Source organism: Synechococcus sp. LA31 (assembly GCF_018502385.1).
Lineage (GTDB): Bacteria > Cyanobacteriota > Cyanobacteriia > PCC-6307 > Cyanobiaceae > Vulcanococcus.
In genome coordinates, this window is record NZ_CP075523.1 from 1,909,177 (window position 1) to 2,018,445 (window position 109,269).

At 62.9% G+C, this 109,269-nt stretch carries 117 protein-coding genes, 2 tRNA genes, 1 other RNA gene and 1 pseudogene (2 of these 121 cut by a window edge); 49 read left to right on the forward strand and 72 right to left on the reverse strand.

Translation table 11 applies throughout. The features are described from left to right. On the forward strand, positions 1-601 hold the 3' portion of the coding sequence (locus tag KJJ24_RS10440; protein WP_214338552.1) for an alpha/beta hydrolase. Its footprint begins 11 nt before the window's first position; the window shows 601 of its 612 coding nt (coding positions 12-612); its start codon lies beyond the left edge, outside the window; it ends in the stop codon at positions 599-601. 59 nt (positions 602-660) lie between these two features. On the opposite strand, the gene KJJ24_RS10445 is transcribed toward KJJ24_RS10440, so the two are convergent. Then, positions 661-1,032: a DUF3155 domain-containing protein gene (locus tag KJJ24_RS10445; protein ID WP_214338554.1), complete on the reverse strand. Its 372-nt coding sequence runs from the start codon at positions 1,030-1,032 to the stop codon at positions 661-663. Positions 1,033-1,373: 341 nt separating this feature from the next. Here KJJ24_RS10445 and KJJ24_RS10450 point away from each other — a divergent pair, with 341 nt between their 5' ends. After that, positions 1,374-2,480: a sensor histidine kinase KdpD gene (locus tag KJJ24_RS10450; RefSeq protein WP_214338556.1), complete on the forward strand. Its 1,107-nt coding sequence runs from the start codon at positions 1,374-1,376 to the stop codon at positions 2,478-2,480. Here KJJ24_RS10450 and KJJ24_RS10455 read toward each other — a convergent pair. Further along, positions 2,452-3,246: an adenosylcobinamide-GDP ribazoletransferase gene (locus KJJ24_RS10455; RefSeq protein WP_214338558.1), complete on the reverse strand. Its 795-nt coding sequence runs from the start codon at positions 3,244-3,246 to the stop codon at positions 2,452-2,454. The two genes, KJJ24_RS10450 and KJJ24_RS10455, sit on opposite strands and share 29 nt — an antisense overlap. A gap of 32 nt (positions 3,247-3,278) precedes the next feature. Between KJJ24_RS10455 and tgt the strand changes: the two genes are divergently transcribed. Next, a complete protein-coding gene (tgt, locus tag KJJ24_RS10460; protein ID WP_214343562.1) occupies positions 3,279-4,397 on the forward strand; it encodes a tRNA guanosine(34) transglycosylase Tgt in 1,119 nt (372 codons plus the stop codon). A gap of 30 nt (positions 4,398-4,427) precedes the next feature. Beyond that, positions 4,428-4,571: a photosystem II reaction center protein K gene (locus tag KJJ24_RS10465; RefSeq protein WP_214338560.1), complete on the forward strand. Its 144-nt coding sequence runs from the start codon at positions 4,428-4,430 to the stop codon at positions 4,569-4,571. A gap of 79 nt (positions 4,572-4,650) precedes the next feature. Here the strand turns inward: KJJ24_RS10465 and KJJ24_RS10470 are convergent, their stop codons facing one another. Beyond that, complete coding sequence (locus KJJ24_RS10470; protein WP_371811722.1) at positions 4,651-5,349, reverse strand: WecB/TagA/CpsF family glycosyltransferase; 699 nt, start codon at positions 5,347-5,349, stop codon at positions 4,651-4,653. A 125-nt stretch (positions 5,350-5,474) separates the two neighbouring features. Here KJJ24_RS10470 and KJJ24_RS10475 point away from each other — a divergent pair, with 125 nt between their 5' ends. After that, positions 5,475-8,672 (forward strand): glycoside hydrolase family 15 protein, encoded by a 3,198-nt coding sequence (locus tag KJJ24_RS10475; protein WP_250544636.1) that lies wholly within the window; start codon positions 5,475-5,477, stop codon positions 8,670-8,672. Here the strand turns inward: KJJ24_RS10475 and KJJ24_RS10480 are convergent. The 5 genes from KJJ24_RS10480 to KJJ24_RS10500 all read right to left on the reverse strand — a co-directional run bounded on the left by KJJ24_RS10480 (position 8,669) and on the right by KJJ24_RS10500 (position 12,688). Then, entirely contained in the window at positions 8,669-9,661 is a 993-nt protein-coding gene (locus KJJ24_RS10480) for a Gfo/Idh/MocA family protein (RefSeq protein WP_214338561.1), read from the reverse strand. The two genes, KJJ24_RS10475 and KJJ24_RS10480, sit on opposite strands and share 4 nt — an antisense overlap. Before the next feature lie 56 nt (positions 9,662-9,717). Further along, on the reverse strand, positions 9,718-11,010 hold the full coding sequence (locus KJJ24_RS10485; RefSeq protein WP_214338563.1) for a hemolysin family protein: 1,293 nt from the start codon (positions 11,008-11,010) through the stop codon (positions 9,718-9,720). A gap of 116 nt (positions 11,011-11,126) precedes the next feature. Further along, positions 11,127-11,993, reverse strand: a complete 867-nt coding sequence (locus tag KJJ24_RS10490; protein WP_214338564.1) for an FKBP-type peptidyl-prolyl cis-trans isomerase — start codon at positions 11,991-11,993, stop codon at positions 11,127-11,129. A gap of 71 nt (positions 11,994-12,064) precedes the next feature. Further along, positions 12,065-12,137: transfer RNA gene (locus KJJ24_RS10495), tRNA-Ile, on the reverse strand. 23 nt (positions 12,138-12,160) lie between these two features. Further along, positions 12,161-12,688 carry an Occludin/ELL family protein gene (locus KJJ24_RS10500; RefSeq protein ID WP_250544637.1) on the reverse strand — a complete coding sequence of 176 codons (528 nt, stop codon included), beginning with the start codon at positions 12,686-12,688 and terminating at the stop codon, positions 12,161-12,163. A 54-nt stretch (positions 12,689-12,742) separates the two neighbouring features. Here KJJ24_RS10500 and pyrE point away from each other — a divergent pair, with 54 nt between their 5' ends. Both pyrE and KJJ24_RS10510 read left to right on the forward strand, forming a co-directional pair. After that, on the forward strand, positions 12,743-13,336 hold the full coding sequence (gene pyrE, locus KJJ24_RS10505; RefSeq protein ID WP_214338565.1) for an orotate phosphoribosyltransferase: 594 nt from the start codon (positions 12,743-12,745) through the stop codon (positions 13,334-13,336). Next, a complete protein-coding gene (locus tag KJJ24_RS10510) occupies positions 13,333-14,247 on the forward strand; it encodes a folate-binding protein YgfZ (RefSeq protein ID WP_214338566.1) in 915 nt (304 codons plus the stop codon). The genes pyrE and KJJ24_RS10510 overlap by 4 nt, the downstream gene beginning before the upstream one ends. 3 nt (positions 14,248-14,250) lie before the next feature. Here KJJ24_RS10510 and KJJ24_RS10515 read toward each other — a convergent pair whose 3' ends face one another. Next, a complete protein-coding gene (locus tag KJJ24_RS10515; protein WP_214338567.1) occupies positions 14,251-15,729 on the reverse strand; it encodes a TM0106 family RecB-like putative nuclease in 1,479 nt (492 codons plus the stop codon). Between the two features lie 103 nt (positions 15,730-15,832). Between KJJ24_RS10515 and KJJ24_RS10520 the strand changes: the two genes are divergently transcribed. Beyond that, positions 15,833-17,302, forward strand: coding sequence for a phosphoglucomutase/phosphomannomutase family protein (locus tag KJJ24_RS10520; protein WP_214338568.1), 1,470 nt, complete (start codon positions 15,833-15,835; stop codon positions 17,300-17,302). Further along, positions 17,302-17,904 carry an RdgB/HAM1 family non-canonical purine NTP pyrophosphatase gene (gene rdgB, locus KJJ24_RS10525; RefSeq protein ID WP_214338569.1) on the forward strand — a complete coding sequence of 201 codons (603 nt, stop codon included), beginning with the start codon at positions 17,302-17,304 and terminating at the stop codon, positions 17,902-17,904. Before KJJ24_RS10520 ends, rdgB begins: the two co-directional genes overlap by 1 nt. Here rdgB and KJJ24_RS10530 read toward each other — a convergent pair. The 7 genes from KJJ24_RS10530 to hisB all read right to left on the reverse strand — a co-directional run bounded on the left by KJJ24_RS10530 (position 17,885) and on the right by hisB (position 23,277). Beyond that, a complete protein-coding gene (locus KJJ24_RS10530; protein ID WP_214338571.1) occupies positions 17,885-18,376 on the reverse strand; it encodes a hypothetical protein in 492 nt (163 codons plus the stop codon). The two genes, rdgB and KJJ24_RS10530, sit on opposite strands and share 20 nt — an antisense overlap. Next, a complete protein-coding gene (locus tag KJJ24_RS10535; RefSeq protein ID WP_214338572.1) occupies positions 18,376-18,756 on the reverse strand; it encodes a nucleotidyltransferase domain-containing protein in 381 nt (126 codons plus the stop codon). The genes KJJ24_RS10530 and KJJ24_RS10535 overlap by 1 nt, the downstream gene beginning before the upstream one ends. 121 nt (positions 18,757-18,877) lie before the next feature. Beyond that, on the reverse strand, positions 18,878-19,558 hold the full coding sequence (locus KJJ24_RS10540; protein ID WP_214338574.1) for an SIMPL domain-containing protein: 681 nt from the start codon (positions 19,556-19,558) through the stop codon (positions 18,878-18,880). 107 nt (positions 19,559-19,665) lie between these two features. Then, positions 19,666-19,962, reverse strand: a complete 297-nt coding sequence (locus tag KJJ24_RS10545) for a YciI family protein (protein ID WP_214338576.1) — start codon at positions 19,960-19,962, stop codon at positions 19,666-19,668. Continuing rightward, the gene (locus tag KJJ24_RS10550) at positions 19,962-21,428 is read right to left on the reverse strand and encodes a carotenoid oxygenase family protein (protein ID WP_214338577.1); all 1,467 of its coding nucleotides are present in this window, start codon (positions 21,426-21,428) and stop codon (positions 19,962-19,964) included. The genes KJJ24_RS10545 and KJJ24_RS10550 overlap by 1 nt, the downstream gene beginning before the upstream one ends. Before the next feature lie 45 nt (positions 21,429-21,473). Next, positions 21,474-22,658, reverse strand: a complete 1,185-nt coding sequence (locus KJJ24_RS10555; protein WP_214338578.1) for an MFS transporter — start codon at positions 22,656-22,658, stop codon at positions 21,474-21,476. A gap of 16 nt (positions 22,659-22,674) precedes the next feature. Then, the gene (gene hisB / locus KJJ24_RS10560; RefSeq protein ID WP_214338579.1) at positions 22,675-23,277 is read right to left on the reverse strand and encodes an imidazoleglycerol-phosphate dehydratase HisB; all 603 of its coding nucleotides are present in this window, start codon (positions 23,275-23,277) and stop codon (positions 22,675-22,677) included. Positions 23,278-23,378: 101 nt separating this feature from the next. Between hisB and KJJ24_RS10565 the strand changes: the two genes are divergently transcribed. Further along, positions 23,379-23,543: a Nif11-like leader peptide family RiPP precursor gene (locus KJJ24_RS10565; RefSeq protein WP_214338580.1), complete on the forward strand. Its 165-nt coding sequence runs from the start codon at positions 23,379-23,381 to the stop codon at positions 23,541-23,543. 10 nt (positions 23,544-23,553) lie between these two features. Here the strand turns inward: KJJ24_RS10565 and fabI are convergent, their stop codons facing one another. Next, complete coding sequence (fabI, locus tag KJJ24_RS10570) at positions 23,554-24,336, reverse strand: enoyl-ACP reductase FabI (RefSeq protein WP_214338581.1); 783 nt, start codon at positions 24,334-24,336, stop codon at positions 23,554-23,556. Here fabI and KJJ24_RS10575 point away from each other — a divergent pair. Both KJJ24_RS10575 and KJJ24_RS10580 read left to right on the forward strand, forming a co-directional pair. After that, positions 24,335-25,357 carry an FAD-binding domain-containing protein gene (locus KJJ24_RS10575; RefSeq protein ID WP_250544639.1) on the forward strand — a complete coding sequence of 341 codons (1,023 nt, stop codon included), beginning with the start codon at positions 24,335-24,337 and terminating at the stop codon, positions 25,355-25,357. The genes fabI and KJJ24_RS10575 overlap by 2 nt on opposite strands. 6 nt (positions 25,358-25,363) lie before the next feature. Continuing rightward, a complete protein-coding gene (locus tag KJJ24_RS10580; RefSeq protein ID WP_214338583.1) occupies positions 25,364-25,834 on the forward strand; it encodes a deoxyribodipyrimidine photo-lyase in 471 nt (156 codons plus the stop codon). Between the two features lie 12 nt (positions 25,835-25,846). Here the strand turns inward: KJJ24_RS10580 and KJJ24_RS10585 are convergent, their stop codons facing one another. Then, positions 25,847-26,443 (reverse strand): hypothetical protein, encoded by a 597-nt coding sequence (locus KJJ24_RS10585; RefSeq protein WP_214338584.1) that lies wholly within the window; start codon positions 26,441-26,443, stop codon positions 25,847-25,849. Between KJJ24_RS10585 and KJJ24_RS10590 the strand changes: the two genes are divergently transcribed. Together KJJ24_RS10590 and KJJ24_RS10595 are read left to right on the forward strand one after the other, a co-directional pair. After that, positions 26,442-27,041: a thioredoxin family protein gene (locus KJJ24_RS10590; RefSeq protein ID WP_214338585.1), complete on the forward strand. Its 600-nt coding sequence runs from the start codon at positions 26,442-26,444 to the stop codon at positions 27,039-27,041. The genes KJJ24_RS10585 and KJJ24_RS10590 overlap by 2 nt on opposite strands. Positions 27,042-27,069: 28 nt before the next feature. Then, complete coding sequence (locus KJJ24_RS10595; RefSeq protein WP_214338586.1) at positions 27,070-28,290, forward strand: DegT/DnrJ/EryC1/StrS aminotransferase family protein; 1,221 nt, start codon at positions 27,070-27,072, stop codon at positions 28,288-28,290. 24 nt (positions 28,291-28,314) lie between these two features. Here KJJ24_RS10595 and KJJ24_RS10600 read toward each other — a convergent pair whose 3' ends face one another. The 4 genes from KJJ24_RS10600 to KJJ24_RS10615 form a co-directional block, all read right to left on the reverse strand. Continuing rightward, positions 28,315-29,844: an FAD-binding domain-containing protein gene (locus KJJ24_RS10600; RefSeq protein ID WP_214338587.1), complete on the reverse strand. Its 1,530-nt coding sequence runs from the start codon at positions 29,842-29,844 to the stop codon at positions 28,315-28,317. Next, entirely contained in the window at positions 29,841-30,404 is a 564-nt protein-coding gene (locus KJJ24_RS10605; RefSeq protein ID WP_214338588.1) for an NUDIX domain-containing protein, read from the reverse strand. The genes KJJ24_RS10600 and KJJ24_RS10605 overlap by 4 nt, the downstream gene beginning before the upstream one ends. A gap of 66 nt (positions 30,405-30,470) precedes the next feature. Beyond that, positions 30,471-31,076: a 2-amino-4-hydroxy-6-hydroxymethyldihydropteridine diphosphokinase gene (gene folK / locus KJJ24_RS10610; RefSeq protein ID WP_371811723.1), complete on the reverse strand. Its 606-nt coding sequence runs from the start codon at positions 31,074-31,076 to the stop codon at positions 30,471-30,473. Further along, complete coding sequence (locus KJJ24_RS10615) at positions 31,049-32,656, reverse strand: hypothetical protein (protein ID WP_214338589.1); 1,608 nt, start codon at positions 32,654-32,656, stop codon at positions 31,049-31,051. The genes folK and KJJ24_RS10615 overlap by 28 nt, the downstream gene beginning before the upstream one ends. 23 nt (positions 32,657-32,679) lie before the next feature. On the opposite strand from KJJ24_RS10615, the gene bchD reads away from it, so the two are divergent. After that, a complete protein-coding gene (bchD, locus tag KJJ24_RS10620) occupies positions 32,680-34,806 on the forward strand; it encodes a magnesium chelatase ATPase subunit D (protein WP_214338591.1) in 2,127 nt (708 codons plus the stop codon). Here bchD and KJJ24_RS10625 read toward each other — a convergent pair. After that, positions 34,793-35,719, reverse strand: a complete 927-nt coding sequence (locus KJJ24_RS10625) for an MlaD family protein (RefSeq protein ID WP_214338593.1) — start codon at positions 35,717-35,719, stop codon at positions 34,793-34,795. The genes bchD and KJJ24_RS10625 overlap by 14 nt on opposite strands. A 5-nt stretch (positions 35,720-35,724) precedes the next feature. Continuing rightward, positions 35,725-36,483: an ABC transporter ATP-binding protein gene (locus KJJ24_RS10630; RefSeq protein ID WP_214343569.1), complete on the reverse strand. Its 759-nt coding sequence runs from the start codon at positions 36,481-36,483 to the stop codon at positions 35,725-35,727. Between the two features lie 91 nt (positions 36,484-36,574). On the opposite strand from KJJ24_RS10630, the gene yvcK reads away from it, so the two are divergent. Beyond that, the gene (gene yvcK, locus KJJ24_RS10635; RefSeq protein ID WP_250544642.1) at positions 36,575-37,984 is read left to right on the forward strand and encodes a gluconeogenesis factor YvcK family protein; all 1,410 of its coding nucleotides are present in this window, start codon (positions 36,575-36,577) and stop codon (positions 37,982-37,984) included. Here yvcK and KJJ24_RS10640 read toward each other — a convergent pair. The 3 genes from KJJ24_RS10640 to ndhC are packed head-to-tail and all read right to left on the reverse strand — an operon-like array spanning position 37,978 to position 39,657. Further along, positions 37,978-38,532, reverse strand: coding sequence for an NAD(P)H-quinone oxidoreductase subunit J (locus tag KJJ24_RS10640; protein WP_214338595.1), 555 nt, complete (start codon positions 38,530-38,532; stop codon positions 37,978-37,980). The two genes, yvcK and KJJ24_RS10640, sit on opposite strands and share 7 nt — an antisense overlap. Positions 38,533-38,535: 3 nt before the next feature. After that, on the reverse strand, positions 38,536-39,261 hold the full coding sequence (gene nuoB / locus KJJ24_RS10645; RefSeq protein ID WP_214343573.1) for an NADH-quinone oxidoreductase subunit NuoB: 726 nt from the start codon (positions 39,259-39,261) through the stop codon (positions 38,536-38,538). 33 nt (positions 39,262-39,294) lie between these two features. Next, the gene (gene ndhC / locus KJJ24_RS10650; RefSeq protein WP_214338597.1) at positions 39,295-39,657 is read right to left on the reverse strand and encodes a photosynthetic/respiratory NAD(P)H-quinone oxidoreductase subunit C; all 363 of its coding nucleotides are present in this window, start codon (positions 39,655-39,657) and stop codon (positions 39,295-39,297) included. Between the two features lie 112 nt (positions 39,658-39,769). Here ndhC and KJJ24_RS10655 point away from each other — a divergent pair, with 112 nt between their 5' ends. The 6 genes from KJJ24_RS10655 (at position 39,770) to KJJ24_RS10680 (ending at position 42,001) form a co-directional block, all read left to right on the forward strand. Further along, complete coding sequence (locus tag KJJ24_RS10655; protein ID WP_214338599.1) at positions 39,770-40,177, forward strand: rubredoxin; 408 nt, start codon at positions 39,770-39,772, stop codon at positions 40,175-40,177. A 7-nt stretch (positions 40,178-40,184) separates the two neighbouring features. Next, complete coding sequence (locus tag KJJ24_RS10660; RefSeq protein WP_214338601.1) at positions 40,185-41,180, forward strand: photosynthesis system II assembly factor Ycf48; 996 nt, start codon at positions 40,185-40,187, stop codon at positions 41,178-41,180. Between the two features lie 84 nt (positions 41,181-41,264). Continuing rightward, entirely contained in the window at positions 41,265-41,513 is a 249-nt protein-coding gene (psbE, locus tag KJJ24_RS10665; RefSeq protein ID WP_214338603.1) for a cytochrome b559 subunit alpha, read from the forward strand. A gap of 3 nt (positions 41,514-41,516) precedes the next feature. Continuing rightward, positions 41,517-41,654, forward strand: a complete 138-nt coding sequence (gene psbF, locus KJJ24_RS10670; RefSeq protein ID WP_214338605.1) for a cytochrome b559 subunit beta — start codon at positions 41,517-41,519, stop codon at positions 41,652-41,654. A gap of 11 nt (positions 41,655-41,665) precedes the next feature. Next, positions 41,666-41,785, forward strand: coding sequence for a photosystem II reaction center protein L (locus KJJ24_RS10675; protein WP_010312224.1), 120 nt, complete (start codon positions 41,666-41,668; stop codon positions 41,783-41,785). Between the two features lie 15 nt (positions 41,786-41,800). Beyond that, complete coding sequence (locus tag KJJ24_RS10680; RefSeq protein WP_010312227.1) at positions 41,801-42,001, forward strand: photosystem II reaction center protein J; 201 nt, start codon at positions 41,801-41,803, stop codon at positions 41,999-42,001. 86 nt (positions 42,002-42,087) lie between these two features. Here the strand turns inward: KJJ24_RS10680 and KJJ24_RS10685 are convergent, their stop codons facing one another. From KJJ24_RS10685 to hisS, 4 genes are all read right to left on the reverse strand, one after another. Further along, complete coding sequence (locus tag KJJ24_RS10685) at positions 42,088-43,131, reverse strand: NAD-dependent epimerase (RefSeq protein ID WP_214338606.1); 1,044 nt, start codon at positions 43,129-43,131, stop codon at positions 42,088-42,090. Next, complete coding sequence (locus tag KJJ24_RS10690) at positions 43,128-44,075, reverse strand: UDP-glucuronic acid decarboxylase family protein (protein WP_214338608.1); 948 nt, start codon at positions 44,073-44,075, stop codon at positions 43,128-43,130. The genes KJJ24_RS10685 and KJJ24_RS10690 overlap by 4 nt, the downstream gene beginning before the upstream one ends. Continuing rightward, positions 44,075-45,457 (reverse strand): nucleotide sugar dehydrogenase, encoded by a 1,383-nt coding sequence (locus KJJ24_RS10695; RefSeq protein WP_214343575.1) that lies wholly within the window; start codon positions 45,455-45,457, stop codon positions 44,075-44,077. Before KJJ24_RS10695 ends, KJJ24_RS10690 begins: the two co-directional genes overlap by 1 nt. A 96-nt stretch (positions 45,458-45,553) precedes the next feature. After that, positions 45,554-46,816, reverse strand: a complete 1,263-nt coding sequence (gene hisS / locus KJJ24_RS10700; protein ID WP_214338610.1) for a histidine--tRNA ligase — start codon at positions 46,814-46,816, stop codon at positions 45,554-45,556. Positions 46,817-46,896: 80 nt separating this feature from the next. On the opposite strand from hisS, the gene KJJ24_RS10705 reads away from it, so the two are divergent. Together KJJ24_RS10705 and KJJ24_RS10710 are read left to right on the forward strand one after the other, a co-directional pair. Next, entirely contained in the window at positions 46,897-47,253 is a 357-nt protein-coding gene (locus KJJ24_RS10705; RefSeq protein ID WP_214338612.1) for a hypothetical protein, read from the forward strand. Beyond that, positions 47,253-48,512 (forward strand): O-antigen ligase, encoded by a 1,260-nt coding sequence (locus KJJ24_RS10710; protein ID WP_214338614.1) that lies wholly within the window; start codon positions 47,253-47,255, stop codon positions 48,510-48,512. Before KJJ24_RS10705 ends, KJJ24_RS10710 begins: the two co-directional genes overlap by 1 nt. On the opposite strand, the gene KJJ24_RS10715 is transcribed toward KJJ24_RS10710, so the two are convergent. The 15 genes and pseudogenes from KJJ24_RS10715 to KJJ24_RS10780 form a co-directional block, all read right to left on the reverse strand. After that, positions 48,475-49,368: a glycosyltransferase gene (locus KJJ24_RS10715; RefSeq protein WP_214338616.1), complete on the reverse strand. Its 894-nt coding sequence runs from the start codon at positions 49,366-49,368 to the stop codon at positions 48,475-48,477. The genes KJJ24_RS10710 and KJJ24_RS10715 overlap by 38 nt on opposite strands. Further along, positions 49,365-49,553 (reverse strand): hypothetical protein, encoded by a 189-nt coding sequence (locus KJJ24_RS14970; RefSeq protein WP_250545046.1) that lies wholly within the window; start codon positions 49,551-49,553, stop codon positions 49,365-49,367. Before KJJ24_RS14970 ends, KJJ24_RS10715 begins: the two co-directional genes overlap by 4 nt. Positions 49,554-50,171: 618 nt before the next feature. Further along, a pseudogene (locus KJJ24_RS14975) lies at positions 50,172-50,609 on the reverse strand (CCA tRNA nucleotidyltransferase); the annotation flags it as partial. A 9-nt stretch (positions 50,610-50,618) separates the two neighbouring features. Next, the gene (locus tag KJJ24_RS10725; protein ID WP_214338620.1) at positions 50,619-53,027 is read right to left on the reverse strand and encodes a UvrD-helicase domain-containing protein; all 2,409 of its coding nucleotides are present in this window, start codon (positions 53,025-53,027) and stop codon (positions 50,619-50,621) included. A 43-nt stretch (positions 53,028-53,070) separates the two neighbouring features. Next, positions 53,071-53,865 carry a sulfotransferase domain-containing protein gene (locus KJJ24_RS10730; RefSeq protein ID WP_214338622.1) on the reverse strand — a complete coding sequence of 265 codons (795 nt, stop codon included), beginning with the start codon at positions 53,863-53,865 and terminating at the stop codon, positions 53,071-53,073. A gap of 23 nt (positions 53,866-53,888) precedes the next feature. Next, positions 53,889-54,680 carry a sulfotransferase gene (locus KJJ24_RS10735; RefSeq protein WP_214338624.1) on the reverse strand — a complete coding sequence of 264 codons (792 nt, stop codon included), beginning with the start codon at positions 54,678-54,680 and terminating at the stop codon, positions 53,889-53,891. A gap of 43 nt (positions 54,681-54,723) precedes the next feature. Next, positions 54,724-55,812: a hypothetical protein gene (locus KJJ24_RS10740; RefSeq protein WP_214338625.1), complete on the reverse strand. Its 1,089-nt coding sequence runs from the start codon at positions 55,810-55,812 to the stop codon at positions 54,724-54,726. Next, positions 55,809-56,735 carry a hypothetical protein gene (locus tag KJJ24_RS10745; protein WP_214338627.1) on the reverse strand — a complete coding sequence of 309 codons (927 nt, stop codon included), beginning with the start codon at positions 56,733-56,735 and terminating at the stop codon, positions 55,809-55,811. Before KJJ24_RS10745 ends, KJJ24_RS10740 begins: the two co-directional genes overlap by 4 nt. Before the next feature lie 134 nt (positions 56,736-56,869). Next, on the reverse strand, positions 56,870-58,621 hold the full coding sequence (locus KJJ24_RS10750; protein ID WP_214338629.1) for a hypothetical protein: 1,752 nt from the start codon (positions 58,619-58,621) through the stop codon (positions 56,870-56,872). A gap of 236 nt (positions 58,622-58,857) precedes the next feature. Continuing rightward, positions 58,858-59,817: a glycosyltransferase gene (locus KJJ24_RS10755; RefSeq protein ID WP_214338631.1), complete on the reverse strand. Its 960-nt coding sequence runs from the start codon at positions 59,815-59,817 to the stop codon at positions 58,858-58,860. A gap of 266 nt (positions 59,818-60,083) precedes the next feature. After that, on the reverse strand, positions 60,084-61,937 hold the full coding sequence (locus tag KJJ24_RS10760) for an ABC transporter ATP-binding protein (RefSeq protein WP_214338632.1): 1,854 nt from the start codon (positions 61,935-61,937) through the stop codon (positions 60,084-60,086). Positions 61,938-62,033: 96 nt separating this feature from the next. Continuing rightward, entirely contained in the window at positions 62,034-63,866 is a 1,833-nt protein-coding gene (locus KJJ24_RS10765) for an ABC transporter ATP-binding protein (protein WP_214338634.1), read from the reverse strand. A gap of 24 nt (positions 63,867-63,890) precedes the next feature. Further along, on the reverse strand, positions 63,891-64,946 hold the full coding sequence (locus tag KJJ24_RS10770) for a glycosyltransferase (protein ID WP_250544645.1): 1,056 nt from the start codon (positions 64,944-64,946) through the stop codon (positions 63,891-63,893). A gap of 29 nt (positions 64,947-64,975) precedes the next feature. Further along, positions 64,976-65,689: a heme oxygenase (biliverdin-producing) gene (locus tag KJJ24_RS10775; RefSeq protein ID WP_214338636.1), complete on the reverse strand. Its 714-nt coding sequence runs from the start codon at positions 65,687-65,689 to the stop codon at positions 64,976-64,978. Positions 65,690-65,788: 99 nt separating this feature from the next. Then, positions 65,789-66,238 (reverse strand): hypothetical protein, encoded by a 450-nt coding sequence (locus KJJ24_RS10780; protein WP_214338638.1) that lies wholly within the window; start codon positions 66,236-66,238, stop codon positions 65,789-65,791. Positions 66,239-66,322: 84 nt separating this feature from the next. Between KJJ24_RS10780 and KJJ24_RS10785 the strand changes: the two genes are divergently transcribed. Beyond that, positions 66,323-67,753, forward strand: coding sequence for an NADP-dependent isocitrate dehydrogenase (locus KJJ24_RS10785; protein WP_214338640.1), 1,431 nt, complete (start codon positions 66,323-66,325; stop codon positions 67,751-67,753). 13 nt (positions 67,754-67,766) lie between these two features. Here KJJ24_RS10785 and KJJ24_RS10790 read toward each other — a convergent pair whose 3' ends face one another. Next, on the reverse strand, positions 67,767-68,807 hold the full coding sequence (locus KJJ24_RS10790) for a hypothetical protein (RefSeq protein ID WP_214338642.1): 1,041 nt from the start codon (positions 68,805-68,807) through the stop codon (positions 67,767-67,769). A 38-nt stretch (positions 68,808-68,845) separates the two neighbouring features. Here KJJ24_RS10790 and KJJ24_RS10795 point away from each other — a divergent pair, with 38 nt between their 5' ends. Together KJJ24_RS10795 and KJJ24_RS10800 are read left to right on the forward strand one after the other, a co-directional pair. Beyond that, the gene (locus tag KJJ24_RS10795) at positions 68,846-70,159 is read left to right on the forward strand and encodes a (Fe-S)-binding protein (protein WP_214338643.1); all 1,314 of its coding nucleotides are present in this window, start codon (positions 68,846-68,848) and stop codon (positions 70,157-70,159) included. 47 nt (positions 70,160-70,206) lie between these two features. After that, the gene (locus KJJ24_RS10800) at positions 70,207-71,502 is read left to right on the forward strand and encodes an APC family permease (protein ID WP_250545018.1); all 1,296 of its coding nucleotides are present in this window, start codon (positions 70,207-70,209) and stop codon (positions 71,500-71,502) included. Here the strand turns inward: KJJ24_RS10800 and KJJ24_RS10805 are convergent. Then, complete coding sequence (locus tag KJJ24_RS10805; protein ID WP_214338647.1) at positions 71,481-72,845, reverse strand: four-carbon acid sugar kinase family protein; 1,365 nt, start codon at positions 72,843-72,845, stop codon at positions 71,481-71,483. The two genes, KJJ24_RS10800 and KJJ24_RS10805, sit on opposite strands and share 22 nt — an antisense overlap. Before the next feature lie 14 nt (positions 72,846-72,859). Here KJJ24_RS10805 and KJJ24_RS10810 point away from each other — a divergent pair, with 14 nt between their 5' ends. Beyond that, positions 72,860-74,053: an FAD-binding oxidoreductase gene (locus tag KJJ24_RS10810; RefSeq protein WP_214338649.1), complete on the forward strand. Its 1,194-nt coding sequence runs from the start codon at positions 72,860-72,862 to the stop codon at positions 74,051-74,053. On the opposite strand, the gene KJJ24_RS10815 is transcribed toward KJJ24_RS10810, so the two are convergent. Both KJJ24_RS10815 and KJJ24_RS10820 read right to left on the reverse strand, forming a co-directional pair. Next, positions 74,032-74,865, reverse strand: coding sequence for a galactose mutarotase (locus KJJ24_RS10815; RefSeq protein WP_214338651.1), 834 nt, complete (start codon positions 74,863-74,865; stop codon positions 74,032-74,034). The two genes, KJJ24_RS10810 and KJJ24_RS10815, sit on opposite strands and share 22 nt — an antisense overlap. Beyond that, positions 74,862-75,734 carry an alpha/beta fold hydrolase gene (locus KJJ24_RS10820; RefSeq protein WP_214338653.1) on the reverse strand — a complete coding sequence of 291 codons (873 nt, stop codon included), beginning with the start codon at positions 75,732-75,734 and terminating at the stop codon, positions 74,862-74,864. The genes KJJ24_RS10815 and KJJ24_RS10820 overlap by 4 nt, the downstream gene beginning before the upstream one ends. A 57-nt stretch (positions 75,735-75,791) precedes the next feature. Between KJJ24_RS10820 and KJJ24_RS10825 the strand changes: the two genes are divergently transcribed. Then, entirely contained in the window at positions 75,792-76,100 is a 309-nt protein-coding gene (locus KJJ24_RS10825) for a hypothetical protein (protein WP_214338655.1), read from the forward strand. Here KJJ24_RS10825 and KJJ24_RS10830 read toward each other — a convergent pair. Next, a complete protein-coding gene (locus KJJ24_RS10830) occupies positions 76,097-76,657 on the reverse strand; it encodes an isoprenylcysteine carboxylmethyltransferase family protein (RefSeq protein ID WP_214338657.1) in 561 nt (186 codons plus the stop codon). The two genes, KJJ24_RS10825 and KJJ24_RS10830, sit on opposite strands and share 4 nt — an antisense overlap. Continuing rightward, the gene (locus KJJ24_RS10835; protein ID WP_214338659.1) at positions 76,617-77,954 is read right to left on the reverse strand and encodes a cation:proton antiporter; all 1,338 of its coding nucleotides are present in this window, start codon (positions 77,952-77,954) and stop codon (positions 76,617-76,619) included. Before KJJ24_RS10835 ends, KJJ24_RS10830 begins: the two co-directional genes overlap by 41 nt. 98 nt (positions 77,955-78,052) lie before the next feature. Here KJJ24_RS10835 and KJJ24_RS10840 point away from each other — a divergent pair, with 98 nt between their 5' ends. Genes KJJ24_RS10840 through KJJ24_RS10850 form a run of 3 tightly spaced genes read left to right on the forward strand, consistent with a single transcriptional unit; the run spans position 78,053 to position 84,039 of the window. Further along, on the forward strand, positions 78,053-80,473 hold the full coding sequence (locus KJJ24_RS10840) for a phosphoketolase (protein WP_214338661.1): 2,421 nt from the start codon (positions 78,053-78,055) through the stop codon (positions 80,471-80,473). Beyond that, entirely contained in the window at positions 80,473-82,998 is a 2,526-nt protein-coding gene (locus KJJ24_RS10845; RefSeq protein ID WP_214338664.1) for a glycogen/starch/alpha-glucan phosphorylase, read from the forward strand. Before KJJ24_RS10840 ends, KJJ24_RS10845 begins: the two co-directional genes overlap by 1 nt. A 6-nt stretch (positions 82,999-83,004) precedes the next feature. After that, positions 83,005-84,039 carry an acetate/propionate family kinase gene (locus KJJ24_RS10850; RefSeq protein ID WP_214338666.1) on the forward strand — a complete coding sequence of 345 codons (1,035 nt, stop codon included), beginning with the start codon at positions 83,005-83,007 and terminating at the stop codon, positions 84,037-84,039. Here KJJ24_RS10850 and KJJ24_RS10855 read toward each other — a convergent pair. The 10 genes from KJJ24_RS10855 to KJJ24_RS10895 all read right to left on the reverse strand — a co-directional run bounded on the left by KJJ24_RS10855 (position 83,999) and on the right by KJJ24_RS10895 (position 87,811). Next, positions 83,999-84,448: a hypothetical protein gene (locus KJJ24_RS10855; protein ID WP_214338668.1), complete on the reverse strand. Its 450-nt coding sequence runs from the start codon at positions 84,446-84,448 to the stop codon at positions 83,999-84,001. The genes KJJ24_RS10850 and KJJ24_RS10855 overlap by 41 nt on opposite strands. A gap of 36 nt (positions 84,449-84,484) precedes the next feature. Beyond that, the gene (locus KJJ24_RS10860; RefSeq protein WP_214338669.1) at positions 84,485-84,784 is read right to left on the reverse strand and encodes a hypothetical protein; all 300 of its coding nucleotides are present in this window, start codon (positions 84,782-84,784) and stop codon (positions 84,485-84,487) included. A gap of 354 nt (positions 84,785-85,138) precedes the next feature. After that, a complete protein-coding gene (locus tag KJJ24_RS10865; protein ID WP_214338671.1) occupies positions 85,139-85,492 on the reverse strand; it encodes a hypothetical protein in 354 nt (117 codons plus the stop codon). A 9-nt stretch (positions 85,493-85,501) separates the two neighbouring features. Further along, positions 85,502-85,702: a hypothetical protein gene (locus KJJ24_RS10870; RefSeq protein ID WP_214338673.1), complete on the reverse strand. Its 201-nt coding sequence runs from the start codon at positions 85,700-85,702 to the stop codon at positions 85,502-85,504. After that, positions 85,699-86,316, reverse strand: a complete 618-nt coding sequence (locus KJJ24_RS10875; protein ID WP_214338675.1) for a hypothetical protein — start codon at positions 86,314-86,316, stop codon at positions 85,699-85,701. Before KJJ24_RS10875 ends, KJJ24_RS10870 begins: the two co-directional genes overlap by 4 nt. 36 nt (positions 86,317-86,352) lie before the next feature. Next, positions 86,353-86,475, reverse strand: coding sequence for a hypothetical protein (locus KJJ24_RS15045; RefSeq protein WP_256437216.1), 123 nt, complete (start codon positions 86,473-86,475; stop codon positions 86,353-86,355). A 193-nt stretch (positions 86,476-86,668) separates the two neighbouring features. After that, positions 86,669-86,920 carry a hypothetical protein gene (locus KJJ24_RS10880; protein WP_214338677.1) on the reverse strand — a complete coding sequence of 84 codons (252 nt, stop codon included), beginning with the start codon at positions 86,918-86,920 and terminating at the stop codon, positions 86,669-86,671. Further along, a complete protein-coding gene (locus KJJ24_RS10885; protein ID WP_214338679.1) occupies positions 86,921-87,226 on the reverse strand; it encodes a hypothetical protein in 306 nt (101 codons plus the stop codon). It lies immediately after the preceding gene. Then, entirely contained in the window at positions 87,216-87,461 is a 246-nt protein-coding gene (locus KJJ24_RS10890) for a hypothetical protein (protein ID WP_214338681.1), read from the reverse strand. The genes KJJ24_RS10885 and KJJ24_RS10890 overlap by 11 nt, the downstream gene beginning before the upstream one ends. Beyond that, positions 87,458-87,811, reverse strand: a complete 354-nt coding sequence (locus KJJ24_RS10895; RefSeq protein WP_214338682.1) for a hypothetical protein — start codon at positions 87,809-87,811, stop codon at positions 87,458-87,460. Before KJJ24_RS10895 ends, KJJ24_RS10890 begins: the two co-directional genes overlap by 4 nt. Before the next feature lie 143 nt (positions 87,812-87,954). On the opposite strand from KJJ24_RS10895, the gene KJJ24_RS10900 reads away from it, so the two are divergent. From KJJ24_RS10900 to KJJ24_RS10920, 5 genes are all read left to right on the forward strand, one after another. Beyond that, entirely contained in the window at positions 87,955-88,416 is a 462-nt protein-coding gene (locus tag KJJ24_RS10900; RefSeq protein ID WP_214338684.1) for a hypothetical protein, read from the forward strand. Positions 88,417-88,484: 68 nt separating this feature from the next. Further along, entirely contained in the window at positions 88,485-88,694 is a 210-nt protein-coding gene (locus KJJ24_RS10905) for a hypothetical protein (protein WP_214338686.1), read from the forward strand. A 6-nt stretch (positions 88,695-88,700) separates the two neighbouring features. After that, complete coding sequence (locus tag KJJ24_RS10910; RefSeq protein ID WP_214338688.1) at positions 88,701-88,892, forward strand: hypothetical protein; 192 nt, start codon at positions 88,701-88,703, stop codon at positions 88,890-88,892. Further along, a complete protein-coding gene (locus KJJ24_RS10915) occupies positions 88,889-89,275 on the forward strand; it encodes a hypothetical protein (RefSeq protein WP_214338689.1) in 387 nt (128 codons plus the stop codon). The genes KJJ24_RS10910 and KJJ24_RS10915 overlap by 4 nt, the downstream gene beginning before the upstream one ends. An 88-nt stretch (positions 89,276-89,363) precedes the next feature. Next, positions 89,364-89,723, forward strand: a complete 360-nt coding sequence (locus KJJ24_RS10920; protein ID WP_214338690.1) for a hypothetical protein — start codon at positions 89,364-89,366, stop codon at positions 89,721-89,723. Here the strand turns inward: KJJ24_RS10920 and KJJ24_RS10925 are convergent. From KJJ24_RS10925 to KJJ24_RS14980, 3 genes are all read right to left on the reverse strand, one after another. After that, positions 89,720-90,127, reverse strand: coding sequence for a hypothetical protein (locus KJJ24_RS10925; RefSeq protein WP_214338691.1), 408 nt, complete (start codon positions 90,125-90,127; stop codon positions 89,720-89,722). The genes KJJ24_RS10920 and KJJ24_RS10925 overlap by 4 nt on opposite strands. A gap of 376 nt (positions 90,128-90,503) precedes the next feature. Continuing rightward, positions 90,504-91,172 (reverse strand): hypothetical protein, encoded by a 669-nt coding sequence (locus KJJ24_RS10930; protein ID WP_214338692.1) that lies wholly within the window; start codon positions 91,170-91,172, stop codon positions 90,504-90,506. 75 nt (positions 91,173-91,247) lie between these two features. After that, positions 91,248-91,988, reverse strand: a complete 741-nt coding sequence (locus KJJ24_RS14980; RefSeq protein WP_250544648.1) for a LuxR C-terminal-related transcriptional regulator — start codon at positions 91,986-91,988, stop codon at positions 91,248-91,250. Between the two features lie 152 nt (positions 91,989-92,140). On the opposite strand from KJJ24_RS14980, the gene KJJ24_RS10940 reads away from it, so the two are divergent. Next, complete coding sequence (locus KJJ24_RS10940; protein ID WP_214338694.1) at positions 92,141-92,338, forward strand: hypothetical protein; 198 nt, start codon at positions 92,141-92,143, stop codon at positions 92,336-92,338. A gap of 122 nt (positions 92,339-92,460) precedes the next feature. Here the strand turns inward: KJJ24_RS10940 and KJJ24_RS10945 are convergent, their stop codons facing one another. Further along, positions 92,461-92,709 carry a hypothetical protein gene (locus tag KJJ24_RS10945; protein WP_214338696.1) on the reverse strand — a complete coding sequence of 83 codons (249 nt, stop codon included), beginning with the start codon at positions 92,707-92,709 and terminating at the stop codon, positions 92,461-92,463. A gap of 97 nt (positions 92,710-92,806) precedes the next feature. Between KJJ24_RS10945 and KJJ24_RS10950 the strand changes: the two genes are divergently transcribed. The 3 genes from KJJ24_RS10950 to KJJ24_RS10960 all read left to right on the forward strand — a co-directional run bounded on the left by KJJ24_RS10950 (position 92,807) and on the right by KJJ24_RS10960 (position 95,758). Then, positions 92,807-93,082: a hypothetical protein gene (locus tag KJJ24_RS10950; RefSeq protein ID WP_214338698.1), complete on the forward strand. Its 276-nt coding sequence runs from the start codon at positions 92,807-92,809 to the stop codon at positions 93,080-93,082. Further along, on the forward strand, positions 93,079-93,600 hold the full coding sequence (locus tag KJJ24_RS10955) for a transposase (RefSeq protein ID WP_250544650.1): 522 nt from the start codon (positions 93,079-93,081) through the stop codon (positions 93,598-93,600). Before KJJ24_RS10950 ends, KJJ24_RS10955 begins: the two co-directional genes overlap by 4 nt. A 241-nt stretch (positions 93,601-93,841) precedes the next feature. Then, a complete protein-coding gene (locus KJJ24_RS10960) occupies positions 93,842-95,758 on the forward strand; it encodes a choice-of-anchor U domain-containing protein (RefSeq protein ID WP_214338700.1) in 1,917 nt (638 codons plus the stop codon). Between the two features lie 299 nt (positions 95,759-96,057). Here the strand turns inward: KJJ24_RS10960 and KJJ24_RS10965 are convergent, their stop codons facing one another. Both KJJ24_RS10965 and KJJ24_RS10970 read right to left on the reverse strand, forming a co-directional pair. Beyond that, positions 96,058-97,137, reverse strand: coding sequence for a hypothetical protein (locus KJJ24_RS10965; protein ID WP_214338701.1), 1,080 nt, complete (start codon positions 97,135-97,137; stop codon positions 96,058-96,060). Between the two features lie 140 nt (positions 97,138-97,277). Next, positions 97,278-97,351: transfer RNA gene (locus tag KJJ24_RS10970), tRNA-Arg, on the reverse strand. Between the two features lie 34 nt (positions 97,352-97,385). Between KJJ24_RS10970 and rnpB the strand changes: the two genes are divergently transcribed. The 3 genes from rnpB (at position 97,386) to rnc (ending at position 99,987) form a co-directional block, all read left to right on the forward strand. Then, positions 97,386-97,764, forward strand: an RNA gene (gene rnpB / locus KJJ24_RS10975) — RNase P RNA component class A. A 29-nt stretch (positions 97,765-97,793) separates the two neighbouring features. Further along, positions 97,794-99,218, forward strand: coding sequence for a DUF2079 domain-containing protein (locus tag KJJ24_RS10980; RefSeq protein ID WP_250544652.1), 1,425 nt, complete (start codon positions 97,794-97,796; stop codon positions 99,216-99,218). A gap of 25 nt (positions 99,219-99,243) precedes the next feature. Beyond that, on the forward strand, positions 99,244-99,987 hold the full coding sequence (gene rnc / locus KJJ24_RS10985) for a ribonuclease III (protein WP_214338703.1): 744 nt from the start codon (positions 99,244-99,246) through the stop codon (positions 99,985-99,987). On the opposite strand, the gene KJJ24_RS10990 is transcribed toward rnc, so the two are convergent. Then, the gene (locus KJJ24_RS10990) at positions 99,965-100,147 is read right to left on the reverse strand and encodes an NAD(P)H dehydrogenase subunit NdhS (RefSeq protein WP_214338705.1); all 183 of its coding nucleotides are present in this window, start codon (positions 100,145-100,147) and stop codon (positions 99,965-99,967) included. The two genes, rnc and KJJ24_RS10990, sit on opposite strands and share 23 nt — an antisense overlap. A gap of 56 nt (positions 100,148-100,203) precedes the next feature. Here KJJ24_RS10990 and rimM point away from each other — a divergent pair, with 56 nt between their 5' ends. Both rimM and KJJ24_RS11000 read left to right on the forward strand, forming a co-directional pair. After that, positions 100,204-100,830: a ribosome maturation factor RimM gene (gene rimM, locus KJJ24_RS10995; protein ID WP_214338707.1), complete on the forward strand. Its 627-nt coding sequence runs from the start codon at positions 100,204-100,206 to the stop codon at positions 100,828-100,830. Positions 100,831-100,899: 69 nt separating this feature from the next. After that, the gene (locus tag KJJ24_RS11000; RefSeq protein ID WP_214338709.1) at positions 100,900-102,378 is read left to right on the forward strand and encodes a mannose-1-phosphate guanylyltransferase/mannose-6-phosphate isomerase; all 1,479 of its coding nucleotides are present in this window, start codon (positions 100,900-100,902) and stop codon (positions 102,376-102,378) included. A gap of 62 nt (positions 102,379-102,440) precedes the next feature. Here KJJ24_RS11000 and galE read toward each other — a convergent pair whose 3' ends face one another. The 3 genes from galE to psaC form a co-directional block, all read right to left on the reverse strand. Then, a complete protein-coding gene (gene galE, locus KJJ24_RS11005) occupies positions 102,441-103,484 on the reverse strand; it encodes a UDP-glucose 4-epimerase GalE (protein WP_214338711.1) in 1,044 nt (347 codons plus the stop codon). A gap of 9 nt (positions 103,485-103,493) precedes the next feature. Continuing rightward, positions 103,494-105,386, reverse strand: a complete 1,893-nt coding sequence (glmS, locus tag KJJ24_RS11010) for a glutamine--fructose-6-phosphate transaminase (isomerizing) (protein WP_214338713.1) — start codon at positions 105,384-105,386, stop codon at positions 103,494-103,496. A gap of 94 nt (positions 105,387-105,480) precedes the next feature. After that, entirely contained in the window at positions 105,481-105,726 is a 246-nt protein-coding gene (gene psaC / locus KJJ24_RS11015; RefSeq protein ID WP_006850103.1) for a photosystem I iron-sulfur center protein PsaC, read from the reverse strand. A gap of 129 nt (positions 105,727-105,855) precedes the next feature. Here psaC and acpP point away from each other — a divergent pair, with 129 nt between their 5' ends. The 3 genes in view from acpP to tkt are tightly spaced (at most 43 nt apart) and all read left to right on the forward strand, a layout consistent with a single transcriptional unit that may run on beyond the window. Continuing rightward, entirely contained in the window at positions 105,856-106,098 is a 243-nt protein-coding gene (gene acpP, locus KJJ24_RS11020) for an acyl carrier protein (RefSeq protein ID WP_010312348.1), read from the forward strand. A 7-nt stretch (positions 106,099-106,105) separates the two neighbouring features. Beyond that, positions 106,106-107,353 carry a beta-ketoacyl-ACP synthase II gene (gene fabF, locus KJJ24_RS11025; protein ID WP_214338715.1) on the forward strand — a complete coding sequence of 416 codons (1,248 nt, stop codon included), beginning with the start codon at positions 106,106-106,108 and terminating at the stop codon, positions 107,351-107,353. Positions 107,354-107,396: 43 nt separating this feature from the next. Next, positions 107,397-109,269 carry the 5' portion of a transketolase gene (gene tkt / locus KJJ24_RS11030; protein ID WP_214338717.1) on the forward strand. The gene runs 143 nt beyond the window's last position, so only the first 1,873 of its 2,016 coding nucleotides appear in the window; it begins with the start codon at positions 107,397-107,399; its stop codon lies beyond the right edge, outside the window.

Here is a 109,269-nt window from a genome sequence, read left to right on the forward strand (position 1 = left end):
CACCCCTGATCAGCTCCAACTCGGCCCGAGCGACGCTCCGCAGCGGCTGGTGCTCCTGCACGGCTGGGGCGCCGATGCCGATGACCTGCTCGATCTGGGCAATCTGCTGGTGGGTCCCCAGGTGAATGTGGTGGCTCTGCGGGCGCCCGAACCACACCCCTACGGCAGTGGCCGCCAGTGGTATGGCCTGCAGCCGATCGACTGGAGCCAGCTGCCAGCCGCCCGCGAGGCGCTGCGCTTGCGGCTTGAGACCCTGGCCGGCAGCGTGCCCCTGGCCAACACCGTGCTGCTGGGCTTCTCCCAGGGCGGCGCCATAGCGCTGGATGTGGGCAGCAGCCTTCCGCTGGCGGGAATCGTGGCCTGCAGCGGCTACCCCCACGAAGGCTGGCAGCCGGCTGCGCTACAGCCCCCGGTGCTGCTCAGCCACGGCCGCGAGGATCCCGTGGTGCCCTTCGCCGCCAGTGAAGAGGTGCAACGTCGGCTGGAACAGGCCGGCACAAAGACCGCACTGCTCGCTTTCGACGGCGGCCACACGATTGACGCCAGCGTGCTGCCCCGCATCAGCGCCTTTGTGCGCCAATCGCTGGGGACGATGGGCTGAAATCCGCCATCAAAAAACCGGCCCCGCGGGGCCGGTTGCTCACACCAGCGGAGGCGTGATCAAACGAAGGCGTATTCGTATTCCTCCATCTCTTCCCAGTCGTCGGAAGCAAGAGCTTCCAGGCCGGCGAAGAGGGTGTCTTCACCGATGCGATCCACGATCTCGCGCAGGGAGGGGAACAGGAAGTGGTTCTCCTCCGCGTACTGGGCGCTGAACAGACCCTTCTCGCCCCAGAAGAAGCGGTCAGTGGTGTGCTCGTTGCGACGCACGTTGAGGAGCGCCGGGGGCACGATGTTGGTCTCAGCGATGTAGCGGCGGGCGGCCGTGACCGGCTTGTACTCACCGGTTTCAAGGTTGTGGGTGGCCACGTGGGCGAGAACCCGCTGGCCGGCCAAACGGCGACGACTGATGCGCTTGCGCTTCTTGGACATGGAGCTAAGCCCGTATGGGCAGGGTGGATGGAGACGGACGATGAGCGCCGGCAACAGAAGCCGGTGAGCCCGGAAACGCCCACACACCTGCAACCCGGGTGGGCGGCACGACGGCACCGCTCCGAACAGCAGAGGACGCAACACCCACTGCTGTAGCCTTGATTGCAGAAAACTGCAACAAGGTCGGAGGTCCGATCGCCGCGCCGCCCGAACTCGGACCGCGAGGTATTGGTCGATACCGGGAATCTTAAGACTTTTTCCCAGATTTCGAACATGTGTCGGGACAATTTCTCCTGCGCTCGCGCTGACGAGCCCTGACGGCAGCACCAGTCCCCGCTCAGATGCAGGTCTCCAAGCGGTTTCTGGCCCTCCTCGAGCAGCAGCTGGCCCAATTCACGGATCGCCCTGATCTGCAGGCCCTGGTGGTGTACGTGGCCGTGCCCGAAACCAGCGGGCAACCTTCACTGGTGGCGATCGGCCACTGGCCCCGCTCACTGGCCCTGGCCGAACGCTCCAGCGCCAACAACACTGCAGCCAACGCGCGCCGCTGGCTGGCACTGCGCGATGACTCCCTGCTGCTGGGAGCCTTACGGGTGGATGCCGACCGCTGGCCCTGGCCCGACAGTCTGAGCGAGCGGCTCGAGGCCACGGCCCGCTGCCTCACCGAAGCGCTGCGCCTCGATCTCGAACAGCAGCGCCTGGGCCGAGAGCTCAGCCAGCGCGACGATCAGCTGCGCCTGCTCGTGCATCAACTACGCAACCCACTCGCGGCGCTGCGCACCTTCGGGCAGCTGCTGCGCCGCCGCCTCGATGGCGATCCCCGCAACCTGCCCCTGGTGGACAGCCTGCTGGGCGAGCAGCGGCAGATCAGCCGTTATGTGGAAGCGATCGACCATCTCACGGACGCCCCAGCCCTGGTGAGCAGCGAGGGAGCAACGGCTGCGCTGCTGTTGCCGCCGGCCCTGAGCCAAGGAGAAACCCAGACCCTCGAGCAGATCCTCAGGCCCCTATTCGATCGCGCCGCGGCCACCGCCAACCTGCAGGGGCGCCCATGGCAGGCCCCCACCGAGCTACCGGCTTGGCAGGGCGACGGCAGCGCCCTCTCCGAGATCGTGGCCAACCTGCTGGAGAACGCCTTCCGCTACAGCCGCAGCGGCGGCGGCATCGGCGTACATCTCAGCCAAAACGAGCGTCTTGAGCTCAGCATCTGGGACAGTGGCCCACCCATCCCGGCAGATGAGCGCGAGCGGATCTTCGCCAAGGGTGTACGCGGCAGCAGCGGCTCAACGCTGCAAGGCAGCGGACTGGGCCTAGCCCTGGCTCGTGATCTGGCCCAGAGCCTCGGTGGCGATCTGGACCTCGTGGTGCCAGCCAACACCATCAATCCCGCGTTGCCCGCCGAGGGCAACGCCTTCCAGATCAGCCTGCCGCTCCAGCCGCCCAGTTGATCAAGCCCATCAACAACAGGCTCCAGCTCACGCTCCACTCCACACAAGCGCCGTAGCTGTCACCGCTATGGCCGCCCAGCCGCCGCCCAAGCTGCCAGGGCACCAGCACAGCCGGCACCAGCCCCAGCCAGCCCAGCCACCACCAAGAGCCAGCCGCCAGAGCACCAGCCAGAGCGCTGAGCCCAGCCAAGGCCAGCAGAGCCGGCGTGAGCTCCGGCAGCAACCCGCGCCAGTGCTGCCGGTGAAAGGCAGCGGTGCCGGCGCCTGGCTCCCGGAGGTAGGGGAAGGCCTGCATCGCCAGCAACGGTGCGATCCGGCCCCAGAGTGCCGCCCACACCAACCCCCAGGGAGCTGCCGCGGCCAGCAGGGCCAGGCCACCCGCCCGCAACAACAGCAATTGCAACAGGGCCTGCACCCCGCTGGCACCCACGCGGCTGTCATCCATCGCTTCCAGACAGCGCTTGGGGCCTGCTGCCAGGCCATCAGCGGTATCCATGGCCCCATCGAGATGCAACCCACCGCTGAGCCAGCTGCTGAGGGCCAACACCAGCGCCAGCTGGGGCACGAGACCAGCCCCCGCGAGCAGCCACCAGAGCAGCGCCTCAAGCCCCCCGATCGCCAGCGCCACCCAGGGGGCGAAGCGGGCAATGCGCTCAAAGCGGGGCCTGATTCCCGGCGGCAGCGGCAGCACGCTGTAGAAGATCCAGGCCCCGGCCAGATCCCCCAGCCAGGCGGCGCGAAACGAGGCCTTGGCCACGGCCAGCAACGATGGGATCAGCCAATCCTGCTGCCTCGCTGGTGTTCGCGTTTGAGATCACGGCCCACTGCCCGAACACCCGCGCCCGCTGCGGTTGCTTTCACACCCCCCATGGGGTTGTGAAAACACCGCGGTTCATGCCGGTGGGCACCCTGGCCACGGTGAAGGGTGTGACGCCCGCCCAGCTCCAGGCCACCGGCGCCGAGATGGTGCTCTCCAACACCTTTCATCTGCACCTGCAGCCCGGCGAGCAGATCGTGGCCGACGGCGGCGGCCTGCACCGCTTCATGGCCTGGGATGGGCCAATGCTCACCGACTCCGGCGGCTTCCAGGTGTTCAGCCTGGGCGACATCAACACCATCAACGACCGGGGCGTGGTGTTCCGCTCCCCCCGCGACGGCGCCCGCATCGACCTCACCCCCGAGCGCTCGATGGCGATCCAGATGACCCTGGGCGCCGATGTGGCGATGGCCTTCGATCAGTGCCCGCCCTATCCCGCCAGCGAAAGCGAGGTGGCCGCCGCCTGTCGCCGCACCCACGCCTGGCTGGAGCGCTGCATCAGCAGCCACACCAAAGCCGATCAGGCCCTGTTCGGCATCGTGCAGGGGGGCTGCTTCCCGCATCTACGCGAGGAATCGGCGCGGGTAGTGAGTTCCATGGGCTTGCCCGGTATTGCCGTGGGCGGGGTGAGCGTGGGCGAACCGGCTGAGGAGATGCACCGGATCGTGCGCCAGGTGGGGCCGCTGCTTCCCGAGGACAAACCTCACTACTTAATGGGGGTGGGCACCCTGCCGGAGATGGCGATCGCGGTGGCCAATGGCTTCGATGTCTTCGATTGCGTGCTGCCCACCCGCCTCGGCCGCCACGGCGCCGCGCTGGTCGGGGGCGAACGCTGGAACCTCAAGAACGCCCGCTTCCGCCACGACCACACCCCGCTTGATCCGAGCTGCCCGTGCCCGGCCTGCACGGTGCACAGCCGCGCCTACCTGCACCACCTGATCAAGACCGATGAACTGCTGGGCAAGATCCTGCTGAGCCTGCACAACATCACCCAGCTGGTGCGCTTCAGCAGCGCCATGGCACGCGCCATTCGCGACGGCTGTTTTGCAGAGGATTTCGCTCCCTGGAAACCCGACTCTCCAGCTGCACACACGTGGTAGCGTCCGCCTCTAGCTCATGCACGTTTCGGGATGGCCGCCTACGCCCTGCAGACCATGGCCCAGCTGCCCGAGGCCTATCAGGCCTTTGGGCCCCTAGTGGACATCCTGCCGATCATTCCGGTGCTGTTCCTGTTGCTGGCTTTTGTGTGGCAGGCCTCAGTGGGCTTCCGCTGAAGCCAAGTTTCAGCTCTGATGCGAACAAGCGGCAGAGGCTGAGCTTCTGCCGCTTGTTCATGCGCCACCGGCCAGCTGATCAGCCCCTGCGCAGCACCGCCCAGGCGAAGGCCGGAAGGGCGAGCATGCGCCGCCAGCGACTGGGCTCCTGAATCAGGCGGTAGAGCCATTCGATCTGCAGCCGCCCCATCCATTCGGGCGCGCGCTGCTTGCAGCCCGACCACACATCAAAACTGCCGCCCACACCCATCCACAGCCCCGGCTGACCGGGATGCAGGTGCTGAATCCAGGTTTCCTGGCGCGGCACGCCGAGAGCCGCGAGCACCAGATCCGGTTGGGCCGCCAGCAACTGCTGCTCGATGCCAGGCCATTGCTCAGGATCCTGGTAGCCATGGATGGCAAAGGCCACATCCAGATCAGGGATCTCGGCCTGCAGCCGCGCGACCAGCAGATCCATCACCTCTGGGCTTGCTCCCACCAAGGCCACCCGCCAGCGGTGAGCGGCGGCATACACCAGGAGCTGGCGAGCCAGCTCAATGCCGGGACTGCGGCGCACCCGGTAGCTCTGGCGGCCCAGAGCCCACACCACACCGGCGCCATCGGGAATCACCAGATCTGCATGGGCGATGGCGCTGCCGAGGGCCGGATCGGCCTTGGCGGCCATGGTCATCTCGGCATTGAGGGTCACGATCTGGCCGCCGCCGCGCTGCTTGAGCTCGAGGGCAGCCGCGAACACATTGGGGCTCACAGCCACCTGAACGCCCAGCACCTGGGTCACCGTCCATGACGGGGGTTTAGTGGGCCCCGTGAAGCCGGTGCGAGCCGCATCCGTCGCCATTGATGCCATCGAGCGCAGGGGCCACGCGAGAGAATCTATGGCTGCACCCTTGTTCCGTTGCGCCGATGATGCTCAGCAGCGCACCCATGGCCGGCCCAACGGAGCCCATGCAGCTCACAGCAGCCGAAGCCTGGCAGCGCCTGCAGGAGCTCGATGGTCAGATCGAGCAGGTGGTGCTGCAGCGCCAGGATCCGATCACCGGCCTCTTGCCCGCCAGCACGGCTCACACCGTGCACGGCAACTACGGCGATGCCTGGGTGCGCGACTGCGTGTATTCGATTCAGTGCGTGTGGGGGCTAGCCCTGGCGCACCGCCGCCTGAGCGGTGCCACCACCCGTGTGTTTGAACTGGAGCAGCGGGTGCTGCAGCTGATGCGCGGCCTGCTCAACGCCATGCTGCGCCAAGCCCACAAGGTGGAGCGCTTCAAACACAGCCTTGAACCGCTCGACGCACTGCACGCCAAATACGACACCGCTAGCGGCGCACCGGTAGTGCCGGATCACGGCTGGGGCCATCTGCAGCTCGATGCCACCGCTCTCTTTCTGCTGCAGCTGGCGCAGCTCACCCGCTCCGGCCTGGTGGTGGTGCAGACCAGCCATGAGCGCGACTTCCTGCAAAACCTGGTGTACTACGTGGCGCGGGCCTACCGGGTCCGGGATTACGGCATCTGGGAGCGGGGCGACAAGGGCAACCACGGCCTACCGGAGCGCAACGCCAGCTCGATCGGCCTGGTGAAAGCCGCACTGGAAGCCCTGGAGGGCCTTGACCTCTACGGCCCCCACGGCAACGGCCAGTGCAGCCTTCACATTCCCCACGACGCCATCGTGCGCCTGCGCCGCGCCCTCACGGGCCTGCTGCCGCGCGAATCGGCCAGCAAGGAGGTGGATGCCGCCTGCCTCTCGGTGATCGGCTACCCCGCCTGGGCCGTGGAGGATCCAGCCCTGGTGGAGCGCACCCGCACCAAGATCCGCAACGAGCTGGGCGGGCCCTACGGCTACAAGCGCTTCCGCCGGGACGGCCACCAGACCGTGGTGGAAGACCACAACCGACTTCATTACGAACGGGAAGAGCTGGCCCAGTTCGAGCACATCGAATGCGAGTGGCCGCTGTTTCTGGCCTACGAATTGATCACCGCCTGCTGTGAGGAGCGCTGGAGCGAGGCCTGGCAGTGGCGCGAACGGCTCGACCGGGTGGCGGTGCAGGTGAACGGCGTGCCGCTGCTGCCTGAGCTTTACGTGGTGCCACAAGACGCTGTGGAGGCAGAGCGGCGCCGGCCCGGCAGCCAGGCGCGCATCCCCAATGACAACGTGCCGCTGCTCTGGACCCAGAGCCTCACCTGGCTGGGTGATCTGATGCTCCTGGGCCTGCTCCAACCCAACGACCTCGACCCCAGCGGACGCCGGCTCGGCTACAGCGTTGGCGCCGAGCAGGTGCTGGTGAGCTTCGTGCCGGCGCGGGAGCACATCGCCACAGCCCTGGAGCAGGCCGGCCTGGCGGTCACCCGCCCGAGCTCGGTGGCGATCGCCAGCTCGGCGGAGCTGGGCGAACGCATGGCGGCGGTGGGGGCCAACCCACGCCTGGGGCTGAGCGGTCACCCGCCGCAGCGGATGGAAACGATGGCGACCGCCCGGCTCTACCGCCAAAGCGGCACCCCCTTGGCCTTCCTGCCGGCGGTGCTCGAGGAGAGCACCTACTACCTCTCCGACGACCCCGAGTTGCTGGTGGATGCGGTGGAGAACGAGATCAGCCAGCTCCAGCGCCATTGGCGGGGTGTGGGTGCACCGTTGCTGTTGATCCCGGTGGAGGAAGGCCCCTTCCAGCGCAGCGCCGACTCCTTCCTGCGCCTGGGCGAGCGACTACGCAGCGGGCTGGTGAATGGTGTGGCCGTGCAACTGGCTCCGCTTCAGGAGCTGATGGAGCAGGCCAGTTGGGCCGAGCTACCGGCCCATGCCCAACCCCAGGGACAACAGCGCAGCCAGCCGGCGCCAGCTCTGCTGCGGGCCAGCACCGAGCAGCAACCACTCACCGCTGAAGAAGAGCAGGAGCTAGAGGAATCACCGCTCGAACACCTCACCGATCGCCTCTGGCAAAGCACCTCCCTGCCGGAGCAGGCGGAGCTGCTCGAGCAACTGGTGCATCGCCTCGGGCTTCAAGCAGCCCTGAGCGGGCCAGGCGGCACCGCCACACCCCAGGCCCTGCTCGAAGAGATCTACCGCCGCGCTCTGGCCGATGCCAACTGGAACGTGGTGCGCCGCTGCGCTGGCTCGCTGGGCCTGATTCACCCCCAGCTCGAAGATGCCCTCACCGATCTTCTGGTGCGCCAGAAGCAAGTGGTGGTGGGGCGCAACTACACCAACAACTCACTGCTGAGCCAACCCACCGACAGCCTGGGAATCGCCGCGATGATTCAGCGCTTCAGCGGTGAAGACGGCCGCGAATGGATGCTGCAGCAGGAGCTGCTGCTGGCCCTCGATGGAGTGGCCCGGCGCGAACCCGCCCTGCTCAGCGGCAGCCTCACCCTGCAATTGGGTCAGCTGCTGCTCCTGCTCACCAGCGAACTGGCCGGGGAGCGCGATCTCACACCGATCGAAGCCTTCGAAGCGCTCTGCGATGAGCCACCCCATGCGATCTGCCGGCGCTTAAGGCAGGTGCTGCAAGACGTGGAACATGCCAAGGCGGCGCTGCAGCGCAAAGAGCAGCTGCATGTGAGCGGCCGGGTGCGCTGGGAAGCCCCCGACCCGCTCGAGGAGCTGCCCAAGAGTGGCTGCTGGCTCAAGCACCGCCAGCGCATGGGTGCACTGCAGATCGTGCCGCGCAACTTCCACCCCGGCATCTGGGAGCTGCTGCACCACTGCCGCGGCCTGGTGATCGGCGACAAGCTTGAGCGCCGCAACCGACTCGAGAGCGCCCTGCTGAAGGAGAAAACCCCCGGCGAGCGCAACTTCGCCACCCACGTGGAGCACCTACTCAGCAAGATTGAAGCCGCGGAATACCGGCGGCTGTGCGTGGAAACGTTGATCACGCTGATCGCCTTCGTGGATGCCAATCCCCAGGTGGGCTTCGACGACGACCTGGCCCTCGATGTGGTGATCGGCCACGCCGTGCGGGTGGGGTGGCAGCAGCAACATCCCGAACAAGCCGCCGCGAATTACCCCTCCCACAAGGCCGAAGCTTGGGATGGCTTCTACCGCTCTTCACCGGCCCAGTGCCGCCGCTGGCAGCTGCTGGCGCTCAAGGAGCTGGCGGAACTGCAACCGGCCTAGATCGGCTGGGCGAGGGTCATGCAGAGCGTGGGCTGCTCCACGCACTGCTCAATCAGATCCGCCAGCAGCAGGGCGCGGGAGGCCTGGGGACCATCCACCGCCGGCTGCTCCTCACCCCGAATGCATTGAAGAAAGTGCTCTAACTCCGCCACCAGCGGATCCACCGGCGAGGTGCTCACCTCTTCGATGAAGCCGTCGTTGCGGTAGAGGAGCTCGCCGTGATCAGCCGTGAATGACAGCTGGGTGCGGCGGTGAATCTGAAGGCTGCGGTTGAGGAAATCCGTTTCCACCAGCGCACTGCGGCAGTGGGCCGAAAGGCTGCGGATCTTGCGGTGCGCCATCTTGCTGGCCGTGAGGCTGGCCACCACACCATTGGCAAAACCAAGGGTGGCATTCACGTAGTCGATCGGACCCTCGGCGCTGCGGCCACCGGCGGCGGCCAGGCGCACCACCTTGGAGCCGGCCAATTCGAGCACCAGGTCGATGTCGTGAATCATCAGATCCAGCACCACCGACACATCGTTGGCGCGATCGGGATTGGGGCTGTGGCGACGCGCCTCCAGCACAACCACCTCCTCGTTAGCCACCACCTTCACCAACTCGCGGAAGGCAGGGTTGAAGCGCTCGATGTGCCCCACTTGCAGCAAGCGGCCGGCTTTCTCGGCAGCAGCGCTGAGCTGGGTGGCCTCCTCCTGGGTGGCAGCGATCGGCTTCTCGATCAGCACGTGCACGCCGGCGTTAAAGCAGGCCATGCCCACGCGGTGATGCAACAGGGTGGGGACAGCGATGCACACCGCCTCCACCTCGCTGAGCATCTCCTCGTAGCCGGCGAACCAGCGGCAGCCGAATTGCTCCACCGCCAGCTTTCCTCGGTGTGGATCGGGATCGGCCACACCCACCAGCTCGGCATCGCGCAGCAGGCTCAGCACCCGGGCGTGGTGCCAGCCCATATTTCCGATTCCGACCACTCCAACGCGAACCGGCTGCATGGCGCTGGCGATCAGACGCTGAAATTATCGACGATCAGGGGCCTCCACCACGACGATCAGGTGTCGTCTGATTCAGGTTCGATGGCCCGACGGGTGATCTCCACCCGTTCAATGCGAGGGCCGTCCATGGCCATGATCAAGAACTGATGGCCTTTCCAGCGCAAGCTCTCGCCCGGTGATGGGATGTGCTGCAGCCGCTCCAGCAGGAAGCCGGCCAGGGTGTGGTGCTCATCGGATTCGGGCAACTGCAGGCTCAGTTCACGGTTGAGCTCGTAGATCTCCAAATCACCAGCCACCAGCCAGCTGTGCTCCTGCAGTTGCTGCAGGTCGTCTTCCGGGTTTTCCGGGTCTTCCTCGTCGCCAACGATCTCGCTGGTGAGATCGGAAATCGTCACCAGGCCCTCGGTGCCGCCGTGCTCATCCACCACCAACAGCAGCGGCTCGCCGCTGCGGATCACGGGGAGCAACTCAGCCAAAGGGGTGGTTTCCTGCACCTTGGTGACCGGGGTGACGTAAGGCGCCAGGGGTGAATCACTGCGCAGTAGCCCCTTAGCGATCGGCTCTGCCAGGCGACGCAGATCGAGCAGGCCGCGCACATCATCAAGGGAGGTGCCGATCACGGGGAAGCGGGCGTGATGGGTGCTGTGCACTGCTTCCATCAACTCCGCAAAGCGCACCTCCAGCGGCAGGGTGACCATGCCGGAGCGGGGCACCATCACCTCGCGCACTTGGGTGTCGCGCAGGGAAAAGAGGCCCTCCAGCATGTCGCGCTCGTCGGGCATCAGCCCGATCACGCTGTTGGATTCGATCAGGGTTTCCAGCTCTCCAGCCGAGAGCGCCGGCACCAACTCATCCCAGTTGCGCGGCAGCCCCAGCAGACGCAACAGGCCATTGCCAAGCCGTTCGAGCAGCACGAGCAATGGGCCCAGGCTGCGCATCACTGCCTCGAGCACCGGCGCCAGACGCAAGGCCGTTGCCTCAGGGCGATGCAGCACCCAGGCCTTGGGCACCAGGCCACCGAGCAACGTGGCCACCAGCACCAGAGCCACAAACACCAGTACATCCAGCCAGGCCTGCCCCAACCAGCGGCCAGCCGCACCGCTGCCCCAGCGTTCCGCCAACCCGCGGCCGCTCCAACCGAGGGCCACGAGGGCCAGAGTCATCCCGAGCTGAGTGGCCAGCAGGGCCCGGCGCAGGCGGCGCTGCAGCCTCGCGACCGCCGTGGCACCTCGCTCACCATCGGCCTCGAGCAATTGCACCCGCGTGGGCCGCAGCCGGATCAGGGCGAATTCCGAGGCAGCGAAGAAGGCCAGCAGAACCAGCAGGGCTGCCGGTGCCAGGAATCGCATCGGGTTCAGATGGGAGTCGAACGGATCGAACTCACCGAAGAGGAGGTAGCAAGTCTGCTTCAGCAGGGCCTAGTCCGGAAGGATCAGGCCGATCCGCAGATCTGATCGAGACAGACTTACAGCACAAGACTGCCACCACTGAAGCGCTTCACGCCCGTCAGAAGGATCTCCAGCTCCGCCCGCCCATCACCGTCGTGATCCAGCAGCAGAGAGCCTTTGGCAAACCGCACTTCTCCAGCTGTTTGACTAAATGCACGCTTGCCGATGTAAACCAGAGAATCGCCGAGCAGCGAAAGATCAATCGAATCGCTGGAAGACTGGAATCCCAAAATGCTGTCCTGGCGGCCGCGGCGGGCAGGGGAATCATTCAGATCGGCATACACATAGCGGCTCCCACCGGGGCCGCCAATCAACACATCGGCTTGGCCGTTGCCCTGGAGCACATCATCACCGCCAAGGCCGATCAGGAGATCTTTAGAAGTACCCCCAGTAAGGAGATCAGCAGCATCGGTTCCAATCTTTCGCTCGGCAACTTTGGGCTTGGCTGCCTTGAGCTGCTTGAAGAGCTTCTTGCTCAAACCCAACTCTGAGTAGGAGGGATAGATCGCCTCAGACTCGCCAGCCGGAATGGAGCCAACCAGCTCAACACGGAAACGCAAGGGCGCATTTGGAGGGATCGAGGGCGGAGCGCCAGCACTGCCGTAGGCCAACTCGGATGGAATCGTGAGATCAAGCACCTCACCGAGTCGACGACCAGCAAGAGCCTGATCCCAACCCTGGATCACTTGAGCGCCACCGAGCTCAAACGTGAACAGCTGCCGCGCCGGAATTGCCGAAAAGGTCGCGAAGTCGTAATTGGCGTCAAAGGGCGCACCATCTCCATCCAATAAAGAGCCCGAATAGAGCACACCAAGCACATCGCCTGCACGCACCCTGGCTCCCTTCGACGAGCGAAGAACATTGATTCCAACTTCGTTCGCCATAACCCTCGGTGTGCAGGCTCTCAGGCCTGGGAATTCAACACTTTAGGCGGACTTAAAGGTCTTTTCATCCATGGGGGTCGCGAGGATCGAACTCGCCTAAGGCGGATTATGAGTCCGCTGCATTCACCAGATTGCTAGACCCCCGTGCGGCGAACCGCAGTGGGTGTCTACCACAGGCCGCGGATCCCGCGTGAACCCGGTTGCGGCCAACTGGTGGGCGAGCTCTGGCTGTTGCAACGGCCCTGGGGCAAGCCCTGGCAGAAACCGTTGTTCACATCGGCCGTGCGCCAGGGCATCGGATTGCTCTGCTGCTCGAGCAGCACCTGATACGTGTTTTCAAGGGCGGAGCCATCCCACACGATCGTCTGATCGGGGAAGCCGAATCCCATCACTTTGGTGCCATCGCCGCCGCCCATGGCGATGCCAAGGATGTCGGTGATCTGATGGGTGATATCGATGCCGCGGGCGTAGGGCGAGGTGTAGCTGTAGAAGCGGCGCTCTACCAGCTGCGGCGTGGACACCACCGGACCGCAGCGCGTGACCGCCACAGGGCCAGAGCCGGCCAGTGGAGCTTCCAAGGTGGTGGTGCACACCACCGGGCCCGCCTGGACGGGCAGCCCTTGCCAGCCCACTGCAACTGCAGCCGCAGCAACAGCTGCCGCTCCTGCCAAGGATCCACTCCCGGCCATTGCCATCACTCGCGCACGCTGGGCGCAAACTAGACAGCTCAACCGCCTAACGCCAGAGGCATGACCCAGCTGCTAACCCTCCCCCAGGCCAGCGCTGATCAACGCCAGCTGCTGCTGCGGCTGTTGGCAGAGCGGGCCTACCGGCACGGCAGCTTCACCCTCGCCTCGGGCCGCACCAGCAACCACTACGTGAACTGCAAACCAGTGAGCCTGAGCGGCCAGGGCCTGGCGCTGCTCTCGGCTCAGATGCTGGAGCTGGTGGAGCCAGACGCCGTAGCCGTAGCCGGCCTCACCCTTGGCGCCGACCCCCTGGTGAGCGGCGTGGCGGTGGCCGCCGCCCTGAGCGGCCGTGCCCTCGATGCGCTGATCGTGCGCAAAGAGGCCAAGGGCCATGGCACCGGCGCCTGGCTGGAGGGCCCATTACCGGAGCCCGGCAGCTGCATCACCGTGCTGGAAGACGTGGTGACCACCGGCGGCTCTTCGCTCAAGGCCGTGAACCAGCTGCGGGAAGCGGGCTACACGGTGAAGCGGGTGGTGACGATCGTGGATCGGCAGGAAGGGGGCCTCGAGGCGATGACCGCCGCGGGCCTGGAGCTGCAAAGTTTGTTCCTGCTGGAAGAGGTGGCCGCCGTCTCTGCCGCGGCCCGCTCATGAGCAGCGCAGCCTCAGCCCGCTGGAGCACCCCCATCCACCGCATGCGGCTGGAGGGGGCCGATGCGCGCCGCTTTCTGCACGGCCAGAGCAGCCAGGCGATTGAGCTGGCCGCAAGCGGTGCCTGCCTGCCCACCTGTTTGATCAGCCCCACCGGCCGCATGCGCGCCCTGGCACTGGTGCGCGTCGACGACAGCGGCACCGATCTGCTGGTGCTGGCCGGCGATGGCCCGGCGGTACATCAGGCCCTTGATCGGGTGCTCTTCCCGGCAGACCGCGTCAAGCTTGGTGCGGTGGAAGCCGCCACGCTGGTGCGATGGATGGGGGCTGCAGCGCCAGACGGCAGCCACGCCAACCTGATGGCACCGGGGGTCAACCTTGGCGCCGGCGCCAACCAACCCGCCTGGCTGCAAACCCACGGCGAGGCTCTCCCTGCCTGGCTGGAGGCACTGCCGGAATTCGATCCTGAGGCCGCTGAACGCCAGCGCATCCGCCAGGGTTTCCCGGCTGCACCAGGCGAACTCAACGACAGCACCAACCCATTCGAGCTGGGACTGGCGCCGTGGGTGAGCCTCAACAAAGGCTGCTATGTAGGCCAGGAAACCCTGGCCAAACTCGCCACCTACGACGGTGTGAAACAGCAGTTGCGCTACTGGCGCTGCAGCCACACCGGCGCCATCACCCCCGGAACCACCCTCACCGCAGCGGGAGGCGAGCGGGCCGGCGTGATCACATCAGCGTTGGTGGGGCCTGAGGGCCTGGAGGGGCTGGCCTTGGTGCGGCGCGGCGCCCTGGAACAAGCTCAGCTGCTCACCAGCAGCGGCGATGGGCAGGGCTCCACAGCGATCACCCTTGAGATCAGCGTCCCGGCCGGGTTTGTGGCACCACCGGTGGGCGCCGGCGGTCAGAGCTGAACTTCAAAGCTCAACAGGCTCGTCTTGCTCCAGCAAACAGCGGGCCACCGCCCAGGTGGCCAAGGCGTCATCGTGGTTGTAGCAAAAAATGCGCCGCAGGTTTTGGCGGGAGCCGCGGCCCTCGGGGCCGTCACCGCCGAGGCGCCAGCGCCGCCACCACAGCAGCGCCCGTGCTCCATCCACCCCCTGCTGGCGCCAACGGAACCCCAGCCAGCTGGCGGTGGCCTTGAGGCCATAACTGTTGGTGGGCATCCACCAATAGCGCCGCAGACGCAGGTGTACATCGATCATCCGGCTGCGCAGCGCAGCGATCTGGCGCTCTTTGGCGCCCTGGCGCTGGGCCAGGCGCACCAGCGCCAGAAGTTCGGTTTCGCCGTAGTGCAACACCGGCCAATCGGGGTAGGCCGCCAGCAGGCGCTGCAGCCGCTGCCACAGCCGTGCTTCCCCGTGCTCCTGTAGCGCCAGCAAGGGGTGATACGGAGCCGCGGCGGCTTCAGCCACGCTGGGCCAGCCGCCATCCCCATCTCGTGGCAGCCGCACAAAGCCATGCAGGAAATCGTCGCGGGCGTCGGGGTCAGATTCGATGTCGTAGATCAGGACGCCTGGCGCTGAGGCCAACTCCGGCAGGGCTGCGCCTGGATCCCGCCGCAACGGCACACCATCGCGTTGCACCAGCGCCTGGGTCACCAGCTGCTCAGCCATCTCGGCGTGCTGCTCGCCATGCACCAGCAGTGCCTCGGCCAGCTGCACCGGCGCAGCTGCAGCGAGGTGCTCCAGCCGGTTGATGCCGAGGTCCAGGAGCATGTCGCGCCGCTTGGCACCGATGCCGCTCACTTCGCTGAGGTGCCCCTCAGCGGCAGCCACCTGATCACAGGCACCGCGCCAGCTGCAGAGCACACATTTCTTACGGTCGGCCACCAACGGCGGCGGGCTGGAGCGTGCCAAATCGCCCGCCAGGCGCTCCAGGGCCTCCTCGAGCTGGCGGGGAAGGCTGCCGGCGAGGTTGAGCGTTTCTTTCTCGAGACCCCGCCCAGCGCCGGCCAGCACCAGGCCATTGGCCACAGGCGCCTGCTGCTCTGCCCCCAGCAAGCGGCCCCACAGCGCCAGCACCACCCGATGCTCACGGGTGGTGCGGCGCCCCTGGCGAAACATCACCGGCCGGTAGGCGTGTTCACCCCAACGGCTGGAGCCCTTCACCCGTTGCAGCAGAGGCGGGTGGGCTTCCACAAGCATGGCCGCCACCTGCCCCCGCAACCGCAGCCCCACCACCGCTGGAGCACCCGCAGCAGCAGCCACCTCACCGTGTTCAGGCTTGCTGGGAAAGAGCGTGGAGAAACTGCGGCGCTGCTCATCGAGCTGCAACTCGCGGTGAGCCGTCCACAGCCGTTGATCGGGGTCGCCAAATCGATCCAACCAAGCGCGGCGCTTGCAGCGCAGCCAGCTGCGCAACAGCCGGTCGTTGAGCGGGATCTGGCTCGACACGGTGCTCACGCTAGGTGGCCGTCTGGCCTGCCGGCACCTGCACGCCCGCAAGGGGGCAAGCCGGCTGCTAGCACCAGTGGTATAGCCCTGTGCCTCTGCCCCGATGGCTGCGTCCGCGCCCCTGCCCCTGGAGGCCAGCCCGATCGCCTTCGGCACCGACGGCTGGCGCGGCATCCTCGGGGTCGACATCACCGTGGAACGGCTGCTGCCGGTGGCCGCCGCCGCCGCCCGCGAGCTGGAATTTTCAGCACCGGAAGGGTTGAACAGCCGCGAAATCGTGATCGGCTACGACCGCCGGTTTCTGGCGCCCGAGCTGGCTGAAGCCATCTGCAGTGCTGTGCGAGGCGCCGATCTGGTGCCTGTACTGGCCGAAGCAGCGATCCCCACACCAGCCGCCAGCTGGGCCGTGGTGGAACGCCAGGCCCTGGGGGCACTGGTGATCACCGCCAGCCACAACCCGCCCGAATGGCTCGGCCTGAAGATCAAGGGCCCCTTCGGCGGCTCAGTTGAAGGGGAGTTCACCCAGCGGGTGGAGCGGCGCCTTGAAGCTGGCGGCATCACCGTGCCGATCCCCGGCGAAACGCTGCGCTTTAACGCCATGGGTACCTACCTGGCGGGCCTCAAAGCCAAGGTGAACACAGCTGCTCTGAGTGAAGGGCTGCAAAGCCTCAACCTGCAGGTGATCGTGGATCCCATGCACGGTTCGGCCGCCGGTGGCCTCAGCCGCCTGCTGGAGGGCGCTGCCACCAGCGACCACCTGCGTGAGATCCGCTCCAACCGCGATCCGCTGTTCGGCGGCAATCCGCCCGAACCCTTGGCTCCTTACCTAAAAGAGCTGATCGCTGAGGTGCGCGCTTCCACCCTCGCAGGCCGGCCAGCCGTGGGGATCGTGTTCGATGGCGATGGCGATCGCATCGCCGCGGTGGATGAGCACGGCCGCTTCTGCAGCACCCAGCTGCTGATGCCGCTGTTCATTGATCACCTGGCCCGCGCCAAGGGGCTACCGGGCAGCGTGATCAAAACCGTGAGCGGCTCCGATCTGATGCAGCTGGTGGCCGAAGGACTGGACCGCCCGGTGATCGAAAAGGCCGTGGGCTTCAAGTACATCGCCGCCGAGATGCTGGCCAGCGAGGTGCTGGTGGGCGGCGAGGAATCCGGCGGGGTGGGTTTCGGCGGCCACCTGCCCGAGCGTGATGCGCTCTACGCGGCGCTGCTGCTGATCGAGGCCCTGGTGGAAGGTGGCAAGCCCCTGGGCGAGCGGGTGAGCGAACTGCAGCAGCGCTGCGGTGGCGCCGCTTCCTACGACCGCCTTGATCTGCGCCTGCGCGACATGGCCACCCGCCAACGGCTGGAGCAGTTCCTGGCCGCCACGCCGCCCCAGGAGGTGGCGGGTGCAGCGGTGCAGGAGGTGATCAGCACCGATGGCGTGAAGCTGCGCCTCGGCCCCAGCCATTGGCTGATGCTGCGTTTCTCGGGCACTGAACCCTTGCTGCGCCTCTATTGCGAGGCTCCCAGCGACGCCCGCGTGGCCGAAGTGCTCGCCTGGGCCCGCCAGCTAGCGGAGGGGATCTGATGACCACCCTCGTGATCGCCAGCGGCAACGCCGGCAAGGTGCGCGAATTCAGCAAGCTTCTGGCCGATCTGGGGCTCCACATCCAGCAGCAGCCCGAAGGTCTAGACGTGGAGGAAACCGGCAGCACCTTTGCCGAGAACGCACGGATCAAAGCCGAAGCCGTGGCTCGCGCCACCGGCTGCTGGGCCCTGGCCGACGACTCCGGCCTGAGCGTGGATGCCCTCGGCGGCGCCCCCGGCGTGCATTCAGCGCGCTACGCCGACACCGACACAGCCCGGATCGAACGGTTGCTGCAGGAGCTAGCCACTGCAGGAGCGGCGACGACGGTCGCCCGCAGTGCTCAATTCACCGCTGCCCTAGCCCTGGCCAACCCGGATGGAGAGGTGGTGTTGGAAGTGGAAGGCATCTGTCCCGGCACGATCCTGAAATCGCCCCGCGGCGAAGGCGGCTTCGGCTACGACCCGGTGTTCTTCGTGCCGGAAGCTGGTCTCACCTTTGCCGAGATGCCCCACAGCCAGAAGGCTGGGCTCGGACATCGGGGCCGGGCCTTTGCCGCGTTGAAACCGCGGCTATCAGAGCTACTCAGCTCGACAGCTCCGTGAGCCAAGCCTCAAACGAAACCAGCTGCGAATCCACCACCGGCCAAAGCTCCAGAGCACGCTGCAGCAAACGCAACACCTGATCCCGCTCCAGCTCGTAGGCATAGAGGTGCCTCACCACATGCCGAAAACGCATCAATTCCGCCAGCCCCGCCACGGTTGAGGCATCCAACAGGGCTGGCCGTAGCTCCGTGGACACCCCCATCCGCTCGAGAAGGCGCCGATGCCAATCCGCTCCATCCGGAGGAGCACCATTGAGCACGCGCACAATCTGCACAAAACAGCGCTCAATCCCGGTGTAGAGGCTCTGCAGCCGCAGGGCCGCAGCATCAGAGCGCTCCTCGGCGGCTTCTGCAACGTCCCAGTCACGCTGCAGATTGGCCAGGCTCAACACCAGCGCACTGAGCTTGGAACGCTCCACCTGCAGATCAAGGCAGAGATCAGCAAGGCGACGATCGGAGGGCAACGACGCCATCACGCCAGAAGCCGAGAACGTTCCCGCATGCGCTGCTGCCAGTGGGGCGGTAGCGACTCCAGCCGCACCAGATCCACAGGAAGTCTCTGCGCCTGTGGTGAACCTGGCAGCTCCACGTGATCCAGCAAAGCCATGGCGTCCAGGAGCGCGTCGCTGGGCAGCCCTTCAACGCAGAGATCGAGATCGGACTGCAAGGTGAAGCCCGGCTCTAGAGCAGAACCAAACAGCCACACAGCATGGATCTGAGGCCACTTGGCACGCAAAGCATCGGCAGACCATTGGGCCTGCCGTTCTGCCCAATGGCGCCGCTCACGGATCGCGACAGCGTCCGCTTCAAGCCGCTGCTGCCAGTGGCGCCGATGGGCTGCTGAAACAGGCATGGCTTCAGGCTAGGTGGATTCGGCCTGGCATTTCCAGCAGCTCTTCAAGGGGCCGCGCAGCGGTTGCGCCCACTGCCAACGGCTGCTCTTGCGAACGCTCGAGGCACTGGCTAGCCCCTATTCATTGCAGGCAGTAGTCCAACCCCAGGCTCACGCTGCTCTGAGGAGCCCGAGCCTCATCGGGATTGAAGCTAGTGCGCGCTGCCATCGCGTAGGGCATCGGACGAATCGAACTGCCGCCGCGTTGGTCGATGCGTAGGAGCTGCACCCGCCGCAGACCCAGCGCATCAGCCGTGGCCTGCGCCTGCCGCTGCCCCTCCGCCAACGCCTCCCGCAGCAACCGCGTGCGCAGCTGGGCCGCACTGCCACTGGCCGCTTCCGCCGTGAAGCCGCGCAGGTTCACGCCGGGCAACCGGCCAGCTGCCTGAATCAAGGCGTTGTAATTCGCCTTGCTCACCGTGCCCGACACCGTGGTGGTGGCCCGCTCACGCAGGGGCCCTGCGCTGCCGGCGCCGCTGCGATAGGTGGATGGTGCCGGAACCGTGAGCTTGCCGCTGGCCAGGGGCGTCACCGCCTTGCGCACTGCCGACAGTCGGGCATTCAGCTGATCGAGCGCCGCGGCCTTGGTGGGGGCTTCGGCCTCAAGGCCCAGGTTGAAGCTGAAGCGATCGAAGGCGGCACTGCCCTGCTCCTGCACCTGCAGTTGGAGCAGGGTGCCGTTGCAGCTGAGCGGCTGAGCCTGAACCGGCACCGCCAGCGGCAGGGCACTCAGAGCAACAGCAGCGAACCGGAGCGAAACCACGGGTGTCTGGGCATCTCCCTTGTGTCTAAGGGCAGCCCTGATGAGCCGTGCAACTGGTTTTGCAGCGATCTACAACCAGATGCAACTGAACAAGCCCCAACAAGCCTTCAGCCCACGCCCAGATCACCGACTGACGGCCGCCATTCCTGCAGTCGCCATTCCACGCCGCCGCTGCGCACCATCGGGTCTTGCAGCACCAAGGCTTCCGCCTCGGCGTAGTCGGCAGATTGCAGCAGCAGCAGGCCGCCCCCACCAGGCTGCCCAGCCCCGTCCACCAAATAGCCGCTGCTGAGCACGGTGCCAGCCTCACGCAACTGCTCCACCCAGGCGCGATGCGCCTGCAGGTGGGGCCTCATCTCCGCATAGGAACGCAGGAAGGTTTCCTGCTTCAAGAACCAGGGCATCAAGCCGCTGCAGGCGCCCAGCTGCCATGCAGGCCGTGGGGCACCGCCAGGGGCAGTTCCAGCACGGCCGCCTCCGCCATCGACGCTGCATCGAGAATCACCAGATCGCTGCCGCAGCGGGCGCCGTTCCACACCAGGCAGAGCACCCACCCGTCGTCTTCCGCCGTGGCACCAGGGCGGGGCACCATCACCGGCTCACTCACAAACCCGCGCGGTGCAGCGCTCCACACCCGGCCTTCCCCGCTGCGGAGATCGAGCTTCTTGATCGCCTGCAGAGGATCGTTACCCCGCTCGCGCTCGGCCACAGCCATCCAGCTCACGTGAGCATCCAAGCCCTGCCGAGCGGGGTTCACCATCGCAAATTCGCAGGTGCGACCCTCGAGCAGCTCGCTGGTCACGCTGCCATCGATGAGGTTGATGCGGCAGCGCACCAGCTGACCTTCGGGGATGCTCTCGAAATCCACCTGGCGGAAATCCACATCGGGCCCGATCGAGGGGAAATCGGCGTAATAGATCGAATCCACCACCAGTTCATCGCCCTCCTCAAAAGCATTGAGGTGGTGGAACACAAAGCCTTCCGGCGCGGCGATCTGCAGCGGCTCACGGCCAGCGGCGCTGCCTGAACTGCGGGGGATCAACCAGAACTGACCCTGCTCTCCCGGCTTGGAGCTCAGGCACTGCGCTGCACCCTTCTGGCCGAGCACGAAGCCGGTGGGGTTGAAGGCCACGGCGTTCTGCAGGAACACCGCCCAGTTGGGGGTGATGGCGAAGTCGTGCAGGAAGGCAAAGCCCTTGAAGCTGTGCTTGCTGTCGGCCAGCAGTTCACCCGCGCTGGAGAACTCCATCAGCCTGATCGTGCTGCGCGGGCCCGCCTTCACGCCGAAGGTCACCATGCGGGGCGCGCCGTGATGGCCGGGATCAAAGCGAGGGTGGGCGCTGAAGGCCTCGCCCTTTTTCAGCAAGCCATCGAGGCGGCTGAGGCCGCGGGTTTCCAAGGTGTGGGGATCGAGGGCGTGGGGCTCAGCCGCCTCCCACAGCGCCAGGAGCTGATCACCGAGGCGCACCACATGGGTGTTGGCGATGTTCTTGAGCCGCAGGTCGAAGGCATTGGCGGCGATGCCACCGGGCTTCTGGGTGCCGAACACACCGCGGTAGAGGAATTTGTCGGCCGCTTCCTCCGCCTGCCAACCCTCCGTGCGCACGAAACGGTTGCGCAGCTCCGCCTGGCCGCCCGCGAAGCGCAGGGCGGTGATCATGCCGTCGCCATCAAAGGGGTGATGCACCCAATGGCCACCGCGCTCCAGCCGGCCGGGTCCATTGCGGTAGAGGGTGCCCTCGAGCTCCGGCGGGATCGTGCCGCGTGCCACCGTGAGCGCGACGCCATCGAGCTCCACGCCCACATTGCGGAAGGCGCTGGCCCAATCAGCGCGGTCGTAGGCGGGAGCGGCAGCAGGAGCAGTAGTCATCAAGGCAGCGGCAGGCGCAGACCCCGATCATCGCGTAACGGAGTGTTAAGCGACTTGCGGCGCTGGCGAGAGTCGCTGAGCCAGCAGAGCCACGACGATTCCCGCGCAGCAGAGCAGGCCGTACACAACGAGCACCAGGCTTGTGTCGCCCGGCCGCGACAACTGCAAGATCAAACCCGACACCGCTGTCATCAAAGCGCCGGTCAACGTGCCCACTGAGTTAACCAAGGCTGCAGCGAGAGCTGTTGATCCAGCAGGAGCGGCGTCCTCCGCCATCGGGAAAGCCAAAACAGCAGTGCCAACGCCCAAACCCAAAACGGCAGCCACCGCAATCACCACGCCCTGCGCCAGCCCCTGGGCGAGAACCAACACACAGAACGCCAGGCTCACAGCCACCGCACCGCTCAGGAGCATGGGCGCCCTGCGCTTTGGCACCGAACCGAACCAGCCCGAAAGAACCATGCCCAGCGACATTCCCAGAGAGAGCGAGAAGGAAGCAGAGATCTTCAAGCCCGTACTCCACTGCTGCAATCCAGAGATCAAGCCGTATTGAGCCAAACCAAAAATCAAACCCCCGCCCCAGGCATAGATCAAGGCCGCCAGGAGAACCCGACGACGCCCTGAAGCGCTCCAGCGCGCGTTGGGCGACGTCGGGACTGGGAGGGCACGGGGCGCGACCTCGATGCGGCGGGTCAACGCGAATGCAGGCAGAACCACCAGCAGGATCAACGCGCCGCTTTGAAACCAAGCAAGCAAACGCCATTGATCAGGCGCCAAAAACAACGGCATCAAGGCAGCGAGAGACGCACCAACACCCAGCAGGCTGTCGGTGAAACCAATGGCCAAGGCAAAACGTTGCGGTGGCAATGCCCGGTGGGCCAGCAACGCGGAAGCGGGGAAGGCCACAGCACAGGCCAAGCCCATCCCAGCTCGACTGAGCAATAGACCATAAAAATCACCGCTCAACCCAAAGGCGGAGGTGAGAACAGCGGCCATGGCAGCCGACCCAATCAGCCAGCGTTCAGCAACGCCTCGATCCAGGATCCACCCCACAGGGACCTGCATCAAGCCATACGGCAACAAAAAAGCAGCGACGACCAACGAAAGGCTGGAAGGCGTGAGTTTGAGTTCTTGGGCAACCGGGTGTTCGAAGTATTGAAAGCTGGTTTCAGCCCAGATCATCCAAACCACAAACACCAGGCTGACCAGCCAGAGCAAGCGATAACGCATGGGAGTTCTTTCGTTCTCAGGCCCCGGCTCGCTCGAGCACCCCTTTGCTGCTGGGCACGGCGCCGGCTCGGCGGGGATCGATCTCAGTGGCCAGGCGCAGCGCCCGGGCGAAGGCCTTGAAGCAAGCCTCCACGATGTGGTGCGAATTCACGCCATCGAGCTGGCGAATGTGCAGGGTGAGGCCGGAGTTGTTCACCACGGCCACGAAAAACTCTTTCACCAGCTCGGTGTCGTAGCTGCCGATCTTCTGGGCGGGGATCTGCAAACCGAAGCTCAGATGCGGGCGGCCGCTGCAATCGAGCGCCACCTGCACCAGCGCTTCATCAAGCGGTGCCAAGAAGTGGCCGAAGCGGTGGATCCCGCGCCGGTCGCCCAAGGCCTGGGCCAGGGCCTGGCCGATGGCGATGCCCACGTCTTCATTGGTGTGGTGATCATCGATGTGGGTATCACCCACGGCGTTGATCTCCAGGTCGATCAGCCCATGGCTGCTGATCTGATGGAGCATGTGGTCCAGAAAGGGCACGCCAGTGCTGGCGCTGCAGGCGCCTGTGCCATCGAGGTTCAGCTTGACGCGCACATCGGTTTCACCGGTGACGCGGTGGATCTCGCCTGTGCGCATGGCTATCCCGCTCTGGGGGCATGGGATCGACAAACCTGATCATGCCGGGGGGATAGGCCACGGAGCGACCTAGGGTTCAACTGAACTTATCGACGGACCCCATGTCAAAAGCTCAACTTATGGCTTTTCTGGCCAAGGCCGACACCAACCCCGCCATCCAGCAGCGCATCGATGCCGCCGCTGATGTGAGCGCCGTGGTGGCCATCGCCCGTGAAGAGGGCTTCCTGTTCTCGGCCGCCAGCCTCTCCCGTCACCAGCGCGGCTGAAGGCCCGAGCTCACATGCCGGTGATGCAGTAGCCGGCATCCACATAGATCACCTGGCCGGTGATGCCGCTCGAGAGCGGGCTGGCCAGGAAGGCCGCGGTACCGCCCACTTCGTCTTGGGTCACGGTGCGGTGCAGCGGGGCCTTTGCCTCCACGTTGTGGATCATGTCGAGGATGCCACCGATGGCCGAGCTGGCCAGGGTGCGGATCGGGCCAGCGCTGATGGCGTTCACGCGCACCTGCTTCTCGGCACCCAGCTCAGCGGCCAAATAACGCACGGAGGCCTCCAGGGCCGCCTTCGCCACGCCCATCACGTTGTAGTTAGGGATGGCACGCTCAGCCCCCAGGTAGCTGAGGGTGATCACGCTGGCGCCCTCGTTGAACAGGGGCTTGGCGTAGCGGCAGAGCGGCGCCAACGAGTAGGCGCTCACCTCGAGCGCGCGGCCAAAGCCTTCCGGGGAAATGTTGGAGTAATCGCCCACCAGCTCGTCTTTACCGGCATAGGCCAGGCAATGCACGAGCACATCGATGGAGCCCCACTGCTCCTTCACCCGGGAGAACACGGCTTCGATCTGAGCCGGGTCCTGCACGTTGAGGGGTTCGAACAGGGTGGGGGCCAGGGGAGCGGTGAGGTCGCGCACCTTGCCTTCAAAGCGGCCCTTCTCATCGGGGAGGTAGGTCACCCCCAGCTCAGCGCCGGCGGCATGCAGCTGCTGGGCGATGCCCCAGGCGATCGACTTGTTGTTAGCGATGCCGGTGACGAGGGCCTTCTTGCCGCGCAGGTCGAGGAGCATGGATCGGGCGCTTGCGATCGGGGGATTCTCCCCCAGCCACGGCCACCGGCCCCAAGCGGCAGGATCGGCGCCTGGATTGCTCCACCCCGTGGCCACCGATTCCCTTAGCGGCGCACCGCTCAGCTGGCCCGAGCAGCCAGGCGAGCTGCCGCGCCAGTTCGAGAGCCGCCAGGCGCTTGAGGCCGAGCTGCAACGCCTCTTCCCAAAAGCCGAGGGCAACCTCAGTTCGATCCGCGGCGGCCGACGCCAAGCCGAGCAGCTGCTGGGCCGCATCCAGCCGGCGCGGTACGCCAAGGGGCGCAACTTCCTCGATGGCCCAGTTACGCGCCTCTCGCCCTACATCCGCCACGGGGCGCTGAGCCTGGCGGAGGTGCGCGATGCCGTGTTCGCGAAGCTGCGCTCCCGCACAGACGGCGAAAAGCTGATCAATGAGCTCGGCTGGCGCGACTACTGGCAGCGCCTCTGGCAGCAGCTGGGCAATGAGATCTGGCGCGATCAAGAAGAGCTCAAAACCGGCCACCATCCCGGCGCCTACAGCCCTGAGCTTCCCGCCGACACCGCCGAAGGCCGCACCGGGCTGGCCTGCATGGATGGCTTCATCGCCGAGCTCCACAGCACGGGCTGGCTGCACAACCACGCCCGCATGTGGCTGGCGGCCTATCTGGTGCATTGGCGCCGCATCCGCTGGCAGGCCGGTGCCCAATGGTTTCTGCGCCACCTGCTCGATGGCGACCCCGCCAGCAACAACCTCAGCTGGCAGTGGGTGGCCAGCAGCTTCAGCCACAAGCCCTACTTCTTCAATCGCGCCAACCTCGAGCGCTACAGCAATGGCAGCTACTGCCGCCGCTGTCCCCTGAGCGAGCAGGGCTGCCCGTTCGAGGCCAGCTACGAGCAGCTGGAGGCCGAGCTGTTCAAACCGATACCGAGCGTGCGCGCGGTGGAGAACAACAACCGCCAACGCAACAACCCGCGGCCATCCGGTGGCAACGCCGCCCTGAGCCGTCCCAGCCGTCGCCCATAGCCCCCGATGCAGCACCCCATCCTCTGGATTCACGGCGAGGCCCTCGGCCCCGCCAATCCCGCCCTGCAGGCCTACCCCGACCGGCCGGCGGTGTTTGTGTTCGACACAGAACTCCTGGCGGGCCGCAGCCCCACCACCGGCGATCCCGCGAGCACGCCGCAACCGGTGAGCCTCAAGCGCATCGGCTTCCTCTACGAGTGCCTGCTGGAGCTGCCGGTGAGCCTGCGCAAGGGCGATGTGACCACCGAGGTGCTCGCCTTCGCCCGGTTCCATGGCGCCGATGGCATCGTGACCAGCGCTGGCACCGACCCACGGGTGGCGGCGATCTGCGCAGCCCTGGAGCAGGAGCTCCCGGTGCAGGTGCTGGAGCCCCGGCCCTTTGTGGCGCTGGAAGACCGGGTGGATCTGGGGCGCTTCAGCCGCTATTGGCGCCGCGCCGAACGGGAGGTGTGGGCCGACTGGAGCCCGCAGCAGTAGGGCTGCCGCAGCTCAGGAAGCCGGTGGAGCCCCGTTCATCAGCTCCTCTTCCTGCTGGCGCACCTCATAGGGGGAGGGCAGCAGGTCGTGCTCTTCCACCAGGGGGAAGGTCTGCACCGTCACATCGGCGGGCTTGCGGGGCGGTTCGCTCCACTGCCACTGGGCCTTGGGGGCGCGGGCTTTGCACAACGCCTCCAGCTCGCTCTTCAGCATCCGCTGCACGTCTTTGCGGGCCACGGCCTCAAAAAATTCAGCGCGGGTGGCCAAGCCAGAGCTGAAGGGAGCGCTGCCGTTGCCGTTGAACAGCCGAGCGGGATCCGCCAACCAGCGCGGCCGGCAGACACCCTCCTGGCTGGTGTCGGTTTCCAGCCAGATGTGCAGGCCGTATCCGTCGGGCTGGCTCACCACGGCCAGGCCGTCGTGGGGCTGGTTGCGCTGCAGGGGATAGAGCGCCCAGCTGGCGCTGCGATGGGCGGGTACACAGCCCACCAGGGCGGCCGTGAGCAGAAGGCCACTCCAGCAGCGAGGGCGATGCAGCGCAGATCGAAGCAAGGCCAGCCGAGACACAATCGGCGCATCCTGCCCCAACTCCGCCAGAGCCGCCGCCATGGTGCTGACCCCCTCCACGATGCTGCCGCTCGGCACAGCGCTGCCCGCCTTCACGCTCGAGCAGATCTGGGGCGCCCAGGGGCCCGTGGGCAGCGGCGAGAGCGGCGAACCCTGGAGCACTAACGCCTTAGCCGCTAAGCCGGTGCTGGTGCTGTTTCTCTGCGCCCACTGCCCCTTCGTGAAGCACATCGAGCCGGAGCTAACCCGGCTGGAGCGCGATTACGGCAGCCGCGTTCAGATCGTGGCGATCTCCAGCAACAGCACCCGCACCCACCCGCAAGACGGCCCCGCCGGTCTGCAAGAGCAGGCCAGGCATCACGGATGGAGCTTCCCCTATCTCTTCGATGCCAGCCAAGCGGTGGCCCGTGCTTTCCATGCCGCCTGCACGCCCGATCTCTATCTGTTTGATCACCAGCATCACCTGGTGTATCGGGGCCAGCTGGATGCCAGCCGCCCCGGCAACGATCAGCCCCTCGATGGCCGCGATCTGCGCGGAGCCATCGAAGCTCTGCTGGCCGGAAAGCCCGTGAGCCCTGAGCAGAAACCCTCCATCGGCTGCAACATCAAGTGGCACCCCGAGGCCACTGCGGATCGGTGATCCGAACAGGGGCCTTAAGGTTGCCTTTATGCAGGTGCCCCCTTTCAGCCTCACCGAGCAGCTCGATGCGCTAGGCGAGCAGCTTGATGCCGCCGTTCTGCAAGTGTTACGCAGCGGCCAATACATCGGTGGCGGCGTGATCGCCGCCTTCGAGCAAGCCTTCGCCAAAACGGTGGGCACCCCGTTTGCGGTGGGCTGCAACAGCGGCACCGATGCCCTCATCTTGGCGCTGCGAGGCCTGGGCATTGGCCCCGGTGATGAAGTGATCACCTGCTCCTTCAGCTTTTTTGCCACCGCTGAGGCGATCAGCGCCGTAGGCGCCACGCCGGTGTTTGTGGATGTGGAGGAGAGCAGTTATCTGATCAACCTCGAGCAGCTGGAAGCAGCGATCACCCCGGCCACCAAAGCGCTGCTGCCGGTGCATCTATTCGGCCGGCCTGTGGATATGGAGCGGGTGTGCGCCATTGCCGCGCGTCACGGCCTCAAGGTGGTGGAAGACTGCGCCCAGGCCAGCGGTGCCAGCTGGGCCGGCCGCCCTGTGGGCAGCTGGGGTGATGCGGGCTGCTTCAGCTTCTTCCCCACCAAAAACCTCGGCGGCGCCGGCGACGGCGGCGCCGTCACCTGCCGCGATGAAGGCCTAGCCAAGCGCATCCGTGAGCTTGCGGTGCATGGCATGCCCCGCCGCTACCTCCACACCGACCTCGGCTACAACAGCCGGCTCGATGCCATCCAGGCCGCAGTGCTCAACGTGAAGCTGCCGCACCTGGAGCGCTGGATCGCGCTGCGCCGCAGCATCGCCCACCGCTACCGCAACCAATTGGATGCGGCGGGCAGCATCGCCCTGCCCGAGGCCGGACCCGACGGCCACAGCTGGAATCAGTTCGTGGTGCGCGTGCCCGCCTGCACGCCAACACCAGCTTGCAACCAGAGCTGCGCCCCCTCATCTGACAGCGCCAGCTTCGGCCTCCCCGAAGCCTGCTGCCGCGACTGGCTCAAGCAGCAGCTCCAGGAAGCTGGCATCACCACGATCATCTACTACCCAATCCCGATTCACCGCCAGCCCGCTTACGCCCACCTGGGCTACGGCCCCGGATCCTTGCCGATCACCGAGCGCCTCTGCTCAGAAGTGCTCAGCCTTCCGATCTTCCCCGAACTGAGCAGCGTGCAGCAGCAGCAGGTGATCGACGCGCTGCAAGCCCTTTGCGGCGAGCGCAGCGGCAGTGCGGCAGCCGCTGCCGTGGCGGCCTGAACGTTGCCGATTGAAGCGTGCTGATCAGCCAGCGGGCTTGGGCAGGGCCGCGTACAACGCCTTGAAGCGCGCCTGCTGCTGCTTGTGGCTCACCAGCTGGGCTGGATAACCGCGCCGCTCCATCGGTGCGATCTCACCGCTGAGCAGGTCTTTGGTGTTCACGTGGCGCAGCTCCGGCAGCCAGTGACGGATGTAGGCGCCGGTGGAGTCGAACTTGCTGGCCTGGGTGGCGGGATTGAAGATGCGCAGCGGCTTGGGATCCATGCCGCTGCTGGCACTCCACTGCCAGCCCCCGTTGTTCGCCGCCAGATCGCCATCCACCAGACGCTGCATGAAGGCGGTTTCGCCCCAGCGCCAGTCGCAGATCAGATCCTTCACCAGATAGGAGGCCACGATCATGCGGCAACGGTTGTGCATCCAACCGCTCTCATTGAGCTGGCGCATCGCCGCATCGATGATCGGCATGCCCGTGAGGCCCTCGCACCAGGCTTCGTAATGGCCCTGGTGGTTGTTCCACGGGAACTGCCGCCACTGGGGCCGGTAGGGCCCCTCCGCCAACTCAGGGAAGTGAAACAGCGCCTGTTGATAAAACTCGCGCCAGGCCAGCTCCTGCTCCCACACCCCGATCGAGGCGATGGCTTCTTCGGCGCCGCCTAAGGCTTCCGCCACCTGGCGGGCCTGCTGGGCCGCGGCCCAGGCCTGGCGCGGGCTGAGGGTGCCGAACTTGAGCGCCGCACTCAACCCTGAGGTGCCGGCCTCACCCGGCATGTTGCGGCCCGGTTCGTAGCCGAACAAGGGAATGCGGCTGCTGGATGCACCACCGCCGTCACAGAAGGCCTGCAGCTGGTCCAAAGCGGCGGCTTCTCCAGGCCGGCATGGGCACAAGTCCGACCCCTCAAATGCATGGCCCAGCTCCTCCAGTGTGGGGAGGTTGTCGCGCAGCGGCAGCTGCGCCCACAGCGCTGAGCGCGGTTCCGGCAAGGCCTCTGGATCCAGATCCACCAGGCCAGCCGGCGCTGCCACGGGCTCCACGCCACCGCTGAGAGCGAAGCCCGCCGCAGCCTTGCGCTCCACCTGACCGCGCCAATTGCGCAGGAAGGGGCCATAGACGCGATAGGGATCGCCGCCGCCTGTTTTCAGCGCCTCCGGCGCCACCAGCAGCTGATCCCAATCCACGAGCACCTTGCGGCCGGCCGCCTGCAAGGCCGCCGCCACGCGCCGATCACGGGCACGGCCATAGGGCTCCACGTCCCGGTTCCAGGCCACAACCGGCGCCGCCAGCGCTTCGGCCAGCTGAGGCAGGAGCTGCTCAGGATCCCCCTCCAACACCAGCAAGCGGCTGCCCGCATCGCGCCAGCGCTGCTGCAACTCCCGCAGGCTTTCCAGGAGAAACCACACCCGCGCCGGCGCCATATCGGGGGCACCGAGGATGACGGGATCGAGCACAAACACGCCCGTCACCGCCGGAGTGGCAGCAGCCACTGTGGCCAGGCCCAGGTTGTCGGCCAGGCGCAGATCGCGCCGATGCCAGAACAACCAGCGTTCCGCGCTCATACCAATCCGAGCAGCTGCTTGGCCCGGAACCAGGCGGTGATGCTCTTGCCATCGAGGTATTCATCACCGCTGGCGATGGCAGCGTCCAGCTCGGCAGGGGTCATCAACACCACTTCGAGATCTTCGTCGTCGTCGCCGGCAGGGCGCTCGCTCAGCTCCGTGAGGTCGCGGGCCAGGAAGAGGTGAATCACCTCATCGGAATAGCCGGGGCAGGGCAGCATCGCCCCAAGCGCATCCCAGCGCGCAGCGCTGTAACCCGCCTCCTCTTGCAGTTCCCGCTGCATCGTGGAGAGGGGTGTTTCGCCCGGGTCCAGGGTGCCGGCGGGAAACTCCAGCAAGCGCGTGGCCACTGCAAAGCGGTATTGGCGCAGCACCACCACCCGGCCATCGGCAAGCACCGGCACCGCCAACGAGGCACCGGGGTGCTTGATCACACCGAAGCTGCCCTCCACGCCCATTGGCAGCTGCACGCGGTTGATCTCGAAGCGCAGCTTGCGGGCATCAAGGCTGGCGGTGGTCTCCAGATGGCGCGCAGGCTCTGGAGCTGGCAGTGGCGCCATGGCGTGCGAGTGGAATGCAATGGAGCCAGCTTCGCAGGCCCCATCCACGTGGTGCAGCGCAGCGGCTCACCATCCGAGCAGGGCAGTCGTGATCTGCTGTGGCGGGGCATCCTCACTGGCTGCCAGCAGGTTCTCCAGCGGGGCAAACCCTGCCGGAACAGGCAGCGCAGCACCCCAGCGATGCTCAATCGCCAGCAGGGGTGCCACGACAAAACCGCGCTGGTGCCAGCGGGGATGAGGCAACTGCAGCTCGGGCCGAGCGCAGCGCAGCTCCCCCCACCACAGCAGGTCGAGATCGAGGGTGCGCGGCCCCCAGCGCTCCAGGCGCTCACGGCCAAAGCGCAACTCCAGCTGATGCAGAGCCGCTAACAGCTCCCGAGCCTTGGCCACGCTGGGTTGCAGGGGAGCTGCAACGAGCACCGCAGCATTGAGATAGTCGGGTTGATCCGGCGGCCCGCCCAACGGAGCCGTGCGGAATAGAGGCGACCAACACAGCTCGCACACCGCTCCAGCCCAGCTCTCGATCAGCTGGCAAAGCGCGGGCCGCGCGGCCACCAGGGTGTTGCATGGATCACCCAGAGGCGTGGGCAGATTGGCCCCTAAGCCAATGGCCAGGGCAGCTCCGGGCTCAGCGCGCATGCCACTCATCGCTGCGGTGGCAACCACAGCCACCAGGCGGCCCCCGCAGGTACGCGCTGCCAGCCGGCAGGGCCAGCCTGGCCTTCGCCGGTCACCACAGCCAGCACGTCATAACGGCGGGCGAGGGTGGCCAGATCTTGGGGATTCAACCTGGTGTAAGCACTCATCAACCGCCGCTCAGCCGCAGCGCCGCCAGGCCCCTCGCGCAGCTGGTGCGCCCCTCCGGCCAGCTCGGCCAGCCGCCGGGCCCATTCCCCCAGCAATCCCATCGACCCCGGCACCTGGCGGAACTGCACCACCGGAGACCGGCTGGTACGCAAGGCCAGATCCGAGAACCCCCCAGGCGGGGTGAGCACCCGAGCGCCATGGGGCGTGCTGGCCATCAGCGATGGATAGAGCATGGCTTTCTCCGGCGGCGGGGCGAAGGCCTGCCCAGGGCGAAACACCGCACCCCGGCTGGTGAGCACAGCCGCGAGCAGCAGCAGTGCTGCAACCGCAACCGCTCCGATCGGCTGCAGACTCCGGCTCAAGCGGCCTCGCTCCACCACCAAGGCCTGCAGAGCCCGGGCGCCCAGCAGCACCAAGGTGAGCGGCAGCAGGGTGTCGGCCAGGCGAAAGGGATACAGCTGAAGCGCGAAGCCATCGGCATCCACCAGGCTCAACAGCAGACCCACCCCAAAAGGCACCAGCGCCAGGGCTGACCAGCGCCAGAGATCGCGGCAGGCCTCCAGCTCGGGCTCTGACAACCGCGTGACAGCGGCGCGACGCAGCCAGTGGCCCACCACCATCCACCCCAGCAGCACCACAACAACCAGCAGCCAACCCCGCCCCCAGGTGGAGGGCACCAGATGGTGCGGATGGCGAAACGGCACATAAAGCCAGATGGGGCTCATCCGCAGCGGATTGGCCGGGGCTGGTGTTGCCAGCTGCACCAGCCGGCCCAGCACAGGTCTATAGAGCGCGAACGCACCCACCAGAGCGGCCGCGATAGCTGGCCACCAACGCATACGCAGCTGGGCCGAGCGAAGCCAAGCCAGGGCGGCGAGCGAGAGGGCGCCATAGCCCCCCACCAGCACATGGGCCGAGCAGGCCAGGCCCGCCTGCAACCCAGCCCAGCCGGAGCAGCTCCTGCGCCAGCTCACAAAAGCCAGCAACAACAGGCCATAGGCAAAGGTTTTCGGCTCCGCCGAACCCAGCATCCATTCACCCGCCACCATTCCCTGCCGCGGCAACCACAGCGCCAACCCAGCCAGCAACCAGGGCAGCCCAAGGCCCAGCTCGGCCGCCACACCTGCCATCCCCCAACACCAAAGGGCGTAACCGGAGCAGCGGATCACCACCGCCCCTGCCACCATCCCCAGGCTGTTCAGCACCCGCCCGGCCAACTCCAGAAACAGCCATTGATGGGGCTGGGGATGGTTGAGATACCAATCGCCTGGCAGCCAGTCAGGCCGGATGCGCTGCAGTGCGAGGGGCAGCTTGTCGGCCTCGTTGGTATCGAAGCAATCCGCCAGCCCCACCACCAGTGCCACCGCCGCCAACAGCACCAACCACCGGCCAACACGGCGCCGCCACGGCACAGCACCAGCCTGATCAGAGAGACTTGTCTCCACCTGTAGGTGCATTGCGCCCGCCCATGCTTGCAAGCGCCCGTCCAGAGCCCGCCAACGACGCCGCTCAGCGGGCCTTTCCGCTGGCGGCCATCACCGGCCACGGCACCCTGAAACTGGCGTTGCTGCTGGCAGCGGTGGACCCAGGCCTGGGCGGGGTGGTGATCGCCGGTGGCCGCGGCACCGGCAAATCGGTCTTGGCACGCGGGCTGCATGCCCTGCTGCCGCCGATCGATGTGCTCGATCTAGGCACCGCGCCCGCCGGCCAGCCCGCACCGGCCGCCCTCAACATCGATCCCCAGCGCCCCGACGATTGGGACGAACCCACCCGCCGCCGCCTCACCGACTTGGGCGCTGATCCCAGCGGCAACGACGCCGCTGCCCTGCTGCCCACCAAGGTGATCCCGGCACCCTTCGTGCAGGTGCCCCTGGGCATCACTGAAGACCGGCTGGTGGGTTCAGTGGATGTCACCGCGTCGCTGGCCAGTGGCCAAGCGGTGTTTCAACCCGGTCTGCTGGCTGAAGCACACCGGGGCGTGCTCTATGTCGACGAGCTCAACCTGCTCGACGACAACATCACCAACCTGCTGCTAGCAGCGGTGAGCAGCGGCGACAACCGGATCGAGCGTGAGGGGCTGAGCCTCTCCCATCCCTGCCGCTGTCTGCTCATCGCCACGTACAACCCCGAGGAAGGGGCCGTGCGCGATCACCTGCTCGATCGCTTCGCGATTGCCCTCTCGGCCAATCAGGTGCTGGAACTGGAGCAACGGGTGGAGATCGCCCGCAGCGCCATGGGCCATGCGGAATCAAGCCAAGCCTTCAGCCAGCGCTTCCAAGACGACACCGACGCCCTCGCCACCCAGCTGCTACTGGCACGCCAGTGGCTGCCGGATGTACAGATCACCCGCGAGCAAATCACGTATCTAGTGAACGAAGCCCTGCGCGGCGGCGTGGAGGGCCACCGCAGTGAGCTCTATGCCGTGCGCGTCGCCCGCGCCCATGCCGCCCTCAGCGGCCGTGACCGCGTGGAAGCCGAAGACCTGCAGGTAGCCGTGCGTCTGGTGATCGCCCCGCGTGCCCTGCAGCTGCCGCCGCCGGATCCCGACCAGCCCATGGAGCCCCCGCCGCCGCCACCCCCGCAAGGGGAGCAGCCGCCGGAAGAGCCCGAGCAGCCTGAGAACGAGCAGGAACCCGACGAACCCGACGACGACGACTCCAACGACGAAGACGACACCCCTGAAGATCAAGCGCCGCCTGCGATCCCGGAAGAGTTCATGCTCGATCCGGAGGCCATCGCCATCGATCCAGATTTGCTGCTGTTCAACGCCGGCAAAGCCAAAACCGGCGGCAGTGGCAGCCGCGCCGTGGTGTTCAGCGATTCACGCGGCCGCTACGTGAAACCAATGCTGCCCCGCGGCCCGGTGAAGCGCATCGCCGTCGACGCAACCCTGCGGGCAGCAGCGCCCTATCAAAAATCCCGCCGGGAACGGGAACCGCACCGCAAGGTGGTGGTGGAAGACGGCGATCTGCGCGCCAAGCAGCTGCAGCGCAAGGCCGGCGCCCTGGTGATTTTCCTGGTGGATGCCAGCGGTTCGATGGCGCTCAACCGCATGCAGAGCGCCAAGGGCGCTGTGATTCGCCTGCTCACGGAGGCCTACGAAAATCGCGATGAAGTGGCGCTGATCCCCTTCCGCGGCGAAGCAGCCGAGGTGCTGCTGCCCCCCACCCGCTCGATCACCGCTGCCCGCCGCCGGCTCGAATCGATGCCCTGCGGTGGTGGTTCGCCCCTGGCCCACGGCCTCTCCCAGGCGGCCCGGGTGGGCGCCAATGCCCTCGCCACGGGCGATCTCGGCCAGGTGGTGGTGGTGGCGATCACCGATGGCCGCGGCAATGTGCCGCTGGGCCGGTCCCTCGGCCAACCGGAGCTGGAAGGGGAAGAGCCCGTGGACCTCAAGGAAGAGGTGAAACAAGTGGCCAGCCGCTACCGCGCCCTAGGCATCAAGCTGCTGGTGATCGACACCGAGCGCAAGTTCATCGGCAGCGGCATGGGCAAAGACCTTGCTGATGCCGCTGGCGGCAAATATGTGCAGCTGCCCAAGGCCAGCGATCAGGCGATCGCGGCGATTGCGATGGAGGCAATCAGCGCGGTTTAGCGCTGGAGGCCGCCCCGGCTGGCTTGTTCTTGCTGGTGCCGGTCTGGGCTGGGTAAAGCTCATCAAAAAACTTGCCCAGGCCGATGCCCACGCTGCGCAGGCCATCCATGAAGCGCTTATCGGCGGTGAGCTTCTCCACATCACCGCCCACTTCGTTCCAGCGGGCGGTGAGTTGTTCAGCGTTCGTCACCGTGTTTTTCAGCTCCGACACCGTTTTGGGATTGTCGAGCGCCTCGGTGAAATTGCGAATGCTGGCGGTGGAGGCGTTGAGGTTATCGATGGTGGGCTGAGCACTGTTCACAGCCGCTTCCAGCTCCTTGATCAGCTTCTGGCCGTCTTCCATGAACTTGGTGGCCTCCTTGGCCGTCTCATCGAAGCTGCGTGTGGTCTTGGCCAGCTCGGGCACCAGATTTTCGCGCTGAACCTCCTCCAGCAGCTTCTGCATCGTCATCGTGAGGCTGGAGATGCTGGCCGCGTTCACGCCTTGGAGCTTGGCGCCATCACAGACCGTGAGGCTGGAATTGCAGTTTGAGGCGGTGGGGCCTGGGGTGTCAGCAGGCAGGGGGCGGCTGGGGGCGATCAGGGCCACCACCGCATCACCTCCCAGCAGAGAAGCTTCCTGCACCTGCGCCACCAGGGGCTGCGGCAGCTTCAGGCTCGTGTCATTGATCTCCACAACAGCCACCACCGCAGATGAAGTGGTGGTGAGCTTCTCCACGTTGCCCACCAGCACCCCGCGATAGGTCACCGCCGAACGCTCAGCCAAACCTGACGCATCAGCGAAGCTCACCTGAAAACGCCAGGTGCGGCTTGCGACCGACACTCCCCGGAGCCACAACCAGAACAAACCAGCCCCAGAGATGGCTGCAATCAGGGTGAAGCCAACAATCGCCTCTCGCACACTGCGGCGCATGGATCTCAGAGCTCCGCCGGCTGCATCGGTCCGCTGAGACTAGCGGTGCGGAACTGCAACACATACGGATTGGTTGTGGTCTGAAAGTCAGCCACAGATCCCTGCCACCGAAACAAGCCGTCGTAGAGCAGCACCACCCGATCCGCCGAGCGCAGGATCGTGCTCATCACATGGCTCACCACCACCGAAGTCCCGCGAACGAGGTTGGTGGTTTGCACAATCAGATCCTCAATCCGCGTGCAGGCCACCGGATCCAAACCAGCCGTGGGTTCATCGAAGAGCAGCAGGGGCACGTTGCCATCGGGCTGGCTGGGGTCATCGATCACAGCCCGCGCAAAGCTCACCCGCTTCTGCATGCCACCGCTCAATTCGCCGGGGTAGAGGTCTTCTGTGCCGGCGAGGCCGACCGCATCAAGCGCTAGCCCAACACGCTCACGGATGTCTGCTTCGCTGAGCCGGCTGAAGCGATCGAGCAAAAAGCCAACGTTTTGGCGCACTGTGAGCGAGGCCAAGAGCGCGGGGTTCTGAAACACCAGCCGCACATCGGGTGGTTGGCGTTGATCCAGGCGCAAGTACGTCTGAGGAATGCCGTGAATCAACAACTCACCTGTGGTGGGCAGCAGCAACCCAGCCAGCAAACGAAGAATGGTGGATTTACCAGCGCCAGATGGACCCACAACCGCCAGCCGTTCACCGGGCTGCAAGTTCAGATCCACATCGCTGAGCACACTCCGGCTGCCCCAGCGCACGCTCACGTCGCGCATTTCCACCACGGGTGCAGGCACCGGATTCACAGGCAGGCAACCGGGCCATCTTGGCGGTTTCTCCGTACAGTTCCAGTACTGAACCGGGGTGATGCGCGCTCGAAGCCCACGCAGCAGCCAGCGCACCACCCCCAGGCCCAGCTGGGTCGGTCGGGGCGATCTGCGTCAGCAAGACCTGGTGAGCCGCTCCAGGCGTGCGGCCCGCTGGCTGCAACCGGGGCTGGTGGTGAAGCGCTGGATGCTCACCTCCGGCATCGGCCTGATGCTGGCGTTGCTTGGCGCGGCCGTGTGGGCCGATCTCCAACCGATCTACTGGTTGCTGGAGACGATCCGCTGGTCGCTGCAGACCGTCACCAAAGTGTTGCCCAGGGAGATCACCGGGCCACTGGTGCTGCTGATTGGTGGCGGGCTGATCTGGCTGGGGCAGAGCCGCAGCTTCGGCACGATTCAGAGGGCGCTGGCGCCTGAAAAAGACACCTTGCTGGTGGATGCCCTGGCGGCCAAACGCCGGCTCAACCGCGGCCCCTCCATCGTGGCTATTGGCGGCGGCACAGGCCTTTCCACCCTGCTCAGTGGCCTGAAGCGCTACAGCAGCAACCTCACCGCCATCGTGACGGTGGCCGACGACGGAGGCAGCTCCGGCGTCCTACGCCGAGAGCTGGGAGTGCTGCCCCCGGGCGACATTCGCAACTGCTTAGCGGCCCTGGCCACTGAAGAACCGCTGCTCACACGGCTGTTCCAATACCGCTTCCGCGCCGGCACCGGCTTGGAGGGCCACAGCTTCGGCAACCTGTTTCTCTCGGCCCTCACCGCCATCACCGGCAGCTTGGAATCGGCGATCACCGCCAGCAGTCGCGTGCTGGCGGTGCAAGGCACGGTGGTGCCAGCCACCAATGCCGATGTGCGCCTTTGGGCCGAACTTGAGGATGGCCGCCGCATCGAAGGCGAATCCCAGATTGGCCATGCCCCCAGCCCGATCGTGCGGCTGGGATGCACGCCGGAGCGGCCGCCCGCCCTACCGCGGGCCCTGGAAGCGATTGCCCACGCCGATCTGATCGTGCTCGGTCCGGGAAGCCTCTACACCTCCTTGCTCCCCAATCTGCTGGTGCCCGAGCTGGTGACCGCCATCAGCCGCAGCAAGGCACCGCGTCTCTATATCTGCAACCTGATGACCCAACCCGGAGAAACCGATGGGTTGGATGTGGAGGGTCACCTGCGGGCCATCGAAGCCCAACTCGCCAGCCTGGGCGTGCAGCAACGCCTGTTCAATGCCGTGCTCGCCCAGGAAGAGCTGGGCGATACGCCACTGGTGAACCACTACCGCCAGCGCGGCGCCGAACCAGTGGGCTGCAACAGCCGACGCCTACGCAGCCTTGGCTACGACGTGATGTTGGCGCCCATGCAAGGGGCAAGGCCCTCAGCCACGTTGCGCCACGACCCCCGCAGCGTGGCGGTAGCTGTGATGCGCTTCTTCAAACGCCATAAACAGGGCGCTCAGTAAGCGTCCTGCATTTCGTAGAAATCGGGCTGCACGTAGTCCTTGCGCAGCGGGAAACCTTTCCAGTCTTCGGGCATCAGCAGACGCTTGGGGTGGGGATGCCCCTCAAAGCTGATGCCATACATGTCGAAGGTTTCACGCTCCTGCCAGTCGGCACCGCGGAACAGGCCGTAGAGGCTGGGAATGGAGAGCGCACCATCACGAGGCAAAAACACCTTGAGGCGCACCTCCTCAGGCTTCACCTCAGCGGCAAGGTGTTGGCTAGCCGTGCACTGATCGGCCAGAGAGCCCATTTTCACCAGGTGATAGAAGCTCACCAGCCGGCCGCCAGGGCCCTCGTCATAGCCGCCCTGGCATTGGAGGTAGTCGAACCCCGAGGCCTTCAGCGCTGCGGCGATCACGGGCAGGAAGGGGGCTTCCACGCCGATCACCTCTACCCCCAGGTGATCGGGCTCCAGCAGTTCATGCTCAAAGCCCTGGCTGCTGAGCCAAGTGCTCACCGGACCCGCTTCGGGCGCCGTGAGGGTGGATTGAGCGGTGTCCTCAGGCATGGCTCAGGCGGGGTTGGTAGCAGGAACAGCCTCAGGGCTGGAGGCAGACAAGGGCAAACCAGCGGCCGCCGCAAGCGCCGCCTTCTGGGTTTCAGCGCGCAAATAGCGGCCATCCACAACGGGCTCCACCGCCTTCAGCTGGTGAGCCACGGTGCAATAGCGGTGGGTGGGCCGCAGGTTGCCGCGCTCGGCCAGAGACTCATTACCCACCTTCTTGCGCAGTTTGATCACCGCATCAAAGATCGCCTCGGGGCGCGGCGGGCAGCCCGGCAGGTAAAGGTCCACGGGGATCAACTTGTCCACACCGCGCACAGCCGTGGTGGAGTCGGCAGAGAACATGCCACCGGTGATCGTGCAGGCGCCCATGGCGATCACATACTTGGGCTCAGGCATCTGCTCATAGAGCCGAACCAGAGCAGGCGCCATCTTCATCGTGACCGTGCCAGCCACGATCAGCAGATCGGCCTGGCGAGGGCTGGAGCGCGGAACCAGACCAAAGCGGTCAAAGTCGAACCGCGAGCCGATCAGCGCAGCAAATTCGATGAAGCAGCAAGCGGTGCCGTAAAGCAGCGGCCAAAGGCTGCTCAGGCGGGCCCAGTTGTGCAGATCATCAAGCGTGGTGAGAATCACGTTCTCGGAGAGATCCGAGGTGACGGCCGGGGCTGCCACCGGATTGCAGCTGGCACCGCGCTGATCGCGGAGGGCATTGATGGAGAGAGCCTCGGCCATGCCGGAGGTTGCGGAAGAGGGGGTCATCTCAGATCAGCTCCACTCGAGGGCGCCCTTGCGCCAGGCATAGGCCAGGGCCACCACCAGGATGGCGATAAACACCAGCGCTTCAATGAAAGCCAGCAGGCCCAGGCGGTGGAAGGCCACCGCCCATGGATAGAGGAAGACGGTCTCCACGTCGAAGATCACGAAGACCAGCGCAAACATGTAGTAGCGGATGTTGAACTGAATCCAGGCACCACCGATGGGCTCCATGCCCGATTCGTAGGTGAGATCCCGTTCGCCTGTGCGCGACTTGGGCGACAAAACCTTGTTGGTAACGAGCGCCAGAACAGGCACCGCTGCCGCGATTAGCAGAAAGCCCAGGAAGGCGTCGTAGCCAGAGAGAACGAACACGGGCGCTATTTGCCCAACCGCCGGGCCAGTTTGGCATCCATGGCCTAGGCGTGGGTCAGATCGCTGAGCGGGAGCCACTTCCTAGAGTTCTCGTCACCATCACCGCCATGCCGTGAGCGAGGACCCACTCCACGATCAGGCCCCCGCGAGCGAGCCAGAGCAGGAGCCCAGCGCCGTTGAGGCACCGGAGGCCCCGGTTGACGATCCCGATACGCACCGCTTCGAATGCCGCAGCTGCGGTTTCGTGTTCGACCCAGCCGAGGGGATCAAGAAACTGGCAATTGAGCCGGGAACGCCCTTCAGCGCCCTCGATCCGCTCCGCTTTCGCTGCCCGGTGTGCCGCAGCCAGACCAAAGCGTTCAAGGACATCGGCCCAAGGAACAAGCCGAGCGGCTTCGAGGAAAACCTTGGCTACGGCCTCGGCGTGAATCAGCTGACCCCCGGCCAGAAGAATGTGTTGATCTTCGGTGGCTTCGCGCTGGCCATCGCCTTCTTCCTCTCTCTCTACTCCCTGCGCTGAGCACGGCATGTTGCGTTTTCTCTCCTCCCTCCGCGCCCTGGCGCTCACCCTGGTGCTTGCCCTTGGGCTGAGTGGCTGCGTCAGCTCCGGGCTGGCCAGTGCCAGCGCCAGCCCCTGGCAGGCCGTGGACATCCACACCAAATCCAATCCCCTTGACCTGGCCTTCACCGACGGCCGCCACGGCTACTTGGTGGGCAGCAACCGCCTGATCCTGGAAACCAATGACGGCGGTGCCTCCTGGCAGGAGCGTGCTCTTGATCTCCCCGAGGAAGAAAACTTCCGCCTGATCAGCGTGGACTTCGCCGGTGATGAAGGCTGGATCGTGGGACAGCCCGGCCTCTTGCTGCACAGCACCGATGGCGGACAGAACTGGAGCCGCCTCTTCCTCGACACCAAGCTCCCTGGCGAGCCCTATCTAGTGACCGCCCAGGGGCGCAACAGCGCTGAACTCGCCACCAATGTGGGCGCCGTGTATCGCACCGGCGATGGCGGCAACAGCTGGCAGGCCGAAGTCGAAGACGCCGCCGGCGCCGTGCGCGATCTGCGCCGCAGCCCCGACGGTCGCTACGTGAGCGTGAGCGGTCTGGGCAACTTCTTCGCCACCTGGAACCCCGGCGACGCGGTGTGGACGCCCCACCAACGGGTGAGCAGCCAACGGCTGCAGTCGATGGGCTTCCAGCCCGATGGGGCCCTGTGGATGCTGGCCCGCGGCGCCCAGATGCGCTTCAGCCCCGATGCTGACAGCCCTGACGAATGGAGCAAGCCGGTGGTGCCGATCGTGAACGGCTACGGCTATCTCGACATGGCTTGGGATCCCAGTGGTTCGATCTGGACCGGCGGTGGCAGCGGCACCCTGCTGGTGAGCAACGACGGCGGCAAGAGCTGGCAAAAAGACCCCGTTGGCAATCAGCAACCGACCAACTTCACCCGCATCGCCTTCTTCGACGACGGCAAGGGCTTCGTGCTGGGTGAGCGCGGGTCACTGCTGCGCTGGGTGGGCTAACAACGCTCTGTAACCAACGAGGCAGCAGCATCTCGGCCGCTGCCTCCTCAGCCCTAGGATCACCCAGCTGAATGCTCGCTGCTCATGGCCGCCGGCTCAACGGGTGAACGCCCGTTCTTTGAAATCATCACGAGCATCCGTTACTGGGTGATCCACGCTGTGACCCTGCCGGCGATCTTCCTGGCGGGGTTCCTGTTCGTGTCTACGGGCCTGGCCTATGACGCCTTCGGCACGCCGCGCCCTGATGCTTACTTCCAGGCTCAGGATTACAAGGCTCCTGTGGTGAGCCAGCGTTACGACGCCAAGGCCTCCCTCGACCAGCGCCTGAAATAAGCCATGACCCAAGTTCCCGCCAGCACCACGCCCCGCAACTACCCGATCTTCACGGTTCGGTGGCTCGCGGTGCATGCCCTCGGCATCCCCACGGTGTTCTTCCTGGGCGCCCTGGCAGCTATGCAGTTCATCCGTCGCTGAGGCCAGCCGTCATGCAACGCAACCCCAATCCGAACAACCTGCCGGTTGAACTGAACCGCACCAGCCTGTATCTGGGCCTGCTGTTTGTGTTCACCTGCGGGATCCTGTTCTCCAGCTACTTCTTCAACTGATCAGGAGGATCTGAGATGAGCGGCAAGAAATCCGGTCTTCCTGATGGAAGAATTCCCGACCGTCTTCCAGATGGTCGCCCAGCAGTGGCCTGGCGCTCCCGCTGGACCGAAGGCACTCTGCCCCTGTGGCTCGTAGCCACAGCCGGCGGCATGGCGGTGATCTTCGTGGTGGGCTTGTTCTTCTACGGCTCCTACACCGGCGTTGGATCCGCCTGATCGGCGGTTGGGAGAACCGTGCGCTGCTTGTTCAGCTTGTTCTCTGTGTTGCAGGGGCCCTTGCAGGCCCCTTTTTTATGAGCGGTTCAGCCCATCATCGGCACATACTGCTCGCGATACCAGCAAGCAAAAGCCTCCACCCCTTGCTCAATTGAGGTGGAGGGCCGAAAGCCCACCCAAGCCTCCAAAGCAGACGTGTCGGCCGCTGTGGCCACCACATCACCCGGCTGCATCGGCTGCAAATCCTGGATCGCCCGGCGACCCAGGGCTTGCTCCAGCACAGCGATGAAGTGCAACAGCTCGGTGGGCTGGGCGTTGCCGATATTGAATACGCGGTGGGGCGCCGCGGCAGTGGCGGGATTGGGTTGAAGCGGATCGAAGCCGGGATCAGCCGCAGCGGGCTTGTCAAGGCAGCGGATGACGCCGTGAACAATGTCGTCGATGTAGGTGAAATCACGCTGCATCTGGCCGTGATTGAACACCCGGATCGGCTCGCCGGCCAGGATCGCCCGGGCAAACAACATCGGCGCCATATCCGGTCTGCCCCAAGGCCCATACACCGTGAAGAAACGCAGGCCGGTGGCGGGCAGCCCATAGAGATGGCTGTAGGTGTGAGCCATCAGCTCATTGGCCTTCTTGGTGGCCGCATACAGGCTCACCGGGTGATTCACCGCATGCTGCTCACTGAAGGGCATCTGGCGATTACCGCCGTACACCGAGCTACTGGAGGCATACACCAGGTGTTGCACCCCGTGGTGGCGGCAACCCTCAAGAATGTGGCCGAAACCCACCAGATTGCTTTGGATGTAGGCCGCTGGGTTCTCCAGGGAGTAACGCACGCCCGCCTGAGCCGCGAGGTGCACAACGGCCCGCGGCCGCGCATCAGCAAAAAGTTGAGCCAGAGCACCGCCATCGTGAACATCCAGCTGAGCAAAGCGGAAGCGCTCGGCCGCCCCTGCTGATTGCTGCAACCGCTCCAGCCGGGCCCGCTTCAGGGCCGGGGCGTAGTAAGCGTTGAAGTTATCGAGGCCGAGCACATGGTCACCACGTGCAATCAGCTGGGAGGCGACAGCCGCACCGATGAAACCGGCGGCACCGGTCACCAGAATTGGGCGCTCGGCAACGCTCATGGATCCAGCAAGCGCTGGCGGAAATCAGCGATTGTGGGCTCCAGACCCTCACCTAAGCTCACGTTGGGCTCCCAGCCCAGGGCCTGACGGGCCAGATCAATCACAGGCTGGCGTTGCAGTGGATCATCTTGAGGCAGCGGCTCGCAGATGAGATCCAAGGCGGGATTGATGCGATCACGCACGCGCTCGGCTAGCTGGCGGATCGTGAATTCGCTTGGATTGCCCAGGTTGATCGGCCCCACATGGTCGCCGTTCATCAAGCGCATCAACCCATCCACCAAGTCGTCCACAAAGCAGAAGGAGCGGCTCTGGCTGCCATCGCCGTAGAGGGTGAGCGGCTGACCGCGCAGCGCCTGCACGATGAAATTGCTCACCACGCGGCCATCGTCGGGCAACATTCTGGGCCCGTAGGTATTAAAGATGCGGGCAATGCGGATCTCCGTGCCGTGCATCCGCTGGTAATCGAAACAGAGGGTCTCTGCCACCCGTTTGCCTTCGTCGTAGCAGGCGCGGATCCCGTGGGTGTTCACGTTGCCGCGATAGCTCTCCGGCTGCGGATGCACCTGGGGATCGCCATACACCTCACTGGTGGATGCGAGCAGAAGCCGCGCACCAACCCGGCGGGCTAGGCCCAGCATGTTGTAGGTACCCAGAAAGCTCGTTTTCGCTGTCTTGATCGGATTGTGCTGGTAGTGCACCGGTGAGGCTGGGCAAGCCAAATGCCAGATCCGATCCACCTCAAGCCGGATCGGATCGGTGACGTCATGGCGAATCAGCTCAAAACGAGGGTGGCCGATCCAACGTTCCACGTTGGCCTTACGCCCGGTGAAGTAGTTATCGAGGCAGATCACCTCCTCCCCGGCATCCATCAGGCGATCCACCAGATGGGATCCCACAAACCCGGCTCCGCCGGTCACCAGGTTGCGCATCAACGAAGCGGGCATCAGCCGTTGCCTGTGCGTTGGTTCACGCTGCCATCGCCAACCCGCCAGAGGCGCAATCCGGCGGATCGCACCACCTCGGGATCCACCACAGCGCGGGCGTCAAACACCCAGGCTGGCTGGCGCATCTGCTGCGCCAACTGCGGCCAGGGCAGAGCACGGAACGCCTGCCATTCCGTGAGAATCAACGCCGCATCTGCTCCCTGCACAGCCTCAGCCACCGAGGCGGAAGCCTGCCAGCAGCCTTCCCCACTCAAACCGGGACCAGCGCTGCTGGCGGCGAGGCCAAGATCACGAACCATCTGATCTGGTGCCACTTTTGGATCGTAAATCGCCAGTTCCGCTCCTTCCTCCAGCAGATCGCGGCAAATGCGAATCGCTGGTGCCTCGCGGGTGTCGTTGGTGTCGGCCTTGAACGCAAAGCCCAGTACGGCGAGGCGTTTGCCCGTCACCGTGCCAAACAGGTTGTTCACCACTAAGCGAGCAATGCGGTGCTGCTGCCAGGTGTTGAGATCAACAACGCTTTGCCAGTAGGCCGCCACCTCATCGAGGCCGTAGTGGCGGCAGAGATACACCAGATTAAGGATGTCTTTCTGGAAACAACTACCGCCAAAGCCTGGACCAGCCTGCAGAAATTTCGGACCAATCCGCGAATCCATGCCGATCGCCCGTGCCACTTCACGCACATCAGCACCGGTGGATTCGCAGAAGGCGGCAATGCTGTTGATCGAGCTGATGCGCTGTGCCAGGAACGCGTTGGCAGTGAGCTTGGAAAGCTCACTGCTCCAGAGGTTGGTGCGCAGGATGCGCTCATCCGGCACCCAGTGGGCATAGATGGAGGCCAGAGCTTCGATCGCGGCGGAGTCTTCCCCGCCAATCAGCACGCGATCGGGGCGTTCCAGATCAGCAACAGCGGTGCCTTCGGCCAGAAATTCAGGGTTCGACAGCACTGAAAAGGATTTCGATTCATCGCTGGCTGCCGTCTTGCCCTGAGCCGCCTGCAAGATCGCCTGAACCGCCGCCGCTGTGCGCACCGGCAGGGTGCTTTTCTCCACCACGATGGTGTGACCTTGGGCATAGGCGGCCACAGAACGCGCCGAGGCTTCTACCCAACGCAGATCGCTGGCCTGACCGGCCCCAAGCCCCTTGGTCTTGGTGGGCGTGTTCACCGAGAGGAAGACCATATCGGCCTCCGCGATGCCCCGCTCCACCTCAGTACTGAAGAACAGGTTGCGGCCGCGGCAGCGACCCACCACCGCATCAAGCCCGGGTTCATACACCGGCAGGCGGCTTAGATCGGAACTATTCCAGGCCGCGATGCGGTCTGCGTTCAGGTCCACCACGGTGACCTGAATCTGCGGACAGCGATCGGCGATCACCGCCATTGTGGGCCCCCCCACATAGCCGGCACCGATGCAACAGATCGTGCGAATCGATGGGGCGCTGCTGGTCACGTTGGCAGTGAGTGCGGTGGCAGCAAACTAAGCGAACCGCCGCCTCAGCTCCTCAAGACTCAACCGCTCTTCTTGGTCTGTGGGAGCGCCACCTGCCGGCCTCAAATCCTTGAGGATCACCACCCCGGCCTCGGCCTCACTGTCGCCGATCACCAACGCCCAGCGGGCTCCCGTGCGATCGGCCCGCTTGAACTGTTTGCCGAAGGCGCTGCGGCTGAGATCGAGGTCCACTTGCCGGCCAGCCAGCCGTAGCTGACGGGCAAGCTGCAACGCCAGCGGCTCGGCCCGCTCACCACGGCTCACGACGTAGAGATCAGGCACTGGGTCTGCATCCCGCTGCAGCTGCTCCAACAGGATCACCAAGCGCTCCATCCCCAATGCCCAGCCGACCGCGGCTGTGGCAGGCCCACCCAACTGCTCCACAAGGCCGTCGTAACGGCCACCTCCACACACCGTGGCCTGAGCGCCCAGCTGAGTGGAGGTGATTTCAAAAGCGGTATGGCTGTAGTAATCCAGGCCTCGCACCAGCCGCGGATTGATCGTGAAGGGGATTCCCAGGAGCTCGAGGCCAGAGGTCACCTGTGCAAAACGTTCCCGGCTGTCATCACTCAGCGCCGCCGCCAGGGTGGGTGCATCAGCGAGCAGACGCTGGGTTTCTGGATGCTTCGAATCCAGAATGCGCAGGGGATTGCGCTGCAAACGATCCTGGGAATCCGCGTCAAGCTGGTCCCTGCGATCGCTCAACCAGGCCACCAGCTGCTCGCGGTAGCGGACGCGGTCTTGGCTGCTGCCCAGGGAGTTGATCTCCAGCGCCAGCCCTTGCACGCCGAGATCAGCCAGCAGATCCCAGGCCACAGCGATCGCCTCCACATCGCTGCGAGAGTCGGCGAAACCGAGCATCTCAAGGCCGATCTGATGAAACTGCCGCTGCCGGCCAGCCTGAGGCCGCTCGTAGCGGAACATCGGCCCGGAATACCAAAGCCGCTGCGGCCCCTGGCTCAGCAGCCCGTGTTGGATGGCGGCACGCACCACCGAGGCCGTGCCCTCCGGCCGCAACGTGCAGCTGCGCTCGCCGCGGTCGAAAAAGGTGTACATCTCCTTGCCGACCACATCAGTGGCTTCGCCAATACCACGGGCAAACAGCTCTGTGGCCTCGAGCACAGGAGTACGAATCTCCGCGATCGACGCACGCCGAAAGTGCCGGCGTGCCGTGGCCTCAATCTGCTGCCAGAGCGCCGTCTGCTGCGGGAGCAGGTCCACCATCCCCCTCAGACTCTGCAGTTTCTCCAAACCCAGGCAACACGCTGATGCCATCTTGCGGGATTGCCCGCTGCTGCCTCTAACCTCAGCCAGCCACTACAGAGCTCGACTTGGCGCGTCTTCAGATCGCGGGCGACGCGGGCTTCATCGCCATCAACACCTGCCTAGCGGGCGGCCAAGAAGCACTGGGTCGAGCGAGCGGACTGGCCGCAGGAGCCACCGGAAGACATGTGCCAATGCCTGCCAGTGATCGGCGCAGTGCAGAGGATCTCGAGGCGGTGTTGGTGCAAGGTGCCTTGGCGGGCGTGATCGATTGGGCTGGCCTCGAAGCCATGGCTGCCCATGGCTGCAACACGCTGACGGGCAACAGCAACATCACGCTTAACGAGCTCAACCCCTGCGGCTATGCCAACGCTGTGCTGGGGTGGCCCTTGCCGTTAGCCAATCCCGATGCTGGCTGCTCATGATGAAGTCTCAACATCCGGTGTTACGGCAAGCCGATGGCTGGCTCGATCTGTGCATCCCCATATCCAGCGCGCTGCTGCTGGCAGCACAGCCACTAGCGGCTTATAGCGTCTTGGGATTCTGGCTTGCAGCGCGCTTATGCCTACAAAGCGCGCAACAACCTATTTTCCTGATCTTTCTTTGCCTTGCACTCACAAACATGGGGGCAGTCGTACTTGAACGGGGCAGCCAGCCCTCTGATGCAAGCGACCTCCTGATCATCTCATTGTCGTTTGCGGCAGGCGTGCAGCGACCAACGGAGCAATGGCACAGATCGCTGACACAGATCAGCCTCTGCCTTCTACCGATCGCCATCGCCGCCTGCCTGAAGACACCAGAAACCCTCCTTCAATTTCCTGACATCAACGTCAACAGACTCAGCTTTCTACTGGGCCTTTTGATCACCATGACATGGGGCTTGATCCAGATCTCTGACACAGCAAAGGCACGACTGGCGTGGATGGCCTGGATGAGCATGGCCTTACCTCTAGTGCTGCTGAGCGGCTCAAGGGCTCCACTCATCTTGCCAACACTAGGAATCGCCATCGCGGTGCTGCTGACGAGGAAACTCACCAGTCGCGACTCTCCCGACGGGACGGGACGACCTCTATGGCAGAAGGTTCTGGCAGTAATCACAGGCATTGCCATTCTGGCGGCTGGAGCCACGCAGTTCTGGTATCACAAAGCGGCAGACTCAGGCATCAACCGCGTTAGTGACACGTGGCGTACAACGACAGCTCTCTGTTGGGCAAAACAACCGTTCACCGAGGGCGTTCCATGGCTGGGGTTGGGGCACGTCAACAAGATCCGGAAGCATTGTGACAGCAAGAAGTTACCTGCGATGCAGGATGTGATCAACAACAGCGCACTCACCGAAGAGCAGAGCAAGATCGCGACGCGGGCAGCGGCGAAAGGCCTTCCACATGCCCACAACGCCTATGCACAAATCCTTGCCGAAACCGGGCTCGTGGGACTGGGCGCAGTCGCAACAGCAGCGATGTGGATAGCACGTACAGTGCAGAGGTCTAGGCTGACGCCAGCCAACAAGCAGACGTCTAGGGATGGACTCGTGCTCCGCGCAGCCCTCCCGATCGCTCTCTATCTAGCAACCGCTGGCGCGACAACGAGCTTCCACCTTTATCTACCAATCAACCAGATTCTCATCGGCTATCTGATGGCCACCTTCAGCGCAAGGCCTGCTGAGCAGGAAGCATCAATCTGAGCCACTCCAGCAGAACAGCACCACGCAGAATCCAAACCAACACCAACAGATGACATCGCCGCAACAAGGTGAATCGCGAACTACGGATCACGCGCCATGACTCCGACAACACCGGTCTCACTGAGCCAAAGAGGGCCTGAAGAGCGCCCAGCGGTGATCCAGCAGCGAGAGCTAGGCGGCCTCCGACGATCCGGCGCTGCTTGAGCAGTAGCGACTCCCAATCGCGTGCAGGATGCTGAATCTCTGCTGATGGTGCGTAGACAACCGGCACACCGATCAAGCGAGCGCGCTGACAGAAATCACGATCACCACCTGAACGCGTATGCGCGTGGAAGCCACCAAGCTCTGCAAACACAGCCTGGGGAACAAACAAATTGGCCGTCACTCCGAAACCGGCACGCCGAACCGTGCGCTCCTGGTCGAAACCCAAGCTCTGATCGAGCTGCTCCGCAGCAGTGGGCGCCTCAGCACACATCGCCGTCAGAACAATGCGCCCAGCAGACAACACCACCCGCTCGTCCGCAGCGACCAACGAGCGCACGCCCTGCTCGATCCAGTACGGCGTCGGTTCACAATCGGCATCGGTGAACGCCAGCACATCAACGGCCCAACCAAGTGCCGCACGATTGCGCGCTCCATAGGAGCCCGGCCTGCGGTGGTGGAGCACATCAACAGGGAGGGGAAAGGCAGGATCAGCTGGCCAGTCGCTGGAGCCGTTATTCACCACCCGGAGACGCAGTAACTCCCGCGGATAGGTCTGGCAAGCAAGGGCAGCGAGGCAGCGCTGCAAACCAGGCCAGTCGTCATAAACAGGAATGACCACGCCCACGGTGGCGCTGAAGTGATGTGGATTCATCGAAGACCATCCAGCTCCGAGAGACGCTGGGCGCGTAGCTGACGCAAACGCACACCAATCTGGGGCCCAGGCGCTAGACCTGAAGCGATCAGATCGTGAGCCGTGAGCTCAGGTTGTACGTGCCTCCATTGCAGCCACCACTGCAAAAGCGGACGGCGTGGCTGTTCGCCGCAGACAAGCGCCATGGCAACAACCTGGTCAGGATCGGGATGTTGTTCGAGCCAACTGGTCCAGTCAGCCGCAGACCACGAAAGCGTCAACGAAACATCCAAGCGTATGAGCGCCTGCCGAAACAACACCAGGTTTCGGAGAAGCCGCTGCTGTCGATGAGGCAACTGCAAACGAGCAGCCACGGCCACCGGATCACGGCCACAGGCCAGCAAAACCGGAAGCAAAGGCAGACCAAGACGACTGGCCCTGGGGAGAGCCCACACCCATCGGCGCGACTCCTGGATCCCCTCACCCAGAAGCACCAGCCCTCCCCAAGCCTGCAACACGCGCAACGCCTGAGGCCAGGGTTCCCGGGAGAAGAGGAGCTCGAGCTCCATCCGCAAACGTGTACCCAAGCCAGGCGGGGCGGCCTGAGGGGAATCGCCCGGCTGCCAAGCCCAGGGCCAAGCCGCCATCACCGACAGTGACTGGCGGAGAGACGATTCAGCGAGTTCAAAACCCAACCGAGCCGAATATCGGGCTGCGCGGATCAAGCGCGTTGGATCATCGAGAAGGCTTGAAGGGTGAAGCAGGCGAAGACATCGCTGCGAGAGATCATCCTGTCCATGGAAGGGATCCAACAGCACAGAATCACCATCTGACTGCAAGAGAAGCAACGCAATTGCATTCACGGTGAAGTCACGGCGGCAAAGGTCGTCTTCAAGGCAGCCAGGACTGACCCGAGGATTCTCCGCCGCCACGGGATAAACCTCAGAACGCGCCGAGGCAATATCAAGAAGCCATCGCTGGCCGTCAGGCAGAACAACCTCCGCTTCCACAGTGCCGAAACGGCCATGCTCCCGCCAGGTACAGACACTGCCCGCGGGCAACGCCTGCTGCAGCCGTGGCATCAGATCGATGGCACGCGCTTCATAAACCAGATCCAAGTCCGGAAGGCCTCGCCAAGGGTCGCGATGGATGCGATGAAGCAACAAATCACGCACTGCGCCTCCAACAAGGGCAAGCCTGGCACCCTCCGCAGCCTGGCCAAGGGCCTGAATCAAGACGAGCGGAACAGAAGGGATGTGCACAAAGACGGGTCAGGCGGGCTCAATCGGTGCCAGGCGCGGATCGAGGATTTTGGGCGGCATTCCCTCAAACTTCACCGCGATGGAGATCTTTTCACCACTGCCGAACAGATGTGTGACTGTTCCCATACCGAAAGACGTGTGTAGCAGGCGATCGCCAACCGCCCAGTCCTTACCACCATTACCGGCCGTGGATGTTCTGCGCCGCACCGCGTTGGCTGGCTGACCAGCCTCACCACCGGCGTTCACGTGCGTGCTTTCATCACGGTCGACCCGGGTGAGGCGATCTAAACGATTGTCTCGGCGCAGGGCTGTGCCACCGCTGCGCGGAAGATCACCTTGCACAAGAGCCTCGGGTAGCTCGGAGAGAAACACCGACGGAATGGCTGGCTCACGCATGCCACCCCAGAGACGCCGCTCACTGGCATGGGACAGGAACAGGCGCTCCTTGGCACGGGTAATTCCCACATAGCAGAGACGACGTTCCTCCTCCATCGAGGCAGGATCATCCAAGGAGCGGTAACTGGGAAACAGACCCTGTTCCAAACCAACCAGAAAAACCACCGGAAACTCAAGACCTTTGCTGGCATGCAGGGTCATCAACGTGACCCTGTCCTGCTCGGAATCCTTACTGTCTGCATCACTAGCGAGGGCGGCTGAAGCCAGAAAATCCTCCAAAGAACCTTCGTCAGTTTCTTCTTGATATTGAAGCGCTGCGTTCACAAGCTCATTGAGATTACGGCGGCGATCTTCTGCCTCGTCGGTGCCGGCCGCAATGAGCTCCGCTAGATAACCGCTCTGCTCCATGACCAATTGCACCATCTCAGAGGGAGCAGCTTGCTCAGAGCGTGACCGTAGCTGCTGAATCAGTTCACAAAACTGGAGCAGACCTTTCGCCGAGCGTCCACCGAGGGTGCGAACAGCTTCGGGATCGCTGACAACATCCCAAAGAGGAATACTAAGTTGATTCGAGGCATCAGTGAGGCGCTCAATCGTGGTTTTGCCGATACCGCGCTTAGGAGTATTTAAAACACGCAGCAAGCTAACGGTATCCGCAGGATTAACCAACAACTTCAAATAAGAAAGGATATCTTTGATCTCACGACGGTCGTAGAAACGCAACCCACCAACAACAACATAAGGAATACCCCAACGCACAAGAGACTCCTCCATTGCTCTACTTTGCGCATTGGTGCGATAGAGGACAGCCATATCGCGCCAGCTCAGCTCAGGATGAGCAGCATCGAGCATGCGCATGCGATGCACGACAGCCTCAGCCTCAGCAATTTCATCATCACAGCGGGTCAAGGTAATCAGTTCACCCTCTCCGCGCGTGGGCTTCAGAACTTTATCGATCCGCTCCGTATTATGAGCAATCAGCGCATTAGCAGCCTCTAGGATGGTGGCCGTGGATCGATAGTTATCTTCGAGCTTCACCATCGTGCCGGTCACATCATCAGCAGCGCCATCACCAAAGTCATCCTGAAATCCCATCAGAATGGTGAAGTCAGCAGCTCTGAAGCTGTAAATGCTCTGATCAGCATCGCCAACAACAAATACGGAGCGCTGTTGCCAGTCATCAAATGCCTCAGGATCTCGGCCGTCGGTCACCAATAGCTTGATCAACTCATACTGGGTACGATTGGTATCTTGGTACTCATCGACAAGTACATGCCTGAAGCGTCGGTGCCAATAATGGCGAACCTGATCATTCTGGCGCAACAGTTGCACAGGCAAAAGCAGCAGATCATCAAAGTCCAAAGCATTATTTGCAGCCAACGCACGTCGGTAGCGCCGATAGGATTCGGCCATCAGTTTGCCTCGGTGGCCACCCGCATCCTCCTCAAGCTGCTCGGGCATCCAGCCCTGATTCTTGGCATTACTGATGGCCCAGCGAACCTTTTTGGGTTCAAAACGCTTGGGATCCAAACCCAACTCTTGGGTCACAATCTCTTTCACAAGACTCTGTGCATCGCCCTCGTCGTAAATCGAGAATTGGCGTGTCCAGCTGAGCCCCTCAGGATCGCTAAGTTTATCAATATCAAAACGCAATAGACGGGCAAACAACGCATGGAAAGTGCCGATCCAAAGATCTTTGATCACTTCGCGATAAATCCGCGAGCGCAATTGGCGTTGATCAATCGGCTTGAGCGTGCTCCAGGGCTGACCAAACTGACTCTGAGCTAACTTCTGAGCGAGCAAGAGCTCAAGCCGTTCTTTCATCTCGCGTGCGGCCTTGTTGGTGAAAGTAACCGCTAGCAACTCGCCTGGATCAACACCATGATGTCCGATAAGGTGTGCGATCCGGTGGGTCAGCGCCCTGGTTTTTCCACTACCAGCGCCAGCAACCACCAGCAGCGGACCTACATGGTGATCAACAGCCCTTCGCTGGGCATCATTCAAGCCGGCGAGAAAGCTCAAGAGAAAAACCTCGGCTCAACAACAAGATCAAAACGAGGCCGATTCATGTCCAAACGTTGAAATCAGGGAGCATGGCCTGCAAATCCTGATTGGGTTGAGCATAAAACTCAGCCAAATGCGACAACACAGACTGCGGCACAGCATCGCGTTTCTTCCCTACATTATGAACCTTCATGCCCTCGGGCAATGGCACGTGGCGCAACCCGAGAAAAGCTTGAACTTGAGCATAGATCTCAGCGGGTTGCTGGAAGAACTCCTCACTTTTGAGCACAAGCACGCGCGATCGCTCGTAATAAGAGAGAAAAGCACTCAGCTTCTCTGCATAAAGACCGCGAGTTTTATAGAAGTTACGTGTGCCTGCCTCGGGACCTTCTGCAGAGAGGAGTGCCTCCTCCATTGAGCGCTTTTCCAAGCCGTTGCTAACACGATGTCCATAGTGCGAAATGGCTCGCTTCACTGGATCACGCAGCATCAGAATCAAGCGTGCGTTTGGGATATGACGATGCATCCGCTCAGCAACTTTAGGGGCACGCTGGATGTAAGCAGGAGTTGCCTCAAGCACACACTTTGGACTTCCGAGCATTTCCAGCAGCGGGAAGTAGCTGCGATACCAACCAATGCCACGATTGTAGTTGTTATCAAAGAAATGAACTTCTTTGACAGCAGAAAAAGCAACATCTGGATGATGACGCAGCCATGCGTTCAATGTCGTAGTGCCACATTTCATGGCTCCGACTATCACAGCGTTAGGCAAAGGGCGCAAAGAAGCCGTGAGCCTATAATAAGGGAAAAGAATCTGATGAAGATAGCGGCGAAGGTGCTTGTCGCGCTTGAGCATGATCATGAGAAGAATAATGCTAGCTAAGGCCAGACTGAAAAGGAAGGCAGCAACTCAGCCAGGCGCTGGTTAGGTGCTTGGTAATACTGAGAAAGATGCTCAGTCACCTCAACGGGAATCTCGGCTTGCCGCTGGCCAACGTTGCGAGGAGAACTACCCTCGGGCAATGGGCGCTGTGAGACACCAAGGAAGTTTAGAACGGCGGCATAAATGGGCTCTGACTTAGCAAAGAAGTCTTCACTTTTGATCACCATAATTTGGTGCTCCGCGTAGAATTTACGAAACGTCTGAATCTGATCCGCATAAAGGCCTCGTGTTTTGTAAGAGTTGTCGCTGCCAACAGCCCTGCCGTAATCAGAGAGAAGGGCTTCCTCGATGGAGCGATCCTCCTCTCCATTTCTTACTCGATGCCCATAGTGGGAGATTGCTCTCTTCACAGGGTCTCGTAGCATCACAATCAAGCGGGCCTCGGGCACAAGGCGATGCATTCGCTCGGCAACCACGGAAGCGCGGAAAAGATACGCTGGGGTGGCCTCCAGCACACACTTGGCACCTAATAGTGTCTCCCAAATCGGGAAGAAGCTACGATACCAACCAGGGTCCTTTTCATAGTTCTGATCAAAGAAGTGAATCTCTTTAATTGCCGAGAAAGCAACTTCAGGATGACTACGCAACCAGGCATTCAGTGTTGTTGTCCCACATTTCATGCCACCAATAATGACTGAATTAGGGAGTGGCCGCAGGGCGGCCGTGGCACGGTAGTAGGGATAGAACGTGCGGTGCAGATGCTTCCTAATCCGCTTACTTCGTGCCAAGACCAAAGCTACACCTCAAAGCAGCAATGAGACCATTCTAACCTCAGTCGTGGCGAGGAGCCTCATGAAGCAAATAATCCTGCAGACGACTAAGAAGAAGTTGATCCTCAGGAGGTTCAATCAAGTCTGTGATCCGAGCCGGTGACGAAGCATGCGAAAAATCTGTTTGTTGATCCTCGGCCTGACGGAATGACGTAGTGGCGACACCACTGAACTGCAAGCCATACTGATCAGCCAGCCAAGCAAGATCATCGGCATGGCGATCACGCACCGCCGCCAAGACCTCAGGCCGGACACGAATGGAGGAGCCGGATGAACGAGAGACCTGCGTAGACAAATTATCCCAAAGACGGGTTAGGGCACGCGCGGCATCCTGCGCCACTGAGGTAGCAAACTGAGGACTTTCGGCCATGATGCGTTGCATAGCAACGAGCTCTTCACTCGTTGCTGATCGATTCACCTCAGGCAGAACAGGCAAGGATTGCCAGATCGTGCTCGTTGACAAAGCAGCCTCAACCTGGGTCTGAAAATCGCGAACAACACAGCCGTTAACCAACTGACTGCGCTCAAACGGGCGCACGATCAAGCTCTCTCCAAACACCGAAGCCCATGTCTCAAGGCGGCGGCGCAACGCATAGCGCCATGAGAACGGGTCAAAACGCTTGAGATCGGTTGAAAGGCGAGACCACTGTTGCAAGGCAGAGCCATACAACGATCCAGGTTCACGCACATAGCCAATCACGACAAAGCGATCACAGCCAAGCGCTTCGAAATCATGGCGTAAGAGCTCAATACCACGGCGTGGCAGGCGCCAGAGATATTCACTCGACAACACTGCGCCTTGAGGGGAACGCCTCCAACGCGGCTGCAGGCAACGTTGAAGTACATCGCGATAGCGGCGCAGATCTCTCTCGAACTGTGCAGGATTCTGCTGGTGACGCTGAGACAAAAAGCGTGGCAACGCTTTGGGCTTGAGATAACAGCCAGCAATAAAGCCGCTGGGCAAAGGCTTTCCGTAGGGATTTGGGGGAAGCCCCCGCCAACCGCGCCGCCAGCAAGCCTGGATCAAGCTGGCCTGTATGGCAGAAGAACCGGCTTTCGGCGAACCGATATGCAGCACTAGCGTTGTCATTGCAGGCCCTCCCGCACAACAGCCTCCAACAGGCGGTGGCGCAGTTGATCAATTAAGGCAGGATTCTGGGGAGGCTTAACGAGATCACCAAGGCCTGAAACTTGCTTAGAAACAGGCAGACGATCAAATAGATCCAGACTATTCTTCGAACCCAAAACAATGCCGTATGTCTCTGCCAGCCAGCTGAGATCATCAGCATGCTGATTGTAGATTAGTTTACGAACAGCAGGGCGCAAACGCAATGGGGAGCAATCTAGGCCTACGCTCTGATCTCGCAGCAAGCGATTAATTTTGGCCATATTAGACATCCACGATAGCTCCTCTCTCCGGCTCATCGGAACAGACTTGATCAGATCCTGGACCAGCATCAAGGCCTCGACACCAAGGGATTGATTAACTCCGCCTTCCTCTGGACCATTGATGACCATCTCAAACCAACTGCTGCACTGCTGGTAGAAGTCAGCAACAACTGAGCCCTCCTTCAACTGATCGCGGTCAAAGGAGCGCACAACAAGCTCATCGGGCCCAAATACAGATCGCCATGATTCAAGATGCAGCCTAATCTTATAGCTCCATGTCCAGGGGTTGTAAGGCGCTAGATCATCGGAGATTCGCAACCATTGCTGCAAAAAAGATCCATAAGCCGAGACAGGATCTCGGATATACACCAATACTCGAAAGCGTCGCACTCCCAATCCACTGAACCATGTGCGCAGATCCTTTATTTGCTGCTCTGAAAAACGAAACAGAAACTCAGACGAAAGAATGGCTGATTTATTTTGAGCCAGGATATCAGAGAGCAGTTCCTGATATCGTTTAACCTCATCTTTGAACTGCAGGGGATCACGGCGATACCGCGCTGCTAGATATCGCGGCAACTGATCAACAGGTTGATAGCAAGCAGCGATAAAGCCTGAAGGCATCGGCCGGCCCAGTGGATTTGGGGGCAACAGCACTGGGCCATCACCAGGAGAACAGAGCTCAGATCTTCTCCAAAGGCTCGACTGGATCGATGACGATCCAGCTTTCGGCGAACCAATATGAAGCAACAGATCTGTCATTGAAAGTAGAACGCGGGAATTGGCAACAAAGGCGGGAAAAGTTCTGATGATGATGTTTTATCAAGATGCTCAGCATCAGGCATATGGACTCCATATTGATCTGCATACTTCAACATGAGGCCATGCAGGTTGGCAATCCGGGATTCGGTTTCGCCGCCAGTACTTCGAGCTATGCGATATTGACATCCCAGCCTTAAGAGCAAATCAATGAGCTCCGTGGAGCAGCCAGTATGTTGCCGCAACAAAAGCTCAACAATGTAAAGGTCCTGCTGGTCCTCAGGCCTAGCAGTAACCCATGGGTGGCCAATGACATTGGGCAAATGATTCATAAACTGTTCAGTCCAGCCCTTGAACAAGCCAATTGATTCAGGGGAAATAGGGCTTTTCATATCTTGACACTCACACCAGCTCAGCAGATCCGATAGCAACGCCAGTTGCAGGACTACGCTGGCAGATGGACTCGTACCTGGTAAGCGGCCAGAAAATAGGCGTCGGCGTAAAAGACGCAAACGGGGTTGCATTCCTTGCTTCCCTTCGGCAAACCAAAGCCCAACCAATTGATCAAGCAAACAAGTAGCCCGAGGAATCTGGTCAGGCTTAAGAACGATGTGACTCCAAAGAAGGTGACAATAAGCGCTAATGACTTCTTCTGTTGAAGCTTTGGGCGGGGGGCCGCCTTGATCCCACCAGTGCTGCCAGGCCAAAAGCAACTTTTCAGAAGCACCGGCCTGATATTGAAGCCATTGGCATTGAGAATCATCCAGGAGTGGGCCACTCCAGTAGCCCTGGTAAGCAGACCGGGAATTCAGATCTCCACTAGATAATAATGCCTGATTAATACTAATCTTGATTGCTGCATTACGTGCACTATAGCGGCTCTGCTGGGATAGAACAGCTGCGGTAGACTTTGAATCACTGACCCCAGAGTGTAAACGAGCAACCCAGCCGGCCCGCGGGCAGGGAGGTGTGGGCTCGAGAGAAGGGCGCCGTGGCTGATCCCACACTTCATCCATCCAGGCATCCCAAGGGCCCTGCAAGCCAAGACGCCAAAACATTTCGACTTTGGGACGCCTGCCATATGGGAAATCCTCATTAAAACGTTCGGATGCAGAAGCCGCAAAAACCAGCTGAGGCTCATCCCTTGGTTGAGCATCTAGTAACGGGTCAAGCAACTGGGAGTTATCCGAAACACGAAGCATCGGTACATGGAAATAGTCCGCACTCGACTGACGCAACACAGCAGATTGCAGAGATTGCCAGCCAGATGCAGTCAGAAAGCAGTTTCCATCCCAGGGCAAGACCCAGTCAGCCCTTGCACGGCCAAGATCTAGTGCCTTATTGCGAGCCCCATTATTATTCATAAGGTAGTTATTCTTATTGCGATACAAGGCAACTTCAAAACCCTCTCGCTGCGATCTATTCAAGCGAAGGTAGGCCTTGGAAACAAAATAATCAGGCGATGGCAACACGTTCCAATCCCATGGAGCTGCCTTGAATGCTTCCATCTCAAACGGGATCACATCGTAACCATATCCATAAGATTCAAGAACATCAATCAGTCCTTGCAACTTGCTTTGATCACGGATTCGGTTTAACAACCAACGCTTTTCACATCCCTCAAACTGAGACTCATGCTCCAATATAAAGCGAAGGTTTGCCAAGCTCTGTCCCTCGTTATGGCGTGGATAGAGATCATTCCCAATAATTCGATACAGCACAAAGCGTGAGCCCCGGTCTTCGGCAGTCAAGAGATCTGTCGGATCAGATCCTCTAGAAGTGGGAACCAAGGCTTGAGACCTTGAGGTAGACGCTTTGAACTGTGAGGTAGATCTCAAGAGCCAACGACGCTTCACCCACCTGCCACTACGTTTTGCAAATGTCTGAGCTCGCCGTTTAGCTTTTGTTACGCGCAATAGTGCCTTTTCAGGGCTATCGAGCAGGCGATCAAGGTTTGCTTGGATAAACCGGTGATATGGCATCAGGATCAATCCTTCTTGGCGGCGACAAGAGTATGGCTGAGGTGTTCCATCATAGACTTGGTTCGCGCGTCATAACTGCACCAATCCGGAAGTGCTTCAAGGGATACAGATCGGGCTGCAACTACACTTTCTGATAACTGCAGCGAAGCATCAACTGCAGCCAGGAACGACGAATAATCAGGACACAACTGAGCCAAAGAGCCATACTCTGCTAGGGCTGGGAGATTTGATGACACTACAGGCACACCAGCTGCTAAATACTCAAAGAACTTCATTGGAAACATCGATCGAGTATATGCGTTCATGGGGCAAGGAAGAAGCGCCAGATCAAAACCACAGAGATAGTTGGGCAGCTCCCCATAGGGGCGTGGACCAAACAAGTGCACATTGGTCAGCCCCATCAGCTCTGTTAAATCTGTATCAGGATCTCCCTCACCGATGCGGCCAATAAGCACGAGCTGACAGTCAGAGCGATGACGTGCTAATCGAACTAGTAGAGCAATATCAAGCTTGTATCCACTTACTGCACCAATAAAGCCAAGACGCGGGCCAGGAGGGAGTGCCTGTAGGTCTGGCGCCACAGGCAATGCGTTATCTCGAGCTTGAGCGAAATGCTCAACGTCAGCAACATTAGGGTCAAAGCGGGTATGAGGATTCAATCGACCGCGGCTCTCCAGCAATGCTGGTGAAGTCACGAAAATCTGATCGCACGCTCTACATAAACGCTCTTCTTCACGCGCAATCAGAGCAGAAGGCATGCAAGGCTGCGCAACCAGATCATCGACACAGTGATAAACAGTCTGCCGAAAACCACTAGGAAGAAGAGGAAGTAATTGACCAATCAGCGGATTATATGTCCACAGGAGATCAGAACTAAGATTTAAACTGCGCTGCCATAATCGAAGGAAGCTTCTAAATACAAAGCCGTTGAGCCAACGCTGAAAGCTGGTTCGTGGCGCCGGCATTAATAAAGGCGACCAAACCCACAACCTGGGAGCAACGCGACGGGGTGGTTTAAGACCATGACGTATTCTTTTCCAGACTCTACGAAGATCCTGAGCCTCCATGCGCGGGGATCTCAGGCCCAAAGATTCCACGTAGAGAACTCTGTGACCTAACCTCGCCATTGCGGAAGCCACATGCTGCTTGTTCGTCCAGAAAGGGTGATCCCAATCAGCTGTGGACACGAGGATGATGTCTCGAGTCAATTCGCTGTTCATAACCAACGGCTTCACTCCATCATTGATGATGGACGCTCATCCAAGGCTGAGATCCTCTTCAATGCACCAGAACTCTTAGACAACTCGGAAAAACTATTAAAAAGCCTAACTCTTCCAGACTCGAATTCGTAAATACGATCGCAGCGTTCAACGGTGGAAAGGCGATGAGCGATCACTACCGTGGTACAACGACGGGCAACAATCTCCAAGGCTGCTATAACTTCTGATTCAGTTCGATTGTCAAGCGCACTGGTTGCCTCATCGAGCAATAAGAACTCGGATTTTCTGTAAAACGCTCTCGCCAATGCTAAGCGTTGGCGTTGGCCACCTGAGAGATTGATGCCATCTCGACCGATCGGGGTGTGCAGGCCAGATGGAAGACTCGCCACGACATCCTGCAGCTGGGCCGCTTCCAATGCCTCCCACACTTGGTCTTGATCAACGGATTCAATATTTTCAGCGAACGCAATATTCTCAAGCACACTGCCTCGCAGGAACGAAACCATCTGAGGAACGTAAGCACAGCAAGATTGCCAAGACGGCAAGTCGTCAGGTTCGACATCCAAACCATCAATCTCTAGTGCGCCTTTCTGAGGTGTGAGCAAACCAAGAAGCAGGTTTGCCGTCGTACTCTTTCCGCTGCCCGTTGTGCCGATTAATGCAACTCTCGAACCAACTGGAACTGTAATATTCAAACCTGAGACCACAGGCACTTGCCTGCCTGGATAGCAATAAGTGACGTCTCGCAATCTCACCGTTCGCAGTGGCTTCATCCCTTCAGCACTAATCATTGACTGAGATGCCGATCCCACTGACAGTGCACGACCAGAGGGCAGATCCAGGAAACCAAGAACATTCTCCACAAAAGGAAGAGAGGCTCTCAAGCGAGTTAGAGCTTTGAAAAAATCATTTAAGGCAGGAGTTAATCGCTGAGATGCCAGTGCCAAAGTAGCCAAGAATGGAACAATCTGCTTAAGGGTTCCAACCCCGCCACCTTCTCCAAGCAGTGCGGGAAGTGCCCCTATCAAAAATATAAGAGTGATCCCAAGAGGACCGATAACTTCTTTGGGAAGAGAAGGCAAAAAGTTGTTAATAGCCTCAACTCTCTTCACGCTTCGAGAGCTGCTACTAAAGGAATTCAAAAAGAACTGATATGCAGAGTAGAGCTCGACCTCTCGAATCATCCTCATCGACTCTGAGTAACCCTGCTTCATCTCCGAAATGAGTCTTAGCTTTTCTGATGCTGCCTTTCTGAGATGGGAAGTCAAGAAATAAGAAAACAAACCATAGGCTGCCGCTAAAGCGCCGAACAAAGCCAAGGCGTACCATCTCCCCACATAGAGCAGTCCAGCCAAGAGAAATGAAACTGTAAATATCGAAGCCTGCATTTGAAGCAGGGGAGAAAAAGCACCCTTGGCGACATAGCTCACATTGCGGAGCAACTTCGACTCAATAGCTGCATCATTTTTGCCGATATGAAATTCGTAAGGCTGAGTAAGTATCCTTGCGTAGATTGTTTCTGTCATCCACAGCCACAATTGCCCGGTCATGCGTTCCTGCAAGGCCAACACAACCAGTTTTGAGATTGAACGAAGCCAGGAAAAAAGAATAAAAAGCGCAATCAAGGTGAGCGCCTGATCCAAGCGATCCCCCTTCAGGAACGGCAGGTCTGGGATTCCCTGCCGAAGGCGCGTGCCCAGCAGAGCCGACATCATCCAAGCCACCACGGCAATGGATGCTGCATCCAGGATGCCCGGAACAACCGCAACCGGCATGAGGAGCAGGATGCGCCGCCGCAGACGTGGCGGCAAGTGACCACTCAAACGAATGACTTGCCGCAGCGTCTTGCTGGGAAGCTTCGCCATTCAGAACGTCACTCTCTATTTATCTCAACTTATCCGGTAGCCCCAGAACGAGGAGCCAAGCCGTGGCCAGCCAGCCAACCGATTGCACCATCCGGATCAACCGCCAGCCATGCGGATGGCTTGATCCTCGAGTTTGAGGAGCTTGTCGAAGCTATCGGAGGAGCTCTGCAGCTCCTCAACGCTGCTGTAGCTCTTCATCTCGCCATCCACCAACTCCACGATGCGATCACAGCGGCTCACGGTGCTGAGCCGATGAGCCACCACCAGCGTGGTGCACCGGCGCCCCACCAGCTCCAGCGCATCGATCACCTCAGATTCCGTGCGCTGGTCGAGGGCACTGGTGGCCTCATCGAGCACCAGGAAGGCCGAGCGCCGGTAAAACGCACGGGCCAATGCCAAGCGCTGGCGCTGGCCACCAGAGAGGCGTAGGCCGTCGTCACCCACTTGGGTGAGCAAACCGGAGGGAAGCTGCCCCACAAAGTCATCGAGCTGAGCAGCCTCCAGAGCATCCCAGACCCTGTGCTGATCCACCGATTCAGGCCGCTCTCCGAAGGCCACGTTCTGCAGGATCGAGCCATGGAGCAGATGGATCGATTGGGGCACGTGGGCGCAGTTGGCCTGCCAAGCCGGCAGCTCCAGGTCTTCAACAGCGATGCCATCGAGCTCAAGAGCACCCTGCTGGGGCGTGAGCAAACCCAACAGCAGATGCACCGTGGTGGTCTTGCCACTACCTGTCGTGCCCACCAGAGCGATCCTCGATCCCATTGGAATGGAGAGGTTCACGCCCTTAAGCACCCAGTCGTGGGTTTGGGGATAGCGATACCAGACATCGCGCAAGCGCACGAAATGGCGTGGGGCCACCCCTGCTGCGCTGGGCACCCCGGGCGTCCGCAACGTGGGGCGATCAGAGGGCAAGGCCAGAAGCTCCACCACATCGCCCAGAAGAGGAAGGGATCCCCTGATCCTGGTGAGGGCGCGAAACGCATCCTGCAGGGGCGGTGTTAACCGCAGGGCGGCTACCGCGATTGTGGCCAGAAACGGAAGGATCTCCTGAACCCGCTGGGGGTTGCCACTGAGCAAGGCCGGCAGGGCACCCACCGCGAAGATCATCGTGATGCCGAATGGCTCAATCAAGCCGCGCGGCAACTCAGGCAACCACTCCGCGATCCAGATGCTCTGCCGCGACTGCTCGGTGGAACGACCGAAGCAGGCTTGGAAATAGGGCTCAGAACCGGTGAGCTGAATGTCGCGAACCGATCGGATCGATTCCATCAGCACCTGCGACGACTGGGCCTCCATCGCCACCCGCACAGCACTGGCCGAACGCAGCCGCGGGGTGACACTGACAGACACCAGCACATACGCGAGTACCAAGCCAAGCACCAAGGCCACCGCGAGCCAGCGCCCCACCCAGAGGATGCCAATCGAAAGCAACACGATCGAGGCCACACCACCGATCAGCTGCAGGATTGGCGTGATCACCGTGACAGCCAGGTGATTGAGGTTGGCCAGCACCCTTGAACTGAGTTCAGCCGAGCCCGCTTCCAGGTGAAACGAAAACGGCTGTTTGAGCAACCGGGCGTAGATGAGATCTGAGAGATCGCGCCAGATCCGCGCAGACAGCCGCTGCTGGCGCAGCCTGAGACCAAGCTTGGCGGCCGATGCCAACCAACAGAACAGCACAAACAGCCCGATCATCCACAGGCTCTGGCTCGCCGCATCAGCATCCATGAGCCCAAAGGGCTGCAGCGCAGGGCTCACGTCCTGCCGCACCAGAGCACCGGTGAGCTGAGCGATCAACCACACACACACCAGGTCGAGAGCGCCGGGCAGCACCGACAGCGGCAACAGCGCCTGCACAGCCTTGAGCCGCTGCGGCGGCAACAAGCGAAACAGCTGCCGCAGCTGCTCAAGTGTCCGGCTTCTCATGTGAGCAAATTATTCGTTCAGCAATCAGCGCAGGATCTGCAGCGCCCAGGCGAGGCCAGAGATCCGATTGGCCATGCTCTGGCGCAGACGCTGCCAGCGCCAGGTGGCCTGCGGGGGCGGTGACAGAGGTTGCTCACCGGCTGCCAGGCGTTGCCAGTGCTGATCCAGTCTCACCAAGGCGGCCTGCCAACGCAACAGCAGGGCAGGCTCCGAGCAACTCACCAACAGCGGCTCCAGTTCAGCCGCATCAGCCAGCCAATCAGCAGGCCGGCGAGCGGCCGCTTCAATCGCATCTAGATCCGCCTCAAGGCTGCCCGCCCCCAGCTGATGACCCACCACACCAGGATCGAGATTGTCGGCCAGGGCATGGTTCAGGCTGCTAAACACCACACAGCCACAGGCCAAGGCCTCGATCGGCGGTAGGCCGAACCCCTCCGATACACCTCGGCCGCGCCAGTAGGGAGCCGAGTCGTAGAGGTAAACCGTGGCGCTGTTGAACAGCTCCACCAGGTCGTCAACCCAACCGCTCTGCACCTCCACCCGCAGCCCCCGGCCCTGCAGAGCCGGCACCAGCTGATCGAGCACGTAGGCACTGCTCTTGCGGCGCTGCACAAGCACATCGATGGGCCGCTGCCGCTGGCTACCGCGAGCGCCCCGCTCGATCCACATCGGCTCGAGGGCGTTGGGCACCAGCAGCAACGGGTTGCGCGGTGCCCGATCGCCCCAGTAGCCCAGCGTGTTGCGGCTCACCGCCACCACCGGCACCCCAGCCGGTAAATCGAAGCCATAGCCGCTGCTATGGGCGTGGTAGGCGGTGGGGCGGCCCTTCAGGCGCCGCAGCAGCCAGGGCACATCAAACCCCCAGCTCACCACCCACAGCGGGCTCGCCAGATCCAAACCTGCGGGCTCAGCCCGCAGCAGATCGGCCAGGAAGGGATGGTTGGGCTCCCGCTGGCGGTAAGTCACCATCTCCACGGCGGTGAACTGGCTGAGCAGCCGAGCTGTTTGCAGCTCCACCAGCAGGCCGCCGCAGCGAAACCGGCCGGTGGTGCCGGGCACAAGAACGCGAACGCTGCGCAAGGGAGGCTGGCCTGAACGCCAACTCTGGCTCAAGCAGCCACGGCTTCGGTGCTGCCGCTGCGGCTGCGGCGGGTGAGGAAGCCAAACAGCACTTTGCCGATGGCAGCCACCAAATTGCCCTCGAGCTCCTTGAACATGTTCATGTTGAGGTGGAAGGCCTCGTTGGCCTCTTCCACGATGCGATCAGCGGTGCTCTGATCGATCGGCAGGGTATCCATGGCGGCGCGATAGGTGCCTTTGAAGGCCTTCTCGTCGTCGATGGCAACGAACTCATAGAAGTTAAGGCCGTCGTTGTCGCTCAGATTCATCGCCTTTTGGGCAATGTTCTTGAGGATCTGACCACCGGAGAGATCGCCGAGGTAACGGGTGTAGTGGTGACCCACCAGCAGTTCCGGTGAGGTCTGGGCCACCTGATGGATACGGTCCACATAGGCAGCTGCCGAAGGGGAAGGCTGGATCTGGCTCTTCCAATCAGCACCGAAGTAGTAAACGAGATCCTGCTCAAGCGCCTCGCGGCGGTTCAGCTGGGAGAAGGCGATCGGTGACACCACCGGATGGTCCTTCAACCGAGCGATCTCCTCCTCCATCGCGCCGTACACGAAGTAGAGGTCGGCCACGAGCTTGCGATAGCTGGCCTTATCCACCACACCCTTGAGGAAGCAGCTCACAAAGCCGGTGTTCTCGGCCATGGTGTGGGACTTTTTGGTCCCTTCACGCAGTTGGGCAGCAAGGGCGACAGACATGGCGACGGTCCGCAGTCAGCTCACGGGCAGGTGGCCAAACGTAGTGGGACTTTCCCTGGCCATGGCGCCAAGGTTGCGAAGGGTTACGCAACGCTGGCCTCAGGCCGCATCGGCCGCCTGACTCTCCGAGGGAAAGAGTTCAAAGACGCCGCGCACGAAGCGATGCAGGGCCTCCACCACCGGCGGCTGGGGCAAATGGCTGCCGGTGGGTTGCCAATCGCCCACGCTGGCCAAGCGCCAACGCTCCGATTCATAGGTGAGGCCTCGGATCATCACCCCCAGCAACCGGGGCCTGGCCGCACCACCGCCCGGGGCACGCTCCAGCCGCAACTGCACCAGGAACGAGCGGCACTGGCTGCGGGGGCTCCAGCCAGGCAGATGAAAGGAGAGATCGAGGCTTTCCTGCTCGGCGTGGGCGCGGGTCTGGGGATCGTCGCGCCAGGGGGCGAGATTGGCGCGTGCATCCGGGAAGTGCTGACGGAACAGCACTGCAACGGCCGCCACCGACTGCGCCAGTTGCACGGATCGAACTTGCTCGGACGCGTTCATGCCGTTGCCCCTGCAGCAGAACTGCGAGTCCCCAAAACCTAGGCTCACTCCACCGATCGCGCCGCTCCCGGTCAGCAACAGCCCATGGCCAGCTACGAGAAGCTCACCGCCCCATCCGAGGGCACAGCCATCCGCTTCGAGAACGGCCATCCGATCGTTCCAAACGACCCGATCATTCCCTTCATCCGCGGCGATGGCACCGGCGTGGACATCTGGCCCGCCACCCAGAAGGTGCTGGATGCAGCAGTGGCTAAGGCCTATGGCGGCGAGCGCCGCATCGAGTGGTTCAAGGTGTACGCCGGCGACGAGGCCTGCGACCTCTACGGCACCTATCAGTACCTGCCTGAAGACACCCTTGAAGCGATCCGCACCTACGGCGTGGCGATCAAGGGCCCGCTCACCACACCGATCGGTGGCGGCATCCGTTCGCTGAATGTGGCTCTACGCCAGATCTTCGATCTGTATTGCTGCGTGCGCCCCTGCCGCTACTACGAGGGAACCCCCAGCCCCCACAAGCGGCCCGAAGACCTCGACGTGATCGTGTATCGCGAAAACACCGAGGACATCTACATGGGGATCGAGTGGGAAGCCAATGACCCCGTCTGCCTCGATTTGATCAAGCACCTCAACGAGGTGGTAATCCCGGCCAACGGCAAGCTCGGCAAGCGCCAGATCCCGGCCGGCTCAGGCATCGGCATCAAGCCGGTGAGCAAGCACGGCAGCCAGCGCCACATCCGCAAAGCGATTCAGCACGCCCTGCGCCTGGAGGGCGATCAGCGCCATGTGACCCTGGTGCACAAGGGCAACATCATGAAGTTCACCGAGGGCTCCTTCCGCGACTGGGGCTACGAGCTGGCCACCACTGAATTCCGGGATGTCTGCGTCACGGAGCGTGAAAGCTGGATCCTCGACAACGCCGACAGCAACACCGGCCTGAGCATCGAAGCCAATGCCCGCATGGTGGACCCTGGCTACGACGCCCTCACGCCTGAGAAGAAAGAGGCGATCTGCGCTGAGGTGAAGGGTGTGCTCGATGCCATCGGCGCCAGCCATGGCAATGGCCAGTGGAAGCAGATGGTGATGGTCGACGACCGCATCGCCGACAGCATCTTCCAGCAAATCCAGACCCGCCCGGCTGATTACTCGATCCTGGCCACCCTCAACCTCAACGGCGACTACATCTCCGATGCCGCCGCCGCCGTGGTGGGTGGCTTGGGCATGGCCCCCGGCGCCAACATCGGCGACAACGCCGCCATCTTCGAGGCCACCCACGGCACCGCGCCGAAGCACGCCGGGCTCGATCGGATCAACCCCGGCTCGGTGATCCTCAGCGGCGTGATGATGCTCGAATACATGGGCTGGCAGGAAGCCGCCGATCTGATCACCGCCGGCTTGAGCGCAGCGATCGCCAACAAAGAGGTCACCTACGACCTGGCACGCCTGATGGAGCCCCGTGTGGAGCCGGTGAGCTGCAGCGGTTTCGCCGATGCGGTGATCAAACACTTCGAGGGCTAACCACCGATTGACCTCAAGGCACAGGTGCGGGGGTGGGGGCAGGGATGATCTGCACCACACCCCCCTCACCTGGAGCCATCACTTTTGGAGCACCGAGCACAGCAGGCTGGTTGAAGCGATCCACCCCCAGCAGCACTTGATGACGGCCTTGACCATTAGCCTGATAAGGCCCAGTTTTCAGCATCACAAACGCATTGAGATCAACGCGATTAATCACGTTGTAACGCTTTTGATTGGGACGCAGCACAATAAACATCGTCATCACCACATTCCAACCAACAGCCAAGGCCAACGCCGTGGCCATCGCAGCTGAACGACCGCCGCGACCCGGCCAACGCCGATTCAGCATCACAAAACTGATCGCACCGACAGCAAAAATCAACCCGCATGCCCAGAGGGCTACGCGCATGTAAAAGTCTTGAGAGTAAATGCTGCGATCTTCCGTATCAACCCCGGCTTCACGCACCCGCAGCAAAACTTGTCGCCAATTAGCCGCATCCTGGCGCTCGCGATTCACCAACTCGGTGTCACGCTTGGCCATCAAAACGCTATCAAGTTCATCGGCATAGCCATCCGGCGTTGCAGTTGAACCCAGCTTGAATGTTGTTTTGGGATACGCGATCAGCACCCTTGCCGCACCTGCTTTTTGAAGCTCTTGCTTCACCGCAAGTAGCAAGTAGTTCGCCATCTCACTATTGCTGGCGAGATCAATTCCAGCAAATTGAATCTCCAACGATTCGCCCTGAGCCGGAAGCTCGGCAAGCTTGAGAGCAGAGACAGCCTGATCAACAGCAATGGCCATGCTGCGTTGCTGAACGGCGATTCGCGGAAAACTGGCCTGCCGCAGGATTGGGATCTGCAGCTTCTCCGTACCAAGATCCTGAGCTCCCCGAAGCCAAGCCATGGCTCGCTGCATATCAGCGCTGTAGTTCAGCCATAGCTGATAAGAGACGTAACCCGCACTGAATAGCGCGAGCGTTGCACCCAAACCGATGAGATAATGACGTTCACCGCGGCTCACCTTCAATCCATCGATGCGAAAGCGACGCCGCATGGGCTCGAGGCGAGTAGAAGGCTTCAAACTAGGCAGCAATGACTGACCTGCCACACGACCCGTGCGTTCATTGCGGCTTCTGTCTGCCCACATGTGCCAGCTACCGGGTGCTGGGCACCGAGATGGATTCACCGCGTGGCCGGATTCACACCCTCAAGGCGATCGAAGCTGGCGAACTGGAGCTGGATGCCACCACCGCCAGCCATTTCGATAGCTGCCTGGGCTGCTTCGCCTGCGTGAGTGCCTGCCCCTCAGGGGTGCGCTACGACGTGCTGATCGAGGCCACCCGGCCCAAACTGAATGCGCCTGAGCTGCGCACGCCAACCCAGCGGGCTTTTCGGCAGCTGCTGTTTGCCCTGCTCCCCTACCCAGGGCGGCTGCGGGCAGCTCTGGCGCCGCTGCGGTCTTATGCGGGAACACCTCTGCAGGCGTTGATCCGGCGCTCGGGCTTGCTGCGGCTACTGGGACCTCAGCTGCAAGCGATGGAGCAGCTGTTACCGCCGCTTGCACCAGCGGCCTTCCGCGATGGCTACCCCCTCGTGGTGCCCGCCCGCGGTGAACGGCGTGCCCGTGTGGGCTTCGTGCTCGGCTGCGTGCAACGGTTGTTCGATCCCCAAGTGAACGCCGCCACCCTGGATGTGCTGACGGCCAATGGAGTGGAGGTGGTGATCCCACCGGCCCAGGGATGCTGCGGCGCCGTGACGCATCACCAGGGAGAACTGGAGCAGACCCGCGATCTGGCCCAAGCCTTGATCGATAGCTTCGACGCTGTGGTGGGGCCCGGCAAACCAGCCGGAGCGGAACCGCTCGATGCGGTGCTGGTGGCCGCGTCCGGCTGCGGCCATACCCTTAAGCATTACGGCCAGGTGCTGGACCACGAGCCAGGCCGAGCCTTTGCATCCCAAGTGCGGGACGTTCATCAATTCCTGGCGGAGCTGGGGCTGAGCGACACCTTCAAGGCAGGGCTCAAGCCCCTGCATCACAGCGACGGCGAGCCGGCCAGCGCCGAGCGACCTGTGGTGGTGGCGTATCACGATGCTTGCCACATGCTGCACGGCCAGGGCATCAGCGCCGAACCTCGCGCCCTGTTGCGCGCCATTCCTCACCTGCAGCTGCGCGAAGCCACGGAAGCGGGCGTGTGCTGCGGCAGCGCCGGGATCTACAACCTGGTGCAACCGGACGAGGCCGCTGCCCTTGGTGAGATCAAGGCTGCCGATCTCAGTGGCACCGGGGCGGCACTGGTGGCCAGCGCCAATATCGGCTGCACGATGCAGCTGCGCCGGCACCTGGGCGATGGTCCCCCGGTGGCACACCCCGTGGAGCTGCTGCTCGCCGCCTCCAAGCGGTCTTGAGCGCCCCATCGCCATCACCAGAACCGAACAGCGGTGGATTGCTATCCGTGTTGGGCTTGGCCTTCGGCCTGGCAGGGTCGGTGGGAGGCACGATCGGCGCCGGCATCCTGCGCACGCCAGGTCTAGTGGCTACCCAACTCGGCACACCATCTCTGGTGCTTGGCGCCTGGCTGCTGGGGGGGATCTATGCCCTCATGGGGGCCATCTGCATCGCCGAACTGGCGGCCAGCCTCCCCCGGGCCGGCGGGTGGTACGTATATGCCGAGCAAGCCTTCGGCCGCCGCGCCGGCTGGCTGGTGGGCTTCACCGACTGGCTCGCCCACTGCATCGGCCTGGCCTGGGTGGCCACCACCGTGGGCGAACTGGTGTCGGAGCTCATGCCCTGGCCTGCGCAGGCCATCGGCCTGGCCGTGCTGGCCCTGTTCAGTGGCATCCAATGGCTGGGTGTGCGGGCCGGTGGGGCCAGCCAGGAGCTGCTCAGCCTGGTGAAAGCCGTTGCGTTTCTGGGCCTGGCGGCCGCCAGTTTTCTCCTCCCCGCCACCCAAGGAGAGCCCGTGACCCTGGCTGCATCGGGCCCGTTAGCCCAGGGGTCGGCCCTACTAGTCGGAGCGGTGTTGGCCCTACAGGCCGTGATCACCACCTTCGATGGCTGGGCCTCACCGGTGTATTTCGCTGAGGAATTCAGTGAGCCCGCCCGGGACTTACCTCGCTCCCTCATCGGTGGCGTGTTGGCCGTGCTGGGGCTCTATCTACTGATCAATGCAGCGCTGTTGCACGTGTTGCCGATGCAAACCCTCAGCGCGGCGAGCCTCCCCGCAGCCGATGCGGCCCGCAGCCTGATGGGCCCAAAGGGAGCTCAGGTCATCACCGCCGTGGCGCTGGTGTCCTTACTGGGGCTGATCAACACCGTGGTGATGGCGGCACCACGGATCCTGTATGGCCTGAGCCGGGATCGGCTGATGCCGGCCTTTCTCACCGAGGTGAACAGCGGCGGCACCCCCGTAGCCGCCCTGCTGCTCACCAGTGGCTGCGCGGCCTTGCTGGTGCTGGCTGGATCGTTTGATCATCTCCTGGGCATGGGTGCCTTCCTGTATGTGGGCCTACCCCTGAGCGGCATCGCTGCCCAGTTCCAGCTACGCCGGCAGCAGCCCAACCTGCCGCGGCCGTTCCTGAGCTGGGGCTATCCGCTCACCCCGGTGCTTGTGGGTGCCGGCTCCCTGGCCTTCCTGATCGGAGCACTGGCGAGCGACACAGCCGACTCACTCTTGGCTCTGGCGCTCGTGGGCCTGGGGGCCATCGCCGGTGAGCTGTGGCGCCAGCCTCAACCATCAGGCGCGAGCTGAACCATCAACTGCCAGGCCTGGCACAACGTGCCGGCATCTCCCAAATTGCCTGGGAACGTCATCACCGGCAGGTCGCGGGCGAGCACCACCGATAAACCAGGCAAGAGCTGTCCCTGCAGCTCCACTGCAGCGCAGTGCAAACCATCGGCGAGCAGGGTGTGGGTGGTGATGCCGCCCTTGCTGATGATCAGGCCCAGCTGCGGAGCCAGTGCCGCGGCCAGCCGCGCCATCAGGGCGGCCAGCGCAAGGCCAAAGCGGCGGCGTTCCCTGGCCGACGCACACGTCAGCTCACCGCGGCTGCTGAACAGCACAGGCGTCTGTCCCCGCTGGATCAGCTCGCGCATCTGATCCAGCCAGCCGCGCTCGAGCGAGCCAAGCAACTCCGCTGCCGCCGGCCCATCGAGCACCCGAGCCAGCTTGGCCACAGGCAGTTCCACCCCCTGGCAAGAGGCCTCCTCCAGCAACACCGCAAGCTGCTGATCGGCCAAGGGCACATGGGAGCCCACCATCACCAGCGCCGGCAGCGGATCACCACCCGGGCCACGCCGCCGCAGGGCCGCCAACCCCACCTCATCCAACGGCTGGGGAGGTAGCGGCACCAGACCATTGATCAAGCTGGCAGCCGACTGAGCCAGCAAACACCGGGGCCGCGCTGAGGCGGGGTCAGTCACGGCCCAGATCGCAGCACCAAGCCTCTCAAGCTGCACGGGGCGCTCGGCATCAACCGCCACCACCGCCTGACCGCACAACCCTGCAAGGCGCTCTCGCAGCTGCTCCGGCGGGCCATCAAGCTCCGGCAAGGCAATGCGCTCCACCGCCCCTGCGGGAATCGCTCCAGCGGTTTTCTCCTCAACCCACATCGCCAGATCGCTGCTGCTGAAGCCAAACAGCCGATCACGGGCGAAGGCCGTGCTGTGCACCGGCTCTCCGTGGAGGTAATGCACTCCCTCGCGCGTGGTGCGGCCACCCGGCAGGAAGGCCGGTGCCAGCAAGGTGGCATCGAACGGTCCGAGCTCCTGCTGGATCACAGACACCTCCAGCGGGAAATGGCCCCGCAGGGTGGAATCGCCGCGGCTCACGATCAGCCAACGATCCAGCTCACCCGCTGCCTCGAGCTCAGCCAGCACGGCGCGCAGGCCCTGGCAGATCTCGCGCACGCGCTGCCGCGCTGCCGCGGGCTCCAGGGCACGGGTGTTTGCCAACACGAACAGCAGCTCCGAGGGATGGCGCAATCCCTGCCGCAGGCTGTCCAAATCCCAGCGCAACAGCAGCGGTGCGCTGTGCACCGTCTGCGACCCGGTGGGGTCGTCATCCAACACGATGACCTTGCGCCGCTCTGCCATGGCACCATCGTGCCGTGATCTGCCCTGAGCCCAGCGAGCTGCAGGAGCTGGTGCGGCTGTGGCATCAGCAGGCCCGCCCCTGGCTGCCCGCCGGCAGTGGCAGCCGGCTCGACTGGGGGGCTTCTGTTCTCCCCGCACCGGGAGAGCAGAAGCCGCTGGTGGTCGGCATGGCTCAGCTGAATCGGTTGGTGGAACACTGCGCCGGCGATTTCACCGTGACCGTGCAGGCAGGCATGCCCCTGCAATCGCTGCAATACGACCTCGCCAACAAGGGCCAGTGGCTGGCGATTGATTGGCCCTGGGGAAGCGGCCCAGGCGGAGAGAACAGCGGCACGGTGGGCGGGCTGGTGGCCCGTGGGCTGGCCGGGGGCTTACGCCAGCGCTATCTGGGCGTGCGCGATCAACTGATCGGGATCCAGCTGCTGCGGGCTGACGGCACCGCTGCCAAGGCCGGCGGCAAGGTGGTGAAAAACGTGGCCGGCTACGACTTGATGCGGCTGCTCTGCGGCAGCTGGGGCAGCCTCGCCTTGATCACCGAACTCACCCTGCGCACGTATCCATTGCCGCGGCATCGAGGAGGCCTGTTGGTGCAGGGGTCGTTGGCGGCCCTGGAGCAGCTGCGGCGCCGTTGCCTTGCCTCGGCCTTGATGCCGCAGCGGCTGGATTGGTGGAGCCCCGCCCTGGCAGGAAACGGGCAAACGGCCCTCCTCCTCAGCCTGGCCAGCGTGAGCAGCGCTGCGATCACCGATCAACTAGCGCAGCACTGCAGCGCTGCAGCCGCCCTGGATCTGGACACAAAGCAGCTCGATTGCGATCAGGTGCTGGCCCTGGAGGAGCGCGGCCGCCAGGGCCAGAGTGATTGGCTGCTGCAGCTGGGTGTGCGCCCCGCCCAGGCCGTGGAGTTGCTCGCTCATCCAGCCCTGGAGGGGGTGGCCTGCAGCCTGGCCGCAGGGGTGGGTCTGGGGATGGCCTGGGCTGCCGCCGCTGAGCTGCCCAGCTACCGGGTGCAGCAGCTGCGGGAGCACTGCGCCGCCCTGGGGGGACAGCTCAGCGTGCTGCAGCAACCGCCAAGCCCCACACCACTGCTGTGCTGGCAGGCCAGCCCTGCCAGCCGAGTCATCGAAGCGGTGAAGCGTGAATTCGATCCTCTGCAACAGCTGGCCCGCGGCCGCCTGCCTGGCGTGGTTCAGACGGGCCGAGTCACATAGCGGCAACGGAGCTCGCTGTGCTCACCGGGGAGCAGCTTGCGTTCCCATTCACCGCGGCGGGCACTCCAGGGCTCAAGACACACCATCGGCCGCGGTGGATCACTCCACACCACGGCATGAGCTAAGGGCGCTTGCATCTGCAGCTGCACCGCCGTGTTACGACCCGTGAGCAACCAAGGCTGCGGCGCCTCTCCGTGGCTGCCATCCACCCGCAGATCCACCCCCTGCTCCAGCCGAGCCAGTTGATCGGCGGTGGCCGCTTCGGTGTGGCTGAGGTGATCGAAGCAGCGTTCCGGCAGGCCCTCCAGCCGCGCGGCCGCCAGGCTGAGCACCTTGAGATAGGGATGCAGCCCCAGGGCAAACGGCATAGCGGTCTCGCCTGAGGGATCGGTGCACTCCACCAGGGCTCGGATGGCCAGAGCGCCGGGCTCGAGGCTGTAGTCCAGCGTGAGGCGAAAGCCAAAGGGGTAAACGGCACGCGTCACCGGGCTATCGGTGAGGGTTAGCCGGATCCCAGACGCCCCCTGCAGCTCCTCCAGTTGCCAGGGCTGATCGCGCGCAAAGCCGTGCTGCGGCAGCGCAAACTCATCGCCGGCCAGGGTCCCGCACACGGGAAACAACACCGGGATCCCGCCGCGCACGCTTTTGCTGGGATCGGCAAAGCGCTCGGCATCAAAATACAGGCACTCCTCACCCCCGCAGCGCCAGCCAGTGATCAGGCCGCCCCGCTCGGGCACCACCTGCAACTGATCCCCATCTGCAGCGGTGACCTGCCAATGGGGGAACGGCGCGTCTACGCGGCTGAGGGTCATGGAAGCGCGGCAAGCCACTCCAACATGGCCCGGTTCACCTGATCTGGCACCTCGTCATGGGGGCAATGACCGGCTTGAAGCACCACCTCGGTGGTGTTGGTGGGGGCGTGGCGCTGGAAGGCACCGCGGCGGCCGGCGGCATTGATCCAGGGGTCGCGGATGCCCCAGAGCAAAAGCAAGGGTGCCTGCAGCTGGGCGAACAGCTCATCGAGGGGTTGGCCGCGGGGAATATCGAACACCGTGCGGAACACCCCGAAGGCTCCGGGATCGCGGCTGGGCCGCAGGATCGACTCCACCAGTTCGTCGTCCACATTGGTGGAATCGACGTACACCTGCTTGAGGGTGCGGCGCACGTTGGCTGGTCGCCGCATGTTTTCGAACAGCAGCCGCTGCAGGATCGGACTTTTCAGCAAGGCTCCACCAATGGTGCGGCGGGCGATGGCACCCCAACCCTTGGGCTCGCCCTGCTCATCGGAGAAGGGGCCAGCCGCATTCAGCAGCACCACCCCAGCGCACTGATCACCCAGGGCGGCTCCGGCCGCCAGCGCCGCGTAGCCCCCCAGTGAATTACCCACCAGCACCGTGGGGCGGCCGATGCGCTCCTGCACGTAAGCCACCAGCTGATCGCGCCAGAGGGCACCGCCGTAGCGGGGGCCTTCGGGTTTGGCGCTGCGGCCAAAGCCCAGCAGATCGAGGGCGTGCACCTCGTAGTGCTCCGCTAGCGCCGGAATGTTGAACCGCCAGTGGTCGGTGGAGGCACCGAAGCCATGCACCAGCAGGATCGCGGGCCCCGCCTGTTCAGCCTGCGGTGAGCGGCTGAGGCTATGGATCGGATGGCCTTGATAGGTCCACCCCGCTGCAACGGTCACCGGCAACTGAAGGCTGGGTGGTTGATGCTAGGGAGATCAACCACGCCCCCTGCCCTCGTGCCCGACTGGATTCCCGAGAGCTGGGCGCTGTTACTGCCGGGCAGCGCCCTCTGGGCCCTGGCGCTGTATCTGCCGCTGAGCGCACCGCTCTCCCGCCTCGAGGAGGCCCTCGCCGAAGGGCCGCTGGATGAAGGCAGCCAGCTGGTGGCCCTGGTGGTGAGCAGCCTGCTGCTGGCCCTCGGCGCCGGCGTGGTGATCAACCTGGTGCTGGGTTGGGCCCTGGGGCCTGGCTGGGGCACCAGCCTCGGCCTGGTGGCCGCGCTCAATGGCCTGTTCTGGGGCCTGGCCGCCAGCCGCAACGACTAAACGCTTGACGCCCGCCAATCCAGCCAGGGCAAACCGGGAACGATCGCCGGCGTGGAGGCCTGATAGGCCTTGTAGCGAGGGTGCACTTGGAGCAAGAAGCGCTCCTCGCGCCGTGCCTTCCCACCGAGCACAGCACAGAGCCCCAGCAACAGCGCCAGGTGAAGCAGGCTGCCCAGCGCCAACACCACCCCAAGCGAGCAGAGCAGCACCGCCTGATACATCGGATGGCGGCAGCGGCCGTAAGCACCGCTGGTCACCAGCTGCGCGCCGGGCTTGGGATCGGGCAGGGGCGTGAGATTCGCGCCAAGCCGCCAGAAGGCCTGGGCAGCCAGCACCAAGCCCAGCAGGAACAACACCACCCCAGCCAGGGCGACGGGCAGTGGCCAAGCAAAACCCCAGCTGCCCGGCGACGGCCAGGGCGGCAACAGGTGGGCGGCGATCAGGGTCATCTGAGCCAACAGCCACCACTCACCGTGGCGGTTGTCGAGCCAGCCGGCCCAGCTGAACTGCCAACCCTCAAGTGGGGATTTCGGCGAGGGGGTCGAGGTCGGGTCCATCGCTCTTACCAGCCAACACCAGTCTGAGCAGCACCGGCGCCAGGAAGGTGGTGCCGATCACCATCAACAGAATGGCGGCCTCGAGCGCCGGGCTGAGCAACTTGGCCTGGGTGCCAAGGCCCAGGAAGATCAGGCCCACTTCACCGCGGGGCATCATCCCCAGCCCTACCACCAAACGCTGGGTGGGCTGTTTGGAAACAAAGCACCAGCCGGCCACCACCTTGCCGGCGATCGCCACCACCAAGAGGAAGGCCGCCACCACGAGGCCAGGGCGGTTGGCCGGATCGAGCGGGTTGAGCACCGAGAGATCCATGCCCGTGCCGATCAACACGAAGAAGATCGTGGCGAACAAGGCCACCACTGGCTTCACCGCCGATTCGATCGCATGGCTGTGGTTCGACTTGCTCAGGATCAGACCAGCTGCGAAGGCACCCAGCGCCGCCTCCAATCCGATAGCGGTGGCCGCAAAGCAGCAGAGGGTGAGCACCACAAAGGAGGCCACCACCACATCACCCGGGGCCTTGAGCCGATCAATCAGCCAGTCGAACCCGGGAGCTGCCGTGCGGCTGAGGCCGATGGCCGCCACCACAAACACCACTGCTGCCGCCACCAGCTTGAGGATCGGGCCGATCTCCAGGCTGCCGCCACCGGCGATGCTCACCACCACCGCCAGGATCACGATGCCAAGGATGTCGTCGAGCACGGCGGCGCCGATCACGATCTGGCCCTCACGCGAGCGCAGCATCTTCAGCTCGCCGAACACGCTGGCGGTGATGCCAATGCTGGTGGCCGTCATCGAGGCACCGGCAAACACGGCCGGAATCACATCCACGTGGAAGATGATCATCAAGCCGGCGGTGCCGAGCGCGAAGGGCAGCACCACACCGGCCACCGCCACTGTGGTGGCCTGGGTGCCCACCGCCACCAGCTCATCGAGATCGCTCTCGAGGCCCGTGAGAAACAGCAACGCAAACAAACCGAGCGTGGCAACGGTTTCGAGCGACGGGAAGGTTTCGGCATAGAGATGCGACACCACATCCGGCGGCACATCCGCTAGCGACCCCACCAGCTGCAGCACCCCGGAACTCACCGCCGCCTGCGTTTCCGGCGGCACGATCAGATGCAAGCCACTCGCCCCGATGATCACGCCGGCGATCAGCTCGCCCAGGATCGTGGGCAGTTGCCAACGCACCAGCAGCTCCGCCAACAGGCGGGCGGCCACAAAAATCACCAGGAAGCGGCCTACCCCAAGCAGGGTTTCAGCCACCTCGAGCTGGTGTGCACCGATCTCGGGCATCAAACACGTGGGCAATTGCGCACGAGAGTCTCGCCTCGGCGGGCCATGCCCTGTGACAACGGCTACGTTCCGCCAAGAGCCTGAAAGGCGTCGGCGCCATGACCCTGAGCCAAGCCAACGCAGTTGCACCGCTATCGGGTGAACAGCTGGATCAGATCGATGCCTGGTGGCGCGCCGCCAACTACCTGGCGGTGGGAATGATCTATCTGCAGGACAACCCCCTGCTGAGCGAACCCCTGCGGCCCGAGCACATCAAGAACCGCCTGCTGGGTCATTGGGGCTCGAGCCCTGGCCAAGCCTTCATCTGGGCCCATGCCAACCGGCTGATCCGCGAGCGTGAGCTCGACATGATCTACCTCTCGGGGCCGGGCCATGGGGCGCCTGGGGTGCTGGGCCCCACCTACCTCGATGGCTCCTACTCCGAGATCTATCCGGATAAGTCGCAGGATGAAGCGGGCATGCGCCGCTTCTTCAAACAGTTTTCCTTCCCGGGCCACATCGGTAGCCACTGCACACCAGAAACCCCGGGCTCCATCCATGAGGGGGGCGAGCTGGGCTACGTGCTCTCCCACGCCTGCGGCGCGGTGTTCGACAACCCGAGCCTGATCGCCCTGGCCTGCGTGGGTGATGGCGAGGCCGAAACGGGCCCCCTGGCCACCAGCTGGCACATCAACAAGTTTTTAAACCCAATCAGCGACGGGGCCGTGCTGCCCGTGCTGCATCTCAACGGCTACAAGATCGCCAATCCCACCCTGCTAGCCCGCATTCCTCACGAGGAGCTGGCCAGCCTGATGCGCGGCTATGGCTGGGAGCCCCTGTTTGTAGAAGGCAGCGAGCCAAAGGCCATGCACCAGGCCATGGCCGCCGCGATGGAGGAAGCCACAGGCCGCATCCGGGCGATCCAGGCGGAAGCCCGCCGCAGCGGCGAGGCCCAGCGGCCCCATTGGCCGATGATCGTGCTGCGCTCCCCCAAGGGCTGGACGGGCCCCGCGGCCTTGGGCGACAAGAAGCTGGAAGGGTTCTGGCGGGCCCACCAGGTGCCCTTACCGAACCCGAAGCACGACACCGCCCAGCTGCAGCAATTGGAGAGCTGGCTGAAGAGCTACCGGCCCTGGGAACTGTTCGATGAGAACGGCACCCTCCAGCCCCACCTGCAGGCCCTCGCGCCCCAGGGCAAGCGCCGCATGGGATCCAATCCCCATGCCAACGGCGGTCTACTGCGCCACAAGCTGCAACTGCCAGCCATAGCCAACTACGCGGTGACGGTGCCGCGACCAGGCAGCGTGCAACACGAAAACACGGCGGTGCTCGGCGAACTGCTGCGCGACGCCATCAGCCTTAACCCCGATTCGCTGCGGGTGTTCGGTCCGGATGAAACCGCCTCCAATCGTTTGCAGGCGATCTACGAGCAGAGCAAAAAGGTGTGGATGGAGGATTTCCTGCCGGAGGATCTCAACGGCAGCGAGCTCTCCCGCAGCGGCCGTGTGGTGGAGATGCTCAGCGAGCACACGCTAGTGGGAATGATGGAGGGTTACCTACTCACAGGCCGCTACGGCTTTTTCCACACCTACGAGGCGTTTGCCCATGTGATCGCTTCGATGTTTAACCAGCACGCCAAGTGGCTCGAGAGCTGTCTGCACCACGCCCCCTGGCGCGCACCGATCGGCCCCTGGACGTGCCTGATCTCCTCAACGGTGTGGCGGCAGGACCACAACGGCTTCACCCATCAGGACCCCGGCTTTATCGATCTAGCCGGCAACAAGAGCGGCGAGGTGGTGCGCGTGTATTTACCCGCGGATGCCAACTGCCTGTTGGCCGTGGCAGAGCAGGCGTTGGTGGAAACCAACGTGTGCAACATCATCGTGAGTGACAAGCAGAAACATCTGCAATACCTCAGCCTTGAGCAAGCCCGAGCCCACGTGGCCAAAGGCATTGGCCTCTGGAGCTGGGCCAGCAACGATCACTGGGGCCACGAACCGGATGAACCGGATGTGGTGATGGCCTGCGCCGGTGACATTCCCAGCAAGGAAACCCTTGCCGCTGTGCAGATCCTGCGCCGGGAAATCCCCAGCCTCAAGATCCGGGTGCTCAATGTGGTGAAGCTGTTTGCCCTCACCGAACCCAGCGAACACCCCCACGGCCTGAGCGGCCGTGATTTCGACAGCTTGTTCACCACAGACAAACCGGTGATCTTCAACTTCCACGGCTATCCCTGGCTGATTCACCGCCTCACCTACCGCCGCACCAACCACGCCAATTTCCATGTGCGCGGCTACAAGGAGAAGGGCAACATCAACACCCCGCTGGAACTGGCCATGAACAACCAGATCGACCGCTTCAATTTGGTGATTGATGTGATCGACCGAGTTCCAGGGTTAGGGTCACGAGCCGCTCACGTGAAGGAGCAGATGAAAGAAGCGATTCTGGCCAACCGCGCCTACGCCCATGAGCACGGCATGGACGCACCAGCCATCACCGACTGGCAGTGGACATCCGCAGACAACAGTGAGGCCAAATGATGAATGAGTCCCAGCCCCGCCATCTGCAACTGCCCACCCCCGGTTGCTACGCCGACCCGGATCGCAGCGGCCTTGAAGCCAATGATGTGTTCGATGGCATGGCCGAACACCTCTTCTACACCTTGGGCAAACTGGCCCCCACCGCCAGCCGCCACGACCTTTATCTAGCCCTGAGCCACGCCGTGCGCGATCGGCTGATGACCCGCTATCTGGCGGGTATCGAGGCGATCAATGCCACTCCCACCCGTGTGGTGGCCTACCTCTCGGCCGAGTTTCTGATCGGCCCCCAGCTGGGCAACAACCTGCTGATGCTCGGCATTCAAGATGCGGCCGAGGAAGCCCTGCGCCGCTTCGGCATCGAGCGGCTCGATGAAATCCTCGAAGTGGAAGAGGAGCCCGGCCTCGGCAATGGTGGCCTGGGCCGCCTCGCGGCCTGCTTCATGGAATCGCTGGCCAGCCTGGAGATCCCCGCCACCGGCTACGGCATCCGCTATGAGTTCGGAATCTTCGATCAGCTGATCCGCGACGGTTGGCAGGTGGAGATCACCGACAAATGGCTCAAGGGCGGCTGGCCTTGGGAAATCCCCCACCCGGATCAGGCCTGCTTCGTGGGCTTCGGCGGCCGCACCGAGAGCTATCGCGATGAGCGTGGCCACTACCGCGTGCGCTGGATCCCGGAGGAACACGCCATCGGTGTGCCCCACGATGTGCCTGTGCTCGGCTACCGAGTGAACACCTGCGATCGGCTGCGCCTCTGGCGCGCTGATGCCAGCGAAAGCTTCGACTTCTACGCCTTCAACATCGGCGACTACTACGGCGCCGTGGAAGAGAAGGTGGGCAGCGAAACCCTCTCCAAGGTGCTGTACCCCAACGACGGCACCGATGAGGGGCGCCGCCTGCGCCTGAAGCAGCAGCACTTCTTCGTGAGCTGCTCCCTGCAAGACATGCTGCGCAGCCTCGAGCAGCGCGGCATCCCAGTGCAGGAGTTCCCGGATCACTGGGCGGTGCAACTCAACGACACCCACCCGGCGATCGCCGTGGCCGAACTGATGCGGCTGCTGATCGACGACAAGCACCTGGGGTGGGATCAGGCCTGGGATATCACCTGCCGCTCGCTGGCTTACACCAACCACACCCTGCTGCCGGAAGCCCTGGAGAAATGGGGTCTGCCCCTCTTCGGTTCGCTCCTGCCGCGCCATCTGGAGCTGATCTACGAGATCAACCGCCGCTTCCTGCAGATGGTGCGCCTGAAGTACCCGGGCAATGAAGCACTGCTGCGCAAGCTGTCGATCATCGATGAGGAGGGCAGCAAAGCTGTGCGCATGGCCAACCTGGCCACGGTGGCGGCCCACCATGTGAACGGCGTGGCGGCGCTGCACAGCGAGCTGGTGCGCTCCAAGCTGCTGCCGGAATTCGCGGCCCTCTGGCCGGAGAAATTCACCAATGTGACCAATGGCGTGACGCCACGGCGCTGGATGGCTCTGGCCAACCCGGCCCTACGCCAGCTGCTGGCCGAAAGCATCGGCGAAGGCTGGGTGGCCGACCTCGATCAGCTGCGCCAGCTGGAGCGCTACGTCGACGACGCTGCTTTCCTGGAGCGCTGGCAGCAAACCAAGCTGGCCAGCAAGCGCAACCTGGCCAACTACATCCATCGCCAGAGCGGTCTGCTGGTGGATCCGGCCTCGCTGTTTGATGTGCAGGTGAAGCGCATCCATGAATACAAGCGCCAACACCTCAATGCCCTGCAGGTGATCGCCCACTACCTGCGCATCAAAAACGGCCAAGCCGAGGGCATGGCACCGCGCACCGTGATCTTCGGTGGCAAAGCAGCGCCCGGCTATTACATGGCCAAGCTGATCATCCGCTTCCTCAATGGCATCGCCGAAACGGTGAATGCCGATCCGGATATGGATGGCCGCCTGCGGGTGGTGTTCCTGCCGGACTACAACGTGAAGCTGGGTGAGCGGGTGTATCCAGCCTCCGATCTCTCTGAGCAGATCTCCACCGCAGGGCTCGAGGCTTCCGGCACCGGCAACATGAAATTCGCCATGAACGGGGCCCTCACCATCGGCACCCTCGATGGCGCCAACGTGGAGATTCGCGAGCAGGTGGGCGCCGACAACTTCTTCCTGTTCGGCATGACCGAAACCGAAGTGGCCGACCTGCACAACCAGGGCTACCGCCCCTGGGAGCTGATCGCCCAGCAACCGGAGCTCGCTGAAGTGTTGCGGCTGGTGGAGCAGGGGCACTTCAGCAATGGCGACGGTGATCTGTTCCGGCCGCTGCTGGAAAACCTCACCGGCCGCGATCCCTTCTTCGTGCTGGCTGATTTCGCCGATTACATGCAAGTGCAGCAGCAGGTCAGCGAGGTCTGGGCGGATCGCAACGCCTGGAACCGCATGTCGCTGCTGAACAGCGCCCGCACCGGCTTCTTCTCCTCCGATCGCTCGATCCGGGAGTACGCCGAGCGGATCTGGCAGGCCGAGAGCTTCCCGGTCTCCATCACCTGCAACCTCGACGACTAACGCACCATGTTGCTGGTGCTGAATGTGGGCAGCTCCAGCCTCAAGGCCGCCGTGCTGGCGGCTGGAGCTGCCCCCACAAAGCGCCTCTGGCAAGCCGGGGCCCAACGCCATGGGCCCCTGGGCGAACAGCTCGATCAGTGGTTGGCACCCCAGCTAGAGCCGTGGTGGCCGCAGCTCACAGCTGCCGGCCACCGGGTGGTGCACGGGGGTGTGCGCTTCACAGCTCCAACCCGAATCAACCCGGCGGTGCTGAAGGAGTTGGAGGGAGTGTCAGCCCTAGCGCCGCTGCACAACCCGCCGGCCCTGGAAGCCATCCAATGGCTCCAGCAGCGGCAGCCTGGCTTAAAGCAATGGGCCTGCTTCGATACGGCCTTTCATGCCAGCCTGCCGCCGGAGGCTTACACCTACGCGCTGCCAGCGGCCTGGCGGCAGGGGGGGCGGCGCCGCTATGGCTTCCACGGGCTTAACCACCAGCACGTTGCCGAATCCGCCCCGTGTCCGCGCCTGATCAGCGCCCACCTGGGGGGCGGCTGCTCCCTGGCGGCGATCCGGGATGGCCGCAGCGTTGACACCACCATGGGCTTCACCCCTCTGGAGGGTTTAGTGATGGCCAGCCGCAGCGGCAGCGTGGACCCAGGGTTGCTGCTGCACCTGCAACGGCAGGGGATCAGCCTGGAGCAACTGGATCAGGGGTTGAACCAGCGCAGCGGCCTTGTCGGGCTCTCCGAGCTGAGCAGCGACTGGCGCGAGCTGCGCAAGGCCGCTGCCGAGGGCCACACCGGCGCGCAACTGGCCCTAGCGGTATTCCTGCACCGGCTGCGGCAGGAGCTGGGCGCGATGGCCGCCAGCCTGGGGGGCGTGGATCAGATTGCGCTCACCGGTGGCATCGGCGCCAACGACCCCAAGCTGTTGGGTGACCTGCAGCCAAGCTTTGCTTGGCTGGGTTCCGTGCGATGGCTGCAGGTGGACGCCGATGAGGAAGGGATGATCGGGCGGCTGATCAACCGGGCAGATCAGGGGTCTGGTGCAGCAGACGGTTGAGCCGCAAGCGGTCAGCGTTGAGCGGATCAGGCGCCAGCTCGCCGGCCAGTTCGCGGAATTTCTGCTCCACCGGCTCGGGAACACGCACATCAAAGATGCGCTCCATCAGCGCCTCGATCGAGAACAGGTGAGCATTGATGTTCTCGAGATCAGCGATGGCCTGCTGCATCGCGTCGGTCTCGCCCGTGTCGGCTGGGCCTGAGGCAGCAGCGGGAGTCAAGGAAGACTCAGCATCGCCGTGGGTTTTCTGGAGCTCTTCGAGCGCACGGCCGGCCAGGGTGCGGAAGGATTGCAGCGCAGCCCAGCTGAGCTCCTGTTGCTGGCGCAGGGTGGGGTTCTCCCGAATGAGACGGTCGTGCTCCCGGTAGAAGCGCTGGCAGTCAGGGCATTGGCAGGGCTCTTCCGGCACCGCAGTCCCCTTGGCATTTCGCTTCCCATCTTGACATCAAGCAGCCTGTCGATCGTCGTCGCTGGCACCAGGAATGGGAATCTCGATCGAACTCACCACCTGAATCACATCGCGGAGCCGCATCGAATCGGCAAACCAGGCCATGGCCTGATCGGTATCCCCATCAGCCACCGCTTCATTGGCGCTGTCTTCATGGGCCTCCGCCAAGAGGGCCAGCCAGCACAAGCAACGGGCCTGAATCACCGAGAGATCGAGCCCATCGGGCAGGTTTTCAACAATCTGCTCGCTTTCCTGTTGCACCAACAGCCTCAGCCGGAGATCATGCAGCTGTGCCATGGGGTGGTGGCGACTGAAACCACGCTAGCGGCAGCGGCCTGATCCGCCATCCCACTACCCGTAGTGCTGGATACCGACTGAAGAATCCGGGCTACGGGGCTGGCGGGACTCGAACCCACGACCTACGGTTTAGGAAACCCAGCGCTACGCGCTGTTGCCGCAAGGGCTCTGAGCCCCTCAGGCGCGGCGGGTTGACCGAAAGTTGACCACTTTGCCCTGAAAGGCCACGGTCAATCGCCTCTCAAGGGCGCCCGCTCAGCCGGCTGGGTGCGGGAGTCGCGCAAACCCTGGACTGAGCGCACCCAAAGGGTCGAGAGCCACGTGGGGCTCGGCTCAAGGGGGCCAGGGAGCCCCTCAGGCGGCTCCAAAGCCCGCACAGCCCTGCCAGGGGCCAACGGGGGTGGTCCAGCGTCCTTGCTCGACCGTTATCAGGGCATTCCAACAGGCTTCGCTGCTCCAGCCAGGAGCCAGGCGAATGCTGTCCCCGTGCTCGTCAGTCACCCGCAGCCAGCTCTGCACGTCAGTCTTCGGGCCTTCGAACTGCAGGGTGTAGGTGCTGCCGTTGACCTCAAGGCTTTGGGGGCCGCCGTCCTTAAGCGACCCGTACAGCTCGTAGCCGTCGCAGGGGGCGTTTTCAGCGGCAAAGGGGCGGCTCGTGCTTTCCCGTTCTCTTTCTTCTGAACATTGATGATGGATGAGCATGCTCATGCCTCTTCATCAATAGGTATTCAGAAGGGGCAGTTCGCCCCTATCTTCCAAAAAACGCCCCCTGTCGCACTCCAGCAGGTAATCCAGGGTCTGGCTCAGTCCTTCGTGACCTTCTCGCTGTTTTACCGCCACCATATTATCCAGGGTCTGCTGACTCACGTTCAGCTTGAGCGGCTTCTTCTCTCGCCGCGTACTCGCTTCTCGCTTCATTGCTCCTCCGTGGGCTGACGCAGCAACCTCTTACCTCGCACCTTCTTCTCAACCAGCCTGCCCTCGGTCAGTAGCTCCTTGACCCAAGCCTTGACCAGAGCACTGGGCAGGTTATTCGCGCGTGCGAACTCGGTTGCATTGCACTCAGTCGGCAGTCCGTAGCACTCCTCGAACAGCTCAAAGACAGCTCCGGTGACGACGTAAACCTTCGTCTCTGGGCAGGTCTTGTACTCACCCAAAATCGTGCGATACCGCTTCAGGGTGCTCTCTTCATGCAGTCCAACCCAGTAGCCGTTTACGACTCTGTTAGCCCGCAACCACTCTTCGCGGCTGTACTCCTTACTGCGTCTGCGCCCAGGGCGGTCATCTGTCTTGTACCGGAGGAGCCCAGCTTGCGTTAGCCACTTTGTCAGCAGCTGCCATAACTCAATGAGCTCTCGGTCTAGCCAGTCCTCGCTTCTGAACCGTGCGAGTTCTGGGCAAGCCAGCATTGCTTGAGTTGTCGTTGGATTCTCAAAGCTTTCGCTGCCCAGCCAATCAAACAGAAGACCCAGCGCCATGGCCCTAAGAGCTACTGGGTCTTCCTTTAGCTCTTCAATTCTATCTGTGTTCATCGATGTAACCCGCTCAACGGGATGTTTTTGCTTCGCTCAGGCCACCAGGGCCTTCAGTCCTGAGATGATTCGCTCCTGCTCAGCCACCAGTTCACGGATACGAGCACGGTTGCTCTGAGTATCGAGGTGCTCATCGCTGACACAGTGAACGCAGTCCATTAACTCAGCCCATTGCCCTCTGTAAAACCGGTGGGCGTAGTCAATCAGGTCTAGGTTCTCTCGCCGCAACTGGATGACCTTGCCGAAGTTGGCGACATGGCTCTTGCTGAGAGCCGCAGACTGTTCTTTAAGAGCAGACATTGAGTCTCCGATATAGAAAAGGATAGGCGTATTGCTTCTCCGTAAACCGCTCTTACCTCAGCTGTTCGGCTGCGTAGAGCCGAGCCAGCGGACTCAACAGGTGCTCTTCCTCCTCAGCGGCTTCCCTCTTCAGTACCGGGTGCTCCCCCAGTAGTCGCTTCAGCTCACTGATGGCACCGCCGTTCTCCCGGGCACGGGCTACCGCCGCCGCGACTTCCAGTTCCAGCCCACTCACCCCGCCAACACCAGCCGTTCGCACCGTGCTGCCGGCGACAAAGCGACCCTCGCTCCAGTACCCGGCCACTCACCTCACCTCCTTCGCCAGGGCCATAACGAGGGACGCCTGCTGGCAAGGTTCCAGGCCGTAAACGGGGGCGTAGGGGTCGCTCTCACTCAGCTGTCCGGCCAGGTTCTTTCCCACGGCCTCCAGTAGCGGCAGCACCCGACTCGTGACCGCCGCCTTCCTCGCTCCTTCCCACGCGACCTGAGCCCCCTGGAGCAGGGCGACCGACGCCTTCACCTTCTCGTCGTTGCTTCCCGTCGCTGCCACCTGGGCCAAGGTCGCCAGGGCCAGCTCCACCGCAGCTTCAATCCGGTCTTCAGTCGTCATGGACCACCACCTGCCACGTCGGTGGCAATGAGGGCGGCTCTGCTTCCTCAGTCCCAAGCCACTGCAACAGGGCGTACTCCAATGCCCACCGCTTGCTCACCCGCAGGCCAGGGTGCTCCTGCTGCACCCGTTCATGAACCACCCGGCCGAGGTTCTTGTCCAGCTTCACCACGTGGGTCGTCTGGGTCTTCCGCGGCAGCAGGGTGAGCTTGGGCAGAGTCAATAGGTCCGTCATGCCTCGCCCTCCTGCGGAATGACGCCCAGCTCACGGCCCGCTTCAATCGCCTCATGGATTCGCTGCGGCAGCGTCCTCAAGGTGTAGGCCATGTAGCTCAGCTGCTCGCTGGTGTCCTTGTCCAGGTGGTGAGCCACACGCACGCCACGCTTCACGCAGAGTCCTTCAGCGGCCTTGCCGTCGGTGCAGCGGGCCTTCTTCTTCTTCTTCTGCCGAGCCGGTGGCCCTTCTCGGTGCTCGCCGTACAGAGCTTTTTCCTTCGCGGCAATGAAGGCGTGAGCGGTGCCGGCGTCATCAACGTCACTGCGGCCGTTGTTGCGTCCGTCTGGCTCCGTGCTGTTTCGCAGCACCTCGCTCAACTCCTCGCCCTGCCGTCCTTTTATCCATCCAGCCATACGGTTTACAGTCAGTTTGTCCACTGAATACTTACCCGCTCCTTTACATCAACTCGGCGCCTGACGCAGCCTTCAGGTGTAGTCAACCAGGCACCCAGATGCCCCGTTACATCTCCCCCGGCTTCTGCTCTTCTCTCAAGGAAGCCCGCTACTGGTCCATGGACTGGATTGCCGAGAACGGCATCCAAGGTCCCTTTGAGTACGTGGTTCTGCTCAAGGGCGACAACGGCTACAAGGTCATGGGTCAGTACGCCACCGCCTCTGAGGCGTTTGATGACCGTCGCAGGCTTGTCGAGGAGACCGGCACTCGCTCTTACTTCCTCCGTGCTGTTCGGGTTTATCCGGTTGAGGAGCAGGTTGTTATCGGTCCTGGCCACCCCGAGAGCCGTGAGGACCTGGACCGCTGGCGCGACGCCCTGAGCACCGGTGACGAAAGCTTGATTCCGCAGGAGGAGCTGTCTTCCTTCCGCAGCTGGGCCGCTTCGACGATTGAGAACCGCCCGGAGTACCGCCGCTCGTCTTCTCGCGGTGCTCGTCTGCACGGCGAAATCCCCTTCTGAGCACCCTGCGGGTGCCTTCAACGGCACCCCTTACCTTCATTCCTTTGATGCCCCTTGAGGCACCTCTAATGACCGACTGCTTCACCCTTCAGGCCCCGACGAGCCACGACCTGCTGATTCGCGCCGAGCTGGCCGCCGAGACCTTCACCGACCTGGACCGTGCCCGCGACGTTGCTCTGGGCCTGTGCCAAGAACTGGGCCTCGACATCGAGATTGTTCGCTCCTTCGGGGCGGCCTCTTGTGTTTGGGAGGTCTACGACGCGGCCACCTACTTCTGACCCGTCGTGGACGTTCTTCTGCACCGTGTCGGAACCCATAGCTGGCTCATTCCCGGCACCGACTTCACGCTCGAATACTGCCCAGTCAACTGCTGGTTTGTCGCTTATCGAGACGGCCAGGGGCTCTTCACCGCTCACACGCTGGCTGAGGCCGAGGAAGGCTTGCAGGCGGCTCTGAACATGGAGAAGCAGGTATGACCGTGGACTCTCCACTGGCTTCCCGCTCCGACGTTCTCGAGGCCCTGCAGCGACCCATAGACCCTCGTCACTTCAAGACCCGCCGCCAGGGGGTAAAGGAGCTGACCTACGTCCCCTGGAGCACCCTCGTCCGCTGTCTTCAGCACCGGGCACCGGGGTACTCCTGGGAACTCAAGTCGGTGGCCCAGGTCGGGGACTGGGTAACTGTCACCGGCCGCCTCAGCATTCCCACCGCCGACGGCCCGCTGCTTTACGAGAACGTGTCGTCTGAGCCGCTCAAGTCAGCCAGCCACGCTCCTCCCGTTGAAACCGCTGCTTCCAGTTGTCTTCGCCGGTGCTGTGCCATGGCCGGCCTTGGCTTACAGCTTTGGGAACTGGATTAGACCAAGCTCCTTTACATCAACTCGGCCTCACCGTTTGAATGAACTCAGGGAGGTCAACCCTCCCTGTTCCCCCCCGAAGTCACCTCTGATGACTCCTCCCCTTTCCTCTTCTCTTGACCTGGCCACCCTCAACGCGGCCCGCAAGGTCACCGCCACCGCCCTCAAGGCGTACGTGTGTGAGCTGGAGCAGAAGGCCCTGGACGCTGCTCGCTGCCGGGACTACAACGCCGCCAAGTTGCACAGCGACTGGGCGTTTGCTGCAGACCTCTGTGTGCTCAAGGTCTCGGTAGCTCTCAACGCACTGGTTGTTGAGGCTCTCGAGGCCATGCCACTTGTTCAGGACACTCGCACCGTCAAGCTCCCCGACCTGGGTCGTTCAGACCATGACCGGCACCTGGAAGCCCTGACCGTTGACGTCGCCCCTGAGCAGACTGAGCCAGTCGCCTAGCGGCTAATCAAGTCAGTCGGTACTAAGCCGCTGTGAACACCGGAGTCTTCGACCGCTACCACCAGTAGTTGCCGGGGGCTCCGCTTCCAACCCTCCCTGGCCTGTTCCACCATGGCTACCAGGTCGTTCAGGGTCACAAGGACACCCTTCGCTAGGTCTGCTTGGCTCTCGTCCCATGCCTGGCAGAACTCCCTGCCGTCTTCGTTGTCGCTGCTGCATTCAGCGAAAGCGGAGTCAAAGCCAACCTCCTCCTTCAATGCCAGAAATCGCTCGATAGCCGGGCTGGCTAGGGCCACAGAGCAGGGCAAGTGACCGCGTAAGCCGACCAGGCTCGTACACACCACGTCGTCTTCGGTTAACAGGCAACAGGGCAACGCCAGGCTGAATCCCTCGCTGCTTACCACCGCCTGAGCGGCTGGAGCTAACCCACGCAAATGTCTACGTACTAGTGCGTCAAAGTCCATTTTTTCAGCCAACTCAGTCAGAGTGGTTGCGTTACAACAAGGGTGTTACCGATCAGGCTATGGGGGACCGAGACCAACGTGGGGAGCTTATTCGTGTTCGCCTCTCAGAGCAGGACCTGGCTCGTGTGACGGCGATTCAGGACTACTACGAGCGGGAGGGAATGAGACCGGCGCTGCAGGCGGTCATCTCAGACTCCATTGCCACCCATTACTCGGTACTGGAGGCCCAGGGCTCGGTAGAGACGAATCTGTAGGCGGGCATAAAAAATGGGCAGCCATAGCCGCCCACGAGAGTTGTCCTAACAGTGCCAGACCATCAATTTCGAGACGAGACACCACCCACGTCAGCCGAACCTGTAAATGTATAGCCACGGCTTTGCAGGAAGGCCTTTAGCTCATCCTCTGGAAGCACATTCAACCCCTTCCATGCACTATCTTTGATCTCCTCTTTCCGACGAGACTGGCTGGCCGTTCTGAACTGGAAGAGCTTGTCAAAGAATAGATTCACGCTCTTCTTCTTGCGGTCACTAATCGCATTCGAATCATTGATTTGAGCATGGACTTTTCGAATCAGCTCTTCATCATCAGCACCAAGAACGGCATCGCAGATTGACATCGTAACATCATTAATTGCTCGACTCTTAAAGAATTCATCGATCCGCCACTTGATCAGGTTTTGAGAGTTGCGCTGATACGCCACCGTCCCAGAGCTCGTCAACTCCGCAGCGACCGGCGAGCCAAAGAACAATGCAAGACTGGAGACAACAGAGTAAGTACGCGACTCATCTGTGAACTTCGGGTGAATCTGCGTCAACCTCTCGCTATCCTCGCGCATCTTGCGCTCTTCGACAATCTCGAGACGCTGCTCAACAGTCACATTTTCGTTGATGCGTGCTCGCTCCTTCGGAGTCTTGTAATTCAGACGCTCAGCTTTCCACTCAGGCATGGTGTTGATGTCAGTGGCGGTTCGCTTTGTGGTTGCCATCGGCGTGGCTTTTTGAGGACGCAGAAGGTCTACGTCGACCCGCCACCAGCGTGAAACCCTGCATTCGTAGGGTCTTTAGCCGTACCCGTGCTTCGTGGCCCAGGCTGCGGCTTCAGCCCTGTTGGCCGCGTCTGTCTTGCGATAGATGCCACTGACGTAGTCCCGGGCCGTGACCTCAGCAATGAAAAGGGAGGCGGCAATCTCCCTATTGGTCATCCCTCTGGCCAATAAGGCGAGCACTTGCCTCTCCCGGGCACTCAGCTTGACCTCGGGTTCCTTCTGAGCCGACCGCAAAGCCTTGTCTCGGTAGGGGCCTTTGCCTGCCAGAACATGCTCGAGGGCCTGGAGGACTCCGCCGCGATGAACTGAGTTGATGGAGACGATACCGTCGTAGCAGCCCAGGCGACCCTGGGACCACAGCATTTCTCCTCGCTCGCTTGCAATCAGAACAGCGATGCTCTTCGGGCTCCACTCCTTGATTCTTTCCACCATTACTTCGCCCGCATCGCCGAGAATCCCTGCAATGCAGTCACTCACTAGCAGACCGCAAGGGCGTTGACAACTTTTCGCTAGATCCTCGACTTCTGCTTCACTACACCCTGCACCGACGACGGTGGTTTGCTCAAGACTCCGATGAAAAAGGGCAAATAGGTAGGCCTGATAGTAATCGCCAGACCCAAATATGATGTCGTAGCCAGAGCCCATTCCGATTGAGCCCATAACAGCCATGATATCGATATCGACTGGCTTTACAGGTGCCATACGCGCAAAGCCAGCCATTTTTTCCATGCTACTTACAAACTTATGCGCCAACATCTTACGGGAGCGCCCCTGGAATGCGCCAAGCCACCTCACAAGAACCAGTGACAACTAATATTTATTTCATCAGCCAGGGGAATAGGCCCAGGTTAAGGCGTTGGGGCAGCACTATTCTCAACGTGCTTCGCCATGCAGCCGGTGTGAAGGAGATGGCAGGCCCCAAGCCGCCAAAACTTCACAGCAAAAAGACAGGCCTCGCAGTGGGCGTGGCTCCCGAAGACAAAGGTGAAGCCTTTGATGGCCTTCAAAGCGCGGCTGACGTCCCAGAAAAGCCCGACATCGAGAGGTGTGAAGAAGCAGCCGGCCTGACCGCAGAAGGCCAACCGAGGGTGATAAAGACAGTCTGACTGGTTAAGCCGTTCGCCTATTAGCGCCCACGCCAGCAGCATTGACAGACCAACAACCAGTCCAGAAACTCGGCTCCGCCAATCAGCCGAACCCTGAATCCGCTGCCGCCAGGGAGATTTTGTCAGCTCATAAGCAGCTCCTGCAAACCCCGCGCAGCCGTGAGGCCCAAAGCCAGGGACTGCTCAAAGCAGTGACCGAACAGCGGTTTGAGCGAACGCTCCACGCGCTCGACAGTGCGCAGCGACATCAGCTTCACCAGCGAAGCCCACTCGCGCATCGGGCGTCTCAGCCCAAACCGGCCACGCTCCGCCAGCTGCAGGGGCGAGTCTTTGCGGATCGCCACCACCCACAACACCAGCGCGTAGGGCACGTAGTTTTGACGGCAGAGGCCATCGAGCCAGAAGCCTTCCTCTTCACTCGGGACTGGAGTAGCTGAATCGAACGGGCACCCTGAACTTGACCAGCTGGTGTGCGATGGCAAAACTCTGCGTGGTTCGATCGAGCCCACCAGCGGCGGCGGTTCATTGTTCATTGCCCAAGTGACGCTCTACTCCGCCGCCTTGGGTGTGGCGATCGCTAAGGCCTGCTACGCGACCAGCGAGGACCGCAAACGAGCTGTACTCCAAAAGCTGCTTGGTGAGCTCGATCTCAAGGGTGTGCTCATCCAGGCGGATGCGCTCCACATGCAGCAGGCGTTTTTCGACAGCTCACGGAGCGGGGGGCTGACTTCCTCCCGACGGTGAAAACCAACCAGAAAACCCTGCACCGGCAGATCGGCGATCAGCTGCATGGAAAACGCAAGATCCCTTTCCTGGCAACGGATCACGAGATCAGCCACGGCTGTGACATCACCTGGAACCTGCGGGCGAAAGAGGCTTCTGATCACATCAAGGAGAATTGGCATGGCACCAGCTGGATCGTGGAAGTGATCGCCACGGGAATGCGTGATAGCAAGCCGTTTCAGGCCTACCACTTCTTCCTAACGAGCCTGCGCACCACACCAGAAGCACTGCTGCAACTGGCGAGAGAGCGATGGAGCCTGGAGAGCTGGCACTGGATCCGCGATACCCAGCTCCAGGAGGACAAGCACCGATACCGCGGCAACGGTGCCGGCGTGATGGCCACGCTGCGCACCGCAGCCCTGAACCTGCTGCGAATAGCCGGATTCAACTCAATCCGGGAAGGCCTGCAGGCCGTGATGCACGACATCCAAGGACTGCTGGCGATGGTCAGGCGACAGCCGGCACTTAACCCGTTTTGAAATTTTGAATCAGCCCTGGGCCGTACCCAGATGCAGATCAAGAAACACTTGGTCCGGCGGCGCCGCTGACACCGCAGCGATGGCCTGATCGAGGCTGGCGACCCGGACCCGCATCTGGGGATGAGCTGCGGGCATCCCCGCCACCACAGTCATTTCGTCCCCCACAAACGCAGACTCGCCACCTAAAGACTTGGCTTAGCCGCAAACGCTTGTACAATCAGGAGACACTTTCTTTGCTGCAATGCCCACAACTATTGCTGTTTTCAATCAGCCCAACATCAACGGCTCTGGCGTCGGAGACCTAGGTGACGAAAACAGCAATCTACTCTCCATTGTTCAAAATGAGATAGACAACGGAGGCGACTATGCAATTAACGACTTAATCGTTAATTTCACCGACACCGCAAATCTTCAGACCCAGCTATCTGGATCTGACTATTTCTTCATGACTGACATGGAGGTGCCTGATCCGACTGATGCAAGTTTTCTGCCAGCTGCAGCCGTCACTATACTGCACGATTATGTCAATGCTGGCGGCGTCATTGTTCAAACTGGCACCTTTGGCTCCAAGGATGTAGATTTTCTGAATACAATCTTTAACCTCAATCTTGCTTCGGCATCCGGCACGAGTTGGAGCAAGAACAGTTCAAATACTTCGGGTACTGATTTTGACTCAGGCCCGGCGACTCTTGTCGGCCCGAGTGCAACTGATTCGATTGATGCGTCCTCAATAGCAAACGGCACTTACACGTCATACTATGACGATGGATCTGACGCGAATAGCGTTCTGGGCAAGATTGAATATGGCAGTGGTGCGATCTTATTTGTAGGCTTCGATTATTACGGCGCCGGTTTCAATACAGACTGGGGTCCTGGTCCGCACGTCAATGGATTTCAGAATACATCTGATTACGTAACTTTTGTGCTCCCAGCGATGCTTTCTAACGCCGCAACCTTGGCCAGCGGAGGAGCTCCTGCGGCTCCAGTAGATAGTGGTGGTGGCGGTGATTTTACTTCACCAGCACCCGTTGTTGTTGATAACACCCCCGCCGACCCCGCTCCCGCCGGCACCAACATCCAACCCACCGACGATGACGGTGATGGCCTCCGTGAAGTCGTCACCGCCGCCGACGGCACCACCGTGGATGGCAACCGCGACGGCATCTCCGATGCCGACCAAACCCAGGTAGCGGGTCTGCGCCTCATCAATGACGGCGCTGCCGGCAGCGATTACGGCGCCCTCGTTGTGCCAGATGGTATTCAGCTTCAGGCCGTCACCCTGAGCACCGCAGCAGCTGATGGTTCTATCCCCGTCACCACAGTCGGTGGAGGCACTGTTGTCACCACCACACCCGAGGGCATCACCAATGCCTTCGCGGGGGTGATCTCCTTCAACGCTGCGGGTGTCACACCCGGTGGCACCACAACAGCCACCATCAGCTTCCCCTCCGGTCTCCCTGCCGGCACGGGCAACGCCTACCTGCGCTTCAACTACAGCACCAATCGCTTTGAGGAGTTTGTGGATGCCAATGGCAATCCCCTCTACACCTTCATCGACAGCGACGGTGATGGAACTGTCGACGGCGTCAGCCTCACACTTACCGATGGTGATCCCAATTGGGATGGTGATGGTGTTGCCAACGGCACTGTGGTTGACCCCGGTTTCTTTGGTAGCGGAGAGCGCATCATCACCGGCACCAAGCGCGGCGACAGCCTGATCGGCAATGTGCTCGCCAACATCATCAGCGGCCTCAAAGGCAACGACTGGCTCGTGGGTGATCTCGGCAACGACATCCTCAAAGGCTCCCGTGGTAAGGACGGCCTCTACGGCGGAGAAGGCGCCGATCTGATCACCGGCGGCAAAGATCGCGATCGCATCTACTACACCGATGCTTCCGAATCCACCATCGACCAGCGCGACACCGTGAAGTTCGGCAAGGTGGATCGCTTCGTATTCAGCTCCTTCGATGGCGACAGCACCACAGAAGGCCAGCAGATGCTCTCCTTCATCGGCAAACAAGCCTTCTCCGGCACCGCCGGTGAACTCCGCGCCACGCGCTCTGTGCTGGAAGCCGACACCAACGGCGACGGCCTCGCGGACTTCGCTGTGAACCTCAACGGCAACGCTCTGATCACCGCCAGCAATCTCGTTCTCTGAGGCGTTATCCCTAATGCTGATGCCCGGTCGCCGCCAGTTTTTACTGAGGTGACCGGGTTTTCGCTTTTTGATCGGCCCATGCTTCAGCACTCAATTCCTTTCTCTTACCGATGTGCCGGAACAGCTGAGGTTCTATAGAGCTCCGCTACATCCCGATCGCTCCTGCCCTTCTGCCTCAGTCACCGCAGCATTTCCATTCTCGCATCGGCTAAAGAACCGATTCCCTCGCCAGCCCCTGGACGAGGATGAGTTCAACCTCATCCGGGTTATCAACAACCAAAAGCAGCAGATTGACAAGCCTAAAAGCCCTTGAGACTCGCAGCTAACACCGCGATATCGACACCCTCTATCCAACGATGATAAGTCTCATGGTGAACGCTCACAGAGTGACCGAGGCACTTTGCAGCAAGCGAAGCATTCAGATTCAGGCGTATTGAGCGAACAGCCCAGGCATGCCTCAGGTCATACAACCGAATCTCTTGTTGATTTCTACGCAGCCAGCGCCCCCACTGCTCAACAAGCCTCTTAGCAGTTGAGCTGTCATAAATACTCGGATTCCTGCACTCCCAAGGACGCTGAATATGGGCCAAGTCAAAGTCTGAAGACCACACCGGAGGCAATGCAAGCGCTGTTCGCCAGGTTGGCTGTTTCCCCTTACGTTTCACAGTGAGCACTCGTCCCGTGCCGTCATCAGCAGGTCGCAAGGAAAACACTTCGGCAGGGCGGCACCCATAAGTGGCAAGAGCAGCTGTTGCCCATCCCCATCTCGGGTGCTCTCTCACAGCCTCCAAAAAAATTCTGAGCTCTTCATCACTGGGCAAGTCCCTGGGTGCTGGTTCGTAGGGAGTACGCAGCGCATCCAGCTGCTCCGGCCCTGCCAAGTCGGCCACGTTGGCCAGGCGCTTGAAAACCTTGCAGGCTTCCAACCGAGATCGACTCCCTGGCTTGGTGGTGCTGGCAACCGCAGTCAGCAACTCCATGCTCATCAGGGCACTCCGCGGCAAGCGGCGAAGTTCTGTATCAATACGAGCCCAAGTCCGCTCTGCCGCTGAGGTCCGTACACGACCAAGCCAGAACGATTCAGCAAAACGGTCAACCCAGTGGGCAACCGGCTGCTGCTGGACAGGCTCAACGGGCGACAGAAGCGCAGGCAATGGCTCTTCATCGCCGCCCCTATCCCAAGGCAGCCCGCAGGCCGGATAGGTGCCAGATGCAATGGCAGCAGCAAGGGCTACAGCTCGGCTCTCGGCCTCCAATAAGCCGCCAGGCGTGGCTTTCAGCCCGAGGCTGACGCGTTGACGCTTCTTGCTGCCGTCGAGCTCTGGAAGCGTGCCGCGCAGCCACAGGCTGTCCTTCAGGCGCTCAACAGTGAGGCGCACCCCCCGCCGACGGAGAGCCTGGTTGACCGGCTCTGGGTTGACCAAAAGTTGACCACTTTTGCCTCCAATCCTGGCCCAGCCGAACCAGGCGGAGAATCCAGCACCCCCCAAAACCCCTGTGCTGCAATGGGTTTTGGCTACGGGGCTGGCGGGACTCGAACCCACGACCTACGGTTTAGGAAACCGTCGCTCTATCCGGCTGAGCTACAGCCCCTTGCGGCGACAGCCGCATCGGCATTATGGAGCTTGAAAGCAGGCGAGGTGATCGCGACCGGCGCCCGCGTCGGTTGAGGAAAGTCCGGGCTCCCCAATGGCCAGGCTTGCTGGGTAACGCCCAGTGCGGGTGACCGTGAGGAGAGTGCCACAGAAACACACCGCCGATGGCCCTCTGGGCACAGGCAAGGGTGCAAAGGTGCGGTAAGAGCGCACCAGCAGCATCGAGAGGTGCTGGCTCGGTAAACCCCGGCTAGGAGCAAGGCCCAGGGACAACGGTTGGCCATGACACCCGTCCCGCTCAAAGCGCGCCGCTCGAGGCCACCGGTAACGGTGGTCCCAGACAGATGATCACCCCCGGTCCGGCAACCCCGGCCCGGTGAACAGAACCCGGCTTACGTCCTGCTTTCACCCTCTCCACCAGACCACCTGAACCAGCAGCGGTGTTGTCCTCCCTGATCCACCCCTCCAGGCAGCCGTTCGTGATCCTGGCGGTGCTTTACACCGCCGTGCTGTTCAGCTCTACAGCGCTTCAGCACTACCTGCTGGGCTCTCAGGTCTGGGATCTGGGCATCTTCGAACAGTTCAATTGGCTGATTGCCAACGGCAACATCAACCAGATCAGCAGCCTGCGCAACATCACGCCTCTGCAGGACCACTTCTCCCTGCTGCTGCTGCCGATCTCGCTGGTGTACAAGCTGTCGCCCAACGCCTACACGTTGCTGGCGCTCCAATCGATCGCCCTGGGCAGCATGCCGGCTGTTGCGGCTGACCTATGCCTGCGCCAAGGCATCAGCCGCAGGCTCACCTGGGCCCTGGCCCTCGCCATCGTGCTCTCCCCCTACTGCTTCCTGGTGAATCGAGGGGATTTCCACCCGGATGTGCTCACCCTGCCGCTGATGCTGGTGGCGATCCGGGAGGCTGATCAAAAGAGACGCTGGCTCTACTACCCCTGCCTGCTGCTCACCCTGTTCGCCAAGAACGCCCAGGCCCTCTTTGGCATTGGTCTCAGTCTCTACGCCCTGGCCAAGGGCCAACGGGCACGGGCCGGCATCACGTTGGCCATCTCGCTGTTGTGGTGGTTTGTGGCCACGGAACTGTCGTCCGCGGGTGGCGATCACGTGGGTATTCGCCTGGCCTACTTAGGCGACAGCAAGCTCGAGATTCTCACCACCCTGGTCACACGGCCATGGGTGGTCTTCAACGAAGCGCCACCGGATTCGATCCTGCTCTACAGCCTCGGGCTCTCCCTGCCCTTCCTGGCACTCATGGGCCGGTCGTCGTGGAGAGCATTGCTGGGCTGCACGCCGATCTATCTCACCAACATCATTTCCGCCTCGAGCATCCAGCGGGAACTGAATCATCACTATTCGATCGGCATCGTGGCCTTCCTGATCGGTGGCTGCATCGATGCCCTAACCCACGCCCATCCACCCAGCCTGCAACGGGCAAAGCGCATCGTGCTCGCCACGCTGCTGCTCGCGATGGCCGCTTTCCTGGGCTACGGGCGGGTGTCGTATTTCAGCTCCCGTTATCTACCGCGCCTACAAGAAGCAAAGGATTTCCAGCAGGCGAAGCGGCTGATTCAGCCCAGCGATTCTGTGCTCACCATCGCCAATTACGCCGCGCACATGGCCGGGCGGCCCATGGTGAAGCAGTTGGAGAAACCGGGTTACGGGGCGGTGGATCAGTACAACTGGATTGTGCTGCCGGCAGCGGATGTGCCCATCAACATCGGCGGGAAGCTCAAGCCAGTGAAGCGATCCAAGATTGGCGACACCGTGGCCAGCATCCGCGAGCAGGCCGAAGCCGCCCAGATGGAATGCCGTTCTGCCAATGCGTCGATCGTGCTCTGCTCCCAACCCTGAGCCTGCGTAGAAGCGCTCCGCTGCCATGCCCAACACCCTCACCCCAGAGCGAAGGCAACAACTGCAACGGCTGCTGCAGCGGATCGGGATCGATCCCTCTGCTCCTGCCTTTGAGGCAGCCGATGCTCCTGGGCTCTCGGCTGTGGATGAGGCACTCACTCACACATCGGCCGGCCTAGCACTCAACCATGAGCAGTTGGAGTTTCTGGGGGATGCGGTGCTGCGCCTGGCTGCCAGTGAATATCTCGAGCGCCACCACCCTCAGCTATCGGTGGGTGAGCGCTCAGCCCTGCGCTCGCAACTGGTGAGTGACCGCTGGCTGGCCGACGTGGGCGAGGCCATCGCAATCAGCGATGCAATCCGAATCGGCCACAAAGCCAGCGGCGACGCCACCGCCGCCGCAACCCTGCGGGCGGAAGCCACCGAAGCCCTGATTGGAGCCCTCTACCGCGCCTCTGGGTCGCTGGAGCCGATCCATCGCTGGCTCACACCGAGCTGGGCGCACACCAGCAGTGCCGTGCTCAGCGATCCCCATCGAGGCAACAGCAAATCTGCCTTGCAGGAATGGAGCCAGGCCAAGGGTCTGGGCTTACCCGATTACCGCACGACCGAAAAAAGCCAACGCCACGGCGACCCCCGCCGCTTCCACTGCCGCGTGACCCTCAAAAACGCACCCTCGGCCGAAGGCTGGGGAGGCTCCCGCCGCCAGGCCGAGCAGGAGGCCGCCCGCGCCGCTTTTGAGCAGATCAGGCCTGCTCGAGAATCCTGAGGGGCATGGTCACGAGCTTGTCCCAGTTGCCGCCTTCAAACAGCACGGCGGCGCTGCGGCCACTGATGCGCTGCACGAAGCCCTGGTAGCCGTTGTAGATGGAGGTGACATCGCGAACTACCACGGTGGAGCCCGGCAGGATCGGCAGGGTGTCAGCCATGGGTGCGGCGCGCGCGTGCACAGCCATTATCGAGGCTGATGGTGCGGGGTGGGCCCATGGCCGAGGAGCAAGAGCTGCTGGTGGTGGGCCGGGTGGTGTCCGCCCAGGGCCTGCGCGGTGAACTGCGGGTGAACCCCATGAGCGACTTTCCCGAGCGCTTCACCCGCCCCGGCCCCCGCTGGCTTCAAACGCGCGACGGCGCAGCCCGGGAGGTGACGCTGCTCAGCGGGCGCCAGTTGCCGGGCAAAGAACTGTTCGTGATCCAGCTAGAGGGCGTCAACGACCGCAGCGGCGCCGAAGCGTTGGTGGGGCAGGAGCTAATGGTCCCCGCAGCCGATCGCCCCAAACTCGCCTCAGGCGAGTTTCACCTGATGGATCTGGTGGGCCTGGAGGTGCGGCTATTGGAAGGCACCGATCCCCAGGGCCAGCCACAACCCGGGCGCTGCATTGGCACGGTGAAGGATCTGATCCACGCCGGCAACGATCTGCTGGAGGTGGAACCAGCCAGCGGCGGCACGCCGTTGTGGATTCCCTTTGTGGAAGCGATCGTGCCCGAGGTGCAGCTCGAGGCGGGCTGGATCGGGATCACGCCGCCACCGGGCCTGCTGGACCTGGGAGCCCGCACCGACACCGATGCCCAGGCCGAGGAGGCTGCTCCAAACAACATGCCGGAGAGCCGCTAATCGGTTGCAGGGTTGCGGGCTTGGGCTGGAATAGTTGCAAGCTGAGATGGCTTCGTGCCAAGCCCGCCCATGCCAGGCCTCGTTCCCGTGATCCTCTGCGGCGGCACCGGCACGCGGCTGTGGCCCCTCTCGCGCGCCAGCTATCCCAAGCAGTACTGGGCTCTTGGGGGCGATGGTGACGACACCCTCCTGCAGCAGACCCACCAGCGACTGAGCGGCATTCAGGGCCTGCGGCCACCGCTGCTGATCTGCAACGAAGACCACCGCTTCATCGTGGCTGAGCAGATGCGCCAGATCGGCGTGGAGCCTGCGGCCATCCTGCTGGAGCCGATGGGCCGCAACACCGCCCCGGCCGTGGCAGTGGCCGCCCTGCAGGCCACCGCCAGTGGCGATGACCCGCTGCTGCTGGTGCTGGCGGCCGACCACCTGATCCGCGATGCAGCCGGCTTCCGCAGTGCCGTGGAAGCGGGCATGGCCACTGCCGAGGCCGGCCAGCTGGTGACCTTCGGCATCGTGCCCACCGCACCCGAAACGGGATACGGCTACATCGAGGCCGCGCAGCCCTTAACCAACGCCAACCCAACCGCTGCCAGCACACCGGTGCCGATCGCGCGGTTTGTGGAGAAACCGGATCGCGCCACCGCCGAGCAGTTTCTGGCTAGTGGCCGCTTCACCTGGAACAGCGGCATGTTCCTGTTCAAAGCCAGCGCAATTCTGGCGGAGCTGGAGCGACTGGCCCCGGAGGTGGTGAGCGCCTGCCGCGCAGCTCTCGAGCACGACAGCGAAGACCTGGATTTCCTGCGGCTGGAGCGGGAGGCCTTTGCCGGCTGCCCCAACGTGGCCATCGACGTGGCGGTGATGGAGCGCACCGACAGGGGCGCTGTGCTGCCCTTGAACGCCGGCTGGAGCGATGTGGGCAGCTGGAGTGCCCTGTGGGAAACAGCCGAGCAAGATGCCTGCGGCAACGTGCTGCGCGGCCGCGTGATCAGCGAGGCCAGCAGCAACTGCTATCTGCGCAGTGAGCACCGCCTGGTGGTGGGCCTGGGCGTGGAGAATCTCGTGGTGGTGGAAACCGACGACGTGGTGCTGGTGGCCCACCGCGACCGCGCTCAAGATGTGAAAACGATCGTGGGACTGCTGGAGCGCGAAGGAGCACCGGAGAGCAAGGCCCACCGCCGCATCTACCGTCCCTGGGGCAGCTACGACGGCATCACCGAAGGTGAGCGCTGGCAGGTGAAGAAGATTGTGGTGAATCCCGGCGCCAGCCTGTCGCTGCAGAGACACCATCACCGCGCCGAGCACTGGATCGTGGTGCAAGGCACAGCCGTGGTGGAACGCGATGGCCAGGAGCAATTCGTCGGCGAAAATCAGAGCACCTACATCCCGCTGGGCTGCAAACACCGGCTCTCCAATCCCGGCAAGATCCCGGTGGAGATGATCGAAGTGCAGAGCGGGCCTTATCTGGGCGAAGACGACATCGTGCGCTTTGAAGACCTCTACGGGCGAAGCGAAACACCCGAAACATCGAAAAAGGCCGGCGGAGAGTGAAGCGAGCCCGTCTTCAATGCTGAATCAAGTCAGCATCTCGTCTCTCAATCGCCGAGCTTTGATCATCCATAGCCATTGGGGTTAGAGCTCTGCCACAGCCAGCCATCACAACAAATGTCCTTCAGGCTGCGCCTGGTCTGCCAGCCCAGTTGTCGTTGGGCCTCGGCTGGATCCGCCACCGTGATGGCAGCATCACCCTCTCGGCGACTGGCCATGACATACGGGATGGGATGGCCGCATGCGGCTGCGAACGCCTCAATCACCTCCAACACTGAATGACCTTGACCGCTGCCCAAATTGAGGGTTAGCAACTGATCACCTCCGGCCAACATGGCCTCGAGCGCAGCCAGGTGCCCCTCGGCTAGATCCATCACGTGAATGTAATCGCGCACACCGGTTCCATCGGGAGTGGGCCAATCGCCACCGAACACCTGCACCTGTTCGCGTCGCCCCACCGCCACCTGGCTGATGAATGGAAACAGATTGTTGGGAATGCCGTTGGGATCTTCGCCGATACAACCGCTTGGATGAGCGCCCACAGGATTGAAATAGCGCAGGCTGGCAATGCGCCACCCCGCTTCACTCGCCACCAGATCGGCGAGCATGCGCTCCACCGCGGCCTTGGTGTGGCCGTAGGGATTAATGGGCCGGATGGGGGCCGCCTCCGGTATGGGAACCGAATCTGGATATCCATACAGCGTGGCGCTGCTGCTGAACACCAGCGTGCGGCAACCATGTTTCACCATTGCGGCAAGGAGCTGTTGGCTCCCAGTCACATTGACGTCCCAATAGCGCAGGGGTTCAGCGACTGATTCGCCAACAGCCTTGAGACCAGCAAAGTGAATCACGGCCTGGATGGGTGCCCCCGCAGCTACTCCAGCCGCAAAGGCACGCTCAAGATCAGCTGGATCGCGGATATCACCCTCAATCACTTGCAGACGCCCGGCAGCAGCGGGGCCAGCGAGTCGCGCCACACGCTTGAGAGCTTCCGGGGAACTATTGGCGAAATTGTCGAGAACAACCAGCTGATGGCCGGCTTCAAGGAGCACCAGGCAGGTGTGACTACCAATAAAACCCGCGCCGCCAGTGATCAGGATCTGGGTCATGGCTTGGGTTCACTCCACCGTCACGCTTTTAGCGAGATTGCGCGGCTGATCCACATCCAGGCCACGATGTGCCGCAATGTGGTAGCTCAACAGCTGCATTGGAATCACCGTTAGCAACGGGCTGAGCAGCTCATCCACCGTGGGGACCGGCAGCAGTGTGTCGAACAGCTCCGCATCGGCGCAATCGGGCGCCACGCCAATCAGCTGCGCATCGCGCGCCTTGGCCTCTTGGGCGTTGCTGAGCACCTTGTCGAACACCGTGCCCGGCACCGCGATCGATACCACCGGCACCCGCGCATCCAGCAAGGCGATCGGGCCGTGCTTCATCTCACCAGCCGGATAGCCCTCGGCGTGGATGTAGCTGATCTCCTTGAGCTTCAAGGCACCCTCAAGCGCGATCGGATAGTTGATGCCGCGCCCCAGGAAGATCACGTCTTGCGTGTCGGCAAACAGGTGCGCCAGCTGCTCACAGCGGCGGTCATGGTCATCCACCAGTTCCCGCAGCTGTGCCGGTAGGGCCCGCAGACCAGCCGCCAGCTGACGCAGCTGCTCCGGGCCATGGCCCGTGGCACCGCCGCCGCGGCGTTCAGCAAAAGCCAGCGCCAATCCGTAAAACGCCAATAGCTGACCCAGGAAGGTCTTGGTGGCCGCCACCCCCACCTCGATGCCAGCCCCGATGTCGAGGATCTGATCCACCAGTCGGCCCAGGGAGCTCTCCGGGCGGTTGGTGATGCCCAGCAGCCGCGGCGCATACGCCGGATCGGCAACGGCCCGGCGCCGCTCCTGCTCCATCGCCAGCGCCGCCAGCGTGTCGGCCGTTTCCCCCGACTGGGTCACGCCGATCGTGAGCGTGTTCGGCCCCAGCGGCGGCGGGGCATAGCGGAATTCACTGGCGTAAAACACGCTGGTGGGAATCCCCGCCAGCTGCTCCAGCAAATAGGCACCCACCTGGGCGGCGTGGCGGCTGGTGCCGCAGGCCAGGATCTGGATCCGCTCCACCCCCTCAAACACAGACTCTGCGAGGGGGAGTGCCACCAGGGGGCCACTCTCCGGCAGATGCCGTGCCACCCACAGCGCCGCCGTTTCCGGTTGCTCGTGGATCTCCTTCAGCATGAAGTGGCGGAAACTGCGCTTGTCCGCCACGTGCTCAGTGCCGCTCAGCAGGCTCGGTGTGCGCTGCACCCGATCACCAGCGGCGTCGTAGAGCTCGATCCCCAGGGGGGTGAGCAGTGCCACTTCGCCGTCTTCCAGCGGCAGGATCGTGCGCGTGAATCCCGCCAGGGCCGGGGTGTCGCTGGCGCAGAGGAATTCGCCTTCTCCCAGGCCGATCAACAGCGGTGCTGCCTTACGGGCCACCACCAGGGCGCCAGGCAACTCCGCCCACACCACCGCCAGCGCATAGGCCCCATGCAACCGCGGCAACACGGCCTGCACCGCCTGCAGCAGCAGTGCTCCGCTCGGCTTACCACCGGCCGCCACCAGCCGGCCCAGCTCACGGCTGAGCAGGTGGGGGATCACTTCGGTATCCGTCTCGGAGCGGAACACCACCCCTTCTGCCTGCAGCTCTTCCCTGAGCGTGCGGTAGTTCTCAATGATGCCGTTCTGCACCACTGCCACCCGGCCAGGGCTATCGAGGTGCGGGTGGGCGTTGCGCTCTTCTGGTTTGCCGTGCGTCGCCCAGCGGGTGTGGCCGATGCCGCATTGACCCACCGCGCCCTGGGCCTCAAATCGCTGGGTGAGGTTCACCAACTTCCCTTCTGCCCGCAGGCAGCTCAGCTGCCGCTCACCGTTCACCGTGGCGATGCCGGCCGAGTCATAGCCGCGGTATTCCAGCTGACGCAAACCCTCCAGCAGCAGGGGGGCCGCTTCGCGCGAACCGATCACCGCAACGATGCCGCACATAACGCTGCCAACTACAAAAAAGCCCGGCCAGAGCCGGGCCTGAGCTTATGAGAACACTGCAGCTGAGCCAGCCGCAGGCCGCTTCAGATCCGCCTCAGTAGGCCAGACCCATCGAGCGGGTGGTCTCGTCGCCGAGATACACGCGAATGGAGAGGAAATCAGTGGGACAAGCGGTTTCGCAACGCTTGCAACCAACGCAATCTTCGGTGCGCGGTGACGAGGCAATCTGACCGGCCTTGCAGCCATCCCAGGGGACCATCTCGAGCACATCGAGAGGACAGGCACGCACGCACTGGGTGCAACCGATGCAGGTGTCGTAGATCTTGACGGCGTGGGACATGTCGCCTCGGGACGCGACGCCCAAAGTACCCACGCCCAACGGTTGCTCCTGCAGCTCCGTCACCCTTGTTCATACGGTGCAGGGCCGCTGCGGGCCGCCCCGTAGGATGCGGCGTCCGCCACACCGGCCATGTCCCAGGAAGCGATCTTCGAGAAAGTCCGCTCGATTGTTGTCGAGCAACTGAGCGTTGACGCCGGCGAAGTGAAGCCGGAATCCAACTTCCAGAACGATCTGGGCGCTGACTCGCTCGACACCGTTGAGCTGGTGATGGCGCTTGAAGAAGCCTTCGACATCGAAATTCCCGACGAAGCCGCTGAAGGCATCGCCACCGTGGGCGACGCCGTGAAGTACATCCAGGACAAGCAGGCCTGAGGAACTGATGGTGGAGGGTCTCCACCGCGTCGTCGTTACAGGTCTCGGCGCGGTTACACCGATCGGCAACAACGTTGCTTCGTACTGGGAAGGCTTGAGCGCCGGGCGCAACGGGGTGGCTGCGATCACCTTGTTCGACGCCTCTGCTCACGCCTGCCGCTTTGCCGCTGAGGTGAAGGATTTCGATCCCTCCGCCTACATCGAGCCGAAGGAAGCCAAGCGCTGGGATCGTTTTTGCCAGTTCGGCGTGGTGGCGGCCAAGCAGGCCGTGGCCGATGCTGGCCTCACAATCGACGACAGCAACGCTCACCGAGTGGGCACCGCCATCGGCTCGGGCGTGGGCGGGCTACTGATGATGGAAACCCAGGCCCATGTGCTGGCCGACAAGGGTCCATCGCGGGTGAGCCCGTTCACGGTGCCGATGATGATCCCCAACATGGCCACAGGCCTGACGGCGATTGCCATCGGGGCCAAAGGCCCAAGCACGGCCGTGGCGACAGCGTGTGCGGCCGGATCCAATGCCATTGGTGATGCCTTCCGCCTGATCCAGCTCGGCCACGCCGATGCGATGGTGTGCGGCGGCGCGGAATCGGCGATCACCCCCCTTGGTGTGGCTGGTTTCGCCAGCGCCAAGGCGCTCTCCTTCCGCAACGACGACCCCGCTACCGCAAGCCGTCCCTTCGATGCCGAGCGCGATGGCTTCGTGATCGGCGAGGGTGCCGGTGTGCTGGTGATCGAAAGCCTCGAGCACGCTCAGGCCCGGGGCGCCAAGATCCTCGCGGAGATCGTGGGCTACGGCATGACCTGCGATGCCCACCACATCACCTCCCCTTCACCAGGCGGTGTTGGCGGTGCTGAGGCGATGCGGCTGGCGCTTCGCGATGCGCGGCTGGAAGCCGAAGACGTTGACTACGTGAACGCCCACGGCACCAGCACCCCCGCCAACGATTCCAACGAGACCTCAGCGATCAAGGCATCGCTGGGTGAGCGTGCCCGCCAGATCCCGGTGAGCTCCACCAAATCGATGACCGGCCACCTGTTGGGCGGCAGCGGCGGCATTGAAGCCGTGGCCGCCGTACTGGCCATTGGCCACAGTTTGGTGCCGCCTACCATCAACTACCAAAATCCGGATCCTGCCTGTGATCTGGATGTCGTTCCCAATCAAGCCCGGGAACACAAACTGGATGTGGTGCTGTCCAACTCCTTCGGATTCGGCGGCCACAACGTTTGTCTGGCCTTCCGCCGACTGAACTAGTCCGCGGCTCAGCCCCTCACACCTTCTCCCTACCCGTATCCCCATGGTCGCCGCACCCGTCGCTGGAAACCAGTCCGTCGACTCCCTTTGCGTCAACAGCATCCGCTTCCTGGCGGTCGACGCGATCAACAAGAGCAACTCGGGCCACCCGGGTCTGCCGATGGGTTGCGCGCCCATGGCCTACACCCTGTGGGACAAGTTCCTCAAGCACAACCCCAAGAATCCCAAGTGGTTCAACCGCGACCGCTTTGTGCTCTCAGCCGGCCACGGCTGCATGCTGCTCTACGCGCTGCTGCACCTGAGCGGTTACGACTCGGTGACCATCGAGGACATCAAGCAGTTCCGCCAGTGGGGATCCAAGACCCCCGGTCACCCCGAAACCTTCGAGACCGCCGGTGTGGAAGTCACCACCGGCCCTCTCGGTCAGGGCATTGCCAACGCCGTGGGTCTGGCCATGGCCGAAGCCCATCTGGCGGCCAAGTTCAACAAGCCCGATTGCACGCTCGTTGATCACACCACCTACGTGATCATGGGCGACGGCTGCCACCAGGAAGGTGTGAGCGGCGAAGCCGCCTCCCTGGCCGGCCACCTGGGCTTGGGCAAGCTGATCGCCCTCTACGACGACAACCACATCACCATCGACGGAAACACCAATGTTTCCTTCACCGAGGATGTGCTGAAGCGCTACGAGGCCTACGGCTGGCACACCATCCACGTGCAAGACGGCAACACTGACCTGGCTGGGATCGCCAAGGCCATCGAGGAAGCCAAGGCTGTCACCGATCGTCCGTCGATGATCAAGGTGACCACCACCATCGGCTACGGCTCCCCCAACAAAGCCAACACCGCCGGTGTGCATGGTGCTGCCCTCGGCGCTGATGAAGCCGCCCTCACCCGCAAGAACCTGGGCTGGGAGTACGGCGAGTTCGAAGTGCCCCAGGAGTCGTACAACCAATGGCGCCAGGCGATCGAGCGCGGTGCTGCCGCCGAAGGCGCCTGGAACGCCACCCTGGCCGACTACCGCGCCAAGTACCCCACCGAAGCCGCCCAGTTCGAGCGTCAGCTGCGTGGTGAGCTGCCCCAGGGCTGGGATGCAGGCCTCCCCAGCTACAGCGCTGATGACAAGGGCCTGGCCACACGCCAGCACTCCTACAACTGCCTCAACGCCATCGGCCCCAACCTGCCCGAGCTGATCGGTGGTTCCGCCGACCTCACCCACTCCAACCTCACCGACATCAAAGGTGAGGGTGGTTTCCAGAAGGGTGCTGAAGCCAACCGCTACCTGCACTTCGGTGTGCGCGAGCACGCCATGGGCGCCATCCTCAATGGCCTCGCTTATCACGGCAGCGGTCTGGTGCCCTACGGCGGCACCTTCGCCGTGTTCGCCGGCTACATGCTCGGCGCCATGCGCCTCTCGGCCCTGAGCGAACTGGGTGTGATCTACGTGCTCACCCACGACTCCATCGGCCTGGGTGAAGACGGCCCCACCCACCAGCCGATCGAAACCCTGGCCAGCCTGCGCGCGATCCCCAACATGCTGGTGATGCGTCCCGGCGACGGCAACGAAACCAGCGGTGCCTACCAGGTAGCCGTGGCCAACCGCCACCGCCCCACCGTGCTGTTCCTCAGCCGTCAGGCCATGGCTAACCAGGCTGGCTCCAAGGCCGGCCACGTGGCCAAGGGTGGCTACATCCTTGAAGACAGCAACGGCACCCCCGACCTGATCCTGATCGGCACCGGTACCGAGCTCGATCTCTGCGTGAAGGCGGCAGCCCAGCTGCGCGCCGAAGGCAAGAACGTGCGCGTGGTGTCGATGCCCTGCGTGGAGCTGTTCGAAGAGCAAGACGCCGCTTATCGCGAGAGCGTGCTGCCCGCCGCCTGCCGCAAGCGCCTGGTGGTGGAAGCCTCCAGCAGCT

Excerpts from the sequence above, each read along its gene's own strand:
- KJJ24_RS10565 (WP_214338580.1), top strand. The coding sequence starts at position 23,379 with ATGTCAAAAGCTCAACTTATGGCTTTTCTGGCCAAGGCCGACACCAAC.
- KJJ24_RS10815 (WP_214338651.1), bottom strand. The coding sequence starts at position 74,865 with ATGACCCTCAGCCGCGTAGACGCGCCGTTCCCCCATTGGCAGGTCACC.
- KJJ24_RS10905 (WP_214338686.1), top strand. The coding sequence starts at position 88,485 with ATGACCGACTGCTTCACCCTTCAGGCCCCGACGAGCCACGACCTGCTG.
- KJJ24_RS10585 (WP_214338584.1), bottom strand. The coding sequence starts at position 26,443 with ATGGCGGCGGCTCTGGCGGAGTTGGGGCAGGATGCGCCGATTGTGTCT.
- KJJ24_RS10920 (WP_214338690.1), top strand. The coding sequence starts at position 89,364 with ATGACTCCTCCCCTTTCCTCTTCTCTTGACCTGGCCACCCTCAACGCG.
- psbE (WP_214338603.1), top strand. The coding sequence starts at position 41,265 with ATGGCCGCCGGCTCAACGGGTGAACGCCCGTTCTTTGAAATCATCACG.
- KJJ24_RS10765 (WP_214338634.1), bottom strand. The coding sequence starts at position 63,866 with ATGAGAAGCCGGACACTTGAGCAGCTGCGGCAGCTGTTTCGCTTGTTG.
- KJJ24_RS10535 (WP_214338572.1), bottom strand. The coding sequence starts at position 18,756 with ATGCCTGTTTCAGCAGCCCATCGGCGCCACTGGCAGCAGCGGCTTGAA.
- KJJ24_RS10730 (WP_214338622.1), bottom strand. The coding sequence starts at position 53,865 with ATGCTCAAGCGCGACAAGCACCTTCGCCGCTATCTTCATCAGATTCTT.
- KJJ24_RS15045 (WP_256437216.1), bottom strand. The coding sequence starts at position 86,475 with ATGGACTGCGTTCACTGTGTCAGCGATGAGCACCTCGATACTCAGAGC.
- KJJ24_RS10885 (WP_214338679.1), bottom strand. The coding sequence starts at position 87,226 with ATGACGACTGAAGACCGGATTGAAGCTGCGGTGGAGCTGGCCCTGGCG.
- KJJ24_RS10940 (WP_214338694.1), top strand. The coding sequence starts at position 92,141 with ATGGCAGGCCCCAAGCCGCCAAAACTTCACAGCAAAAAGACAGGCCTC.
- KJJ24_RS14980 (WP_250544648.1), bottom strand. The coding sequence starts at position 91,988 with ATGTTGGCGCATAAGTTTGTAAGTAGCATGGAAAAAATGGCTGGCTTT.
- KJJ24_RS10875 (WP_214338675.1), bottom strand. The coding sequence starts at position 86,316 with ATGAACACAGATAGAATTGAAGAGCTAAAGGAAGACCCAGTAGCTCTT.
- galE (WP_214338711.1), bottom strand. The coding sequence starts at position 103,484 with ATGACCCAGATCCTGATCACTGGCGGCGCGGGTTTTATTGGTAGTCAC.
- KJJ24_RS10465 (WP_214338560.1), top strand. The coding sequence starts at position 4,428 with ATGGCCGCCTACGCCCTGCAGACCATGGCCCAGCTGCCCGAGGCCTAT.
- KJJ24_RS10590 (WP_214338585.1), top strand. The coding sequence starts at position 26,442 with ATGGTGCTGACCCCCTCCACGATGCTGCCGCTCGGCACAGCGCTGCCC.
- KJJ24_RS10450 (WP_214338556.1), top strand. The coding sequence starts at position 1,374 with ATGCAGGTCTCCAAGCGGTTTCTGGCCCTCCTCGAGCAGCAGCTGGCC.
- rdgB (WP_214338569.1), top strand. The coding sequence starts at position 17,302 with ATGACCACCCTCGTGATCGCCAGCGGCAACGCCGGCAAGGTGCGCGAA.
- KJJ24_RS10845 (WP_214338664.1), top strand. The coding sequence starts at position 80,473 with ATGAATGAGTCCCAGCCCCGCCATCTGCAACTGCCCACCCCCGGTTGC.
- psaC (WP_006850103.1), bottom strand. The coding sequence starts at position 105,726 with ATGTCCCACGCCGTCAAGATCTACGACACCTGCATCGGTTGCACCCAG.
- KJJ24_RS10930 (WP_214338692.1), bottom strand. The coding sequence starts at position 91,172 with ATGGCAACCACAAAGCGAACCGCCACTGACATCAACACCATGCCTGAG.
- KJJ24_RS10890 (WP_214338681.1), bottom strand. The coding sequence starts at position 87,461 with ATGACGGACCTATTGACTCTGCCCAAGCTCACCCTGCTGCCGCGGAAG.
- KJJ24_RS10640 (WP_214338595.1), bottom strand. The coding sequence starts at position 38,532 with ATGCCTGAGGACACCGCTCAATCCACCCTCACGGCGCCCGAAGCGGGT.
- KJJ24_RS10960 (WP_214338700.1), top strand. The coding sequence starts at position 93,842 with ATGCCCACAACTATTGCTGTTTTCAATCAGCCCAACATCAACGGCTCT.
- KJJ24_RS10445 (WP_214338554.1), bottom strand. The coding sequence starts at position 1,032 with ATGTCCAAGAAGCGCAAGCGCATCAGTCGTCGCCGTTTGGCCGGCCAG.
- pyrE (WP_214338565.1), top strand. The coding sequence starts at position 12,743 with ATGACCCAGCTGCTAACCCTCCCCCAGGCCAGCGCTGATCAACGCCAG.
- KJJ24_RS10510 (WP_214338566.1), top strand. The coding sequence starts at position 13,333 with ATGAGCAGCGCAGCCTCAGCCCGCTGGAGCACCCCCATCCACCGCATG.
- KJJ24_RS14970 (WP_250545046.1), bottom strand. The coding sequence starts at position 49,553 with ATGGCGCTTGTCTGCGGCGAACAGCCACGCCGTCCGCTTTTGCAGTGG.
- KJJ24_RS10710 (WP_214338614.1), top strand. The coding sequence starts at position 47,253 with ATGAAGTCTCAACATCCGGTGTTACGGCAAGCCGATGGCTGGCTCGAT.
- KJJ24_RS10840 (WP_214338661.1), top strand. The coding sequence starts at position 78,053 with ATGACCCTGAGCCAAGCCAACGCAGTTGCACCGCTATCGGGTGAACAG.
- KJJ24_RS10790 (WP_214338642.1), bottom strand. The coding sequence starts at position 68,807 with ATGCGGCGTCGCTTTCGCATCGATGGATTGAAGGTGAGCCGCGGTGAA.
- acpP (WP_010312348.1), top strand. The coding sequence starts at position 105,856 with ATGTCCCAGGAAGCGATCTTCGAGAAAGTCCGCTCGATTGTTGTCGAG.
- fabI (WP_214338581.1), bottom strand. The coding sequence starts at position 24,336 with ATGCTCCTCGACCTGCGCGGCAAGAAGGCCCTCGTCACCGGCATCGCT.
- KJJ24_RS10660 (WP_214338601.1), top strand. The coding sequence starts at position 40,185 with ATGTTGCGTTTTCTCTCCTCCCTCCGCGCCCTGGCGCTCACCCTGGTG.
- KJJ24_RS10795 (WP_214338643.1), top strand. The coding sequence starts at position 68,846 with ATGACTGACCTGCCACACGACCCGTGCGTTCATTGCGGCTTCTGTCTG.
- KJJ24_RS10490 (WP_214338564.1), bottom strand. The coding sequence starts at position 11,993 with ATGGCGAACGAAGTTGGAATCAATGTTCTTCGCTCGTCGAAGGGAGCC.
- KJJ24_RS10775 (WP_214338636.1), bottom strand. The coding sequence starts at position 65,689 with ATGTCTGTCGCCCTTGCTGCCCAACTGCGTGAAGGGACCAAAAAGTCC.
- KJJ24_RS10745 (WP_214338627.1), bottom strand. The coding sequence starts at position 56,735 with ATGCCTTCAGGCTTTATCGCTGCTTGCTATCAACCTGTTGATCAGTTG.
- KJJ24_RS10595 (WP_214338586.1), top strand. The coding sequence starts at position 27,070 with ATGCAGGTGCCCCCTTTCAGCCTCACCGAGCAGCTCGATGCGCTAGGC.
- KJJ24_RS10545 (WP_214338576.1), bottom strand. The coding sequence starts at position 19,962 with ATGCCCTGGTTCTTGAAGCAGGAAACCTTCCTGCGTTCCTATGCGGAG.
- KJJ24_RS10690 (WP_214338608.1), bottom strand. The coding sequence starts at position 44,075 with ATGCCCGCTTCGTTGATGCGCAACCTGGTGACCGGCGGAGCCGGGTTT.
- KJJ24_RS10580 (WP_214338583.1), top strand. The coding sequence starts at position 25,364 with ATGCAGCACCCCATCCTCTGGATTCACGGCGAGGCCCTCGGCCCCGCC.
- KJJ24_RS10760 (WP_214338632.1), bottom strand. The coding sequence starts at position 61,937 with ATGGCGAAGCTTCCCAGCAAGACGCTGCGGCAAGTCATTCGTTTGAGT.
- KJJ24_RS10675 (WP_010312224.1), top strand. The coding sequence starts at position 41,666 with ATGCAACGCAACCCCAATCCGAACAACCTGCCGGTTGAACTGAACCGC.
- KJJ24_RS10485 (WP_214338563.1), bottom strand. The coding sequence starts at position 11,010 with ATGCGATTCCTGGCACCGGCAGCCCTGCTGGTTCTGCTGGCCTTCTTC.
- KJJ24_RS10755 (WP_214338631.1), bottom strand. The coding sequence starts at position 59,817 with ATGCCGGCGCCACGAACCAGCTTTCAGCGTTGGCTCAACGGCTTTGTA.
- rimM (WP_214338707.1), top strand. The coding sequence starts at position 100,204 with ATGGCCGAGGAGCAAGAGCTGCTGGTGGTGGGCCGGGTGGTGTCCGCC.
- rnc (WP_214338703.1), top strand. The coding sequence starts at position 99,244 with ATGCCCAACACCCTCACCCCAGAGCGAAGGCAACAACTGCAACGGCTG.
- KJJ24_RS10915 (WP_214338689.1), top strand. The coding sequence starts at position 88,889 with ATGACCGTGGACTCTCCACTGGCTTCCCGCTCCGACGTTCTCGAGGCC.
- KJJ24_RS10685 (WP_214338606.1), bottom strand. The coding sequence starts at position 43,131 with ATGAGCGTTGCCGAGCGCCCAATTCTGGTGACCGGTGCCGCCGGTTTC.
- glmS (WP_214338713.1), bottom strand. The coding sequence starts at position 105,386 with ATGTGCGGCATCGTTGCGGTGATCGGTTCGCGCGAAGCGGCCCCCCTG.
- KJJ24_RS10605 (WP_214338588.1), bottom strand. The coding sequence starts at position 30,404 with ATGGCGCCACTGCCAGCTCCAGAGCCTGCGCGCCATCTGGAGACCACC.
- KJJ24_RS10550 (WP_214338577.1), bottom strand. The coding sequence starts at position 21,428 with ATGACTACTGCTCCTGCTGCCGCTCCCGCCTACGACCGCGCTGATTGG.
- bchD (WP_214338591.1), top strand. The coding sequence starts at position 32,680 with ATGCTTGCAAGCGCCCGTCCAGAGCCCGCCAACGACGCCGCTCAGCGG.
- psbF (WP_214338605.1), top strand. The coding sequence starts at position 41,517 with ATGACCCAAGTTCCCGCCAGCACCACGCCCCGCAACTACCCGATCTTC.
- KJJ24_RS10860 (WP_214338669.1), bottom strand. The coding sequence starts at position 84,784 with ATGGCACAGCTGCATGATCTCCGGCTGAGGCTGTTGGTGCAACAGGAA.
- hisB (WP_214338579.1), bottom strand. The coding sequence starts at position 23,277 with ATGCGCACAGGCGAGATCCACCGCGTCACCGGTGAAACCGATGTGCGC.
- nuoB (WP_214343573.1), bottom strand. The coding sequence starts at position 39,261 with ATGGCCGAGGCTCTCTCCATCAATGCCCTCCGCGATCAGCGCGGTGCC.
- KJJ24_RS10475 (WP_250544636.1), top strand. The coding sequence starts at position 5,475 with ATGATGCTCAGCAGCGCACCCATGGCCGGCCCAACGGAGCCCATGCAG.
- KJJ24_RS10785 (WP_214338640.1), top strand. The coding sequence starts at position 66,323 with ATGGCCAGCTACGAGAAGCTCACCGCCCCATCCGAGGGCACAGCCATC.
- KJJ24_RS10850 (WP_214338666.1), top strand. The coding sequence starts at position 83,005 with ATGTTGCTGGTGCTGAATGTGGGCAGCTCCAGCCTCAAGGCCGCCGTG.
- KJJ24_RS10870 (WP_214338673.1), bottom strand. The coding sequence starts at position 85,702 with ATGAAGCGAGAAGCGAGTACGCGGCGAGAGAAGAAGCCGCTCAAGCTG.
- KJJ24_RS10835 (WP_214338659.1), bottom strand. The coding sequence starts at position 77,954 with ATGCCCGAGATCGGTGCACACCAGCTCGAGGTGGCTGAAACCCTGCTT.
- KJJ24_RS11000 (WP_214338709.1), top strand. The coding sequence starts at position 100,900 with ATGCCAGGCCTCGTTCCCGTGATCCTCTGCGGCGGCACCGGCACGCGG.
- yvcK (WP_250544642.1), top strand. The coding sequence starts at position 36,575 with ATGCGCGCTCGAAGCCCACGCAGCAGCCAGCGCACCACCCCCAGGCCC.
- KJJ24_RS10530 (WP_214338571.1), bottom strand. The coding sequence starts at position 18,376 with ATGGCGTCGTTGCCCTCCGATCGTCGCCTTGCTGATCTCTGCCTTGAT.
- KJJ24_RS10625 (WP_214338593.1), bottom strand. The coding sequence starts at position 35,719 with ATGCGCCGCAGTGTGCGAGAGGCGATTGTTGGCTTCACCCTGATTGCA.
- KJJ24_RS10630 (WP_214343569.1), bottom strand. The coding sequence starts at position 36,483 with ATGCGCGACGTGAGCGTGCGCTGGGGCAGCCGGAGTGTGCTCAGCGAT.
- KJJ24_RS10695 (WP_214343575.1), bottom strand. The coding sequence starts at position 45,457 with ATGGCGGTGATCGCCGATCGCTGTCCGCAGATTCAGGTCACCGTGGTG.
- KJJ24_RS10900 (WP_214338684.1), top strand. The coding sequence starts at position 87,955 with ATGCCCCGTTACATCTCCCCCGGCTTCTGCTCTTCTCTCAAGGAAGCC.
- KJJ24_RS10780 (WP_214338638.1), bottom strand. The coding sequence starts at position 66,238 with ATGAACGCGTCCGAGCAAGTTCGATCCGTGCAACTGGCGCAGTCGGTG.
- KJJ24_RS10865 (WP_214338671.1), bottom strand. The coding sequence starts at position 85,492 with ATGAGCATGCTCATCCATCATCAATGTTCAGAAGAAAGAGAACGGGAA.
- KJJ24_RS10480 (WP_214338561.1), bottom strand. The coding sequence starts at position 9,661 with ATGCAGCCGGTTCGCGTTGGAGTGGTCGGAATCGGAAATATGGGCTGG.
- KJJ24_RS10520 (WP_214338568.1), top strand. The coding sequence starts at position 15,833 with ATGGCTGCGTCCGCGCCCCTGCCCCTGGAGGCCAGCCCGATCGCCTTC.
- KJJ24_RS10555 (WP_214338578.1), bottom strand. The coding sequence starts at position 22,658 with ATGCGTTATCGCTTGCTCTGGCTGGTCAGCCTGGTGTTTGTGGTTTGG.
- KJJ24_RS10680 (WP_010312227.1), top strand. The coding sequence starts at position 41,801 with ATGAGCGGCAAGAAATCCGGTCTTCCTGATGGAAGAATTCCCGACCGT.
- KJJ24_RS10740 (WP_214338625.1), bottom strand. The coding sequence starts at position 55,812 with ATGACAACGCTAGTGCTGCATATCGGTTCGCCGAAAGCCGGTTCTTCT.
- KJJ24_RS10715 (WP_214338616.1), bottom strand. The coding sequence starts at position 49,368 with ATGAATCCACATCACTTCAGCGCCACCGTGGGCGTGGTCATTCCTGTT.
- KJJ24_RS10600 (WP_214338587.1), bottom strand. The coding sequence starts at position 29,844 with ATGAGCGCGGAACGCTGGTTGTTCTGGCATCGGCGCGATCTGCGCCTG.
- KJJ24_RS10500 (WP_250544637.1), bottom strand. The coding sequence starts at position 12,688 with ATGGCAATGGCCGGGAGTGGATCCTTGGCAGGAGCGGCAGCTGTTGCT.
- KJJ24_RS10575 (WP_250544639.1), top strand. The coding sequence starts at position 24,335 with ATGGATCGGGCGCTTGCGATCGGGGGATTCTCCCCCAGCCACGGCCAC.
- KJJ24_RS10805 (WP_214338647.1), bottom strand. The coding sequence starts at position 72,845 with ATGGCAGAGCGGCGCAAGGTCATCGTGTTGGATGACGACCCCACCGGG.
- KJJ24_RS10990 (WP_214338705.1), bottom strand. The coding sequence starts at position 100,147 with ATGGCTGACACCCTGCCGATCCTGCCGGGCTCCACCGTGGTAGTTCGC.
- fabF (WP_214338715.1), top strand. The coding sequence starts at position 106,106 with ATGGTGGAGGGTCTCCACCGCGTCGTCGTTACAGGTCTCGGCGCGGTT.
- KJJ24_RS10830 (WP_214338657.1), bottom strand. The coding sequence starts at position 76,657 with ATGGACCCGACCTCGACCCCCTCGCCGAAATCCCCACTTGAGGGTTGG.